This window comes from Amycolatopsis eburnea (assembly GCF_003937945.1).
Taxonomy (GTDB): domain Bacteria; phylum Actinomycetota; class Actinomycetes; order Mycobacteriales; family Pseudonocardiaceae; genus Amycolatopsis; species Amycolatopsis eburnea.
On record NZ_RSEC01000024.1, the window covers coordinates 1 to 115343 of the forward strand.

100 protein-coding genes (1 of these 100 running past the window's edge) are annotated in these 115343 nt (G+C 71.4%); 45 read left to right on the forward strand and 55 right to left on the reverse strand.

Features of this window, described 5'->3' with window-relative positions:
- Positions 1 to 140 precede the first annotated feature (140 nt).
- The 13 genes from EIY87_RS06270 to EIY87_RS06330 form a co-directional block, all read right to left on the reverse strand.
- On the reverse strand, positions 141 to 620 hold the full coding sequence (locus tag EIY87_RS06270) for a hypothetical protein (RefSeq protein WP_125306706.1): 480 nt from the start codon (positions 618 to 620) through the stop codon (positions 141 to 143).
- Complete coding sequence (locus tag EIY87_RS06275; RefSeq protein ID WP_125306707.1) at positions 617 to 1105, reverse strand: hypothetical protein; 489 nt, start codon at positions 1103 to 1105, stop codon at positions 617 to 619. The genes EIY87_RS06270 and EIY87_RS06275 overlap by 4 nt, the downstream gene beginning before the upstream one ends.
- Positions 1102 to 2334 carry an MCE family protein gene (locus EIY87_RS06280; protein WP_125306708.1) on the reverse strand — a complete coding sequence of 411 codons (1233 nt, stop codon included), beginning with the start codon at positions 2332 to 2334 and terminating at the stop codon, positions 1102 to 1104. The genes EIY87_RS06275 and EIY87_RS06280 overlap by 4 nt, the downstream gene beginning before the upstream one ends.
- Positions 2331 to 3482 carry an MCE family protein gene (locus EIY87_RS06285; RefSeq protein WP_125306709.1) on the reverse strand — a complete coding sequence of 384 codons (1152 nt, stop codon included), beginning with the start codon at positions 3480 to 3482 and terminating at the stop codon, positions 2331 to 2333. Before EIY87_RS06285 ends, EIY87_RS06280 begins: the two co-directional genes overlap by 4 nt.
- On the reverse strand, positions 3479 to 4672 hold the full coding sequence (locus tag EIY87_RS06290; protein ID WP_125306710.1) for an MCE family protein: 1194 nt from the start codon (positions 4670 to 4672) through the stop codon (positions 3479 to 3481). Before EIY87_RS06290 ends, EIY87_RS06285 begins: the two co-directional genes overlap by 4 nt.
- Positions 4669 to 5700 (reverse strand): MlaD family protein, encoded by a 1032-nt coding sequence (locus tag EIY87_RS06295; RefSeq protein WP_191983978.1) that lies wholly within the window; start codon positions 5698 to 5700, stop codon positions 4669 to 4671. Before EIY87_RS06295 ends, EIY87_RS06290 begins: the two co-directional genes overlap by 4 nt.
- Positions 5697 to 6734, reverse strand: a complete 1038-nt coding sequence (locus tag EIY87_RS06300) for an MCE family protein (RefSeq protein ID WP_125306712.1) — start codon at positions 6732 to 6734, stop codon at positions 5697 to 5699. Before EIY87_RS06300 ends, EIY87_RS06295 begins: the two co-directional genes overlap by 4 nt.
- Positions 6731 to 8053 carry an MCE family protein gene (locus EIY87_RS06305; protein WP_125306713.1) on the reverse strand — a complete coding sequence of 441 codons (1323 nt, stop codon included), beginning with the start codon at positions 8051 to 8053 and terminating at the stop codon, positions 6731 to 6733. The genes EIY87_RS06300 and EIY87_RS06305 overlap by 4 nt, the downstream gene beginning before the upstream one ends.
- Entirely contained in the window at positions 8050 to 8892 is an 843-nt protein-coding gene (locus EIY87_RS06310; protein ID WP_176175936.1) for an MlaE family ABC transporter permease, read from the reverse strand. Before EIY87_RS06310 ends, EIY87_RS06305 begins: the two co-directional genes overlap by 4 nt.
- Complete coding sequence (locus EIY87_RS06315) at positions 8892 to 9680, reverse strand: MlaE family ABC transporter permease (protein WP_125306715.1); 789 nt, start codon at positions 9678 to 9680, stop codon at positions 8892 to 8894. Before EIY87_RS06315 ends, EIY87_RS06310 begins: the two co-directional genes overlap by 1 nt.
- Before the next feature lie 80 nt (positions 9681 to 9760).
- Positions 9761 to 10519: a glucose 1-dehydrogenase gene (locus EIY87_RS06320; RefSeq protein WP_125306716.1), complete on the reverse strand. Its 759-nt coding sequence runs from the start codon at positions 10517 to 10519 to the stop codon at positions 9761 to 9763.
- Complete coding sequence (locus EIY87_RS06325) at positions 10516 to 11373, reverse strand: 3-oxoacyl-ACP reductase (protein WP_125306717.1); 858 nt, start codon at positions 11371 to 11373, stop codon at positions 10516 to 10518. Before EIY87_RS06325 ends, EIY87_RS06320 begins: the two co-directional genes overlap by 4 nt.
- 84 nt (positions 11374 to 11457) lie before the next feature.
- Positions 11458 to 11649: a ferredoxin gene (locus EIY87_RS06330; RefSeq protein WP_125306718.1), complete on the reverse strand. Its 192-nt coding sequence runs from the start codon at positions 11647 to 11649 to the stop codon at positions 11458 to 11460.
- 70 nt (positions 11650 to 11719) lie between these two features.
- Between EIY87_RS06330 and EIY87_RS06335 the strand changes: the two genes are divergently transcribed.
- Positions 11720 to 12883, forward strand: a complete 1164-nt coding sequence (locus EIY87_RS06335; protein ID WP_125306719.1) for an acyl-CoA dehydrogenase family protein — start codon at positions 11720 to 11722, stop codon at positions 12881 to 12883.
- Between the two features lie 9 nt (positions 12884 to 12892).
- Positions 12893 to 13933 (forward strand): acyl-CoA dehydrogenase family protein, encoded by a 1041-nt coding sequence (locus tag EIY87_RS06340; protein WP_125306720.1) that lies wholly within the window; start codon positions 12893 to 12895, stop codon positions 13931 to 13933.
- On the opposite strand, the gene EIY87_RS06345 is transcribed toward EIY87_RS06340, so the two are convergent.
- The 4 genes from EIY87_RS06345 to EIY87_RS06360 all read right to left on the reverse strand — a co-directional run bounded on the left by EIY87_RS06345 (position 13902) and on the right by EIY87_RS06360 (position 19989).
- A complete protein-coding gene (locus tag EIY87_RS06345) occupies positions 13902 to 15032 on the reverse strand; it encodes a serine hydrolase domain-containing protein (RefSeq protein WP_125306721.1) in 1131 nt (376 codons plus the stop codon). The two genes, EIY87_RS06340 and EIY87_RS06345, sit on opposite strands and share 32 nt — an antisense overlap.
- Before the next feature lie 163 nt (positions 15033 to 15195).
- Complete coding sequence (locus EIY87_RS06350; RefSeq protein WP_125306722.1) at positions 15196 to 17877, reverse strand: bifunctional acetate--CoA ligase family protein/GNAT family N-acetyltransferase; 2682 nt, start codon at positions 17875 to 17877, stop codon at positions 15196 to 15198.
- A gap of 2 nt (positions 17878 to 17879) precedes the next feature.
- Entirely contained in the window at positions 17880 to 19049 is a 1170-nt protein-coding gene (locus EIY87_RS06355; RefSeq protein WP_125306723.1) for an acetoin utilization protein AcuC, read from the reverse strand.
- Between the two features lie 94 nt (positions 19050 to 19143).
- Positions 19144 to 19989, reverse strand: coding sequence for a sulfurtransferase (locus EIY87_RS06360; RefSeq protein WP_125306724.1), 846 nt, complete (start codon positions 19987 to 19989; stop codon positions 19144 to 19146).
- A 213-nt stretch (positions 19990 to 20202) separates the two neighbouring features.
- Here EIY87_RS06360 and EIY87_RS06365 point away from each other — a divergent pair, with 213 nt between their 5' ends.
- The 3 genes from EIY87_RS06365 to galE all read left to right on the forward strand — a co-directional run bounded on the left by EIY87_RS06365 (position 20203) and on the right by galE (position 23189).
- On the forward strand, positions 20203 to 20919 hold the full coding sequence (locus tag EIY87_RS06365) for a metal-dependent transcriptional regulator (protein WP_086865273.1): 717 nt from the start codon (positions 20203 to 20205) through the stop codon (positions 20917 to 20919).
- Positions 20916 to 22100: a galactokinase gene (gene galK / locus EIY87_RS06370; protein ID WP_125306725.1), complete on the forward strand. Its 1185-nt coding sequence runs from the start codon at positions 20916 to 20918 to the stop codon at positions 22098 to 22100. Before EIY87_RS06365 ends, galK begins: the two co-directional genes overlap by 4 nt.
- Positions 22101 to 22199: 99 nt before the next feature.
- Positions 22200 to 23189: a UDP-glucose 4-epimerase GalE gene (galE, locus tag EIY87_RS06375; protein WP_125306726.1), complete on the forward strand. Its 990-nt coding sequence runs from the start codon at positions 22200 to 22202 to the stop codon at positions 23187 to 23189.
- Positions 23190 to 23229: 40 nt separating this feature from the next.
- Here galE and EIY87_RS06380 read toward each other — a convergent pair whose 3' ends face one another.
- The gene (locus EIY87_RS06380) at positions 23230 to 24270 is read right to left on the reverse strand and encodes a DUF4192 domain-containing protein (protein ID WP_125306727.1); all 1041 of its coding nucleotides are present in this window, start codon (positions 24268 to 24270) and stop codon (positions 23230 to 23232) included.
- Positions 24271 to 24428: 158 nt separating this feature from the next.
- On the reverse strand, positions 24429 to 25283 hold the full coding sequence (locus EIY87_RS06385) for a M23 family metallopeptidase (RefSeq protein ID WP_125306728.1): 855 nt from the start codon (positions 25281 to 25283) through the stop codon (positions 24429 to 24431).
- Positions 25284 to 25378: 95 nt separating this feature from the next.
- On the opposite strand from EIY87_RS06385, the gene EIY87_RS06390 reads away from it, so the two are divergent.
- Both EIY87_RS06390 and EIY87_RS06395 read left to right on the forward strand, forming a co-directional pair.
- Positions 25379 to 26494, forward strand: coding sequence for a sensor histidine kinase (locus tag EIY87_RS06390; RefSeq protein WP_125306729.1), 1116 nt, complete (start codon positions 25379 to 25381; stop codon positions 26492 to 26494).
- Positions 26491 to 27132 carry a response regulator gene (locus tag EIY87_RS06395; protein WP_125306943.1) on the forward strand — a complete coding sequence of 214 codons (642 nt, stop codon included), beginning with the start codon at positions 26491 to 26493 and terminating at the stop codon, positions 27130 to 27132. The genes EIY87_RS06390 and EIY87_RS06395 overlap by 4 nt, the downstream gene beginning before the upstream one ends.
- Position 27133: 1 nt before the next feature.
- Here EIY87_RS06395 and EIY87_RS06400 read toward each other — a convergent pair whose 3' ends face one another.
- From EIY87_RS06400 to EIY87_RS06410, 3 genes are read right to left on the reverse strand one after another with little or no spacing between them, the layout of a single operon-like run.
- On the reverse strand, positions 27134 to 28531 hold the full coding sequence (locus EIY87_RS06400; protein ID WP_125306730.1) for an FAD-binding oxidoreductase: 1398 nt from the start codon (positions 28529 to 28531) through the stop codon (positions 27134 to 27136).
- 49 nt (positions 28532 to 28580) lie between these two features.
- Positions 28581 to 29243, reverse strand: a complete 663-nt coding sequence (locus tag EIY87_RS06405) for a YdcF family protein (protein WP_125306731.1) — start codon at positions 29241 to 29243, stop codon at positions 28581 to 28583.
- Entirely contained in the window at positions 29243 to 31042 is a 1800-nt protein-coding gene (locus EIY87_RS06410) for a Xaa-Pro dipeptidyl-peptidase (RefSeq protein WP_125306732.1), read from the reverse strand. Before EIY87_RS06410 ends, EIY87_RS06405 begins: the two co-directional genes overlap by 1 nt.
- 84 nt (positions 31043 to 31126) lie before the next feature.
- Here EIY87_RS06410 and EIY87_RS06415 point away from each other — a divergent pair, with 84 nt between their 5' ends.
- Positions 31127 to 32680: a DUF4139 domain-containing protein gene (locus EIY87_RS06415; protein WP_125306733.1), complete on the forward strand. Its 1554-nt coding sequence runs from the start codon at positions 31127 to 31129 to the stop codon at positions 32678 to 32680.
- Positions 32681 to 32829: 149 nt separating this feature from the next.
- Positions 32830 to 35409 carry a tetratricopeptide repeat protein gene (locus EIY87_RS06420; RefSeq protein WP_125306734.1) on the forward strand — a complete coding sequence of 860 codons (2580 nt, stop codon included), beginning with the start codon at positions 32830 to 32832 and terminating at the stop codon, positions 35407 to 35409.
- A 96-nt stretch (positions 35410 to 35505) separates the two neighbouring features.
- Here EIY87_RS06420 and EIY87_RS06425 read toward each other — a convergent pair whose 3' ends face one another.
- The 3 genes from EIY87_RS06425 to pdxR all read right to left on the reverse strand — a co-directional run bounded on the left by EIY87_RS06425 (position 35506) and on the right by pdxR (position 37892).
- Positions 35506 to 35937 carry a CBS domain-containing protein gene (locus tag EIY87_RS06425; RefSeq protein ID WP_125306735.1) on the reverse strand — a complete coding sequence of 144 codons (432 nt, stop codon included), beginning with the start codon at positions 35935 to 35937 and terminating at the stop codon, positions 35506 to 35508.
- Positions 35938 to 36039: 102 nt separating this feature from the next.
- Positions 36040 to 36486, reverse strand: a complete 447-nt coding sequence (locus tag EIY87_RS06430; protein ID WP_125306736.1) for a hypothetical protein — start codon at positions 36484 to 36486, stop codon at positions 36040 to 36042.
- On the reverse strand, positions 36483 to 37892 hold the full coding sequence (pdxR, locus tag EIY87_RS06435; protein ID WP_125306737.1) for a MocR-like pyridoxine biosynthesis transcription factor PdxR: 1410 nt from the start codon (positions 37890 to 37892) through the stop codon (positions 36483 to 36485). Before pdxR ends, EIY87_RS06430 begins: the two co-directional genes overlap by 4 nt.
- Positions 37893 to 37975: 83 nt before the next feature.
- Between pdxR and EIY87_RS06440 the strand changes: the two genes are divergently transcribed.
- Positions 37976 to 38548 carry a TIGR03086 family metal-binding protein gene (locus tag EIY87_RS06440; protein ID WP_191983979.1) on the forward strand — a complete coding sequence of 191 codons (573 nt, stop codon included), beginning with the start codon at positions 37976 to 37978 and terminating at the stop codon, positions 38546 to 38548.
- Here the strand turns inward: EIY87_RS06440 and EIY87_RS06445 are convergent.
- Complete coding sequence (locus EIY87_RS06445; RefSeq protein WP_125306739.1) at positions 38541 to 39518, reverse strand: neutral zinc metallopeptidase; 978 nt, start codon at positions 39516 to 39518, stop codon at positions 38541 to 38543. The genes EIY87_RS06440 and EIY87_RS06445 overlap by 8 nt on opposite strands.
- Positions 39519 to 39630: 112 nt before the next feature.
- Here EIY87_RS06445 and EIY87_RS06450 point away from each other — a divergent pair, with 112 nt between their 5' ends.
- Positions 39631 to 41643 carry a prolyl oligopeptidase family serine peptidase gene (locus EIY87_RS06450; RefSeq protein ID WP_125306740.1) on the forward strand — a complete coding sequence of 671 codons (2013 nt, stop codon included), beginning with the start codon at positions 39631 to 39633 and terminating at the stop codon, positions 41641 to 41643.
- On the opposite strand, the gene EIY87_RS06455 is transcribed toward EIY87_RS06450, so the two are convergent.
- On the reverse strand, positions 41633 to 41947 hold the full coding sequence (locus EIY87_RS06455; RefSeq protein WP_086857929.1) for a DMT family transporter: 315 nt from the start codon (positions 41945 to 41947) through the stop codon (positions 41633 to 41635). The two genes, EIY87_RS06450 and EIY87_RS06455, sit on opposite strands and share 11 nt — an antisense overlap.
- Positions 41947 to 42558, reverse strand: coding sequence for an FMN-dependent NADH-azoreductase (locus EIY87_RS06460; protein WP_191983980.1), 612 nt, complete (start codon positions 42556 to 42558; stop codon positions 41947 to 41949). Before EIY87_RS06460 ends, EIY87_RS06455 begins: the two co-directional genes overlap by 1 nt.
- Before the next feature lie 77 nt (positions 42559 to 42635).
- Here EIY87_RS06460 and EIY87_RS06465 point away from each other — a divergent pair, with 77 nt between their 5' ends.
- Positions 42636 to 43190 (forward strand): TetR/AcrR family transcriptional regulator, encoded by a 555-nt coding sequence (locus tag EIY87_RS06465; RefSeq protein ID WP_125306741.1) that lies wholly within the window; start codon positions 42636 to 42638, stop codon positions 43188 to 43190.
- 412 nt (positions 43191 to 43602) lie between these two features.
- Here the strand turns inward: EIY87_RS06465 and EIY87_RS06470 are convergent, their stop codons facing one another.
- The 4 genes from EIY87_RS06470 to EIY87_RS06485 form a co-directional block, all read right to left on the reverse strand.
- On the reverse strand, positions 43603 to 44349 hold the full coding sequence (locus EIY87_RS06470; protein WP_125306742.1) for a ferritin-like domain-containing protein: 747 nt from the start codon (positions 44347 to 44349) through the stop codon (positions 43603 to 43605).
- 122 nt (positions 44350 to 44471) lie between these two features.
- On the reverse strand, positions 44472 to 47285 hold the full coding sequence (locus EIY87_RS06475) for a vitamin B12-dependent ribonucleotide reductase (RefSeq protein WP_125306743.1): 2814 nt from the start codon (positions 47283 to 47285) through the stop codon (positions 44472 to 44474).
- Between the two features lie 32 nt (positions 47286 to 47317).
- Positions 47318 to 47812, reverse strand: a complete 495-nt coding sequence (nrdR, locus tag EIY87_RS06480) for a transcriptional regulator NrdR (RefSeq protein ID WP_125306744.1) — start codon at positions 47810 to 47812, stop codon at positions 47318 to 47320.
- 492 nt (positions 47813 to 48304) lie between these two features.
- Positions 48305 to 48763: a LysM peptidoglycan-binding domain-containing protein gene (locus EIY87_RS06485; protein ID WP_125306745.1), complete on the reverse strand. Its 459-nt coding sequence runs from the start codon at positions 48761 to 48763 to the stop codon at positions 48305 to 48307.
- A 361-nt stretch (positions 48764 to 49124) separates the two neighbouring features.
- On the opposite strand from EIY87_RS06485, the gene lexA reads away from it, so the two are divergent.
- Positions 49125 to 49784, forward strand: a complete 660-nt coding sequence (lexA, locus tag EIY87_RS06490; RefSeq protein WP_166639997.1) for a transcriptional repressor LexA — start codon at positions 49125 to 49127, stop codon at positions 49782 to 49784.
- A 76-nt stretch (positions 49785 to 49860) separates the two neighbouring features.
- Here lexA and EIY87_RS06495 read toward each other — a convergent pair whose 3' ends face one another.
- The 3 genes from EIY87_RS06495 to EIY87_RS06505 are packed head-to-tail and all read right to left on the reverse strand — an operon-like array spanning position 49861 to position 52916.
- On the reverse strand, positions 49861 to 50874 hold the full coding sequence (locus tag EIY87_RS06495; RefSeq protein WP_125306747.1) for an esterase-like activity of phytase family protein: 1014 nt from the start codon (positions 50872 to 50874) through the stop codon (positions 49861 to 49863).
- A gap of 53 nt (positions 50875 to 50927) precedes the next feature.
- Positions 50928 to 52370 carry a GTPase HflX gene (gene hflX, locus EIY87_RS06500; RefSeq protein ID WP_125306748.1) on the reverse strand — a complete coding sequence of 481 codons (1443 nt, stop codon included), beginning with the start codon at positions 52368 to 52370 and terminating at the stop codon, positions 50928 to 50930.
- A gap of 42 nt (positions 52371 to 52412) precedes the next feature.
- Positions 52413 to 52916, reverse strand: coding sequence for an ArsR/SmtB family transcription factor (locus EIY87_RS06505; RefSeq protein WP_125306749.1), 504 nt, complete (start codon positions 52914 to 52916; stop codon positions 52413 to 52415).
- Between the two features lie 60 nt (positions 52917 to 52976).
- Between EIY87_RS06505 and EIY87_RS06510 the strand changes: the two genes are divergently transcribed.
- Together EIY87_RS06510 and valS are read left to right on the forward strand one after the other, a co-directional pair.
- A complete protein-coding gene (locus EIY87_RS06510) occupies positions 52977 to 54230 on the forward strand; it encodes an MFS transporter (RefSeq protein WP_125306750.1) in 1254 nt (417 codons plus the stop codon).
- Positions 54231 to 54239: 9 nt separating this feature from the next.
- Positions 54240 to 56753 (forward strand): valine--tRNA ligase, encoded by a 2514-nt coding sequence (valS, locus tag EIY87_RS06515; RefSeq protein ID WP_125306751.1) that lies wholly within the window; start codon positions 54240 to 54242, stop codon positions 56751 to 56753.
- 15 nt (positions 56754 to 56768) lie between these two features.
- Here valS and dapF read toward each other — a convergent pair whose 3' ends face one another.
- Both dapF and miaA read right to left on the reverse strand, forming a co-directional pair.
- A complete protein-coding gene (dapF, locus tag EIY87_RS06520; protein WP_125306752.1) occupies positions 56769 to 57596 on the reverse strand; it encodes a diaminopimelate epimerase in 828 nt (275 codons plus the stop codon).
- 10 nt (positions 57597 to 57606) lie between these two features.
- Entirely contained in the window at positions 57607 to 58509 is a 903-nt protein-coding gene (gene miaA / locus EIY87_RS06525) for a tRNA (adenosine(37)-N6)-dimethylallyltransferase MiaA (RefSeq protein ID WP_125306753.1), read from the reverse strand.
- A gap of 219 nt (positions 58510 to 58728) precedes the next feature.
- Here miaA and EIY87_RS06530 point away from each other — a divergent pair, with 219 nt between their 5' ends.
- Positions 58729 to 60042 carry a DUF349 domain-containing protein gene (locus EIY87_RS06530; protein ID WP_125306754.1) on the forward strand — a complete coding sequence of 438 codons (1314 nt, stop codon included), beginning with the start codon at positions 58729 to 58731 and terminating at the stop codon, positions 60040 to 60042.
- A 179-nt stretch (positions 60043 to 60221) separates the two neighbouring features.
- The gene (locus EIY87_RS06535; RefSeq protein WP_225439754.1) at positions 60222 to 60650 is read left to right on the forward strand and encodes a hypothetical protein; all 429 of its coding nucleotides are present in this window, start codon (positions 60222 to 60224) and stop codon (positions 60648 to 60650) included.
- Here the strand turns inward: EIY87_RS06535 and EIY87_RS06540 are convergent.
- Both EIY87_RS06540 and miaB read right to left on the reverse strand, forming a co-directional pair.
- Positions 60647 to 61120 carry an Rv2732c family membrane protein gene (locus EIY87_RS06540; RefSeq protein ID WP_125306755.1) on the reverse strand — a complete coding sequence of 158 codons (474 nt, stop codon included), beginning with the start codon at positions 61118 to 61120 and terminating at the stop codon, positions 60647 to 60649. The genes EIY87_RS06535 and EIY87_RS06540 overlap by 4 nt on opposite strands.
- The gene (gene miaB / locus EIY87_RS06545; protein ID WP_125306756.1) at positions 61117 to 62610 is read right to left on the reverse strand and encodes a tRNA (N6-isopentenyl adenosine(37)-C2)-methylthiotransferase MiaB; all 1494 of its coding nucleotides are present in this window, start codon (positions 62608 to 62610) and stop codon (positions 61117 to 61119) included. Before miaB ends, EIY87_RS06540 begins: the two co-directional genes overlap by 4 nt.
- A gap of 291 nt (positions 62611 to 62901) precedes the next feature.
- Here miaB and EIY87_RS06550 point away from each other — a divergent pair, with 291 nt between their 5' ends.
- The 8 genes from EIY87_RS06550 to EIY87_RS06590 all read left to right on the forward strand — a co-directional run bounded on the left by EIY87_RS06550 (position 62902) and on the right by EIY87_RS06590 (position 75689).
- The gene (locus EIY87_RS06550) at positions 62902 to 63831 is read left to right on the forward strand and encodes a radical SAM protein (protein WP_125306757.1); all 930 of its coding nucleotides are present in this window, start codon (positions 62902 to 62904) and stop codon (positions 63829 to 63831) included.
- Positions 63832 to 63843: 12 nt separating this feature from the next.
- Complete coding sequence (locus EIY87_RS06555) at positions 63844 to 64521, forward strand: hypothetical protein (RefSeq protein WP_125306758.1); 678 nt, start codon at positions 63844 to 63846, stop codon at positions 64519 to 64521.
- 237 nt (positions 64522 to 64758) lie between these two features.
- Positions 64759 to 65889 (forward strand): hypothetical protein, encoded by a 1131-nt coding sequence (locus EIY87_RS06560; RefSeq protein ID WP_125306759.1) that lies wholly within the window; start codon positions 64759 to 64761, stop codon positions 65887 to 65889.
- Positions 65890 to 66062: 173 nt separating this feature from the next.
- Positions 66063 to 72374, forward strand: coding sequence for a hypothetical protein (locus EIY87_RS06565; RefSeq protein WP_125306760.1), 6312 nt, complete (start codon positions 66063 to 66065; stop codon positions 72372 to 72374).
- Entirely contained in the window at positions 72371 to 73399 is a 1029-nt protein-coding gene (locus EIY87_RS06570; RefSeq protein WP_125306761.1) for a hypothetical protein, read from the forward strand. The genes EIY87_RS06565 and EIY87_RS06570 overlap by 4 nt, the downstream gene beginning before the upstream one ends.
- The gene (locus EIY87_RS06575; RefSeq protein ID WP_125306762.1) at positions 73399 to 73980 is read left to right on the forward strand and encodes an HD domain-containing protein; all 582 of its coding nucleotides are present in this window, start codon (positions 73399 to 73401) and stop codon (positions 73978 to 73980) included. Before EIY87_RS06570 ends, EIY87_RS06575 begins: the two co-directional genes overlap by 1 nt.
- Positions 73970 to 74809 carry a hypothetical protein gene (locus tag EIY87_RS06580; protein WP_125306763.1) on the forward strand — a complete coding sequence of 280 codons (840 nt, stop codon included), beginning with the start codon at positions 73970 to 73972 and terminating at the stop codon, positions 74807 to 74809. Before EIY87_RS06575 ends, EIY87_RS06580 begins: the two co-directional genes overlap by 11 nt.
- A 226-nt stretch (positions 74810 to 75035) precedes the next feature.
- On the forward strand, positions 75036 to 75689 hold the full coding sequence (locus EIY87_RS06590; RefSeq protein WP_125306765.1) for a TetR/AcrR family transcriptional regulator: 654 nt from the start codon (positions 75036 to 75038) through the stop codon (positions 75687 to 75689).
- On the opposite strand, the gene EIY87_RS06595 is transcribed toward EIY87_RS06590, so the two are convergent.
- Entirely contained in the window at positions 75686 to 77134 is a 1449-nt protein-coding gene (locus EIY87_RS06595; protein ID WP_125306766.1) for an MFS transporter, read from the reverse strand. The two genes, EIY87_RS06590 and EIY87_RS06595, sit on opposite strands and share 4 nt — an antisense overlap.
- A gap of 605 nt (positions 77135 to 77739) precedes the next feature.
- Here EIY87_RS06595 and EIY87_RS06600 point away from each other — a divergent pair.
- The 4 genes from EIY87_RS06600 to EIY87_RS06615 are packed head-to-tail and all read left to right on the forward strand — an operon-like array spanning position 77740 to position 80023.
- Entirely contained in the window at positions 77740 to 78294 is a 555-nt protein-coding gene (locus tag EIY87_RS06600; RefSeq protein ID WP_125306767.1) for a hypothetical protein, read from the forward strand.
- The gene (locus EIY87_RS06605; RefSeq protein WP_125306768.1) at positions 78291 to 78509 is read left to right on the forward strand and encodes a hypothetical protein; all 219 of its coding nucleotides are present in this window, start codon (positions 78291 to 78293) and stop codon (positions 78507 to 78509) included. The genes EIY87_RS06600 and EIY87_RS06605 overlap by 4 nt, the downstream gene beginning before the upstream one ends.
- Positions 78493 to 79062 (forward strand): RNA polymerase sigma factor ShbA, encoded by a 570-nt coding sequence (shbA, locus tag EIY87_RS06610; protein WP_125306769.1) that lies wholly within the window; start codon positions 78493 to 78495, stop codon positions 79060 to 79062. The genes EIY87_RS06605 and shbA overlap by 17 nt, the downstream gene beginning before the upstream one ends.
- Before the next feature lie 40 nt (positions 79063 to 79102).
- Complete coding sequence (locus EIY87_RS06615) at positions 79103 to 80023, forward strand: TAXI family TRAP transporter solute-binding subunit (RefSeq protein WP_125306770.1); 921 nt, start codon at positions 79103 to 79105, stop codon at positions 80021 to 80023.
- Here the strand turns inward: EIY87_RS06615 and EIY87_RS06620 are convergent.
- Positions 80020 to 81417 (reverse strand): sensor histidine kinase, encoded by a 1398-nt coding sequence (locus EIY87_RS06620; protein WP_125306771.1) that lies wholly within the window; start codon positions 81415 to 81417, stop codon positions 80020 to 80022. The two genes, EIY87_RS06615 and EIY87_RS06620, sit on opposite strands and share 4 nt — an antisense overlap.
- 4 nt (positions 81418 to 81421) lie before the next feature.
- Positions 81422 to 82096: a response regulator transcription factor gene (locus tag EIY87_RS06625; RefSeq protein WP_191984000.1), complete on the reverse strand. Its 675-nt coding sequence runs from the start codon at positions 82094 to 82096 to the stop codon at positions 81422 to 81424.
- 227 nt (positions 82097 to 82323) lie between these two features.
- On the opposite strand from EIY87_RS06625, the gene EIY87_RS06630 reads away from it, so the two are divergent.
- The 4 genes from EIY87_RS06630 (at position 82324) to EIY87_RS06645 (ending at position 85624) form a co-directional block, all read left to right on the forward strand.
- A complete protein-coding gene (locus tag EIY87_RS06630) occupies positions 82324 to 83052 on the forward strand; it encodes an amino acid ABC transporter ATP-binding protein (RefSeq protein ID WP_191984001.1) in 729 nt (242 codons plus the stop codon).
- Positions 83053 to 83106: 54 nt separating this feature from the next.
- Positions 83107 to 83958, forward strand: a complete 852-nt coding sequence (locus tag EIY87_RS06635) for a glutamate ABC transporter substrate-binding protein (RefSeq protein WP_125306774.1) — start codon at positions 83107 to 83109, stop codon at positions 83956 to 83958.
- A gap of 77 nt (positions 83959 to 84035) precedes the next feature.
- On the forward strand, positions 84036 to 84722 hold the full coding sequence (locus tag EIY87_RS06640) for an amino acid ABC transporter permease (RefSeq protein WP_125306775.1): 687 nt from the start codon (positions 84036 to 84038) through the stop codon (positions 84720 to 84722).
- Complete coding sequence (locus tag EIY87_RS06645; protein ID WP_125306776.1) at positions 84719 to 85624, forward strand: amino acid ABC transporter permease; 906 nt, start codon at positions 84719 to 84721, stop codon at positions 85622 to 85624. The genes EIY87_RS06640 and EIY87_RS06645 overlap by 4 nt, the downstream gene beginning before the upstream one ends.
- A gap of 60 nt (positions 85625 to 85684) precedes the next feature.
- On the opposite strand, the gene EIY87_RS06650 is transcribed toward EIY87_RS06645, so the two are convergent.
- Positions 85685 to 85972: a hypothetical protein gene (locus tag EIY87_RS06650; protein WP_125306777.1), complete on the reverse strand. Its 288-nt coding sequence runs from the start codon at positions 85970 to 85972 to the stop codon at positions 85685 to 85687.
- 132 nt (positions 85973 to 86104) lie between these two features.
- Here EIY87_RS06650 and EIY87_RS06655 point away from each other — a divergent pair, with 132 nt between their 5' ends.
- Together EIY87_RS06655 and EIY87_RS06660 are read left to right on the forward strand one after the other, a co-directional pair.
- Entirely contained in the window at positions 86105 to 86842 is a 738-nt protein-coding gene (locus tag EIY87_RS06655) for an SDR family NAD(P)-dependent oxidoreductase (RefSeq protein WP_125306778.1), read from the forward strand.
- A 258-nt stretch (positions 86843 to 87100) separates the two neighbouring features.
- On the forward strand, positions 87101 to 87952 hold the full coding sequence (locus tag EIY87_RS06660) for a helix-turn-helix domain-containing protein (RefSeq protein WP_125306779.1): 852 nt from the start codon (positions 87101 to 87103) through the stop codon (positions 87950 to 87952).
- A 278-nt stretch (positions 87953 to 88230) separates the two neighbouring features.
- On the opposite strand, the gene EIY87_RS06665 is transcribed toward EIY87_RS06660, so the two are convergent.
- The 6 genes from EIY87_RS06665 to EIY87_RS06690 are packed head-to-tail and all read right to left on the reverse strand — an operon-like array spanning position 88231 to position 93717.
- Positions 88231 to 89346, reverse strand: a complete 1116-nt coding sequence (locus EIY87_RS06665) for an amidohydrolase family protein (RefSeq protein ID WP_158641289.1) — start codon at positions 89344 to 89346, stop codon at positions 88231 to 88233.
- On the reverse strand, positions 89343 to 89867 hold the full coding sequence (locus tag EIY87_RS06670; protein WP_125306781.1) for a GNAT family N-acetyltransferase: 525 nt from the start codon (positions 89865 to 89867) through the stop codon (positions 89343 to 89345). The genes EIY87_RS06665 and EIY87_RS06670 overlap by 4 nt, the downstream gene beginning before the upstream one ends.
- Positions 89868 to 89893: 26 nt before the next feature.
- Entirely contained in the window at positions 89894 to 90646 is a 753-nt protein-coding gene (locus EIY87_RS06675; RefSeq protein ID WP_125306782.1) for a succinate dehydrogenase/fumarate reductase iron-sulfur subunit, read from the reverse strand.
- On the reverse strand, positions 90643 to 92559 hold the full coding sequence (locus EIY87_RS06680; protein ID WP_125306783.1) for a fumarate reductase/succinate dehydrogenase flavoprotein subunit: 1917 nt from the start codon (positions 92557 to 92559) through the stop codon (positions 90643 to 90645). Before EIY87_RS06680 ends, EIY87_RS06675 begins: the two co-directional genes overlap by 4 nt.
- 49 nt (positions 92560 to 92608) lie before the next feature.
- Complete coding sequence (locus tag EIY87_RS06685; protein WP_125306784.1) at positions 92609 to 93433, reverse strand: hypothetical protein; 825 nt, start codon at positions 93431 to 93433, stop codon at positions 92609 to 92611.
- Positions 93430 to 93717 (reverse strand): hypothetical protein, encoded by a 288-nt coding sequence (locus tag EIY87_RS06690; RefSeq protein ID WP_191983981.1) that lies wholly within the window; start codon positions 93715 to 93717, stop codon positions 93430 to 93432. Before EIY87_RS06690 ends, EIY87_RS06685 begins: the two co-directional genes overlap by 4 nt.
- A gap of 234 nt (positions 93718 to 93951) precedes the next feature.
- On the opposite strand from EIY87_RS06690, the gene edd reads away from it, so the two are divergent.
- The 4 genes from edd to EIY87_RS06710 all read left to right on the forward strand — a co-directional run bounded on the left by edd (position 93952) and on the right by EIY87_RS06710 (position 99894).
- Positions 93952 to 95841 carry a phosphogluconate dehydratase gene (gene edd, locus EIY87_RS06695; protein WP_125306786.1) on the forward strand — a complete coding sequence of 630 codons (1890 nt, stop codon included), beginning with the start codon at positions 93952 to 93954 and terminating at the stop codon, positions 95839 to 95841.
- The gene (gene eda, locus EIY87_RS06700) at positions 95838 to 96443 is read left to right on the forward strand and encodes a bifunctional 4-hydroxy-2-oxoglutarate aldolase/2-dehydro-3-deoxy-phosphogluconate aldolase (protein ID WP_125306787.1); all 606 of its coding nucleotides are present in this window, start codon (positions 95838 to 95840) and stop codon (positions 96441 to 96443) included. The genes edd and eda overlap by 4 nt, the downstream gene beginning before the upstream one ends.
- Before the next feature lie 204 nt (positions 96444 to 96647).
- On the forward strand, positions 96648 to 98615 hold the full coding sequence (locus EIY87_RS06705) for a PEP/pyruvate-binding domain-containing protein (protein ID WP_125306788.1): 1968 nt from the start codon (positions 96648 to 96650) through the stop codon (positions 98613 to 98615).
- A gap of 19 nt (positions 98616 to 98634) precedes the next feature.
- Positions 98635 to 99894, forward strand: coding sequence for an MFS transporter (locus EIY87_RS06710; protein ID WP_125306789.1), 1260 nt, complete (start codon positions 98635 to 98637; stop codon positions 99892 to 99894).
- Here EIY87_RS06710 and EIY87_RS06715 read toward each other — a convergent pair.
- The 4 genes from EIY87_RS06715 to EIY87_RS06730 all read right to left on the reverse strand — a co-directional run bounded on the left by EIY87_RS06715 (position 99884) and on the right by EIY87_RS06730 (position 104218).
- Positions 99884 to 100411, reverse strand: a complete 528-nt coding sequence (locus EIY87_RS06715; RefSeq protein ID WP_086862444.1) for a regulatory protein RecX — start codon at positions 100409 to 100411, stop codon at positions 99884 to 99886. The genes EIY87_RS06710 and EIY87_RS06715 overlap by 11 nt on opposite strands.
- Before the next feature lie 203 nt (positions 100412 to 100614).
- Entirely contained in the window at positions 100615 to 101661 is a 1047-nt protein-coding gene (recA, locus tag EIY87_RS06720) for a recombinase RecA (RefSeq protein WP_125306790.1), read from the reverse strand.
- A 240-nt stretch (positions 101662 to 101901) separates the two neighbouring features.
- Positions 101902 to 102096 carry a DUF3046 domain-containing protein gene (locus tag EIY87_RS06725; RefSeq protein WP_086862439.1) on the reverse strand — a complete coding sequence of 65 codons (195 nt, stop codon included), beginning with the start codon at positions 102094 to 102096 and terminating at the stop codon, positions 101902 to 101904.
- A 277-nt stretch (positions 102097 to 102373) separates the two neighbouring features.
- The gene (locus EIY87_RS06730; RefSeq protein WP_125306791.1) at positions 102374 to 104218 is read right to left on the reverse strand and encodes an Hsp70 family protein; all 1845 of its coding nucleotides are present in this window, start codon (positions 104216 to 104218) and stop codon (positions 102374 to 102376) included.
- A gap of 181 nt (positions 104219 to 104399) precedes the next feature.
- On the opposite strand from EIY87_RS06730, the gene EIY87_RS06735 reads away from it, so the two are divergent.
- The 6 genes from EIY87_RS06735 to def are packed head-to-tail and all read left to right on the forward strand — an operon-like array spanning position 104400 to position 113907.
- A complete protein-coding gene (locus EIY87_RS06735; protein WP_125306792.1) occupies positions 104400 to 105650 on the forward strand; it encodes a four-carbon acid sugar kinase family protein in 1251 nt (416 codons plus the stop codon).
- Positions 105647 to 106675, forward strand: a complete 1029-nt coding sequence (pdxA, locus tag EIY87_RS06740; RefSeq protein WP_125306793.1) for a 4-hydroxythreonine-4-phosphate dehydrogenase PdxA — start codon at positions 105647 to 105649, stop codon at positions 106673 to 106675. The genes EIY87_RS06735 and pdxA overlap by 4 nt, the downstream gene beginning before the upstream one ends.
- Positions 106672 to 107949, forward strand: a complete 1278-nt coding sequence (locus tag EIY87_RS06745) for an MFS transporter (RefSeq protein ID WP_125306794.1) — start codon at positions 106672 to 106674, stop codon at positions 107947 to 107949. Before pdxA ends, EIY87_RS06745 begins: the two co-directional genes overlap by 4 nt.
- Entirely contained in the window at positions 107921 to 108721 is an 801-nt protein-coding gene (locus EIY87_RS06750; RefSeq protein ID WP_125306795.1) for a DeoR/GlpR family DNA-binding transcription regulator, read from the forward strand. The genes EIY87_RS06745 and EIY87_RS06750 overlap by 29 nt, the downstream gene beginning before the upstream one ends.
- Entirely contained in the window at positions 108702 to 113369 is a 4668-nt protein-coding gene (locus EIY87_RS06755; protein ID WP_191983982.1) for a DEAD/DEAH box helicase, read from the forward strand. Before EIY87_RS06750 ends, EIY87_RS06755 begins: the two co-directional genes overlap by 20 nt.
- A 37-nt stretch (positions 113370 to 113406) precedes the next feature.
- Positions 113407 to 113907 (forward strand): peptide deformylase, encoded by a 501-nt coding sequence (def, locus tag EIY87_RS06760; RefSeq protein WP_125306796.1) that lies wholly within the window; start codon positions 113407 to 113409, stop codon positions 113905 to 113907.
- Here def and EIY87_RS06765 read toward each other — a convergent pair.
- On the reverse strand, positions 113904 to 114965 hold the full coding sequence (locus tag EIY87_RS06765; RefSeq protein ID WP_125306947.1) for a GNAT family N-acetyltransferase: 1062 nt from the start codon (positions 114963 to 114965) through the stop codon (positions 113904 to 113906). The two genes, def and EIY87_RS06765, sit on opposite strands and share 4 nt — an antisense overlap.
- A 75-nt stretch (positions 114966 to 115040) precedes the next feature.
- A protein-coding gene (locus tag EIY87_RS06770; protein WP_125306797.1) for an alpha/beta fold hydrolase crosses the window boundary here: on the reverse strand, positions 115041 to 115343 show its final stretch. The gene runs 534 nt beyond the window's last position; only the last 303 of its 837 coding nucleotides appear in the window; its start codon lies off the right edge, out of view; it ends in the stop codon at positions 115041 to 115043.

Genomic DNA, 115343 nt, shown 5'->3' on the forward strand with positions numbered 1-115343 from the left:
GCGTCCGCGGCTACATCTCCACCGCCCGCAAGAACAGCCTCCACGTCATCACCGCACTCCGCGACGCCATCACCGGAAACCCCTGGCTACCAACGACTGCCGAAATGGCCTGAACAGTCACCGATCAGGTGGTCAACAACCTAGAGAGCAGTCAACGAGGAAATCTTCCAATGACCATCAACCCGCCGAGCCGTCACCGCCAGCTGACCCACCGAAGACGAAAGCGCCCCGCCCGACCCCACCGTCTGCTGATCCAAGAACAACAACAACGAAGCCTCATCCCCCACCAAAGACCGCACCCCCACCGCCCGCACCGTCGTAGTCCGAACCAGCTTCTCCGCCGCGGCCCGAGTACGTGCCGAAGCGAACTGGGCCTGGTACTGCCCCACCGCCTCCCCCGTCAACACCTGGGAAGCCGCCCGCTCGGTCCGGGCCAGATTCGTGTAGTCGTAAGAAAACACGGACTTCACCGCATCACTGACCTCAGCAGAAACCGATGCTGTAGCAGCGGAATCCACCAGGGCCTGGTTCGAGCCAGGAGACAACGAAGCCGCCTCGACGCCGAACCACACCGCGCAGCCCAGGGCCAGCGCGATCACCAAAGCCAGCACCCGCGTCATGACCCGGCCGCCTGGACACCGGCGATCTTCCACCCCGACGCCGACCGCGCGACGTCCACCGTCAGCCGGTTCAGCTTGGGTGCCGCGGGCGAACCGCCCGTCGATACCCGGACGTCCAGTACCGCCAGCAGGCGGGCCGAACCCGCGGCGACGTCGATCTCCGTCACCGCCGCCTGGACCAGGGATGCCGTGGACACCGTGCGCGCGGACGTCGCCCGGTCGATCTGGACCTGGCGGTCGCCGGACAGGTCCTTTCCGTACTGGCCGGTCGCCGATGCGATCCAGCGGTCGACGTCCGCGGCCGCCGAGCGGTAGTCGATCGTGTTCAGCGTGACCAGCTGAGGACCCGCTGCCGCCAGCACGGCGTCGCGCTCGCGACCGCGGGCCGAGGAGTCGTCGGACGCGGCTCGCCACCACGTCCAGCCCGTGAAGGCGGCTGCCAGCAAGGAAAACACCGTGAGCACCACCAAAAGACGGAGCTTCACGGCGCGCCCAGCAGCCGGCCGAGGCCGCCCGAAGACGGGCCCGTCAGCAGGCTCAGCATGCCCGGGAGCGGCTGCGGAGCCGAAGCGGCGGTCTGTGATGGCGCGGCGGGGATCGCGGGCGGTTTGCCGGCGTAAGGGGCGTTCTGCGAGCCGCGGACCCCGGTCGGGCTGCCCGGCGGCTCGGCGCAGTACGCGTTCATGTTCACCGGTGCCTCAGTGAGATCGTTCGCCGGGCGCTGCTTAGTCCCCTCATAGCCCTTCGTGCACGAAGCGGGGTCGAAGAAGTTGAACACCACGCCCAGGTGACCGGTGCCGTCCGGGGACGTCGACGGCGAGAACGCCCCGATGATCGGGTACGCCACCAGCAGTTCCTCGATCGAGTCGCGCCGGGACGACGTGATCTGCGCGGTCGTCAGCAGGTTCGCGAACAGCACGCCCAGATCGGTGCCGGACGCCGCGAGCACGTCGCTGATCTGCCTGCTCAGCTGCGGCGCCTGCGCGATCACCCGCCGCAGGTCCGGGTCGGACTTCTTGAGCTGGCCCGAAATCGTCCTCAACCCGGAAGCGAAGTCGGTGATGTTCGCCGCCTGCCGCTGCTGCGTGTCCAGCACGACCCGCGAGTTCGCGAACAGCCCCTGCGTCTGCGGGACGTACTGCGTGGCGACGGCGGTCAGCGAGCCGGTGCTGTCCAGCAGCTGCTGCAGCTCCGGTCCGGCGCCCGCGAACGCGTCGTACGTCTCGTCGACGACCGTCCGCAACGACTCCGGGTGCACGCTCGCCACGAGATCGTCCAAATGCGACAGCACGGTGTCCGGCGACGGCGGCAGCGACGTCTTGTCCGCCGTGATCACCGAGCCGTCCTTCAGGTACGGCCCACCGTCGTGCAAGGGAAGCAAGTCGACGAACTGCTCGCCCACCGCCGACCGGTTGGCCACCTGCGCGTGCGCGTCGGCCGGGATGTCCGGTGCTCCCGAGTCGATGTCGAGCGCCACGTCGACGCCGTGCTCGGTCAGCGTCATCCCGGTCACGCGCCCGACCGTCACGCCGCGGTAGGCGACCTCGGAGTTGACGAAGATGCCGCCGGAGTCGGTCAGCTGCGCCGTGACGACGTAGCCGCGGTTGCCGAACAGCCGGTCCAGCCCGGCGTACCGGCCGCCGGCGTAGACGACCGAAACCACCGCGATCACGACGAACGCGAACAGCTGGATCCGGACCTTGCGGGTGGTCACCGGCCACCCCCGATCAGCCCGAGCAGGCCGCCCAGCAGGTTCGGGCCGGCGGCCTGCGGCACCGAACCGAGGTCGGGCAGCGGCAGCGGCGGCGCGACCGGCGCCTGGCCGCCGATGGTCTGGGGCAGCGCGACCGGCGGCTGCGACGAGTTCGTGAAGTTCGAGATCAGCGTGTCCAGGTCGAGGTTCACGTTCGCCTCGACGTTCGCGTAGTCGCCCTTGATCACGTTGCCCGCGTAGTCCGGGAACGGGTACGTCAGCAGGATCTGCAAGGCGTTCGGCAGGTTGGAGCCCGCCTCGCCGAGCTTCGTCAACGTCGGCTGCAGCGCCTTGAGGTTCGCGACGAGCTCGTCACGGCTCTTCGTCACGGTGTCGACCGCGACGCCGGACAGCGTGTTGAGCGCGTTCAGCATGCCCACGAGCTGGTCGCGCTGGTCGGTGACGATCTTCAGGCCCGGTGCTAGGTTGTCCAGCGCGTTCGACAGGTTCTGCGTCTGCCCGGTCAACGTCTTGGACAGCTTCGCGAGCCCGTCGATCGCGCGCAGGATTTCGGTGCGGTGCCCGTCGAGCTGGGTCGCCAGTTCGTCCACCCGGGACAGCAGCGCGCGGATCTCCGGCTCATTGCCGGACAGCGCGTCGTTCAGCTCGTGGCTGATCTTCTGGATCTGCTCGACGCCGCCGCCGTTGAGCAGCAGGGAAAGCGCGCCGAGCACCTCCTCGACCTCGGGGTTGCGGTTGGTGCGCCCGAGCGGGATCTGCGCGCCATCACCCAGATGACCGGACGCCGGTTCGGCCGTCGGCACGCTCAGCTCGACGAACTTCTCCCCCAGCAGCGAGGACTGCTTCAGCTCGGCACGCGCGTTCGCGGGCAGCGCGATGTCGCCGTTCACCGTCATCGCCACGAGCGCGGACCGCGTGTCCGGGGTCAGGGAAATCTTGTCGACCCGCCCGACGGCGACGTCGTTGACCTTGACGCTCGACTGCGGCACCAGGTCCAGGACGTCGGTGAACAGCGCCGTCACGTGGTACGGGTGGTCGCCGACGTCGGCGCCGCCCGGCAGCGGCGTGCCGTAGAGGCCGTTGAACCCGCCGTCGCTGCAGGCCGCCAGCACGAGCACCCCGGCGAGCACGCCCGCGAGCCGCTTCACTTCGCACCGCCCGAAAGCTGCTCCATGACGTCGACGAGCGGGAGCGGCAACGGTGGCAGGGTCCCGTTCTGCAGGGAGTTGAGCACCTGCGGGACGGTCGGCAGCTTCAGCGCGCCGTCCAGCACCGGCGCGAGCTGCTTGCAGATGTTCCCCAGCGCGTCCGGGAGCTGCTTCGGCGTGAACGAGCTGATCAGCCGGCAGACGGTGAGGATCGGCGGGTTGGTCAGCTCGTTGAGGTTGTCGCGCACGGCGATCGTGCCCGACGCGGCGTCGTAGGAGTTGATGAAGTTGGTCGCGCCGGTCGGGGCGATGTCGAGCACCTCGGCGAGCGCGGCCCGCTGGTCGACCAGGACCTTCGACAGCGACGCCAGCTTGTCCACATTGGACTCCAGCGCGCCCTTGTTGTCGTTGACGAACGTCTGGACGTCCCCGAGCGCGCCGCCGAGCGACTGCAGCGCGGCCCCCACCTCGGACGAGTCCGCCGCGAGGAACTGGCTGACTTCGGCGACGCGGCCGTAGAACTCGTTGAGCTGCTGGTCGCTCTGGGCCAGCGCGCCGGTGAAGGAGTTGAGGTTCTGCACGGTCGAGAACAGGTCGTCCTTCGAGCCGTCGAGGGTCTTGGCCAGTTCGGCGAGCTGCCCGACCGTCGAGTTCAGCGAAGCGCCGTTGCCCTTCAACGTGTTCGCCGCGGTGTCCAGGACGCCGGACAGCGCGCCGTCCTTGTTGGCGCCGTTGGGTCCCAGTGCCGTCGACAGCTTGTCCAGGCTCGAGTACAGGTCGTCCAGCTCGACCGGCGTCGCCGTGCGGTCCTTCGCCAGCACCGTTCCCGAAGCCAGGACCGGGCCGCTGTCGTAGGCCGGCGTCAGCTGGACGTACCGGTCGCTGACCAGGCTCGGCGCGACGACGACCGCGCCGACGTCGGCGGGCAGCTGGACGTCGTCGACGCGCATGTCGACGCGCACGGCGTCGCCCTGCGGCGTGACGTCGGTGACCTGCCCGACCGGCACGCCGAGCACCCGCACCGACGAACCGGCGTAGAGCCCGACGGTCTTGCCGAAGTAGGCGGACAGCTTCGTCCCGGTGGATTCCCGGAACACCAGCCACAGCCCGGCGGTGACGACCAGCGCCACGATGCAGGCGAATGCCAGCCACGTCACCAGGCTGCGGCCGCGGTAGGTCCGGATGGTCATCGGCCGCCCACCCCCTGGTTCGGCGCCGCGATCGGCGGGGTGCAGCCTTCGGGGTTGATGGTCACGACGCCGGCGTTGATCGTCGGCGGCAGCAGCCCGCACAGGTAGCCCTCGAACCAGCGGCCGTTGCCGGTCGCGTTCGCGCCGACGCGGGCGAACGGCGCCATCAGCTGCAGGCTCTTGTCGAGGTTGCCCTGGTTGCGCTGCAGGATGTCGGTCACCTTCCCCAGCTTGTCCAGCGTCGGTTTCAGCTGCGCGCGGTTGTCCTGGACCAGCCCGGTCAGCTGCTGCGAGAGCTGCTGGGTGCCGGTGAGCAGCGCGTTGATCGCCTTCTTGCGGTTCTGCAGCTCGCCGAGCAGCAGGTTGCCGTCGCTGATCACGCGTTGCAGCTGGGCGTTGCGGTCGGAGAGCGTCTTCGACACCTGGCTCGTGTTGGCCAGCAGCGTGTGCAGGTCGGCGTCACGAGAAGACACTGTGCGCGCCAGCGATGACAGCCCGGTGAGCGTGTCCTTCAGGTACTGCGGGCTGTCCTTGAGGCTGTCGGACAATGCGTTGAAGCTGTCCGCGAGCTGCTTCGTGTCGATGTCGCCGACCGTCGTCGACAGCTGCTCGAAGGCGTCCTGCAGCTGGAACGGCGTGCGCGTGCGGGCCTGCGGGATCGTCGCGTCCGGCTCCTGCGTGCCGCCGCCCTTCGGGTCGAGCGCGAGGTACTTCTCCCCCAGCAGCGTCTTGATCTCGATGGACGCCGTCGTGGCGTCGCCGACCCGGACGTCCTTGACGCGGAACTTCACGAGCACCTGCTTGCCCGCGAGCTTCACCGAGGACACCGTGCCGACCTTCACCCCGGCGACCTCGACCTCGTTGTCCGGCGCCAGCCCGGCGGACTCGCCGAAGTACGCCGAGTACGTCGTGCCGTTGCCGAAGAACGGGAGCTGGTCGGAGAAGTACGTCGTGGCCGTGACGAGCACGATCAGCACGAGCGCGACCGCGCCGACTCCCGCCTGGTTGCGTTCCTTCAGCGGCTTCACGGACCACACCTCTCCGCGCGCTGCGTACCGGGGATGGGGACGATCGGCAGGGTGATGTCCAGCGAGGAAATGCCGATGGTGCCGGTGATCCCGCACAGGTAGTAGTTGAACCAGCTGCCGTAGGACAGGGTCCGGGTGAACTTCTGCAGGTTGCCGGGCAGCACTTCCAGGAGATGGTTGAGCAGCTCGCCGGAGTCGCCGAGGTTCTGCGACAGCACGCCGAGCTGGGCGACGTCGTCCTTGAGCGCCGGCCGCGCGTCGGCCAGCAGGCCCGTCGTGGACACCGCGAGGTCGCCGAGCGCGCTGACCGCGTCGCCGATCGGCTTGCGCTGCTCGGCCAGGCCGCTGACCAGCTTCTGCGTCTGCTCGATGAGGTCGCCGAGCTGGGGGCCGTGCGCGTTGACCGTGCCGAGCACGGTGTTGAGGTTCGCGATGACCTGGCCGATCACCTGGTCCTTGCTCGCGATCGCGCTCGTCAGGGACGCGGTGTGCTGCAGCAGGCTGGTGATCGTGCCGCCCTCGCCCTGGAAGACGCTGATGATCTCGGCCGAGAGCTGGTTGACGTCCTTCGGGCTCAGCGCCTTGAACAACGGCTTGAACCCGTTGAACAGCACGGTGAGGTTGAGCGCGGGCTTGGTGCGCTCGGGCGAGATCGTGCCGCCGTCCTCGAGGGCCTTCTGCCCGGGGACGTCGGTGCCGAGCGCGAGGTAGCGCTGGCCGACCAGGTTGCGGTACTTGATCGTCGCGGTCACCGTCTCCGGCAGCCGGTAGGTGTGCTCGACGTCGAACCGCACCTGCGCCAGGTTGCGCTCGCCCTCGACCACCTCGATCGCGTCGACCTGCCCGACCTTGACCCCGGCGATGCGGACGTCGTCGCCTTCCTTGAGCCCGGACGCGTCGGTGAACTTCGCCAGGTACCCGGACGTCTCGCCGAAGTTCGTGTTCGCGATGGTGGCCGCGAGGATGCCGGTGAACAGCACGGTGACGACGGCGAAGACCGCCAGCTTGATCAGGGCGGGGACGAAGCTCCTCACTTGAGCTCCACCTCCGCCCCGCGGTAGAGCGGCCCGACGAGCAGGCCGGCCCAGCCGGGCACGTCACCCGGCGCGGTGCCGAGCGCGGGCGAGGCGAGCAGGTCGATCAGGTCGCGCTCGTAGCTCGAGCCGACGATCGTGCCGGACCCGCCGATCGCGCCACCGCCGGCGGGCAGCTCCTCCGGCGGGTACTTCGGCGGCGGGGGCTTGCTGGAGCCGTCCTTGATCGCGCCGTCCGGCGGGTACTGCGGCCACACCCCGGGGTGCGGGACGCTCGGGTAGCACCGCGGCCCGCGCTTGTCCTCGTACTTCGGCTCGTCGACGCCGGGGAGGTACTTGCCGCGGCTGGCGGCGAACTCGATGGTGACCCGGCTGACCTCGGGGTGCGCGGTGCCCTTGCCGAACGCCAGCTCCGCGCGCGGCACGGACTCGGCGAGCTGCCGCATCAGGCACGGGTACTCGGGCGCGTACTTGGCCAGGACGTCGAGGGTCGGCTGGATCGCCGTGGTGAGCCGGATCAGGTTGTCCTTGTTGACCTGCAGGAAGTTCGTCAGGTCCACGGACGCCGCGGTGACGGTGGCGTAGAGGTCGCTCAGCTGGGCGCGCTGGTCGACGATCGTGCGGCTCGTCGTCGTCAGGTCGGACAGCGCCTGCAGCACGTCGGGCGCGGCCTTGTCGTAGGTGTCCGCCACGTTCGCCAGCCCGGTGATGTCGGCCTTCACGTCCGGCAGCGACGGGTTCAGCTTGCCGAGGTAGTCGCTCAGCTGGACGAGGGTCTGGCCGAGCTGCTTGCCGCGGCCGTCGAGCGCGGTCGACACCGCCGTCAGCGTGCTCGACAGCTTCTCGGGCTGGACCGCCTGCAGCAGCGGCATCACGTCGTCGAGCACCTTCTGCAGCTCGATCGCCGCGCTGCTGCGGTCCTGCGGGATGACGTCGCCCGCCTTGATCGGACCTTCGGACGTCTCGGGCAGCTGCAGGGCGACGTACCGCTCGCCGAAGAGCGTCTTCGGCAGCAGCCGCGCGGACACGTTTCGAGGGATGACGTGGGTCTTGCCCGGGTCCAGCGCCAGCTCCAGCTCGGCGTGGTCGCCCTTGGCCACCACCGAGCGGACTTCGCCGACGAGCATGCCGCGGACCTTCACGTCGCCGCCCGTGCGCAGCTGGCTGCCGACGCGGTCGGTCTCCAGCTTCACGAGCGTCACCGGCGTGAACGCCTTGTTGTACACGGCGAGCGTGAACGCGATGAACAGCGCGGCCACGAGCAGGAAGGCGAGCCCCAGCACCTGGTACCGGAGCCGCTGCCACAGCTCGCGCCTCATCCGGAGATCCTCACCGTCGTGTTGGCGCCCCAGATCGCCAGCGACAGGAAGAAGTCCAGCACGGAGATCAGCACGATCGACGTCCGCACCGCGCGGCCCACCGCGACGCCGACGCCCGCCGGGCCGCCGCTGGCGTTGAAGCCGTAGTAGCAATGGGACAGGATCACGAGCACGCTGAACACGATCACCTTCCCGAACGACCAGAGGACGTCGCCGGGTGGCAGGAACAGCGTGAAGTAGTGGTCGTAGGTGCCCGCGGACTGGCCGTAGAGCCAGATGGTGATCTGGCGGGACGCGAGGTAGCTCGAGAGCAGGCCGACCGCGTACAGCGGGATCACCGCGGCGACGCCGGCGAGCACCCGCGTCGTCACCAGGTACGGCATGCTCGGCACGCCCATGACTTCCAGCGCGTCGATCTCCTCGGAAATCCGCATCGCGCCGAGCTGGGCGGTGAAGCCGCAGCCGACGGTCGCGCTCAGCGCGAGCCCGGCCGACAGCGGCGCGACCTCGCGCGTGTTGAAGTAGGCGGAGATGAACCCGGTGAGCGCGGCCGTGCCGAGCTGGTTGAGCGCGGAATAGCCCTGCAGGCCGACGATGAGACCGGTGAAGAGCGTCATGCCGATCATCACGCCGAGCGTGCCGCCGATGACCGCGAGACCACCGGTGCCGAAGCAGACTTCGGTGAGCAGCCGCAGCGTTTCCCGGCTGTAGCGGCGGATCGTGCGTGGCGACCAGGCGAGCGCTTTCGCGGCGAACGCGAGCTGCTTGCCGAGCCCTTCCAGGCTCTGGCCGGGACGCGCGATGTACTCGAGCGTCCGATCGGTGTCGACGGCCGTCATCACATGGCCTTCGGCGGGACGATCCGCAGGTAGATCGCGGTGAGCACGACGTTGATGAGGAACAGCAGCAGGAACGTGATGACGACGGCCTGGTTGACCGCGTCGCCGACGCCCTTCGGCCCGCCCGCCGGGTTCAGCCCGCGGAACGCCGCGACGACCCCGGCGACGAAGCCGTACAGCAGCGCCTTGATCTCGCTGACCCAGAGGTCCGGCACCTGGGCGAGGGCGTTGAAGCTGGCCAGGTACGCGCCGGGCGTGCCGCCCTGCAGGACGACGTTGAAGAAGTAGCCGCCGAGCACGCCGACGACGCTGACCAAGCCGTTGAGCAGCACCGAAACGACCATCGCGGCGAGCACGCGCGGCACGATCAGGCGCTGGATCGGGTTGACGCCCAGCACTTCCATGGCGTCGATCTCTTCGCGGATCTTGCGCGCGCCGATGTCCGCGCACACCGCGCTGCCGCCGGCGCCCGCGACGAGCAGCGCCGTGATCAGCGGGCTCGCCTGCTGCACGATGGCGAGCGCGCTGGCCGCGCCGGTGAACGACTGGGCGCCGATCTGCGCGGTCAGCGAGCCGAGCTGCAGCGCGATCACCGCGCCGAACGGGATGGCCACCAGCGCCGTGGGCAGGATCGTGACGCTGGCGAAGAACCAGCACTGCTGGATCCACTCGCGGAACTGGAACGGGCGCTTGAAGATCGCGCGCAGGACCTCCCAGGACAACGTCGCCAGGCGCCCGACCTGGGTCAGGGCCGCGGTTCCCGGGAGCGTGCCAGTGCCTTCGCTCACCACACCTCCCAGTAGGTCGTCGCTGACCCCCGAGTGTTCTCCATACCCGGCGCCCGATTTTCGTTAGCGGTGTTAACTGATCAGAAGTTCAGGGCGTGCGAGGCCGTGGCTCCCCCGTCCGCGACGAACTCCGCCCCGGTGCAGTACGCGCTTTCGTCGCTGGCCAGGAACAGCACCAGCTTCGCGATGTCCTCCGGCTGCCCGACCCGGCCGAGCGCGACCTTCTTGCCGACGTAGGACATGTCGACCTTCTGGCCGCCGGCCGCGGTCGAGACCATCTGGGTGTCGATCGCGCCGGGGTGCACCGAATTGACGCGGATGTGCTTCTTGCCGAGTTCCATCGCGGCGACCTTGGTCATCCCGCGGATCGCGAACTTGCTCGCGGTGTAGGCGATCAGGTACGGCATCCCGGCCAGACCCTCCACAGAGGACACGTTGACGATGGAGCCACCGCCGGCGGCGGTCATCGGTTCAACGACCGAGCGCATCCCGAGAAACGCCCCGATCTGGTTCACCCGGATCACGCGCTCGTAGTCGGCCAGCGTCGTCTTGCCCAGCTCGGAGAAGTGCAGGATGCCCGCGTTGTTGACCAGCACGTTCGGCGCGCCGAACTCGGTGGTCACGCGCTCGACGGCGGCCGCCCAGTCGTCTTCGCTGCCGACGTCGAGGTGCTGGTGGACGGCGCTCTCGCCCAGCTCGGCGGCGAGCTGCTTGCCCTCGTCGTCCAGGATGTCGGCGACCAGCACCTTCGCGCCCTCGGCGACGAACGCGCGGGCCGCGGCCGCGCCCTGGCCGCGCGCGGCGCCGGTGACGATGGCGATCTTCCCGTCCAGCCTCAAGACTCCTCCAGGATTTCGGTGGCGGCGAACATCCGGCCGGGATCGCGCTCGGCGAAGAACGCGCTGACCGACGTTTCGAGCTCGTCGAGGCGCCAGCGCCGTTCGATCCGCGGCGCTTCGACCAGGGAGACCGTGCCGCCGTGCACCACGAAGACCTGGCCGTTGACGTGCTCGGCGGCCGGCGAGGCGAGGTAGGCGACGAAGGGGGCGACGTGCTCGACCGAGAGCGGATCGGCACCCTCGGCGGGAGCGGCGCCGAACACGCCCTCGGTCATCGCCGTCCGCGCGCGCGGGCAGATCGCGTTGGCGCGGACGCCGTACTTGGCGAGGCCACGGGCGGCCGACATGGTGAGCGCGGTGATGCCCGCCTTCGCCGCGGCGTAGTTGGGCTGGCCGGGCGAGCCGATGAGGAACGCCTCCGACGCCGTGTTGACCAGCCGGCCGTACACCGGCTTGCCGTCCGCTTTGGACCGATCCCGCCAGTGCTTCGCGGCGTTGCGGGACAACAGGAAGTGCCCGCGCAGGTGGACGCGCAGCACGGTGTCCCAGTCGTCGTCGGACATCGAGAAGAGCATCTTGTCGCGCAGCACGCCGGCGTTGTTGACGACGATGTCGAGCCCGCCGAGGTCCAGCGCGGCCTGGGTGAGCGCGTCGGCCGTGGCCCGCTCGCCCACGTCACCGGCGACCGCGACGGCCTTGCCGCCCGCCGCTTCGATCTCTTCGACGACGTCCTTCGGTTCGCCGATGTCGTTGACGACGACCGTGGCGCCGGCGGCGGCCAGCGCGAGCGCTTCGGCCCGGCCCAGCCCCGCGGCGGCACCCGTTACGATCGCTGTCCTGCCGGTCAGGCTCACCGCGAGGCCTCCTCGTCGAGTCCCAGATGTCGGGCCCAGACTAGAATCTGTTCTCGGTTTGGGCAAGCCTTTCAGTGAACGGCGCTAACCCGTGATGAACAGGGCGTTCTTCGGGCAGCCCTTGACCGCATCGGAAACACGTTCTACCTGGTCGGCCGGGACCGGGCCCGGCTGGATCACCAGGTTCTCGTCGTCGTCGAGGTCGAACACGTCCGGGGCGAAACCCACGCACACCGCGTTCGCCTCGCACGCCAGCCGATCAACGCCGATCTCCATGCTTCCTCCACCGCGCCGTCCCTGGTACAACTAGAACAGGTTCTACTATAACGCCGGATCGGGGTGACGGGTGCGGATCGACTACACGCCGGAGCAGCGCGCGCTGGCCGTCGAACTTCGGGAGTACTTCGCCGAGCTGATGACGCCCGAGCGCCGGGACGGCCTCCGCTCGGGCGGCGGCGAATACGGCGACGGCGCCGCCTACAAGGAGATCGTGCGGCAGCTGGGCAAGGACGGCTGGCTCGCGCTGGGCTGGCCCAAGGAGTACGGCGGGCAGGGCCGGCCGATGCTCGACCAGCTCATCTTCACCGACGAGGCGGCCGTCGCCGGGGTGCCGGTCCCGTTCCTGACGGTGAACACCGTCGGGCCGACCATCATGCGCTACGGCACCGACGAGCAGAAGGCGTTCTACCTGCCGAAGATCGCCGCGGGCGAGCTGCACTTCTCGATCGGCTACTCCGAGCCGGAAGCCGGCACGGACCTGGCCTCGCTGAAGACGCGCGCGGTCCGCGACGGCGACGAGTACGTCGTCACCGGGCAGAAGATGTGGACCAGCCTCATCGAGTACGCCGACTACGTCTGGCTGGCGGTGCGGACCGACCCGTCGGCGAAGAAGCACCGCGGGCTGTCGATGCTGATCGTGCCGACGTCGTCGCCCGGGTTCTCGTGGACCAAGGTGCACACGGTCGCGGGCGCGGGCACCAGCGCGACGTACTACGACGGCGTGCGCGTACCGGTTTCCGCGCGCGTCGCCGAGGAGAACGCGGGCTGGCCGCTGATCACCAACCAGCTCAACCACGAGCGCGTCGCGCTGACGTCCGCGGCGCCGGTGCGCAAGGCGCTGGCCGACGTCCTGGCGTGGGCGCAGGAGTCCGGCGCCATCGAGCAGGAGTGGGTGCGGCTGCACCTCGCGCGGGTGCACGCCGGCGCGGAATACCTGAAGCTGCGCAACTGGCGGATCGCCTGGGCGGCCGCGGCGAGCGAGCTCGGCCCGGCGGAGGCGTCGGCGACGAAGGTGTACGGCACGGAGTTCGCGATCGAGGCCTACCGGCTGCTGATGGAGGTGCTCGGCGCCGCGGCCGTCGTCCGCGAAGGCTCGCCGGGCGCGCTGCTGGCCGGCCGGATCGAACGGCTGCACCGGTCCGCGCTCATCCTCACCTTCGGCGGCGGCACCAACGAAATCCAGCGGGACATGATCGCCGCGACCGCACTCGGCCTGCCCGTCACGCGCTAGGAGCGTTCCATGGACTTCACCCCTTCCGAGGCGTCGGCCGACCTCGCCGCCTTGACCCGGCGGATCCTGGCCGGCAAGGCCACCCACGACCCGCACGGCACCGGCGGCTTCGACGCTCCACTGTGGACGGCACTGGGCCAGGCGGGCGTGCTGGACGCGGCCCTGCCGTCGTCACTCGGCGGCGGCGGGTTCGGCCTGCTGGAGCAGTGCGCGGTGCTCACCGAGATCGGCCGCGCGGTGGCCGCGGTCCCCTACCTGCCGTCGATCACGATGGCCGCGGCGGCGCTGGCGGAGTTCGGCACGCCGGAACTCGTGGACCGCTGGGTGCTGCCGGTGCTGCGCGGCGAACGCGTGCTGGCGGTGGCGCTGTCCGGGTTCACCGCCGCCGGGGGTCGCTTGTCCGGTTCGCGGCCGGCCGTGGCGTCCGGCGCGTTCGCGCACGGGTTCCTGGTCGCCGCTTCCGACGAGGTCTTCCTGGTCGACGCGGCCGCGCCCGGCGTCTCGGTGCGGCCGCAGCGGACGACCGACCACGCGGACGCGTGCCTGCTGGAACTGTCCGACGCACCGGGGACTTCGCTGGGCGGCATCGGCGAATGGCTGCGCCTGCGCGGGACGGTCGGGGCCTGCGCGCAGCAGCTCGGCGTCGTCGAGCGGGCACTGGAGCTGACCGCCGCGTACGCGGGCGAGCGCAAGCAGTTCGACCACGTCATCGGCGGGTTCCAGGCGGTCCGCCAGCGCCTCGCGGACGCGTACGTCGACGTCGAAGCGGTCCGCCTGACCACCCTGCAGGCGGCGTGGCGGCTGGCCTCGGACCTCCCCGCGACGGAGGCGGTGGCGACGGCGAAGTTCTGGGCCGCGGAGGCGGGCCACCGGGTGGCGCACACGACGGTCCACGTCCACGGCGGCGTCGGCATCGACGTCGACCACGTGGTGCACCGCTATTTCACGGCAGCGAAGCGCCTGGAGTTCGAGCTGGGCTCGGCGACCTCGCAGCTGTTGGCGCTGGGCGACGCACTCGCTAAGCGGCGTACGTCCACACCTCGCGCATGAGCGGGGTGGGCTCGGGGCTGGTCAGCTCGACCTGGGTCAGCAGCACCGAAACGGTGCCGGTCGACGGGACGACATGCCACGCCGTGCCGGCGCCGCCGACCCAGCCGTAGCGGCCCGCCACCTCACCGGGCTGCCGCGGGTCGACGTCGACCGACCCGCCGTACCCCCAGCCCTGACCGTGCAGGAACGCCCGCGCGGCTTCCCGCTGCGCCGGCGTCAGGTGGTCGGCCGTCATCGCGCGCACCGATTGGGGCGACAGCAGCCGCCGGTCGCCCGCCGTGCCCTCGGCGAGCAGGAAGCGGCCGAACGCGAGCAGGTCGTCGGCCGTCGAGACGAGCCCGCCGGACCCGGACGGGAACGACGGCGGGGTGCTCCACCGGCCCTCCGGCGAGTCGATCAGCCGGAGCCCTGTTTCGCCGCGGCGGTAGGCGCTGGTCAGCCGGCCCAGCGCCGCCGTCGGCACGGTGAACCCGGTGTCGGCCATGCCCAGCGGCTCGAACAGGTGCTCCGCCAGGAACTCCGCCAAGGGGCGGCCGGTGACCCGGGAGATCAGCACGCCCTGCAGGTCCGAGCCGGTGTCGTAGAGCCACGCCTCGCCGGGCTGGTGCAGCAGCGGAACCTGAGCCAGCGCGGCCAGCCACTCATCGGGACCGAGCCCCCGCGGCGGCGCGGCGGGGTGGCCGAGGACCTGGAGCAGCAGGTCTACGGCGGGCAGCGACATGTCGGCCGCGAGCCCGTACCCGCAGCGGAAGGTCAGCAGATCGGCCACGGTGATCGGCCGGGCGGCGGGGACCACGTCGTCGACGGGACCGGCCGGGGTCCGGACCACGACCGGGGAGGCGAGTTCCGGGAGCCATCGGGCGATGGGGTCGTCGAGGCTCAGTACGCCTTCTTCGGCGAGCAGGAGCACTCCCGCGGCGACGATCGGCTTGGTGAGGGAAGCGATGCGGAACAGGGAGTCGCGCGCCATGGGGACGGTGTGCTCGGTGTCGGCCGAGCCGACGGCTGCCGCTTCGACCTGCTCGCCGTGGGCGACGAGGGCCACCGCGCCTGGGAGGTCGGTGGTGTGCTTGGTCAGGAGTTCGGTGAGATGTGACATTTCAGTTCCTGAGTCGATCGCGTGGTCCGCCGGGCGTGGCCGACCCGCGTCGGGGCGGGTCCGGCCGCACCGGCCCGCGCCGGCGGGGGTCGCTCGTGCGCCGGACTACGGGGTCGGTAACAGGTGACATTTCAGTTTCCGATGCCAGGTCGGCGTAGCCATGTCAGTCCAGGGGGTTGATCGCGCGCAGGCGGCGGGGGCCGGTGTCGGGGCGGGTCGGGGGCAGGCCCAGCACCAGGCGCGCGTTCGCGACGAAGGCGCCGTCCGGGGAGGCCAGGATCGGGTCGAGCACCAGCGAGCGCACCTCCGGGTTGTCCTCCGCGAGCGCGGCCACGCGCAGCACCATGTCCTGCAGCGCGGCGAGGTCGGCGGGCTCGTCGCCGCGGTAGCCGGTGAGCAGCGGGGCCGTTCGCGGCTCGCGCAGGAGGGTGGCCGCGTCGACGTCGGTGAGCGGGACCGCGCGGTAGGCGCGATCCCCCAGCAGTGTGCTGACCAGACCGGACAGCCCGAACGAGACGAGCGTGCCGAACGACGGGTCGTCCTGCAGCCCGATCACGCACGACAGGCCCTTCGGCGCCATTCGCTGGACGTAGACGTCGTCGTCGCCGGAGATCTCGCGCAGGGTTTCGTACGCGGTGCGCACCGAGTCCGCCGAAGCCAGGTCGAGGCGGACGCCGGCGAGGTCGGGGCGGCCGCGCAGGCGTTCGTCGACCGCCTTGAGCGTCACCGGGTAGCCCAGCTCGGCCGCGGCCGCGACCGCTTCGTCCACAGTGGACACAATGCGGAACGGCACGACGTCGATGCCGTAGCAGCCGAGCAGCCGCACGACGTCGGCGTCCGACAGGAGCGTCGTCTTGCCGCTTTCCGTGTCGAGGAGTTCGCGGACGAGGCCCTGCGCCTGCTCGGTGTGGATCCCCCGCGGCCGCACGAGCGTGCCCTGCGGGCGCTGGCGCCACGCGGCGTAGCGGACGACCCTGGCGAGCGCGTTCACCGCGCGTTCCGGGCTCGGGTACGACGGGATCGAGCCGCGCGTCGGCACGCCGTCGCCGGTGAACACCGCGAGCTCGTCCGGTACGCCTTCGGCCGCGAGGAACGTCGAGACGATCGGCTTGCGCTCCCCCAGCTCGACCACGGTCTCGCGCAGGGCGCGCGCGTACGCGGTGCCGGGAACGGCGATCGGCGGCGCGAAGACGACGACCAGCGCGTCGGTCTCCGGCGAGGTCAGCGCCTCGCCGACCGCCTTCGCGAAGTCCTCCGGGCTCGCCTGCGGGCCGACGTCCACCGGGTCCGACGCCAGGCGCAGCCCCTGCATCCGCGCGGTGTCGGCGGCCAGCAGGCCGATCGCGCTGGAATTGCCGACGATGCCGACCCGCGGGCCGGCGGGCAGCGGCTGGTGGGCGAACACGAGCGCGGTGTCGAACAGCTGCGCCAGCGACTCCACCCGCACCACGCCGGCCTGCTCGAACAGCGCCTGGACGCTGGCTTCGTCGATCTCCGTCGACGTCGCGGCCAGCTGCGGGCGGACCGCGTGCCGGCCCGACTTCACCGCGACGATCGGCTTCGTCCGCGCGAGGCGACGGGCCAGCCGCGCGAACTTGCGCGGGTTGCCGAAGGACTCGAGGTACAGCAGCACGAGGTCGGTGTCCGGGTCGGTTTCCCAGTACTGGAGCAGGTCGTTGCCGGAGACGTCGGCGCGGTTGCCCGCCGAGACGAACGTCGACAGCCCGAGGCCGCGCGACTCGGCGTCGGCGAGGATCGCGGTGCCCAGCGCGCCGGACTGGCAGAAGAACCCGGTGCGGCCGCGGCCGGGCAGGCGCGGCGCGAGCGTGGCGTTCAACCGGATACCGGGCGCGGTGTTGAGCACGCCGAGCGCGTTCGGCCCGACCACGCGCATGCCGTGCGCCCGCGCCTCGCCGACCAGCCGAAGCTCGGCGTGCAGGCCGTGCGGCCCGGCTTCGGCGAACCCGCTCGACAGGATCAGCAGCGTCTTCACGCCCTTGGCCAGGCAGGCGTCCAAAACGGACTCGACGGCCTCGGCGGGCACCGCGACGACGGCGAGGTCGACCGGGTCCGGGATGTCCAGCACCGACGGGTACGCGCGGACGCCCCGGATCGCGCGGTGCTCCGGGTTGACCGGGTAGACGGTGCCGGTGAACGCGGCGGCCAGCAGGTTCACGAAGGCGACGTGCCCGACCTTGCCCGGCTCGGCGGACGCGCCGATCACCGCGACCGACGCCGGGTGCAGCAGGTTGTGCACACTGCGCGCCTCGGCCGCCTGCTCCCGGGAGCGCGCGACGGCGAGGGACTCCTCGGTCGGGTCGATGTCGAACTCCAGGTGCAGCACGCCTTCCTCGATCTCGCGGCTGACCTGGTAGCCGGCGTCGCGGAAGACACGCACCATGGCGGCGTTCTCGGCGAGCACCTCCGCGACGAACCGGCGCAACCCGCACTCGGACGCGGCCGCGGCGAGGTGTTCGAGCAGGATCGAGCCGAGCCCGCGCCCCTGGTGCGCGTCGCTCACGACGAAGGCGACTTCGGCCGACGGCCCGTGGTCCAGCCGCTCGTACCGGCCGACGGCCACGATGTCGTCGCCGAGGAACGCGGCGAACGCGACCCGGTCGTGGTGGTCGACGGTGGAGAACCGCTTCAGGTCCTTTTCCGGGATCCGCGGGTAGGCGCCGAAGTAGCGGAAGTACCGCGTGCGCTCGGACAGCTTCCCGTGGAAGGCGACCAGCCCGTCGGCGTCGGTGGGCACGATCGGGCGCAGGTGGACGGTGCCGCCGTCGGACAGCACGACGTCGGCTTCCCAGTCACGGGGGTAGTCGAAGGGGTCCCGGCCGGCCATCATCAGTCCCTGGGGTCGTCCGGATCGAGGCCGTGCAGGGGGAACACGGCCCGGCGCGTGTCGCGGACGGCTATGTCGACGGGGTCGTCTTCACCGTCGCCCCACGGCTTGAACCCGGTGTCGCGGTCATCGGTCATCGCCCGCGGGAGCTCGGCGTGCGGCGCGGCCTTCCCGACGGTGGCGGTCCAGCCCGGCGGCAGCGGCGTCGCCGGGTCGACGTCCCGGTCGAGAACGGTGGCGATCAGGTGCGTCCACGACCGCGGGACCACGCGGATCAGCTGGTAGCCCCCGCCCCCGACGGCGATCCACTTGCCGCCGGCGTAGGTCTCGGCGAGGTCGCGGAGGGTGGCGTAGATGGTGCGGTGCCCGTCGACGGACAGCGAGAGGTCGGCGAGCGGGTCCTCTTCGTGCGAGTCGACACCGCACTGCGTGAACAGCAGCTGCGGTTCGAAGTCGGCGAGCAGCGACGGGACGACGGCGGTGAACGCCCGCAGCCACCCGGGATCCCGCGTCCGCGGCGGCAGCGGGATGTTGACGGCGGTCCCGTCGGCCTTCCCCCGCCCGGTCTCGGCGGAGTAGCCGGTGCCCGGCCAGAGGGTGAAGGGGTGCTGGTGCAGCGAGATCGTGAGGACGCGCGGGTCGTCGTAGAACGCGGCCTGGACCCCGTCGCCGTGGTGGACGTCGGTGTCGATGTAGGCGATCCGCTCGAAACCGTGGTCGAGCAGCCAGGAGATGGCGACGGCGCAGTCGTTGTAGACGCAGAACCCCGCCGCCCGGTCCCGCATGGCGTGGTGCAGTCCCCCGGCGATGTTGACCGCGCGGGTGGCTTCGCCCTCGGCGACCTTGCGCGCGGCGAGGAGGGTGGAGCCGACGACGAGCGCGGAAGCGTCGTGCATGTCGGAGAAGACGGGATTGTCGGAGGTCCCGAGCCCGTGCCCGACATCCCACCCGACGAGCGGCGCCTCCCGCACGGCGGCGAGGTATTCGGGAGCGTGGATCCGGAGCAGCTCTTCGTCGCCCGCGCCGGTGGGGACGAGCAGCGGGACGTCGTCGAGCACGCCGAGCTCGGTGGCCAGCCGGACGGTGAGCTCCAGCCGGACGGGGTTGAACGGGTGATCCCCGCCCAGGTCATAACCGAGAAGGGCGGAGTCCCACACGACGGCCGGCGACATAGTGTCCGACTGTAGTGCCGTTCGGGGGACTCTGCGGAGCCGAAAGGTGGCCCGGGGGTGGCCCGCCCGGCGAGCGGGCCACCGAGGCCGGTGTTCAGCCGGGGAGGGGGCCGGTCGCCGCGGGGCGGTCGGGGTTGCGGGACCAGTGGGACCACGAGCCCGCGTACAGGCCCGCGCCCGGGTGGCCGGCCAGTTCCAGGGCCAGGACCACCGAACTCGCCGTCACCCCCGAGCCGCAGTAGGCGCCGACCGGCTCGCCCGGGCGGAGGCCGAGGTCCGTGAAGCGGGCCGCCAGCTGCTCCGGGGCGTGCCAGCGGCCGTTTTCGGCGATGTGCCCGGAGAAGGGGGCGTTGACCGCGCCCGGGATGTGGCCCGCGCGGGGGTCGATCGGTTCCGTCTCGCCCGCGTAGCGCGGGGTGGCCCGGGCGTCGAGCAGGAGGCCGTCGCGGGCGAGGGCCGCTGCCTCGTCCGCGTCGAGGACCGGCATCGCGCCCGGATGGACCTCGATGTCGCCGGGCTCCGGGGCCGGCTGCTCGGTGCTGACCGGGTGTCCTTCGGCCGACCACGCCGCGTAACCGCCGTCGAGGACCGCCACCTCTTCGTGGCCTGCCCAGCGCAGCAGCCACCACGCGCGGGCCGCCACCGAGCCGTCGGCGTCGTCGTAGGCGACCACCGGGTGGCCGGCGCGGACGCCGGCCGCACGCAGGTCGCGCTGCAGGTCGGCCGGGGCGGGGAGCGGGTGGCGGCCGCCTTCGCCCGGCTCGGCCGCGAGGGCCCGGTCGAGGTCCACGAACACGGCGCCGGGCACGTGGCCCTCCCGGTAGGACTCGGCGCCGGGCGGGCCGGCGAGCCGCCAGCGGACGTCGAGGACGACGGGCCGCCCGGCGGCCGGGCCCGCCAGCGCGGCGGCGAGGTCGGTGGTGCTGATCAGCGGACGCATGCTCCCATCTTGCAGCGGCCCGGCGCCCGGCCGCGCCGGGGTGCGGACATATCCCCCACCGGCGAGTTGCTGCCGATCCGGCCGAAGGCAGGCGGAGACGGTCCGCGGCCGATCCGCGCGAGGCGACGGTTTCCGCCGTGGCCGCCGCCGGATCGGCAACCGACGGCACCGTATCCACCTGGCCCGCCGCCGCTGTCGGTGCCAACGACTACGATGAGCAACGCGGACGAAGGGGACAGCGTGAACGATCTCATCGACACCACCGAGATGTACTTGCGTACGATCTACGAACTTGAAGAAGAGGGTGTCGTCCCGCTGCGCGCCCGCATCGCCGAGCGCCTGCAGCAGAGCGGCCCGACCGTGAGCCAGACCGTCGCCCGCATGGAGCGTGACGGGCTGGTCGTGGTCGCCGACGACCGGCACCTCCAGCTGACCGACCACGGCCGTGAACTGGCCATCGCCGTCATGCGCAAGCACCGGCTGGCCGAGCGCCTCCTCGTCGACGTGATCGGGCTCGAGTGGGAGCACGTGCACAACGAGGCGTGCCGCTGGGAGCACGTGATGAGCGAGGCCGTCGAGCGCAAGCTGGTCAAGCTGCTCGACCACCCGACCACGTCCCCGTACGGCAACCCGATCCCGGGCCTGGACAAGCTGGGCGACGGCGATCCCGCACCGCCCGCCGAGGCCGACCTGGTCCGGCTCGACGAGTTCGCCCGCACCGGCGGCGGCCGCGTCGAGATCCGGCGGATCGCCGAGCACGTCCAGCTGGACGAGTCGCTGATGACCGAGCTCAAGTCCGTCGGCATCGTGCCGGGCGGCACGGTCACCATCGGCAAGGCCAACGGCGGCACCATCGAGGTCACCGGCGGGGACACCACCGCCCAGGTCGCCACGTCCGCGTTGCACGCCGTCCTGGCGCAGGCCAGGTGAGCCCCGCTTCGGAGGCCGTGGCGGCGTTCCGCACGGTCCACGGCACCGCGCCCGCCGGCGTCTGGTCGGCGCCCGGGCGGGTCAACCTGATCGGCGAGCACACCGACTACAACGACGGCTTCGTGCTGCCGTTCGCCCTGCCGCACCGCCTGGCCGCGGCCGCGTCGCCCCGCGAGGACGGCGTCCTGTCCGTGGCCACCCTCGGCGACGACGGCCAGCTCCAGCGCTCCGGCGAGCTCAAGATCGCCGACCTGGCGCCGGGCACGGTCGACGGGTGGGCCGCGTACCCGGCGGGCGTCGCCTGGGTGCTGCGCGACCAGGGCTTCACCGCCGGTGCCGACCTGGTCATCGCCGGGGACGTGCCGTCCGGGGCGGGGCTGTCCTCCTCCCACGCGCTCGAGTGCGCGGTGTCGCTGGCGTTGCTGGGCCTGGCCGGCCTGGAGCTCGGCGCACCCGGCGACCGCGTCCCGACGCGGCCCCAGGTGGCGCGCTGGGTGCAGCGCTCGGAAAACGACTTCGTCGGCGCGCCCACCGGCCTGCTCGACCAGACGGCGTCCCTCTGCTGCACCGAGTCGCACGTGCTGTTCCTCGACGTGCGGTCGGGCGAGCAGGAGCAGGTGCCGTTCGGGCTGGCCGAGGCCGGGCTGCAGGTGCTGATCATCGACACGCGCACCAAGCACTCGCACGCCGAAGGCGGCTACGGCGAGCGCCGCCGCGGCACCGAGCGGGCGGCCGAGCTGCTCGGGGTCAAGGCGCTGCGCGACGTCACCGTCGAAGGCCTCGCCGCGGCCCTCGACCGGCTGCCGGACGAGCTGGTGCCGCTGGTGCGGCACGTCGTCACCGAAAACCAGCGGGTGCTCGAGACGGTCGAGCTGCTGCGCGCCGGGAAGCTCGCCGAAATCGGGCCGCACCTGGACGCCTCGCACGTCAGCATGCGCGACGACTACCGGATCTCCACGGCCGAGCTGGACCTCGCGGTCGACTCGGCGCGGGAAGCCGGCGCGCTCGGCTCGCGGATGACCGGCGGCGGCTTCGGCGGCTCGGCCATCGCGCTGGTCCTCGACGCCGACCTGGGCCGGGTCAAGGCGGCCGTCGAAGCGGCGTACGAAAAGGCCGGCTACCGGCGCCCGCGGATGTTCACCGCGGTGCCCTCCCGCGGCGCCGGCCGCGACGAGGTCTGAGGCCGCGCGGGTCCGGCCGGGGCAACCCCCGGGCGGACCCGCGCGTCGCCGAGGGGGAAGACTGATGCGCACCACCACCCTCGGCAGAAAGGCCTGGACGTGTCGGAGCAGAGCAACGCCCTGAAGCTGGTCGTGACGGGCGGAGCCGGGTACGTCGGCAGTGTCTGCGCCGCCCGGCTGATCGAAGCCGGGCACCAGGTCACCGTGGTCGACGACCTGTCCACCGGGCACGCCGACGCGGTGCACCCGGACGCGCGGTTCATCGAAGGCGACGCCGCCGAGGTGGCGGGCAGCCTGCTGCGCGAGGGCTTCGACGGCGTGCTGCACTTCGCGGCCAAGTCGCTGGTCGGCGAGTCGATGACGGAGCCGGCGAAGTACTGGGAAGGCAACGTCGTCACGTCGCTGCGGCTGCTCGAGGCCATGCAGGAGCACGGCACGCCGCGGCTGGTGTTCTCCTCGACCGCAGCGACCTACGGCGAGCCGGAGCAGTCGCCGATCCCGGAGTCGGCGCCGACCCGGCCGACCAACACCTACGGCGCCACGAAGCTCGCCATCGACGCCGCGATCACCAGCTTCGCCACCGCGCACGGCCTGGCCGCGGTCAGCCTGCGCTACTTCAACGTCGCCGGCGCGTACGGCACCTTCGGCGAGCGCCACGCCACGGAAACCCATCTCATCCCCCTCGTCCTGCAGGTCGCCTCGGGCGACCGCGAGCACATCTCGATCTTCGGCGACGACTACCCGACGCCGGACCACACCGCGGTGCGCGACTACATCCACGTCGTGGACCTCGCGGACGCGCACCTGCTGGCCCTGAAGCACGCGACCGCGGGCGAGCACCGCATCTACAACCTGGGCAACGGCACTGGCTTCTCCGTCCTCGAGGTGATCGAGGCCTGCCGCGAGGTCACCGGCCACGCGGTGCCGGCCGTGGTGGCCCCGCGCCGCGCGGGCGACCCGTCGGTGCTCGTGGCGGCCAGCGACCGGGCCCGCGAAGAGCTCGGCTGGAAGCCCGAGCGGACCGAGCTGGCCGGGATCGTCCGCGACGCCTGGGAGTTCACGCAGTCCCGCCGCACCGCACGGGGCTGAGCGGGACCGTCCACTCACGACAGTCCGCCCGGGATGCGGCTCACCCGGCATGACTCGGCTCGACGTCCGGCCCGATCAGCTCGAAGCCGGCCGGGCCGGCGCACGTCGCCAGGCCGAGCAGGTCTTCCGGCGGCATGCCGCGGTCCAGCACCTGCAGCAGCAGGTCCGCCAGGACGTGGCCGGGGGCCGCGTCCAGCGCGTTCTCCAGTGCCATCCCCGCGAACGTGCCGTCGCCGCGCAGGTAGGCCGAGTAGCCTAGGAGGGCCGCGGGCTGCGCGCGTTCGGGGGCCGGGAGTTCGCGGACCAGCGTCAGCCACAGGCGCTCCGCTTCCCGTGCCGTCGTGCTGTGGACCGGGACGGCCGTGCTGAGGCACGCGTCGCGGATCGCCGGGATCGACAGGGCGGCGGCCAGGAGGACGGCTTGCTCGTCGCTCGGCGGACCTTCACCACGGCGCTCGCGGTCGAACGCGGCCCGGATCTCGGACGCCGGATCGAAGCCGGCGGGCTCGGACAGCCGATTCAGCAGGTCCGACCGGCGGGTGACGGCCTCCGGGCACCGCGGGTCGAGGAGCGCCGCCAGCTCGGCGCGGCTGTCGAACACCACCCGGCCGGCCTCGGTGGCGGCCGCCGCCACCACTGTCGCGCGGGGGTCCGGCAGGCGGCCGCCGCAGTCCCGGTAGCAGGCCCACGGCGCGTTCGCGGTGACGCCCGGCGTCCACAGCGCGTGCAGCACCGGGAGGCCGTACTCGCCCAGCGCGGTCGTCAGGTGCTCGACGAAGCCCGCGTGCGGCGGCGGGCTGCCGGATCTTCGCCTGCCGCCGACGATCGCGACGGTGACACCCGTGTGGCGGCCCGCCGCGAGCCGTGGAGCGAGGGCCCGCGCTTGGCGGGTGCGGTCTTCGCGCCGCGGGATGTCGGCGCGCAGGACCAGGCCCACGCGATCACCGTCGGGAGCGCGGTGGCCGAGCAGGACGACGGACTTCGCGGGGCGGAAGCCGATCAGGTACGGGAGCGCGGCCAGGAGCAGCGCGGGGTCTCGGAGGTCGACCGGCAACCCGCCGGCCGTGGTGGCAGTGGTCATGCCTCCACCGTGGGGCACGACGCCGCCGGATGGGGCGGTGCCGGCAAATCTGTGGATGGCCGGACCCGATGTGGACGGATCAGCGGCGGAGACCGCCGGCCCGGCCGTTCCTGTCGGTGGGGCGGGCTATGCTGCCCGGCCCCACCGACCGGCACGGGTCACCCGCAGTGCTCGAAGCCGCTCTCGTAGGTGTTGCTCCCGACCGAACCGCCCCACTTCACACAGGTGGACCCGGCCGCCTTCTTCACCGGCCCCGCGTAGTAGGTGAAGCTGCCGGAGTCGGTCACCCGGGCCGAGCCCTGGACCTCGAGGAACGCCGAAACCGGGCTGGCCGTGCCGAGCGACGTCGCCTTCAGCGTCGTCACGCAGTTCGCCTGGGTCGAGGCGTTGTACAGCAGGTACGCCGTGCCCGAGGAGTTCGCCAGGCCCTGCTGGTCGATGACCGAGAAGCCCGAGCCGCAGACCTCTTCGGCGGAGTACGGGTTGCCGCCGCAGTTGTTCTTGCTCGTGAAGTTCGTGTGGCCGTAGTACGGCACGGCGACGCCGTTCAGCTTCGCCTTCTGCACCACGCCGTCGAGCCGCTCCTCGAAGTGCAGGTGCGGGCCGGTGACGCCGCCGGTCGCGCCGGCCTTGCCGATCTGCTTGCCGCCGGCCACCGACTGCCCGACCGAGACCTCCTGGGCCGACAGGTGCGCGTACCGGGTCCGCCAGCCGCCGCCGTGGTCCAGCTCGATCCACTTCCCGTAGCTGGTGCTGCCCTCGTCCGCCACGCGCGTCACCGTGCCGCCGGCCGAAGCGAGCACCGGCATGCCCGTGATGCCGTCCTTCTGGAAGTCGACGGAGTACGCCGGGCTGTGACCGCTGAACGTCGCGGCGGTGACCGTGACACCGCACTTGAACGGCACCTGGAAGTTCGGCGCGGCCGAGGCGGTCGCCTGGCCGGCGAGGGTGAGGCCGAGCGCGGGCAGCGCCGCGGCGGCGGCGAGCACGGCGAGCCGTCGCAACCTGGACATGGGGGAACCTCCTGACAAACGGGACGTCTTGACCCCACGAAGGGAAGCCCGCGTCGGTACATTTTCCGTACAAGCACCCGCGGAGGACACCCGGAATGACGACCCGACGAGCCCGGTTCCCCTCGGCGCAGGGCTGGCTGCGCTGGGCCCTCATCGCGGTGCCGATGGTCACCGCGATGCCCCGCGCGGACGGGCTCGCCTGGGTGCTCATCGGGGTCACCCTCGCCCTGTCGGTCCCGATGCCGTGGATCCAGGACCTCGGCGCCCGGACGCCGTCGGCGGTGCTGGCGCTGGCCGTGATCGCGTCCGCGGGCGCGCTGTGGGTGGTCCTGCCCGGCAGCTGGGCGTCGGTCGCGCTGTTCAGCACGACGTTCTTCGTGGTGCTGCGGCAGGCCCCGGCGCCGATCGCGCTGGCGGTCGCGCTGAACGCCGCGCTGATCGCCACGGTCTGGGTGCTGCGCCAGGACCGCTGGGAAACCGCCCTGTCGACGTACGCGGTCCTCGCCGTGGTCGTGCTGATGGGGCTGAACCGGCGCGCCCGCCTCGCCCGCCTCGAGCAGACCGAGCTGGCGCTGGCCCGCGCGCAGACGGCCAACGAGGAGCACGCCCGCGCGGCCGCGCTGGCCGAACGCGCCCGCATCGCCCGCGAGCTGCACGACGTCCTCGCGCACTCTCTGGCCGGCCTCTCGCTCAACCTGCAGGGCGCGCGGCTGATGCTGGTGCGCGACGGGGCGAGCCCGGACGCCGTCGCGCAGCTCGAACGGGCCCAGCAGCTGGCGTCGGAGGGGCTCGCCGAAGCGCGGCAGGCCGTGGCCGCGCTGCGCGAGGACGCCGTGCCGGTGGAACGCGCGATCGCGGACCTCCTGGCCGCGTACCGGCTGGACAGCGGGGCGCGCGCGGACCTCGAAGTCGCCGGCGAGCCGCGGGAGCTGGACCCCGCGGTCGGCACCGCGCTCGTCCGCGCGGTGCAGGAGGCGCTGGCCAACACCCGCAAGCACGCGGCGCACGCCGAGGTCGACGTCAAGCTGGACTACGCCGACGGATCGGTGCGGCTGACGGTGGCCGACCGGCAGGGCAGGCGCCCGCCGGACGCGGCCGCGGCAGGCTACGGTTTGCGCGGGATGGGCGAACGGGTCGCGCTGCTCGACGGGCACGTGGAGAGCGGGCCGGGGGAGGACGGATGGCGGATTCACCTGACGGTGCCGGCGTGACCCTGCGCGTCGTGCTGGCCGACGACCAGGCGGTGGTCCGGGAAGGCCTGGTCACGCTGCTCGGGCTGCTGCCCGGGGTCGAAGTGGTCGGCGCCGCCGCCGACGGGCTCGCCGCGCTCGACCTGGTCGCCGAGCACCACCCCGACGTCGTGCTGGTGGACCTGCGGATGCCGCGCTGCGACGGCGTGGAGACCACCGAGCGCGTCCGCGCCGAGCACCCGGGCACCGAAGTCGTCGTGCTGACCACGTACGCCGACGACGAATCGCTGCTGGCCGCGTTGCGCGCCGGGGCCCGCGGGTTCCTCACCAAGGACGCCGACGCCGAGGCCATCGCCAGGGCACTGCGCTCGGCCGCCGCCGGGCAGTCCACAGTGGACGGCGAGCTGCAGCGGCGCCTGGTCGAGGCCGCCACCCGCGGCGCGCCCCGGCGCGTCAAGGAGGTCGAGGGCCTGACCGCGCGCGAGGTCGAGGTGCTGCGGCTGATCGCGGCGGGCCTGTCGAACACCGAGATCGCGCGCACGCTGGTGGTGAGCGAGGCGACCGTGAAGACCCACGTGAACCACTTGTTCGCCAAGGCGGGCCTGCGCGATCGCGCGCAGGCCGTCGCCTTCGCCTACCGGGCCGGCATCGCCGGCTGAGTCATTTCGCGGGCGGGATGTTCGCGTTGTGGTGGAACACGTTGCGCGGGTCGTACTGCGCCTTGATCCGCGCGAGCCGCTCGTACTTCTCGGCGCCGTACGACGTCCGGACGCGGTCCTCTTCGTACTCCGCCATGAAGTTGACGTAACCGCCCGCGTTGGCCGTGAACGGCACCAGCGCCGTCCAGAAGTCGCGCACCCAGGCGCGGTCCGCGGCGTAGGGCTCCGGCTCGGGCGCGAGCGCGGCGATGTTCACGGCCAGGCTCTTCCGCCGCGCGCCGCCGAAGGCCGTCGCGTCGTCGCCGGGCTCGGTGAACGCCCCGTGCATCGAGAAGACCGGCATGATCGACATCGGCGAGGTCTTCCGCGGCAGGAACTCCGTGATCACGTCGATGACCTCGTCGGTGAAGCCGTCGGCGAAGGCGGCCTTCTCGTAGCCGAGGATGCCCCACGGCGCGGCGTCGTCGATCAGCTTCTGCAGCTCGACGTACGGGATCGGCGAGACGAACTCGAACAGCGGCGCCGGCCCCGACCGCGCCCCGCGGATCGCCTCGGCGTGGTGCTCCGCCCCTTCGAACCCGGCGATCAGCAGCGCGTAGCCGGGCTGGAAGTGGTGGGCCTCGGGCACGAACGGCGCGGGCGGCGCGTTGAGCCCGGCCAGGAGCACCCCCATCTCGCCGGGCAGCGTCTCGAGCACGTCGCGGACCTGGCGCAGGGCGGCGGGGCCGTCTTCGAGGCTCCAGAAGAACATCGCCAGGTGGACGAGCGGGCCCACCGGGTGCAGCCGGAACTCGAACTCGGTGACCACGCCGAAGTTGCCGCCGCCCCCGCGCAGCGCCCAGAACAGGTCGGGGTGCTCGCCGGCGGACGCGCGCAGGATCTGCCCGTCGGCGGTGACGACCTCGGCCGAGAGCAGGTTGTCGCAGGAGAGGCCGTGCTTGCCGGTGAGCCAGCCGAAGCCGCCGCCGAGGGTGAGGCCGCCGACGCCGGTGTGGCTGACCGTGCCGCCGGGCACCGCGAGCGCGTGCTCCTGGGTGGCGGCGTCGACCTGTGCCCACGTCGCTCCCCCGCCGACGCGTGCGGTGCGGCCCACCGGGTCGACGCTGATCGCCTGGAGGGAGCTCAGGTCGATGCACAGCCCGCCGTCCACCACGGCGGCGCCGCCGAAGTTGTGCCCGCCGCCGCGCACCGAGACGTCGAGGGCCGCTTCGCGCGCGTACGCGAGCGCTTCCGCCACGTCCGCGGCACCGGCGGGCCGCACCACCACCGCGGGCCGGCGGTCGATCTCGCCGTTCCAGACCGAACGGGCGACGTCGTAGCCGGGCGCGCCGGCGGTGAGCACCGTCCCGGACAGCCGGGCGCGCAAGCTCTCCAGGGTGGGTTCGGCGGTTGAGGTCATGACGGCTCCTCTCGTGGGTGCCCTTGAGTCGCCTGACCTGCGGTGATCGTTACATTGGGTGGCCGCCGGCACGCGGGAGCAAACGCTGCGTGAACCCCGCTGCGGCCAGCCGGCCGGACGCCCGCTCGACACCGGCCGGGACGTGCTGCGGGATCGCGAAGCCGCGCGCGGCGTACTCGGTGATCCGCTGGGTTTCGCCGACGAGCATGCCGATCACGCGGTCGGCGTCCTCTTCCCCGGTGATGTGGTCTTCGAACGAAGCCGCCTTCGACGCGCACACGACGTCGACGCCGGGCCAGAGCCGCTTCGCCGTCGCGTAGGCCCGGCGCTGCTGGTACGGCCGCGTCACCAGCGTCACCGACCGGATCTCCCGCCCGGCCAGCAGCCGGCGGGTGAACGCGATGTTGTCACCGGTGTTGCGGGCCTCCGGCTCGACCAGGATCACGTCGTCCGGGACGCCGAGGTCCAGCGCGATGTCGCGGTAGTGCACCGCTTCGCCGCGCGGGAAGCGGTCCACCGTCGTCGGCGCGTTCGCCCCGGTGAACACGATCAGCGGGAACCGCCCGGCGTGGAACAGCTCCGCCGTGTGGACGGCGACACCGGGGTCCCGGCTGCCGAGGCCGACGCCGACGTCGGAACGCCGCGGCTCGTGCCGCAGGTCGTGGTACTCCCACAGCGTCCGGACGTCGGCGTGGAGGTGCTTCGGCAGCATCAGCCGAACGCGGCTCGCAGCGCGGGCTTGCCGCCCGTCACCGGGAGCGTCACCGAGGTCCTCGTCAGGTCGAGCGCCAGCCCCGCGCCCGGCTTGGGCCGCAGCGTGTAGTCGTGGTCGCTGGAGGCGAGCAGGAACTCGAGACGGTGGCCGGCGGCCAGGACGTAGTCCTTCGGCATCAGCTCGACGCCGATCCGGTAGGTCTGCCCGGGCGTGACCGGCTCGGTGCGGGCCGGGGACGTGCGGTTCTGCGGGTCGGTCCAGCCGCGGCTGATCACGTGCGACGTGCCGTCGGGAGCGCGGTCGAGCAGGATCGCCGAGACGTTCGCCGCGGGCCGGTCGAAGGCCAGCGCCAGGTCGGCGCGCGCGGTACCGGAAAGCCGTACGGACTGCTTCGCCGCCGGAGTCGCGTAGAGCAGGCGGTTCCCGGACGAAGCCAGGCCGGCCAGCTGCTCGATGGTCTTCGACGAGTCGTCGGCGAGGGTTTCGACGGCCGCCTTGCCCGGCACCGGGTTGCGCGTGTCGATGGTGCCCTTCGACCGGCCGCCCGGCCACGGGTAGACGCGGACGTCGGTGGTGCCCGGCGCCGGCCAGTCGGCCTCGTCGGTCCAGGAGAGGTCTTCGCGCTGGATCGTCGCCTTCGGCTCGTTCTGGATGCCGTTGTCGACGCCGTAGAGGTAGTGCGACATCCACTTGTTCAGCGTCGCGAGCCAGACGTCGCGGCGCAGCGAGTACGGGTCGGCGTGCCCGGACTGGTGCAGCCAGATCTTGTGCTCGACCCCGTGCGCCTTGAGCGCGTCGTACCACTCGGCGACCTGGTCGGTCTTGACGTTCCAGTCGTTGAGGCCGTGCACCGCCAGCACCGACGCGTGCACCTTCGCGACGTCGTTGCGGTAGTTGCGGACGTCCCAGAACGGCGTGTAGTCGCCGGTCACGCGGTCCTGGTCGCGGGTCAGGCCGTCGATCACCGGACGGCAGACCTGCCGGTCTTCGCGGGTGTAGACGTACTCGGCGAGCACGTCGGCGTCCTCGCCCTGGTAACCGCCGGCCGCGACGACGGCGCCGTCGTTGCGGTAGTACTGGTACCAGCTGGAGATCGCGGCGATCGGGACGATCGTCTCGAGGCCTTCGACGCCGGTGCTCGCGACGGCGTTGGGCAGCGTGCCGTTGTAGGAGACGCCCATCATGCCGGTCTTGCCCGTCGTCCAGTCCGCCTTCGCCGCGGCGCCGTTCGCGTCCTTCGCTCCCGCGCGGCCGTTGAGCCAGTCGACGACCGAGCGCGCGCCGATCGTCTCGTTGACGTCGCCGGTGGTCGGGCAGCCGGTCGAGAGGCCGCTGCCGAGCGATTCGCCGTAGACGACGGCGAAGCCGCGCGCGGTGAAGTAGTCCTGGTAGCGCCAGGTGATCGGGGCGGCCGGGCCGACGCCGTGCGCGGCGACGCGCGGGCCTTCCGGACCGCGGGCGTACCCGGGCGCGTAGAGCTCGACGTCGACGTTGTGGTTGGCGACGTCGTTGCCGCCGGCGTAGTACGGGCTGGCCTGGTAGACGACGGGGACCTTGAGGCCCTGCTGGGTCGCGCGCGGGCGGACGACCTGGGCGTGCACGAGGTCGTCGGCGCCGTCGTGGTCGCTGTCGACGGGCGCGGTGACCCAGACGTCTTCGCGGACGACGTCGGCCGGGTCGAACACCGGTTGCGCCTGGCCGCCGGAGAACACCGGCGCGGGCGGGCCGGCGGCTTCCGCGGTGACCGCGGTCAGCGGCAGTGCGAGGACGGCGGCGAGCACGACTGCGGCTTTCACTCAAACCCCCAAGCCGGGCGAAGCGGACGGGTTCCGAGACTTCCGTCCCGGCCTCGGAGGTGTCAAGAGACTAACGTCGGAGGCATGCCGACCGTGGAAGCGCCGATCGCCGCCGTGACCGTCTACCCGCAGCAGGCCCGGATCACCCGCCGGGGCAAAGCGCCGCTGGACGGCGGGCCCCGCCTGACGTTCGCGGGCCTGCCCCCGGCCCTCGACCCGGCGTCGGTGCGCGTCACCGGCACGGGCCCGGCGCTGATCACCGGGGTGGACGTGCGAACCGACCGGCACGCCTCGCCGGCCGACGCGGCGTTGCGCGCCCTCGTCGAGCAGCGGCGCGCGGACCAGGCCACGCTCGACGGCGTCGTGGACGACGAAGCGGCCGAAGCGATGAAGGTGGATCTGCTGACTTCGCTGGCGAAGCGGAGCGGGGGCAGCTTCGCGAAGGCGCTGGCTGCCGGAACGGCCGAGCCCGCGCGGGTGGGCGAGGTGACGGACGAGCTGAGCGCGCGGCTGGCGGCGGCGCTGAAGTCGCGGCGGGTGCTTTCGGACCGGATCACCCGGCTGCGCGAGGACCTCGCGGCGCTGGACCGGCGGATCGAGGCGCACAGCGCGCGGTCCGAAGAGGACAGTACGTCGGTCATCGTTGAGCTGGAGATCTCGGATCCGGCCGGCTCGGCGGAGCTGGAACTGTCCTATGTGGTCCCGGGGGCGAGCTGGACACCGGGGTACGACATCCGGGTGCACGGGACCGACGTCACGGTGGTGTCGTACGGGCTGGTCAGCCAGCACACGGGTGAGGACTGGCCGGAGTGCGAGCTGGCGCTGTCGACGGCGCGGCCGGCGGTTTCGGTGGTGGTGCCAGAGCTTTCGCCGTGGTTCCTGGACCGGGTCCACCCGGTGCCGGCGGCCCCGGCGGCAGCTTACGGGGGTGCGGGAGGCGGGATTCCGGAAGGCGCGCGGGGTTTCGCCGCGTTGGCCGCGGCTCCGATGGCGCCGAAGCTGGCGTCGGTCGAGCAGGGGACGACGGCGGTGACGTACCGGCCGTCGCGTCCGGTGGCGGTGCCGTCCGGGGCGCAGGGGCATCGGACGACGTTGGCTTCGCTTTCGCTCACCGCCGTTTTGGGGTACGTGACGGCTCCGGTGCTGGCCGAGGAGGCTTATCTGCGGGCGGTGGTGGTCAATTCTTCTTCGGTTGCCTTGCTGCCCGGGCGTGCTTCGGTGTTCCACGAGGCTGAGTTCGTGGGGACGACTTCGCTGGAGGCTTGGGCTCCTGGGGAGGAACTGGAGCTGGCTTTGGGGGTCGACGACCGGATCCGGGTGGAGCGGGAGCTGGTGCGGCGTTCCGCGTCCAAGGCGGCTTTGTCGGGGCTGAGGCGGCGGGAGGCGGAGTATCGGATTTCAGTGGGGAACTATGGGCCTCGTCCGGCTTCGGTGACTGTTTTGGATCAGGCGCCGGTTTCGCGGGATGACGGGGTGACGGTGAAGGACGTGAAGACTTCGCCGGAGCCGGTGGAGACTTCGGCTTTGGGGGAGTTCACTTGGAAGCTGGAGCTGGGGGCCGGGGAGACGGGTGAGGTGAGGCTTTCGTACCGGGTGGATGTGGCGAAGGAGGTGGAGTTGTCGGGATGGCGGGAGTGAACCGCGGCACGCCGTTTCAACAGAAGTTACCGTCTCGACGAACCGGTTCGATAAAAACTTCCGAATTCAAATCCCGGAGAAGTAACAGCCGAACTGCGTCCAGCGATCAGTAGGACTGGTAGTGCAGGCCGAGGCAAACCGGGGACGACATGGCAAAGTACCAGCAGACCACACTGCGCCAACCTCGAGCCCACCACAAGAAGTCGATCCTTATCCTATTAGCCACCTCTGTCGCATTCGCTGCAATTTTCGCCATCACGAGAGTAACAAAATTACCTTTTCCAGCCAGCGTAACCGCAGCGGGGGTAAGCGCAGGTGCTGCTGTCGCGAGCGCCGCAATCAGCCTGGCCACCCTACTCGGAACACAGTTCCGAGAATCACGAAAATCTAAATTAATCGGAAAAGAAGGCGTCAGGAAAAGCTTTGACGCGATCGTCCAGAACCTCTTAGTTTCACATCCGAAGCACGGCTGCCCCACCGTCGGTGAAATCGAAGACCCGACTCAAATCGGCGTATCTCGATCACTTCTGGACAGTACCGGCAGGCGCGCCGATGCCAGCTACATAGAACGAGATGTTCACCGCGAAGTAATCAGGTCACTGCGGGAATTCAACTTCACATTGATCATCGGCGAGTCGAAATCAGGAAAGTCGCGGATCGCTTTTGAATGTGTCCGCGAAATTTTTCCGGATAGACTCTTTGTGAGCCCCGTCAGCGGAGCCGCTGCTCGAAACATGACGACACAGAACTTGCTACTAGAAGACACCGTGATCTGGCTGGACGACTTCGAGAGGTTCCTTACCGCCGACGGACTCGACCAAGCAGCAATCAACAAGTACATGAGTACGAAGAATTGCTCGATAGTCGCAACGATCCGGTCCGCCGCTCACGCGGACCTTGCACCGGAATCGACCCGACAGGAAACTGCCGAATGGCGAATAGTTCAGCAGGCCCGGTCAGTGCGACTTTCTCGAACCCTGACCAATGAGGAGCATGCCCGACTCCCTCGCGAACTCGCCGGAATCCTCGACCGAAACACCTCGCTCGGCCTCGCCGAGTACCTATCGGGCGCCACGGACCTGCTCGACAGGTACCGCGATGCAGAAGAAGCTCACCCGGTCGGCTGGGCGCTGACCCGCGCCACGATCGATTTGGTCCGGTGCGGCCTTCAGCAACCACTCCCGACCATGATCCAGACCGCCGCCACGAAACTACTGCCGAAAATCCCAGACGATCCTGATTACCAGCAGGCATGGAAGTGGGCGCTGGATCCTATTTACGGATCCAGCGCACTCCTCGCGAAACGAGAAAACGGGATCAGGCCGTTCGACTATTTGCTGGAAAAATCGGAGCATCCGATTCCGACTGAGGTCTGGGAAGTAGCCCGACAGGTGGACACGCCAGTCGAACTAGCGTCGGTTGGCTTCGCCGCCTTCATCAACCGGCAGTTCGACCTGACCAGGAGCTTGCAGCGAAAGCTGATCCTGATCGCCGATGGCCAGCAGAAAGCTCGCGCCCACTATCACCTGGCGATCTGCGAAATCATCGCAGGTAACCGGGCCGAAGCGATCAAAAACGCCAAAATCAGCGACGACCTCGGCTACGATCTGGCTCCCTATCTGGTCGGCGACATACTCGCAAAACGGAAGCGCAGACGCGAGGCCGAAGCGTACTTCAACCGAGCCTTGGACCGCGGAGTCGCGCCGGCAGCATATCAACTGGCGAAACTGGCCCGCTGGCACGACGACACCGAAAAAGAAGTCGAATACCTAAAGAATGGCTCCGCCGCCGGTGACCCCAACTGCACTATTCGACTTTCCGAGGTATACAGAGATACCGGCAAAGCCGAAGAAGCAGAACTCCTACTCAAGGAGCTGGCGAAAAAAGGACACCCAGGAGCCACAATGATGCTCGGCGACCTGAAGCTCGCCTCCAAGAACTACCATGAAGCACTCGCATGGTACGAGTCGGCAGCAGCCAAAGGTGGTCGAAATGCAGCCCTGAACGCTGGCCTTGTCAACGAGGTGATGAACAATCCCAAAGCCGCCGAGGAGTGGTACAGGAAAGCAATCGAACACGACCCACGCCGAGCCCACCTATACCTAGGCTGCTTGTACGTAAAACTCAAGCGACACCAGGAAGCGATCGACCTGCTCGAGCCACTCGCCGATCGCTACAGCATCGCAGTCGACCGTTTGAGTATCGCCTACGTGAGCCAACGGCGCCTCGGCGACGCTCAAATCTTGCTCGAACGGGCCGCATTGTCGAACACACCGGGGACACGGCACCGACTTGGCGAGCTCCACGAATCACAAGGCGACCTCGAGGCAGCCTCGTTGTGGTACCGACGAGGAGCGAACACCGGGGACCGGCACTGCATGGCCCACCTCGGCATGCTCTTGATCAGAATGAGAAAAGTAGACATGGCTCAGAAATGGATCATTCGCGCTAATGACGGCGGCTCGGATCCGATGGCTCAACAACTGCTGCGCCTCCTCAAGATACTGAAGCTCCTCGAATCGAGGTCACTATTGGACTTGTTCATGAAGGTAGGCACCAGCCGCCTCGTCGCAAAAATTGCGAGGAAGGTCCTATTTCGAAAGCTACAGCGCGTTTCCCGATCAAGCCCCTCCCGACTGGGGATCTGGTTCCTTGAGCTGCAAGAGTGGAGTCTCGGCTCGCTGGACGAGATCGAGTTACCGAATAAGATCAGAAAACGAGCCGCATGACAGCACCTGCGGAGACCGTACCCTGCAACAGAGCACCCGGCCTGCCGCACGAAGATTGACAGCGGCCGGGGGCTCTGCTCGCGGTCAGTCGTGGTGTCAGCCCTGGGCGATGTACGCCTGCAGCTGTTCCTGACTCTGCTCCAGCTGTTCCATCCGGTTCTTCACCACGTCCCCGATGGACACGATCCCCGCCAGCCGCCCGTCGACCACCACCGGGACGTGGCGGATGCGGCGCTCGGTCATCAGGACCGACAGCTGGTCCACCGAGTCCTCCGGGCCGCAGCTCGCCACCAGCTTGGTCATGATCTCCGAGACCGGGCCCTCCAGCAGGGCCGGCCCTCGCTCGTTCAGCCGGCGGACGACGTCACGTTCCGAGACGATGCCCGCGATCGAGCCGTCGGGGGCGACGACGACCATCGCGCCCACGTTGTGTTCGGCCAGGCCGGTCAGCAGTGTGGTCACCGTGGTGTCCGGGGTGACCGTCGCGACCGCCGTCCCCTTCGTGCGCAGCAGATCCGCAATCCGCATGGCGATCCTTCCCGTCGGTGAGCTGGATCACCACAGGGTAGGTCCCTCCGGCACCGCGCGAAAGTCCGGCAAACGGGGCGTGTTCGTGGTATTCGAACCGATTCAGCCGAGGCGTTCGGCCAGGCCGTCCAGTGCCGAGCGGATGCCGGCCGCGTAGTCGTCGTCGCCGAGGGCGGTGAGGCGGGCGCGGGCCAGGGCCAGCTGTTCGCGGGCGGCCGCCAGGTCACCCAGCTTGCGGTAGTCCTCGCCCAGGTTGAGGTGCAGCGACGGGTAGAACCCGCGCACCGCCAGGGACGCGTGGTACTCCTGGGCCCGCGAATCCGTCAGGGAATCCGCCGCCGCCAGTGCGCGCAGGTCCCACGCGAGCTCTTCGGCCGGGTCGTCGCAGACGTCGGCCATGTGGTGGGCGAGCGCGACGCGGTGCAGCGGGTCGCCGTCCGGGCCGATCGAGTCCCACAACGCCGTGAAAGTCGCGTACGCGCCGGCGCGGTCGCCGCCGATGTGCTGGCGCAGGCCGGCGTCGATCGCCACCATCACGTCGTCGGTCATGCCGCTCCCCCGTCCGCCAGCGCCCGCAGCCGGGCCAGTCCCGGCTCGATCCGCTCGGCCGCGACCGCACCGTAACCGAACACCAGCCCGTGCCGCCGCTCGCCCACCCCGAAGTCCCCCAACGAGTACAGCCGGACGCCGTGCCGCCGGGCCGCGCGGACCAGCGGGCCGCAGTCCGACGAAGCCACCGCGCTCAGGTGCAGGCCCGCCGACGACGGCAACGGCGTCAGGAAGTCCGCGAACGAGGCCAGCGACCGGGACAGCAGCTCGTGCCGCTCGCGGTAGATCTTCCGCATCCGCCGGACGTGCCTGGCGAAGCCGCCTTCGGCCATGAACGCCGCGAGCGCCGCCTGCTCGACGTTCGGCGCGTGCCAGTCGGTCAGGTAGCGGGCCTTGACCAACGCGGGCACGAGCGACGGCGGCGCGATGAGGAAACCCAGCCGCAGCGCCGGCGAGAGCACCTTCGAGAACGAGCCCACGTAGACGACCCGGCCCCGGGAATCGAGGCTGTGCAACGGTTCCAGCGGCCGCCCGGTGTAGCGGAACTCGGTGTCGTAGTCGTCCTCGACGAGCACGGCGTCGTTCCGCTCGGCCCAGTCGAGCAGCTCCAGCCGCCGGTCCAGCGACATCGACAGCCCCAGCGGGTACTGGTGCGACGGCGTCACGTACACCAGCCGCGTCCCGGCCGGGATCGCGCTCACGACGATCCCGGACGCGTCCACCGGCACCGGCGCGACCCGGACGCCGCGGGCGGCGAGCACCAGCCGCGGCGGCGGGTAGCCGGGGTCCTCGACGGCGGCAAGGTCGCCGTCGCGGAGCAGCACCCGCGCGACCAGGTCGGTCGTCTGCTGCGCGCCGGCGGTGACGACGACCTGCGCCGCGCTCGCCCGGACGTCCCGCGACACCCCGGCGTGCCGCGCGATCTCCTCGCGCAACGCCGCCAGGCCCTGCGGATCGCCGTAGGTCATCAGGTCGGCTTGGCCGGCGCGCAGCCGCTGCGTGACCAGCCGGCGCCAGGTGTCGAACGGGAAGCGGGTCAGGTCCGGGACGCCGGGGCGGAAGTCGAACTCCGGCGCCGGGGCGAACGGCGCCGGGGGCGGCGGGACGGCGTCCCACTCCGGCAGCGGCCGCACGCCGGACACGGGTGACGGCTCCGGGCGCGCCGCCGCGGACGCCGTGACGAACGTGCCGGCGCCGACGCGGCCGGACAGGAAGCCCTCGGCGGTGAGCCGGTCGTAGGCCGCGCTGACCGTCGTCCGGGAGACCGCCAGCCGCTGCGCGAGCTCACGCGTGGGCGGCAACGCCTCGCCGGGCCGGATCCGGCCGGCCAGGATCGCCGCGCGGAGCTGCCGGTAGATCGCGTCGCGGTGCCCGCGCGTGCCGGTCAGGTCGATGTGGATCTCCACCGGCGCCAGTCTAGATTGGCCCACCGGAAGTGCCTCGGATTTGGCACTGTCCGTGGTCCGCTGGCCCGCCTAGCGTGCGAAGCATGGATCTCCGCGAACTCGACCGCCGCGCCCTGCTCGTCCTCGACAAGATCGTCGCCGCCGTCACCCCCGCCGACCTCGCCCGCCCCACTCCGTGCGCGGGCTGGACGCTGGCCGACCTGCTGCGCCACCAGGTCAGCGAAAACCACGCCTTCGCGACCGCCGCCCGCGAGGGCTCGGCGCCGGACTGGGACGCGGGCGACCTCGGCGACGACGCCCCGGCCGCGTACCAGGCCTCCGTCGACGACTTCCTCGACGCCTTCGCCGACGACGCCGTGCTGGAGCGGCAGCTCACGATCAACCACTTCGGCACGTTCCCCGGCCCGATCGCCGCCCACATGCACCTGGTCGACACCGTCGCGCACGGCTGGGACCTGGCGCGCACGCTGGGCCTGCCCTACGAGCCCGACGCCGAAGCCGTGCACGTCGCCCTCAAGCTCGCCGAGCGGATCCCGGACGAAGGGCGCGAGAAGAACAACTCGTTCGCCCACAGCGTCGAGGTCCCCGCGGACGCGAGCGAACTGGACCGGTTCCTGGCCCTGCTCGGCCGCGATCCCGCTTGGACTGTCAGCTGACCTCGGCGACCGGGGCGCTCCAGGTGTCGCACGCCTTCGTCGTCTTGCCGTCGTAGCCCGCCTTCGCCCAGGAGAGCTGGTGCGCGCGGGAGCCGTGGGTGTCGCTGTCGTTGGCCCGGCCGTAGTCGGCGACGGCGGCGTTCGCCAGCGACCGGCTGATCGAGCCCGTGCCGGCGACGGCCGCCAGGAAGAGCGCGCCGAAGCAGTTGGCCTGCAGCTCGATCCGGCGCACGACCTCCTTGTCGGCCGCGCTGTCCTCGTTCGGCGACGTCATCTTGTCCGCCGCCGCCGACAGGATGCCGCTCTCGCGCTGCACGTGGTGGCCGTATTCGTGGGCGATCGTCGCGATGTGCCGGGCCTTGTTCAGACCGGCGTCGGCCAGCATCCAGTCGGTCGGGGCGTAGATCGTGGTGTCGCCGCCGCAGTAGTAGGCGACGGCTTCGTTCTCCGTCGGCGCCTTCCCGCACGCGCTCTCCTTGGGCAGCGTCACCTGGACGGAGGCGAGCAGCCTCGGCTCGTTCGCCTTGTCCAGTGCGGGCCGCCAGGACTCCTGCAAGCAGCCGACGAGACTGCCGTAGTACGCCTTGAGCTGGTCGGGGGCCCGGCCGAGGTCGGGCAGGGTGCACGTCGCGGGCCCCGGCGAGATGTCGTCGGCGAGCAGCGGGTTGCGGGCCAGCTCCGGCACGGGCTTCACTTCCGTGCCGGTGCCGCCGTACGCGCGACCGGTGTCGGCGCCCGGCGCGGCGTACGCGTGCCCGTCGACGCGGCGCGGGATGGTGGCCGCGACCAGGGAGATCGTCAGCACGACGATCAGCACTCCGGCAACGGCGCCCCAGAGCCGGTTGCGCGGCGGCGCGATCGGGACGGGCGGCGCGGCGGCCCAGTTCGGCGCCCACGGGTTCGGCTCCGGCGCCCACGCGGGCTCCGGCGGCCGGGCCGTCCCCGGCGGTGACGGCTCGGCGTCGTTCACGGTCTCCCCCTGCTCGGTGGCACCAGCATACGGATCACCCGGGAGGCCGGGATCACGAAACGAAAACGCCACCCGGTGGCCGTCCGGGCCCGGCTCGGGCAAGACTGGGGGAATGAGTGTGGAGGACCCGTACCTGTGGCTGGAAGACGTGACCGGCGACGACGCGCTGGACTGGGTGCGCGCCCGCAACGGTGAGACGCTCGCCGAGCTGACCACCGGAGCGCGCTTCGCCGAGCTGCGTGACGAGCTGCGCGAAGTGCTCGACGCCGACGACCGGATCCCGTACGTGCGCCGCCGCGGCGAGTTCCTCTACAACTTCTGGCAGGACGCGAGCCACCCGCGTGGCCTGTGGCGGCGGACGACGCTGGAGTCCTACCGGCAGGCGGAGCCCGAGTGGGAGCTGTTGCTCGACGTCGACGCGCTGGCCGAGGCCGAAGGCGAGAACTGGGTCTGGCAGGGCGCCACCGTGCTGCGCCCGGGCTACCGGCGCGGCCTGGTCGAGCTGTCCCGCGGCGGCGCGGACGCCACCGTCGTGCGCGAGTTCGACCTCGACGCGCACGAGTTCGTCGCGGACGGCTTCACCGTGCCCGAGGCCAAGACGCGGATCGGCTGGATCGACGAGGACCGCGTCTACGTCGGGACGGACTTCGGCCCCGGCACGCTGACCAGCTCCGGTTACCCGCGATTGGCGAAGGAGTGGCGGCGCGGCACCCCGCTGGAAGACGCGGTCACCGTCTACGAGGGCAAGCCCGACGACGTCTCGATCGGCGCGTCCCACGACCCGACCGAGGGCTTCGAGCGCGACTTCGTCAGCCGCGCGATCGACTTCTACCGCTCCGAGCTGTACCTGCGCACGCCCGAGGCACTGGTCAAGATCGACGTCCCGGACGACGCGAGCGCGTCGGTGCACCGCGAGTGGCTGCTGGTCCGGCCGCGGACGGCGTGGACCGTCGACAGCACCGAGCACCCCGCCGGCTCACTGCTCGCCATCCGCTTCGACGACTTCCTGGCCGGCGACCGCACGTTCGCGACACTTTTCACGCCGGACGAGCACACCTCGCTCGACTACTGGGCCTGGACGCGCAACCACCTGCTGCTGGGCACGCTGCGCGACGTCCGCACCGAGCTGCGCACCCTGACACCGGGCCCGGACGGCTGGACCGACGAGCCGCTGTCGGGCGGCCCGGAGTTCGGCAGCGCGGACATCTTCGACACCGATCCCGACGTCAGCGACGAGTACCTGCTCAACTCCAGCGGCTTCCTCCAGCCGTCGACGCTGAGCTACGGCCAGGTCGGCGAAGAGGTCGAAGTGCTGAAGCAGGCTCCGGCGTTCTTCGACGCGTCGGGCATGAGCGTCGCGCAGTACTTCGCGACGTCGGAGGACGGCACGAAGATCCCGTACTTCGTCGTCCGGCCGTCCGGTGCGGAAGGCGGCCCGACGCTGCTGACCGGATACGGCGGCTTCGAGGTGTCGCTGACGCCGTCCTACAGCGGGATGATCGGCCGCGGCTGGCTCTCGCGCGGCGGCACGTACGTCGTCGCGAACATCCGCGGCGGCGGCGAGTACGGGCCGGGCTGGCACACGCAGGCGATCAAGGCCGAGCGCCACCGCGTGTACGAGGACTTCGCGGCAGTGGCGTCGGACCTGGTCTCGCGGGGCATCACGACGCCCGCGAAGCTGGGCATCCAGGGCGGCAGCAACGGCGGCCTGCTGATGGGCGTCATGCTCACGCGCTACCCGGAGCGGTTCGGCGCGATCGTCAGCCAGGTGCCGCTGCTGGACATGCGGCGCTACCACCTGCTGCTGGCCGGCGCGTCCTGGATGGCCGAGTACGGCGACCCGGACGAGGCCGCGGAATGGGAGTACATCGCGAAGTACTCGCCGTACCAGAACGTCCACAGTGGACGCACATATCCGCCCTCGCTGTTCGTGACGTCGACGCGCGACGACCGCGTGCACCCCGCCCACGCCCGCAAGATGGTGGCGCGGATGCGTGAGCAGGGGCACGACGTCCGGTATCACGAAAACATCGAAGGCGGCCACGGCGCCGCGGCGGACAACGAGCAGCTCGCCTTCAAGTGGGCGCTGGTGTTCGAGTTCCTGTGGGAGCAGCTCACGAAGTGACCCGCGCGAGCACGACGCCGCCGACGACCAGGGCCAGCGCGGCCACCCGGCCGACGCTCAGCGGGTCCTTGTTGACGACGACGCCGAGCACGATCGCCCCGACGGCGCCGATCCCGGTGAACACGGCGTAGGCCGTGCCCACCGGGACGGTGTCCATCGCGCGCGAAAGCAGGTAGACGGCGGCCGCGCCGAGCACGAAGCACAGGAGCGTCGGCCACGGCCGGGTGAAGTTCTCCGTCGGCTTGATGCTCTGCGACCAGGCGATTTCGACGAGCCCGGCGAAGACGAGCGTCACCCAGCCCATCAGATCGCCCCGAGCGCGGCTTCGCGCGACGCCTTCCGTTCGCCGTCGCGCGCGGCGAGGTGCGGGTCGACCAGGGCGTTGGTCAGCTCGGCGTGCACGAACCGGACGTCGTCGACGTCGTAGTGCCCGGCGATGAAGTCCCGCAGGTACCGCTCGTGGTGGTCGAAGCGGGCTCGCGGAGTGCCCTCCGCGTAGGTGCCGCCGCGGGCGCCGGCGATCACGAACGCCTTGCCCTTGAGGGACATGCGCGGGAACGTCACCTGGTCGATCCAGGCCTTGAGCGCGGCCGGGATGGAGAAGTTGTACATCGGCGCGCCGATCAGGACGACGTCGGCTTCGAGCAGTTCGGCGAGCAGCGGCTCGATGACGGCCCAGGCCCGCTGCTGCGCGGGCGTTTCGACGACCTCGGCGTAGCGCGCCGGGTCGGTGATCCCCTTCGCGAGCAGGGCGTCGCAGATTTCGGTCCAGGCCTCGCCGATCACCGGCACGGGATCGGCGGCGAGGTCGCGGTAGGTCCGGGTGCCGGTCCAGCGGGCGGCGTAGCGCGCGGACAGCTCCCGCGAGAACGACGTGCGGCGGGCGCTGGAGTCGAGGTGCAGCAGGTGGGTCACGGTTCCTCCTCAAGTGGACGCGGTGTCCACTTACCTCCAACTGGACGTCGCGTCCGCTTATTCCCTAGGCTCGAGCCATGCCCGAACGCGCCGACGCGGCCCGCAACCGCGCCAAGATCCTCGCGGCGGCCGAGCGGCTGTTCACCACCCACGGCGCGGCCGAGGTGACGATGGAGGACATCGCCCGGGCCGCCGGCGTCGGCCGCGGCACGCTCTACCGCCGCTACCCGGACCGCGCGTCGATCGCGGTGGCGCTGCTGGACGAGCACGAGCGCCGCCTGCAGGAGTCCCTCCTCCGCGGCGACCCCCCACTGGGCCCGGGCGCTCCCCCGGCGTCCCGGCTGGCGGCGTTCTACGAGGCGATGGTGGAGCTGCTGGCGCGGCACGCGCACCTGGTGCTGGGCGCGGAGGTCGGCCATTCGCGGTTCACGACGGGCGCGTACGGGTTCTGGCGCACGCACGTCCGGGTGCTGGCGGAGGCGGCGGGGGCGGCGGATCCGGACGTGCTAGCGGACGTGCTGCTGGCTCCGTTGGCGCCGGAGCTGTTCCTGCACCAGATGTCGCGGGGCGTGTCGGTGGAACGGATCACGGCGACGTTGCGAGGGCTGGCCGTTCTGCTGGAGACGAAGTGAGGTGTCCGCCGGCCGGTGCCGAGTGGGTGGTGCAGCACTCGACGTGCAGCAACGCCATGGGGTTGCGGCGCGGATAGGGGCTCCAGGTGCCCAGGCCGATTTCCGCGCAACAGTGGGCACCGGGGTCCTCGGCGAGCCGGGCAGGACTGTCTTCGACCAGGGCGCGCACCTCGTCGCCCGCGACGCCGGGAAGCCCAGGCTGTGGTGCAGCAGCACCAGGTCGAGCCGCCTTCCGCCGGGCTCTTCGTCGCAGTGGATCGTGCTCGTCCGAAGCGGGAAGTGGACGATGCTGTGCGGCGAGCGGGCCGCCAGCCACCACGCGAACGCGAAGTCCGCGGACGCGACCCGGTCGACGGTGTCCGTCGGCGCCGAAACGATAGGCGCCGGTGGAGGCGAGGGGCCACCGGTTTACCTAAACGAGCCCGCGCGGCCGGGCCCGTTTCGGGCGGTACCGCGGCTTCGGTTTCGGTTCCTCACCCCGGATTCGCGCGAGCGCGGATTCGAACGCCGTGAGCACGTCAGCCACGAACACCAGCCTGCCGACGCCGAGGCGGTGCAGGGCCGGGCCGTGGTCGGCGGCCACCGTCACCGCCACGCCGATCAGGAGCACCCGCCAAGCGCCGAACACCGCAGCGCGCACCGGCTCGGGGAAGCGGGCGAAGCCGATGCGGAGGCGGTGGCAGTGGAACGGGACGTGGCGCTCCTCGTCGGCGAGGATGCGGGCCGCGACCTGGGTCACCAGGGGGTCGGCCGTGCCGCCGCGCAAGGCGCGGTAGTACCGCAGCGCGACGACCTCGGCGATGAGCAGCACCATCAGCTCGAGCCGCAGGCCGAGCGCCCGCCGCAACCGCACGAACACCGTGTCGGACCAGTGCGTTCCGATGGTGGGGACACCGGCGGCCCCGAGGAGTTCGGCGAGCATCCGGGCGTGGTTCTGCTCCTCGGCGACGAAGAGCTTGACCGCAGCGAGGTAGACGTCGTCGCCGGCGGCTTTCGCGATGAGATTGGCGCCGTCGCCGGCTTCGCCGACCTGGAACCGCTGCACGCTCCGCGCGATGGCGGGGTCGAGGCTCGCCCCGCGTGACCACGGCGGGTCGTCGCGCTGCCGCCTGCGTTCCGCTTCGGTTTCGAAGTCCTGGAGCCACTGTGCGTAAGTCATCGCGCCCATGATGCCCGGCACCTGCGGACGTCGTGGGTTGCTTCCGTGGAGATCCGGTGAAGGCCGAGCCGGGGCCACCGGGCGGGTGGCGGGACACGCGTGCGTCCCGCCACCCAGGGCCGTCAGCTACAACCCGAGGTCGCGCCGCAGCCTTCGCAGGCGTAGCACGAGCCGGCCGGGCGCATCTTGGTGCCGCACGTCATGCAGAGCGGGGCGTCCGCCGCCTTGCCGAGGCGGAGCTCCATCAGCTCCGTCGTCGTCTGGGCTTCGCGGTGCGGGTGCTCGGTTTCCTCCGCGTGCGGCTCCGGCGAGGAGTCCACTGTGGAACGCAGGACGTCGAGGTCGACGTTCGGGGCGCCGTAGCTCGCCTCGACCTCCGCCGAGCGCTCGTCCGCCGACAGGATGCCCAGCTGCGAACGCTTTTCGTACGGCAGGTAGTCCAGCGCCAGGCGGCGGAAGAGGTAGTCCATCACGCTCGTCGCGATGCGGATGTCCGGGTCGTCGGTCATGCCCGCCGGCTCGAAGCGCAGGTTCGAGAACTTCGAGACGTAGAACTCGAGCGGGATGCCGTGCTGCAGGCCGACCGAAATGGACATCGAGAACGCGTCCATCACGCCCGCCAGGGTCGAGCCCTGCTTGCCGAGCTTGACGAAGATCTCGCCGAGGCCGTCGTCCGGGTACGAGCCCGCCGTCAGGTAGCCCTCCGCGCCCCCGACCGTGAACGAGACCGTCTGGCTCGGGCGCTTCTTCGGCAGGCGCTTGCGGACCGGGCGGTACTCGACGACCTTCTCCGGCTCGGCCTCGGCCTTTTCCTTCTTCGCCGTCGACAGCGGCTGGCCGACCTTGCAGTTGTCGCGGTAGATCGCGAGGGCCTTGAGGCCGAGCTTCCAGCCCTGGAAGTAGATCTCCTCGACCTCTTCGACCGTCGCCGACTCCGGCATGTTGACCGTCTTCGAGATCGCGCCCGACAGGAACGGCTGCACCGCGGCCATCATCCGGACGTGGCCCATCGGGGCGATCGAGCGCTCGCCGACCGCGCAGTCGAACACCTCGTAGTGCTCCGGCCGCAGGCCCGGCGCGTCGACGACGTGGCCGTGCTGCGCCACGTACTCGACGATCGCCTCGACCTGCTCGTCCGGGTAGCCGAGCGCGGTGAGCGCGCGCGGCACCGTCTGGTTGACGATCTGCATCGAGCCGCCGCCGACGAGCTTCTTGAACTTGACCAGCGAAAAGTCCGGCTCGATGCCGGTCGTGTCGCAGTCCATCATGAAGCCGATGGTGCCGGTGGGCGCGAGCACGGACGCCTGCGCGTTGCGCCAGCCGTGCTTCGTGCCGATGTCGATGCCCTTCTTCCACTCCTCCGTCGCCAGCGCGCGGACCGCGGCGTCGTTCGAGTGGTAGGTGCGGACCAGCTCGTTCGCCGCCGCGTGCTTGCGCATCACGCGCTGGTGCGACTCGGCGTTGCGCGCGTAACCCTCGTACGCGCCGACGGCCTGGGCCAGCTCCGCCGAACGCCGGTAGGAAACGCCGGTCATCAGCGACGTGATCGCCGCCGCGAGCGCGCGGCCGCCGTCGGAGTCGTACGCGTGGCCCAGCGCCATCAGCAGCGCGCCGAGGTTCGCGTAACCGATGCCGAGCTGGCGGAACTTCCGCGTGGTGTCGGCGATCGGCTCGGTCGGGAAGTCCGCGAAGCAGATCGAGATGTCCATCGCCGTGATGACGAACTCGACGGCGCGCGCGAACAGCTGCGCGTCGAACGTGCCCTCGGGCGTGACGAACTTGAGCAGGTTCAGCGAGGCGAGGTTGCAGCTCGAGTTGTCGAGGTGCATGTACTCGCTGCACGGGTTCGACGCGGTGATCCGGCCGGACTCGGGGCAGGTGTGCCAGTCGTTGATCGTGCCGTCGTACTGGATGCCGGGGTCGGCGCACTCCCACGCGGCCTGCGCGACGCTGCGAAAGAGCTTCTTGGCGTCGGTCCGGTCGATCACCTCGCCGGTGAGCCGGGCGCGCAGGCCGAAGTCGGTGCCGTTCTCGACCGCCTGCATGAACTCGTCGGACACGCGGACCGAGTTGTTCGCGTTCTGGTACTGCACGGAGGAGATGTCCGCGCCGGAGAGGTCCATGTCGAACCCGGCGTCGCGGAGAACCTTGATCTTCTCCTCTTCGCGGGCCTTCGTCTGGACGAACTCCTCGATGTCCGGGTGGTCGATGTCGAGCACGACCATCTTCGCCGCGCGCCGGGTGGCGCCGCCGGACTTGATGGTGCCCGCGGACGCGTCGGCGCCGCGCATGAACGAGACCGGGCCGGACGCGGTGCCGCCGGAGGTCAGCAGCTCCTTCGAGGAGCGGATGCGGGAGAGGTTCAGCCCGGCGCCGGAGCCGCCCTTGAAGATCAGGCCCTCTTCGCGGTACCAGTTGAGGATCGACTCCATCGTGTCGTCGACGGCGAGGATGAAACACGCCGAGACCTGCTGCTTCGACGACGTGCCGACGTTGAACCAGACCGGGGAGTTGAAGCTGAACACCTGGTGCAGCAGCATCCAGGTGAGCTCGTGCTCGAAGATTTCGAGGTCCTGCGGCGAGGCGAAGTAGCCGTGGTCGCGCGCGGCCTTGACGTAGGTCTTCACGACTCGGTCGATGAGCTGCTTGAGGCTGCGCTCGCGCTGCGGGCTGCCGACGGCGCCGCGGAAGTACTTGCTGGTGACGATGTTGGTGGCGTTGACCGACCAGAACTCGGGGAACTCCACGCCGCGCTGCTCGAAGTTGACCGAGCCGTCGCGCCAGTTCGTCATCACGACGTCGCGCTGTTCCCAGGTCACCTGGTCGTAGGGGTGCTGCCCCTCGGTGGTGAAGACGCGCTTCACGCTCAGCCCGCCGGCCGCCTTGCTCTTCTTGCCGGCGGCCGCGCCGGCCCCGGTTCCCACGGTTTCGGTCATCGGTCGAACCCTCACTCCCGCAGCGGGACGGCTCAATCGCCGTCTTCGCGCTGATCGCTCTCCTCCGGAGCAGCAGCACCCGCCATGGCCTCACGAAGATCGGCGATCTCCTTCTCGAAGTCCTCGACCGACGAGAAAGAGCGGTAGACGCTGGCGAACCGGAGGTAGGCGACCCCGTCGAGCTCACGCAGCGGGCCCAGGATGGCCAGGCCGACCTCGTGACTCGGGATCTCCGCCAGACCGGCGGAGCGGATCGACTCCTCCACGCGCTGCGCGAGCTGCTGCAGCGCGTCGTCGTCGACCGGCCTGCCCTGGCAGGCGCGGCGGACGCCGCTCACCACCTTGTCCCGGCTGAACTGTTCGGTGACCCCGGACCGCTTGACGACGGCGAGCACCATCGTCTCCGAAGTCGTGAACCGCCGTCCGCACGACGCGCACGAGCGCCGCCTGCGGATCGCCTGGCCTTCATCCACCTCTCGGGAGTCGACGACCCGAGAGTCCGCATGCCGGCAGAACGGGCACCTCATCCGCCGATCACCTTCCCCTCCGCGCTCGCCGCCCCGGTCGACGTCCCCCGGCCACCACGCGTGGCCGTGCCGCGACCGCCCGGTACCCCTGCACCTGGTGATCGACTTGTGGACATCCGGTGGGTAAAAGACGGCCAGCTGTGGACAACTGCTGCCCAGTCTACCCCAACCTGTGGACCAACTACAGCGGTGTAACTACTACATATAGCGGGCGAGAGTAGAACCCGGGACGGGCTCGCGCAAGCCGCGCGGGCGTGTCGGCCCCGCCCGGGTGAGTGCCCCGGGAAGCGCGGGTGCGCACCTCGCCGCGGCGCCTCCCGTCGCGAGTGGACCCGAGCAGCCCGGGCCCGTTTCGCCGACGCGGCAAGCCGTCGCGGCGGCTCCCGAGCGGCCCGGCCGGAGATTCACCGGGCCGGGTGAAATCACGCCGGGCGCCGGTAACGCCGTTTCGCGGCCGCCTCGACTCGGCACCTCCGGAGAAGGAAGACGGCATCACGGGACATCGGCGACCGGGACGGTGAGGGGCAGCCCGGGCACCAGGACGGCCCGGTCCAGGCGGTTCAGCTCCTTGATCCGGGCCACGACCGCGCCCGGCTCGCTCTCCGGGGCGAAGCGCGCGGCCAGCGAAGACAGCGTGTCGCCCGGCCCGACCGACACCGTCGTGGTCCGCTCCGGCACGGGGGCGCCCGAAGCACCGCCGCCCAGCAGGCCCAGCCCGGCGACCACCAGGCAGCTCGCGACGGCGAGCGCGGCGAGCCACGGCCACCGCACCGGCACGCGCCGCGGCGCCGCGCAGGGCGAGCCTGCCGGGCGGCGGCCCGCCACGACCCGGGCGCGTGTCGGCGGGCGGTCCACCTCGCCGCGGCGCCCGCGCAGCACGCGGACGGGCCGGAGCGGCGCCGGGACCGGGGTCGCCGGGCGGGCGTGCCCGCGTTCGGCCAGAATGGACATCCGAACCTCCTCGAAACCCTGGTGTCCGCCCGTTTCCCGGGCCGGGAGCGGCCCGTGGATCAAGGTCGAACAAGCGTTCTATCGAACGCCCGTGCGAAGGTCTACCACCTACCACCGACAAAATCGAGCGGACACGGCGTGTCGATCGAACAGATGTTTGAAATCGTCGTGCCCGGGGGCTAACGTCGGTGACCAGGGCATCTGCCGGGCAGGTGCCGCCCGGCGAGGCTGCCCGCACCCGGCGGGCGGCGGCCGGCGCGCAGATACGTGCAGCGAACGTCTGGGAGGCGACGCAGTGGCGAAGGAGAACAAGGCGGGCAGGACCAGTGGGTCCCCCGGTGACTCGGGCAAGGTGCACGCCATGCCCGAGGTGTACGACGTGGACGAGACCCTCACCGTCCGCCAGCAGCAGGTCCTCGACGTGATCCGCTCGTGGGTGAGCCGGTTCGGCTACCCGCCGAGCGTCCGCGAGATCGGCGAAGCGGTCGGGCTGACGTCGACGTCGTCGGTCTCCCACCAGCTGCGCGCGCTGCAGCGCAAGGGTTACCTGCGCCGGGACGCGAACCGCCCGCGCGCGGTCGGCGTCCTCTCGGCGACCGACGACAACCCCATGGGCATCGAGATGGACCAGCAGCCGGTGATGCCGAAGGCGGCGTACGTGCCGCTGGTCGGCCGGATCGCCGCCGGTGGCCCGGTGCTGGCCGAGCAGGCCATCGAGGACGTCTTCCCGCTGCCGCGGGAGATCGTCGGCGAGGGCGAGCTGTTCCTGCTCAAGGTCACCGGCGACTCGATGGTCGACGCGGCCATCACCGACGGCGACTGGGTCGTGGTCCGCCAGCAGCCGGACGCCGACAACGGCGAGATCGTCGCGGCGATGATCGACGGCGAGGCCACGGTCAAGACGTTCAAGCGCAAGAACGGCCACATCTGGCTGATGCCGCACAACGAGGCGTACGAGCCGATCCCCGGCGACGACGCGACGGTGCTCGGCAAGGTCGTCGCGGTCCTGCGCCGCCTTTAGGAAGGTGCTCCCGGGCTTTCGCACGGCCCGGGAGGTTCACCGGATCGGCTGATCTTCGGCCGTGGGGAGCCGAAGGTCAGCGGCGGGCGCGGCGACGCATCCTGCTGAAGCCGAACCAGCCGACGCCGACCACCGCGAGCGTGATCCCGGCGGCGGGCAGGACGGGGAGCCCGGCCCCGTCCCCCGCCGAGCCGGACGACGCGCCGGTGCCGGTCGAGGTCGTCCCCTCCGCCGGTGCGCCGGACTGCGCGGCCAGCGCCGCCGCGCCCCGCACCGTGCGGAGGGGCTGGCCCACGCCTTCGCTGCCCGAGACCAGGGTGCCGTCGGGGTCGAAGGCGATCGCCTCGCCCTGCTTCTCCCCCGGCAACGGGATCCGGACGGGGTTGCGCTGCAGCGCAGCCAGGAGATCGCCGTCCGGCACCGCGTACACGTAGGCGTCGGTGTAGGTCCGCAGCGCGACGACACTGCCGTCGGCCATCGACGCGCCGCCGGTGACCAGCACCGAGCCGATCGAGCCGACCGGCCCGCCCTGGGTGTCCGTCGTCTGGATCTTCAGCGAGCCGACCTTCTCCAGGTTGGTCGGGCCCGGGCTCGCCATCGGCCCGGAAGGCCGGTACACGCGAGCTTCGCCCAGGATGTCCTTGGTGATCAGGTACGGCGTCCCCGACTTGTCCATCAGCAGCGCTTCGGTGTCGTGCTGGCCGTCGGGGTAGGTCAGCCGGTGCACGGTGACCTTGCCTTCGGGGCTCATCTCCAGCAGGGCGACCGTCAGCCGCCCCTTCTGGTTGTCCCCGGTGTCGGACAGCCACAGCCGCCCGTCGGGCGTGCGGGCCAGGTCCTCGACGTCGAACGGGTCGGTCTTGTCCGACAGGACCTTCTGGACCTTGCAGTCGCGGCCGAGCACGAACACCTGGGTCTTCGTGCCGCCGTCGTTGATCGCGTAGAACTTCGAGCCGTCGGAGACCAGGCCGGACAGCTCGCCGAGGCGGGAGTCCTTCACCGTGCACAACGGCTGGGGTGTCTCGGCCGCCGACGCGGGCACCGCCCCCGCGAACACGGCCATGAAGACGAGAACGACAGCCCAGCGCACCCAGCCACCTCCGTAGTGTGCGATCCCGGTGGACCGCACACTACGGAGACGTGTCAGGCCCTGGTCGAGTTGGTCTCGTACTCGCGCAAAGCCGCCGCGAGGTCCGGACGGACCCGCACCAGCAGGCGCGTGCCGTCCTCGGCGTGCTCCTCTTCGAGGACCTCGCCGTCGGCGTGCGCCCGCGCGACCAGCTCGCCGCGCGCGTAGGGCACGAGGACCTCGACGGTGACCTCCGGCCGCGGCAGGCGGTCGGCGAGCACCTCGACGAGCTCCGGGATGCCCGCCCCGGTCCGCGCCGAGACCTGGACCGAGCCGGCCAGCGCGTGCCGCAGCCGGGCGAGGCTGACCTCGTCGGAGGCGTCGATCTTGTTGATCACCAGCAGCTCCGGCGGGAGCGGCTCCTTGCGCTTGCGGGTGATCTCGCCGAGCACCTCGCGCACGGCGCTGACCTGCTCCTCCGGCGCCGGGTCGGACCCGTCCACCACGTGCAGCAGCAGGTCCGCGTCCGCGGCCTCCTCCAGCGTCGAGCGGAACGCGTCCACCAGCTGGTGCGGCAGGTGCCGCACGAAGCCGACGGTGTCGGTCAGCGTGTAGCCGCGCCCGTCCGCGGTCTGCGCGCGCCGCGTGGTCGGGTCGAGGGTGGCGAACAGCGCGTCCTCCACCAGCACCCCGGCCCCGGTCAGCGCGTTGAGCAGGCTCGACTTGCCGGCGTTGGTGTAGCCGACGATCGCCACGCTGGGCACCTCGTTGGCCAGCCGCCGCCCACGCTTGGTCTCGCGGATGGTGTCCATGGCCGCGATCTCCCGGCGCAGCTTCGCCACGCGCTTGTTGATCCGCCGCCGGTCGGTCTCGAGCTTGGTCTCACCGGGACCACGGAGGCCGACGCCGCCGTTCGCGCCGCCGGCACGGCCACCGGCCTGCCGGGACAGCGACGCACCCCACCCGCGCAGCCGCGGGATCAGGTACTGCAGCTGGGCCAGCTCGACCTGCGCCTTGCCCTCCTTGGACCGGGCGTGCTGGGCGAAGATGTCGAGGATCAGGGCGGTCCGGTCGATGACCTTGACCTTGACCTTCTCCTCGAGCTGCCGCAGCTGGCCCGGCGAAAGCTCGCCGTCGCAGATCACGGTGTCGGCGCCGGTGGAACCGACGATGTCCCGCAGCTCCTTGACCTTGCCCGAGCCGATGTAGGTGGCCGGGTCCGGCTTCGGCCGCCGCTGGATGAGGCCTTCGAGGACCTCCGAGCCCGCCGTCTCGGCCAGGCGCGCCAGCTCGGCCAGCGACGCCTCGGACTGCAGGGCCGTGCCCTCGGTCCACACGCCGACCAGCACGACGCGTTCCAGCCGCAGTTGCCGGTACTCGACCTCGGTGACGTCCTCGAGCTCCGTGGACAGTCCCGCGACGCGCCGCAGCGAAGCGCGGTCCTCGAGCTCCATCTCGCCGGTCGAGGGGTCGTACAGCTCGTCGTCGTGGTCTTCGGTGTGTGTCAGTTCTGTCATCGTGCCTCCATGTTCCCACGTTTCGCCGCGGGAACCGAACTTTTACGTGCTGGGATAGGTGGCGAGGTAGACCGCGGTGCGCTCGGCGCCGGGACGGCGGGGGCGCGCGCGGAACTCCTCGAGCAGGGCGTTGAGCCGCGATTCCAGCTCCGCCCGCTCCTCGGGGGCCACCTGGACGACCAGGCGCGTCTGGTGCACGCCCTCGAATCCGGTGTCGGCGATCTCGGCCAGATAGGCCTCGAGAACCGCCTGCTCCACGTCCTTGTCACCGCATGAGTCGAGTGTCCACGAAAGCCCTGTCGAAAGATACGGGATTTCCCGGGCGCCCCGGGCACCGCGGCGCGGCGGCTGCGCGGCGAGGAAGCCGGTCTCGACGAGCTTGCGCACGTGGTGCAGCGTCGTCGCCGGGTCCCGGCCCAGCCTTTCGGCGAGCTCCTTGTTCGTCAGCGCCTCCGAGAAGGTCAACCGGATGATGCGCAGCCGTATTCCGGACGCCAGCGCGGCGGCCTCGGCTTCGGTGGCGGTACGTCGTTTCCCGGGTGGCACGGGTTCAGCCTAGAGCGATAGTGATTGACACTTTCCAATCACTCCCGTCAGACTCGGCCCATGCGCAGGGGGTCACTGTTCTTCCACGCCGACTTCCGGCGGCTCTGGGCCGGGGACACGGCCAGCCAGCTCGGCACCACGGTCGGGTACACCGCGATTCCGCTGCTCGCGGCGGTGACGCTGGCCGCGACGCCGTTCGAGATGGGCCTGCTGACCGCGGCCCAGACGCTCGCGTTCCTGCTGATCGGCCTGCCCGCCGGCGTCTGGGTCGACCGGCTGCGCCGCCGCCGGGTCATGCTCGCCGCCGACTTCACCCGCTTCGCGCTGCTGCTGAGCGTGCCGCTCGCCTGGTGGGCCGGGGTGCTGACGCTCGCGCAGCTGCTGGTCGTCGTGCTGTTCGTGGGTGTCGCGACCGTGTTCTTCGACGTCGCCTACCAGTCGTACCTGCCCTCGCTCGTCGGCCGGGAGCGCCTGCTGGAAGGCAACGCCAAGCTGCAGGCCGTCCAGTCGGTCGCGGGCATCGCCGGGCCGAGCGGCGCCGGCGTGCTGATCCAGCTGGTGAGCGCGGCGAACACGGTGCTGGTCACCGCCGTGGGCTACCTGGCGTCGGCGCTGTGCCTGCTGCGCATCCGCGCGGTCGAGCCGGAACCGGAGCGCACCGGCCACGCCCGGCTGCTGCCGCAGATCGCCGAAGGGCTGCGGTTCGTCTTCTCCGACAAGCCGTTGCGCGCCAGCGTCGCCTGCACGGCGACGGCGAACCTCTTCAACGGCGCCTTCACCGCCGTCGAAGTGCTGTTCCTGACGCGCACCGTCGGGCTGCCCCCGGCCGCGGTCGGCGTGCTGCTGGCCGCCGGCGGCGCGGGCGGGATCCTGGGCGCGATCGTCGCCGGCGCGCTGTTCCGGCGGATCGGCCACGCCCGCGCGATCTGGCTGGTCCCCCTGCTCACCTGGCCGGCGCACCTGCTGGTCCCGCTCGCCGCGCCGGGCTGGCGGCTCGGGCCGGCCGCGATCGGGCTGGTCGTCTGCGGGTTCGGGATCATCGTCTACAACGTCGCCTCGGTCTCCTACCGGCAGGCGATCTGCCCGGACCGGCTGCTGGGGCGGATGAACGCGAGCGCGCGGTTCGTCGTCTGGGGCACGATCCCGCTCGGCGGGCTGCTGGGCGGCGCGCTCGGCGAAGGGCTCGGGCTGCGCGGTGCGATGTGGGTGGCCGTGGCGGGCGAGGCGGCCGCGGCGCTGTGGGTCGTCTGCTCGCCGCTGCGGAAGATGCGCGACCTGCCCACCGTGGGAAAAGCAGGTGTGGCCGCCGCCTAGAGTTGGTCCATGAGCAACCCTTACGAGCGCCCACGAGTCCCGGACAAGGTCGGTGTCGACGGTCTGGAGGCCAAGTGGGTACCCGTATGGGAAGCCACCGGCGCCTACCGCTTCGACCGGACGAAGACCCGCGAAGAGGTCTACTCGATCGACACTCCCCCGCCGACGGTCAGCGGGTCGCTGCACATCGGGCACGTCTTCTCCTACACCCACACCGACGTGCTGGCGCGGTTCAAGCGGATGCGCGGGCTCGAGGTGTTCTACCCGATGGGGTGGGACGACAACGGCCTGCCGACCGAACGCCGGGTGCAGAACCACTTCGGCGTCCGCTGCGAGCCTTCGCTGCCCTACGACCCGGACTTCCGCGCCCCGGAGAAGCCGGGCAAGGACGTGGTCTCGATCTCGCGGCGCAACTTCGTCGAGCTGTGCGAAACGCTGACCGAGACCGACGAGCAGGTCTTCGAGCAGCTGTGGCGGCAGCTCGGGCTGTCGGTCGACTGGACGATGACCTACCAGACGATCGGGCGCGAGTCGCGGCTGATCTCGCAGCGCGCGTTCCTGCGCAACCTGGAGCGCGGCGAGGCCTACCAGGCCGAAGCGCCGACGCTGTGGGACGTGACGTTCCGGACCGCCGTCGCCCAGGCCGAGCTGGAGGACCGCGAACGCCCGGGTGCCTTCCACGACCTGGCGTTCACCGGGCCCGACGGCTCCGACGTCGTGATCGCGACGACCCGGCCGGAGCTGCTGCCCGCGTGCGTGGCCCTGGTGGCGCACCCCGACGACGAGCGGTTCCAGCCGCTGTTCGGGAAGACCGTGCGGACGCCGGTGTTCGGCGTCGAGGTGCCCGTGGTGGCGCACCACCTCGCGGATCCCGGGAAGGGCCGGGGCATCGCGATGGTGTGCACGTTCGGCGACACCACCGACGTCACGTGGTGGCGTGAGCTGCGCCTGGCGACGCGGGTGGTGCTGGGCCGGGACGGGCGGTTCCTGCCGGACGCGCCGTCCGGGGTGCCCGCCGAGGCGTACGCGCCGCTGGTCGGCAAGACCGTCCACACGGGACGCGAGATCATGGTCGGTCTGCTGCGCGAGGCCGGGGCCCTGCACGGGGAACCGCGGCCGATCACGCACTCGGTGAAGTTCTACGAAAAGGGCGACAAGCCACTGGAAATCGTCGCGAGCAGGCAGTGGTACCTGCGCAACGGCGGCAACGACGTCGCGTTCCGGGAGAAGATGCTGGCCCGCGGCGAGGAACTGAACTGGGTGCCGAAGCACATGCGCGTCCGGTACTCGTCGTGGGTGGAGAACCTGGCCGGGGACTGGCTGGTCAGCCGCCAGCGGTTCTTCGGCGTGCCGATCCCGCTGTGGTACCGGCTCGACGCGAACGGCGAGCCCGACTACGACGCGCGGCTGCTGCCGGACACCCTGCCGGTCGACCCGAGCAGCGACGTCCCGCCCGGCTTCACCGAGGACCAGCGCGGCGTGCCGGGCGGGTTCGCCGCCGACCCCGACGTGATGGACACGTGGGCGACGTCGTCGCTGACGCCGCAGATCGTCGGCCGGTGGAGCGTCGACGACGACCTGTTCGCGCGCGTGTTCCCGATGGACCTGCGGCCGCAGGCGCACGAGATCATCCGCACCTGGCTGTTCTCGACGGCGGTGCGGGCGGAGCTGGAGCACGGCGTGCTGCCGTGGCGGGAGACGGCGATCGCGGGCTGGGTGCTCGACCCCGACCGCAAGAAGATGTCGAAGTCCAAGGGCAACGTGACGACGCCGGTGGACCTGCTGGAGCGGTTCGGCTCGGACGCGGTCCGCTACTGGGCGGCGAGCGCGCGCCCGGGCGTCGACACGGCGGTGGACGAAGGCCAGATGAAGGTCGGCCGCCGGCTGGCGACGAAGCTGCTCAACGCGAGCCGGTTCGTGCTGGGCCTCGGCGTGCCGTCGCCGGATGCGGTCGCTTCCGAGCCGCTGGACCGGGCGCTGCTGGCGGCGCTGGCCGTCGTCGTCGAGCAGGCGACCGCGGCTCTGGAGGCGCTGGACTACGCGCGGGCGCTGCAGGTGACGGAGACGTTCTTCTGGACGTTCTGCGACGACTACGTCGAGCTGGTGAAGGGCCGCGGGTACGGCGACCTCGGCCCGGCCGAGGCGGCTTCGGCGCAGGCGGCGCTGGTGACGGCGTTGTCGGCGGTGCTGCGGCTGTTCGCGCCGTTCCTGCCGTTCGCGGCGGAGGAGGTGTGGTCGTGGTGGCAGGAGGGCTCGGTGCACCGGGCTCCGTGGCCGGCCGTCACGCCCGTCGAGGGTGACCCGGAGCTGCTCGCACTGGCCGGCGAGGTGATCGCGGCGGTGCGGCGGGCGAAGACGGACGCGAAGGTGTCGATGCGCACCGCCGTCGAGACGCTGACGGTGACGGGACCCGCGGACCTGTTGGCGCGGTTCGCGGACATCGAGGCCGACATCCGCGTCGCGGGTGCGATCACCGCGGTGGAGACGCGCGAAGGCGAGTTCGCGGTGGAAGCGAAGATCTAGGCCGAAGGGCCGCCGTCACGCACCGGCGGCGGCCCACCAGGCTTCGTCGAGCTCCCCGCGGGCCACGATCTCCGCCGGCCCCGACAGCGTCGACGCGCCTCGCGACACCGTCACCGACACCCGGCCGCCCGGGATGTCCACTGTGGACGAGCCGGTGTCGGTGCCGGAGAGGTGGAACGCGGCCGCCACCGCGGCGACCGTGCCGGTGCCGCACGCGCGCGTCTCCCCCACGCCGCGTTCGTGCACGCGCATCCGCAGCGCGCCGTCGCCGAGGCGGTTGACGAACTCGAGGTTCACGCCGTGGGGGAAGAAGTCGTGGTCGAAGTCGGGCTGGTCGCGCAGGTCGAGGTCCGCGACGTCGTCGTCGAGCACCGACACCAGGTGCGGGTTGCCGACGTTGACCGCGACACCGGAGAACGGGCGGCCGGCCACCACCGTGACCGAGGTGCCGGTGATCGTCGCCGGCCCCATCTGGACGGTCACCGAGCGGTCCGGGTGCACGACCAGCGGGCGGTCGCCGGCGCGGGTGCCGATGACGAACTCGCCCTCGGTCTCGAGACCGGCGTCGACGAGGTAGCGGGCGAAGACGCGCACGCCGTTGCCGCACATCTCGGCGATCGACCCGTCGGCGTTGCGGTAGTCCATGAACCACTCGCCCTCGGACGGGACGTCCAGCGCCGCGGCGCGGACGACGCGCAGCACGCCGTCGGCCCCGAGGCCGCGCTGGCGGTCGCACAGCGCGGCGACCCTCGCCTCGGTCAGCTCGAGGCGGCCCGCCGGATCGGGGAGCAGCACGAAGTCGTTCTGCGTGCCGTGCCCCTTGAGGAACTCGATTCCGCCCATAGGGGCAAGATTACCGGCCCAGGGTATCCAGGACGCGCGCGGCCAGCCCCGGATCGGCGCCGTCGAACCAGTGGATCCGCTGGTCGCGCCGGAACCAGGAACGTTGCTTCCGGACGAAGCGCCGCGTCGCCTGCGCGGTCGCCGCTGCGGCCGCTCCGAAGTCGCCGTCGCCGTCCAGCTCGGCGAGCACCTGCTGGTAGCCGAGCGCCCGCGCCGCCGTCTTGCCCTCACGCAGGCCGCGCTTCTCCAGCTCACGCACTTCGTCGACGAGCCCCGCCTCGAACATCCGCCGGACGCGCTCGTTCACCCGCTCGTCCAGCTCCTCGGGTTCGCGGTCGACGCCGATCAGGACCGTGCCGTAGCGGGCGGGGCCGGGCTTGGGCAGGTTCGCCGAGAACGGCTCGCCGGTGATCTCGATGACTTCGAGGGCGCGCACGATCCGCCGGGTGTTCGTCGGCAGGATCGCGGCCGCGGCGGCCGGATCACGTTCACCCAACCGGGTGTACAACGCGGGGGTGCCGAGCTGCTCCGCCTCCGCGTCCAGCCGGGCCCGGACCGCCGGGTCGGTGCCCGGGAACCGCAGGTCGTCGAGCACCGCCTGGACGTACAGGCCGGACCCGCCGGTCAGCACCGGCACCCGGCCGGCGGCCAGCAGCCGCTCGATCTCGGCGCGCGCGTGGCGCTGGTAGGCGGCGACCGACGCCGTCTCGGTCACGTCCAGGACGTCGAGCAGGTGGTGCGGAACGCCGCGGCGCTCCTCCTCGGTGGCTTTCGCGGTGCCGATGTCCATGCCGCGGTAGAGCTGCAGGGCGTCGGCGTTGACGACTTCGCCGCCCAGCTCCAGCGCCAGCTCCACGGCCAGTGCGGTCTTGCCGGTGGCCGTCGGCCCGACCACGGCGACGGGGCTGTTCACGGCGGCTGACGATACCGGCGGGCCGCCACGGAGCGTCCACCGGAAGTAGGATCACGAGCTTCGAGTGGCTCATCCAGTACCACGGTGCGCGCTGAGCTGCTTGAATGCCGCGTGGGGGTCGTAGCATCCGAGCACGGCCCGTGACGACCGCATTACCCGGCCCCGCTTCCGCGGCGGGGCGCCCGCACCAGCGGGCGTACAGGCGATAAGGAGCCTGCGATGGCCCAGGAGAACACTTCCACCGGTACCCCGGCCCCGCACCCGGTGCCGCACGCGCTGCACGCCGGGCACGCCGCCCCGCCCGTGCCGCCCGCCGAGCCGACGCCCGCCACCTGGGGCCGGATCGACGACGAGGGGACCGTCTACGTCATCACCGCCGAGGGTGAACGCGCGGTCGGCGTCTGGCAGGCCGGCAGCCCCGACGAGGGCCTGGTGCACTACGCCCGCCGCTTCGACGACGTGCGCACCGAGGTCGAGCTGCTGGAGACCCGGCTGGTCTCCGGGGCAGGCGACCCGAAGCACGCGCTGTCGAGCGCCACCCAGATCCGGGACGGGCTGGCCGAATCCGCCGTGGTCGGCGACCTGGCCGCGCTCGCCGCGCGCCTGGACTACGTCATTGCGCACGCCGAGAAGGCGTTGGCCGCCGCCAAGGCGGAGCGCGAGGAGGCACGGACCGCCGCGGTCGCGCGCAAGCAGGAGCTGGCCGAGGAGGCCGAGAAGATCGCCGCCGACTCCACTCAGTGGAAGGCGGCGGGCGACCGGCTGCGCGCCATCCTGGACGAGTGGAAGACGGTCAAGGGCGTCGACCGCAAGACCGACGACGAGCTGTGGAAGCGGTTCTCGAAGGCCCGGGAGGCGTTCAACCGCCGCCGCGGCTCGCACTTCGCCGAGCTCGACAAGCAGCGCGCGTCGGCCAAGCAGCGCAAGGAAGAGCTCATCGCCGAGGCCGAGGCCATCAGCGAGTCCGAGGACTGGGGCGAGACCGCCGGCCGCTACAAGGACCTGATGACCGAGTGGAAGGCCGCCGGGCGCGCGCCCAAGGACAGCGACGAGGCCCTGTGGCAGCGCTTCCGCGCGGCACAGGACAAGTTCTTCGCCCGCCGGTCCGCGGTGTTCTCCGAGCGCGACGCCGAGTTCTCCCAGAACGCGGCCCGCAAGGAAGAGCTCCTGATCGAGGCCGAGAAGATCGACGCGGCGGCCAACCTGGAAGCGGCGAAGAGCGCGCTGCGCAAGATCCAGGAGCAGTGGGACGAGATCGGCAAGGTCCCGCGCGAGCGCATCCGCGAGCTCGACGGCAGGCTGAAGGCGGTCCAGGACGCGGTGAAGTCGGCGGAGGACACCCGCTGGCGCCGCACGGACCCGGAAGCGCAGGCGCGCGCGGCGCAGTTCCGCGAGCGCGTCGAGCAGTTCGAGTCGCAGGCGGCCAAGGCGCGCGCGGCGGGTGACGAGCGCCGGGCGAAGAAGGCCGACGAGCAGGCCGCGCAGTGGCGCGAGTGGCTGCAGGCCGCGGAGGCGGCGGTCGCGGACCGCTGAGGCACCCGAAGTGCCGTTAAGGCCACCTTACGGGCGTCTGACGCCCGTAAGGTGGCCTTAACGGCATCCGGCGAGGGTCGGCAAGCGGACGGTTAACGCGTCACCCGAAGCGGTGTGAGGCGCTGCACGGCCAGGTGGCTTACGGCGCTTTCCGCGCCTGGCGGTGCTCCACTTCGATCATGAGCAAGCCATCGAACTTCGTGTCCGCACTGGTCCTCGCCTGCACCGTCGCACTCGCCGCCCCGGCCGTCGCGTTCGCCGCGACCGGGCCCGCGCCGGCCGCGGTCCAGGGGAAGAAGCACAAGGCCAAGGTCGAGGCCAAGGCCGACAAGAGCCGCGTCAAGGTCGGCGAAACGACGAAGATCAAGGGCTCGTTCGCCGACCTCGGCGGGCAGGAGAGCCTCGCCGGGGGCGAGCCGGTGATCGTCCAGCAGCTGCAGGCCGGCGTGTGGGTCAACCTGAGCACCACGACCTGCCGGCCGAACGGCGGTTTCGTGTTCAGCCTGAGCTTCAGCCTCCGGACCACCCTGACGCTGCGCGTCTACCACCCGGAGACCGACCTCTACCTCAGCGCGGTCTCCAGCGTGTTCGGCGTGGTCGTGGTCTAGGCGCGGGAGAACGCCGTGCGCATCCACTGCACGGCGAGGCAGATCATCGCCAGCCAGGCGATGATCAGGCCGATCCCGGGCCCGCCGCCGGCGGCCCCGCTGGCGTGCGACGACTGCTGCGACCAGATGGCCAGCAGCCCGTCCACCGAAGCGAACCAGCCGCCGGCGGCGCACACCCAGGCCAGCCACCACCGGCGCGTCACCAGCGCCAGCGCCGAGGCGAGGATGCCGGCGGCGGTCGACGTCGCCGCGAACAGCTGCGGGATGCCGCCGCCCTCGCCGGCCAGCACCTGCCAGCCCGCGTGGTCGCCGACCCACGGGAGGATCAGGCAGACCAGCAGCACGAACGAGAACACGGCGATGGTGAACCCGCGCCGGCCCAGCTCCACCGTGCGCGACGCGTGCTCGCCCGCTTCGTCGATCTCGGCGGCCAGTTCGGCCAGGTCACCGTTGCCCTGGGGCTCGGTCACAGCGCACACCCACTCACCGGCTCGGGCCGGGCGGCCGGGGCTCCGAAGCCCGGCAGGCCCAGCGTGACACCGCTCGTCTTCGGCCGCAGCCCGGCCTCCGCGTTGTCGCCGGCGCGGGTCCGCCGGTGCGACAGCAGGTCGCCGTCCGCGACCAGGTGGTGCGGCGCGCCGTAGGTGACGACCGTCTCGACGACGTCACCCGGCCGCACCGCGCGGTCCACGTGCGCGCCGGTCGGCGTGAAGTGCACCAGCCTGCCGTCGCGGGCGCGGCCGCTCATCCGCTGCGTCTCGGCGTCCTTGCGCCCCTCGCCCTCGGCGACGAGCAGCTCGACCCGGCGGCCGACGATCTTCTTGTTCTCTTCCCACGAGATCGCGTTCTGCAGCTCCACCAGCCGCTCGTAGCGCTCCTGGACGACGGCCTTGGGCAGCTGGCCGTCCATCGTGGCGGCCGGCGTGCCGGGGCGCTTCGAGTACTGGAAGGTGAACGCGCTGGAGAACCGCGCCTGCTCGACGACGTCCAGCGTCGCCTGGAAGTCCTCCTCGGTCTCCCCGGGGAAGCCGACGATGATGTCGGTGGTGATCGCGGCGTCCGGCATGGCCGCGCGGACCTCGTCGAGGATCTTCAGGAAGCGGGCCGAGCGGTAGGACCGCTTCATCTCGCGCAGCACGCGGTCCGACCCGGACTGCAGCGGCATGTGCAGCTGGTGGCAGACGTTCGGGGTCTCGGCCATGGCGTCGATGACGTCCGAGGTGAACGCGGCCGGGTGCGGCGAGGTGAAGCGCACGCGCTCCAGCCCGTCGATGCCGCCGGCCGCGCGCAGCAGCTTCCCGAACGCGAGCCGGTCGCCGAACTCGACGCCGTAGGAGTTGACGTTCTGCCCGAGCAGGGTGACCTCGAGCACGCCCTCGGCGACGAGCGCCTCGACCTCGGCCAGGATCTCGCCGGGCCGCCGGTCGCGCTCCTTGCCACGCAGGGCGGGCACGATGCAGAAGGTGCAGGTGTTGTTGCACCCGACCGAAACGGACACCCAGCTCGCGTAGGACGATTCGCGGCGCGCGGGCAGCGTGGACGGGAAGGTCTCGAGCGATTCGAGGATCTCGACCTCGGCCTCGGCGTTGTGCCGGGCACGTTCGAGCAGCGCCGGCAGCGACCCGATGTTGTGCGTCCCGAAGACGACGTCGACCCAGGGCGCGCGCTTGACGATCTCCCCGCGGTCCTTCTGCGCCAGGCACCCCCCGACGGCGATCTGCAGGTCGGGGTTCGCGACCTTGTCCGGCCGCAGGTGCCCGAGGGTGCCGTACAGCTTGTTGTCCGCGTTCTCCCGGACGGCGCAGGTGTTGAACACGATCAGGTCGGGCTTGGCACCGTCGGCGACGGGCGCGTACCCGGCGTCTTCGAGCTGGCCGGCGAGCCGCTCGGAGTCGTGCACGTTCATCTGGCAGCCGAAGGTGCGGATCTGGTACGCCCTGGGTGCCTGGTTCTCGGTCATCGCCCTTCAGGATAACCCCCGGCCAGCTGGGCAAATCCGCCACCTGCCCGCCTATTCACGCGAGGGCCGCGCGAACAGGTCTACCTTGTCCCTGGGTGGACGCCGTCCGGATCGGGAGTCCGGTACGAGGACCACCTGGAAGGGCGATGTTCCCTTCGCCGGGCAAGCGAGCCGGAGCCACTACCCTTGCCTCCTTCGCTCGGTTCAGGCACACAGAGTGACTGGCTGACCGGTTTCACCACCTTCTCCGCTCGGGTCAACCGCTGACTTGGTCAGCCGCAGGAAGGCCGAATGGCAACGACGTCACCCGGCACCGCAACCGCGGTCGCCACGCACGGGAATGGGACAGCCTTTGTCTTCGTGCCCAACCTGTGCAACGCGGCTTGCGCGTTCTGCTACGTCCAGCCCGGCCTTTCGCGGGCAGCCCACGCGAGCAAGCTCGTACTGCGCCGGGCCCGCGTGGCAGCCGAAGCCCTGGCCGCCCTCGGCTTCCGGGAAGTCAGGTTCACCGGAGGAGAACCGACGATCTTCGCCAACCTGCCGGAGATCATCGAGCCTTTCCTGGATTCCGGTCTCCGGTACCGCGTGCTCACCAACGCCATCGACATCGAGGCGCAGCTCCCCTTCTTCGGCCACCACCCCCCTGAGCGGTTCACCATCAGCGTGCACGACACCACCGACCCTTCGTCCACCTTCGGCGTCCCCATCAGCCCCGGACGCTGGGCCGAAAACCGGCGCAGGCTCGCGTCCATTTCGGAGGTGGAGGCGACATTCGTGCTTTCGGACGCGGCACACGAGGAATCGGTGGTGCACCACGCCATCGGCGAACTGGCGGACGACGGCGTCCGGCACATCAAACTGATCCTCGAGAACTCGCACCAACAGGATGCGGAAATCTTTTCGAAGGTGGCAGGCAACCTCCGGAAGGAATGGGGAGCGTCGTTCAAGACGTTCCGCTTCACCGAAACAAGGGCACTCATCTGCAAGCTCCCGGACCGGGCCTTCCCCTCGATCGACCTGGGACACGGAGCGGTGTACGCGTGTTGCGTGCAGGTCGGTGATCGCCATCTGCCGAGTGGCCATTTTTCGACGTTCACCGCCGACGTCGACGCCGCCCGCAACGCCATCGGCAGCGTCGTGACTTCGGCCATGGCGTTCCGGGCCGCTTTTCTGCCGTGTTCCGGGGGAAGCCGGTTCTGCCCGATCGCACTGGACCAGTGAAGGGATCAGCCGATGAGACTGTCGGACTGGCTGCGGCGGCGGCAGGAGCTCAGCACATCGGTACTCGCCGCCGTGCACGAGACGAACAGCGGCTTCCGGCTCAAGGGCTCCTTCGCCCGGCGCAATTTTCACCTCCTCGACGACGGTTCGGAGACCTTCAGCGATATCGACCTCGTGCTGCCCGGCCACACCGGTGATCACCGGTCCTGGGAAGCGGACGTGGCGGAACGGATGATCCGGCGGGGGTGGCGGATCCGAGTGTCCGTGAAGCACTTCGACCCGCTGGAAGCGGTCGCGCCCGCGGACTCCCAGCTGCTGGCACTGACGGAGCTGGCACGCTTCAACGCACGCCGCACGGAACCCCGCTTCGATTCCTACATCCTCGCGAAGACCAGCTTGACGCTCGTCCACGGTTCGGACGCGCAGCACGAGAAAGGCTGGCCGGACAACCTCCTGCAACACGCCGAACTGGCGAAGCTCGGTTTCGTCACCGGGTTCACCGGGGACTGCGCCGTCCGCATGGTCGAAGGCTTGCCGAAATCCCCCGTCGTGGACCACTTCCGGGAACTCGTGTGGAAGTGCGACGTCGACCGGGTTCACGCGTGGACGATCAGCCGGCTGAAGCACTCCACCATGCACCCGTGGCTTCGTGATCGGATGACCAGGATCCTCGAGGAAAGCGCCGGGTAGCGCTCCCGGTCGCACCCGCCCGCCCTCGCCGTGTCCAAGATTTGTCATCAATGGCCGTGCCGGCGGGCGGGCCGGCCCGCCCGCTTGCCGACGACGTCGAAATCGGCCGAGGGCGAGTCACCCACTGGGGCGCAAGACCAGGCACAATCTGACCATGCGCACACGTCGAGCCCCCTTCGCCCGTCCGGCGGAGCCCGTGGCGAACGCCGCGCTTCACGGAAAGGATCCGAGAAACCTGTGATCGATTTCATGGAATCACTCGGAGGCTGGGCCGGTGCGCTCACCATTCTCCTCGGCGCGATCCTCGGCGTTCTGGTGCAGAAAAGCTGGGACAACCACCTCGGGAAGGCGCTTCCCGTGTGGCGCAGCAAGATGCGGTCACGACTGGACAGCGCACGCGGGCGGACACTGGCCGTCGGACTGCGGAGACCTTCACCCGGTGCGGTTTTGCCCGCCTATTTCCGCCAGCAGGAGACACAGGTCGACCTCGCCATCTTCGAACTGAGCCTACGGCCGAACGTGCCCGTCATGGATCTTCTCTACCTCGAATACCTACGGGCGCGACTGGCGGACAATTCGATCAAGAAAGCCGTGATAGTCCCCTGGAGCGGCTGGCGGGACACGGCCAACGCCGAAGGCGAACGAAAGATCCAGCGAAATATCGCGTCGATCTTCGGCCGGCTGACCGAGCGGGTGACCGTCGTCACCGCCGACATGCTCCAGCAGCACGCGGGAAGCGTCTTCGAAAACCATTTCTTCGAAGTGGTCGGCAATCTAGGGAACAGTGAATTCCTGCGCAACGCTTCGGCCGTGATGGGTTATCGCTTCCGCTCCTACCACGACATCAACCAGGGACACCCGGAGACGCACCAGGCTCGATCCATTGTCGAACACACGGTCCGGGGGTGGCTCATCGCCAAGTACGTCGAATGCGAGTTCCTCAGCAAGCCGGGCGGGCCGCAGAAGGTGGCCTCGATCATGTGGGAACGCGAACTGACGAAACTCCTGCTCCTGCGCAACCTGCTCGAGTCGCATCCGGAACTGGAGTACTCCTTGATACTCGGCACGAGTGTCACGTACCGGAGAAGAATGCGTTCGCATCCCGTACCGACCTTCGCCGACTCCGCACTCACCGCGTTCGGCGACATGGACCACCAGCACGACCTGATCCGCCGGAAGAGCCGCGCGGAAGTCCGCCGCACGAACCAGGTCCTCACGGACATCCTGGCCACGCGGTCGACGTTGAGCGACCTGGCCGTGTGGGGCGCGAACCCCGACGGCGTGCCGGATCTGCGGTTGCGCGGTGACGCCAAGGCGACCATGAGATCGATGCGTCGAATCCGAGCCCTGTACGGGACAGCCGACTAGTCGCTCCGGTTCGGCCCCGAAAGCCCCTTGGTGCCCTGCTCAGCGCCCGCCGGTGACGCTGCCGCGACGCCGTGAAAGCGCTGATGCGACGGCCTCGGTGTCATCCTGCTGGCCCTATGCCCGCGCCCGTCAAGGCCCCAGTGCCGCAGCCGGCCGCCCCGGTGGTGACCGTGGTGGCGGATTCGCGCGGGCCGGGGCCAGGGAGTGCGCCGGGCGGGGCCGGGAACGCGGCCGTCTCCGCGGTGCTGAGCGGGACGCCGCCGGGGGCCGGGCCGCCCGGGACGGCGATGCTGGCCGGGCAGGGGCTCGTCGGGAACCAGGCCGTCGCGGCGTCGGCGCGGCGGCAGCCGGCGCCCAACGTCGTCGCGGCGTCGGCCCGGCGGCAGCCGGCGCCCAACGCCGTCGCGGCGTCGGCCCGGCGGCAACCGGCGTCCAAGGCCGTCCCGAAGGCGCGGCCCAAGCTCGACCAGCGGGGCGCCGACGACCGGCCTGACCGGAAGCAGCCCGCCACCGGTGCCCGGGCACCGCAACCGGGGCTGATCGCCCCGGCGCGGCTGGTGCTGCCCTCGTTCGCCCACCGGTTCGACGCGCCCTCGGCACTGCCGCCGGTGCGGGGCGCCGCCGTCAAGCCGGGGGCGTTGTTCGCGGCCGCGCGGGTGTTCGCCGGGCTCGTCGAGCGGGCGCGGCGGGCGCACGACGCGCAACGGGCGCTGCTGGAGCGGCTCGGGCGGGGTGCCGTGGACCGGCACAACCGGCTCGACGGCCGGACGCGGGCGCGGGCCGGGCAAGGCGAACGGGAGCTGGACGAGCTGCGCGGGCAGGCGCTGGGCAGCGTCGACACCGCTTACGACGAAGGCACCGCGGGGCTCGATGGCGCCGTGCGGCGCGGACGGCGGCTGGTGGGGTCGGCCACCACCGGGGCGCTGCGCCGGGTGCGGGCCAACGCGGACACCGCGGGCGAACAGGTCACCGCGATCGTGAACGACCTGGCCGCGGGCTACACCGGCGTGCTCGAAGAGAGCGCTGTCGCGGTCACCACCGCGGCCGGGCAGGCGGTCGCCGCCGTCCAGGCCTACGGCGCGTCCGCCGCGAAGCTGTTCCCCGGCGGGGACACGCCGCTGGTGGTGGCCGAGAACGAGGCGCGCCGCGCGGCCGTCCCCGGGGCGGCCGCGGCGGCCGTGACGTCGCTGAACCGGGCGTCGGACGCGCAGGCGAAGGCCTACCGCGACCAGATTCCCTTGGTGCGGCGGCAGTTCGACGAGAGCGAGCTGGCCAAGGCGCTGAACACGCGCAAGGACGAGATCGACACCAAGGGCCGCGCGGCGGTGCAGAAGGCGAGCCGCACCGCGTACGGCGCGCTCGGCAGGCAGGCGGCGAGCGGGCACGAGGCGCTGCGGCGGATGGCAGGCGATGCCCGCGAGTCGATCGAGCTGCGGCACCGGGCGGCCCGGTCGCGGCTGACCGGCGACGCCACCGCGCTGCTGCGGAGCTCCCAGGCGCAGGCCGGCGCGGAACTGGCCGGCCTGGAGACGGCCGCGACCACCGGGCTGCCCGCCTTCGACCGCACCGTCACCGCCGTCCACGACGCGCTCAAGCCGGCGGCGGTCTCCGCGGAGCAGCTGGGCCAGTCGACGGAAAAGGCCGTCGAAGACACCGCGCCGAAGATCGACCAGCTCGGGCTCGCGCAGCAACGCATGGTGACCCGGGCCGACGGGTCGACCGGCGAGGCGGTCGACGGCGCCGAACGGGCCGCGCTCCAAGCCGCCGGGCAGGAACGCGTGGCGGCGGCGGGTGCGCTGCGCGAGACCGGAGCGGGCAGCGCGCGCGGGATGGCCGGTTTCGTGCACGGGCACGACGCGGCCTTCGCGGCCACGGCGAAGGGCGTCAGCCGGGTCTCGGACGCGTGGGCCATGCCGCTGAACCGGGTCTTCGGCGACGCGGTCCGCAGGACGAAGGCGTCGATGACCGGGCCGTTCACCGAGTGGCGGACGACCACCACCGGGCAGCGGACCGACTTCATCGGCGGGGCCTTCACGCCGTACCTGACGCCGGCCACGGCCCTGGCCGTGCCGGTCGAGCACGCAGCCACCGAGGTGGCGAGCGACCTGGAAACGCGCGAGCACCTGCTCGAAGACGCCTTCGACGGCTGGGGCACCAAAGAGGAGCAGGTGTCGCGGGCGCTGCGCGGGCTGACCGCCGCCCAGGGGCGCGCGCTGGGCTGGCTGTACGCGAACAAGCACGGCTCGCTCGAGGCGGCGCTCACCGACGAGCTCAGCGGCGCCGACCTCACGTCCGCGCTCGCCTACCTGCGCGGCGACCAGGTCGCGGGGGCGGCGGCCGAGCTGGACGCCTCGACCCACTGGTACAACGACGAGGAATCGCGCATCGAGGACCTCATGCGCAACCTCAAGCCCGAGGAGCTCGCGAAGCTCAGGGGCGGCGAGGAAGGCGCGAAGGCACTCGCCGACGTCCGCGACAACCTCGGCGGCACCGACCTGAAGGTGTTCGACGCGCTCACGGCGGGCAACCAGAACCTCGCCGACGCCTTCCGCATGAAGGACAAGCTCGACGACGCGCGCAAGGCCGGCGACGTCGACGCCATCCACGACGTCCTCACCACCTACAGCAGGGCCGCGACCGAGCGGGGCCGGGCCCCGGCCACCGCGGACGAGCGCCGGGTCGGGGTGCAGACCGAGCTCGCGGGCATCATCGGCGGCACCGGGCGGCCGGTCGGGCCGATCTCGCCGCAGCAGGCCGCCGCCGCGGTCGAGAAGTACGCGCTCGCCCCGATCGAGGTGGTCACTGCCGGCCCCGAGGGCACCTCGACGACCGAGACCGTCCAGATCACCGGCGCGAACCGGGACCTCGCGGTCGCGCTCATCCAGGGTGGCGAAAACACCGTCGCCGCGCGGGCGGCCCGGCTCGGCGTGGAGACCCGGCGGCCGGGCGGGCCGAACCTGCTCAAGCTCGACGCCGCGCTGGTCGACCCGCGGCTCAAGCCCGGCGCGGACGTCACGCCGGCGGAGCGCCAGGCGGCGCTGGACGACCGCGACCGGGTCTTCCGGAAGTACGCCACCGACTACGGCGGCGCCGGGCAGGCCGGCACCCCCGAGGCCGCGAAGTCCTATTTGGAGGGACAGCTGCGGACCGCGGCGGGCAGTGACGCGGACGCCGCCGAACTGGCCGTCCGCCTCGCCCACGAGGACTACCCGACGCCGAAGACGGCCGCGCTGGCCGTCAAGTACGCCTCGAAGGGCGCCGGCACCGACGAAGAGCTGATGTTCCGCTTCGTCGAGCGGCTGGACCGCGACGAGGTCGCCGCGATGCGCCGCGAGTACAAGGGCCTCACCCACCGCGAGCTCGACGACGACCTCGGCACGTTCGGCGGGAAGGGCTTGTGGACCGAGCTCTCCGGCGACGACCGGCTGCGCATGGAAGTGGCGCTGCTCGGCGTGCCCCGCAACGACCGCGAACGCGCCGAAGTCGCCGCGTTCCGCATCCAGCAGCAGCGCGACGAGACCGGCTGGCTCGGCAAGTCGCTGGCCGGCGACAGCCTCGCGGACAAGTCGCTGACCTCGGCGCAGACCCGGCTCACCGCGTCCCTCGGCGGCGCGACCGTGAAGGTCGACGCCCACGGCAACCCGGTCTGGACCGACAGTTCCGGGCGGCCCGTCGCGGCCGGCAGCGGCATGTTCGACGAGGACGGCAAGTACACCGGCGCGGACCCGCGCGAGTTCGCCTCCGCCGTGCGCGTCAGCAAGCTGGCGGCCGAGAACTACGCGGCCCGGATCGACAGCATCGCGAACTACCTGACCACCGCGGTCATGGTGATCGGCGCGATCGCCGCCGCCGTGGCCACGGTCGCGACCGGCGGCGCCGCCAGCCCGCTGCTGATGTTCGCCATCGCCGGGCTCACCGGAGTCGGCTCGATGGGGGTGCACTGGGCCGTCAGCGGCGGCCGGTACGGCTGGGAACAGGCCGCCGTCGACCTCGGCATGGCGGCGGTGCAGGCCATCACCGCGGGCGTCGGCCAGCACCTGTCCCTTCTGGCGCGCGGCAGCACCCAGAGCCTCGCCGCGGGCATGACGACGCTGCGCTCGGTGAAGGGCCTCGGCCAGGCGATGGGCGGCATCACCGGCAGCACGCTCGGCGACCTGCTGGTCATCGGCGCCACCACCGGCGGCATGGGCGGCTTCGGCGGCGCGCTGCTCGACGAAGCGACCTGGCGCAAGGGTTTCGGGCCCGGCTTCGCGTCGCTGCTCGAGGCGACGCTGACCGGCGCGCTCGCCGGCGCCGCCAGCACCGTGACGTCGCACGCGTTCGAATCGATCCCCGCCGGCCGCGCGGTGGGCGGCACGCGGCCGACCCTCGGCGACGCGCTGAGCGGCTCGAAGGTCGCACGCGCGGCCCTGCGCGGGACGTCGTCGTTCCTCGGCGGTGCGACCGGCAAGGGCGCGGAACTGGGCTTGGGCAAGGCTTTCGGCACCTACCACGGCGACGCGGGCGACATCCTGGCCGAGATGGGCAGGGCCGGGCTGGAGTCGGCCGTCCAGGAAAGCGCGGCCGGGCCGCTGGAATCGCTGCACCTGCGGCCGGACCGGGTCGAGGCGCGGGCCAAGCTCAAGCGGCTGCGGCAGGAGTGGCCCGAGCTGGACCGCGCGCTGATCGCCAACCCGGTCGCCCGCGACAGCCTGCTGGCCAACCCCGACTCCGTCGTGCTGCTGGACGCCGCGCTCGGTGACGTCCGGAAGCGGCTCGCGAGCGCCGGGATCGACGAGGCCGTCCGCCGCGGGGAAAGCACGCCCGAGATCCGGGCGAAGGTCGACGCGATCGTCACCGACCTGCACGCCGAACACCCCAACGAGATCCTCGACCGCGTTTCGCAGCTGGAGATCAGCAAGGCGATCGAAGCGGGCACGACCCGGGACGGATACCTGCAGCAGGGCTTCGACCCGAGCCGCCGCAAGGACCCCGCCTACCAGCGGGAGAGCGTCGACCGGCTGCGCGCGGAAGCGCCCGCGGCCCAGGAAAAGCTGAACCGGATCGTCACCGACATCGCGGCCGAAAACGGGGGCGAGGCCTCCTGGCGGCCCGGGGTCAAGGACCTCGGCCGCAGCCTGCGGAAGGTCGCCGGCTACGTCGAGACGTACCCCACCGGCGACGCCTCGATGCTGGTCGACGTCGTCGGCGCGAAGATCCGCTTCGAGAGCGTCGACAAGCTGTACCGGGCGCTCGACGTCCTGAAGAGCGATCCGCGGCTGACGATCGTCCGGATCAAGGACCGGGTCGCCCGGTCCACGCCGAGCGGCAACCGCAGCGTCCTGATGAACGTGCGGCTGCCCGACGGGCACGTGGCGGAGCTCAAGTTCAGCCTGAAGTCCTACGAGGCACCCTCGGCCGTCGAGCACCCGCTGTACGAGATCCGCCGCGACTTCGAATCGGCGGCGGTGGCGGGGCGCCGGTCGGCGACGCCGGTCGAAGACCTGATCACCGCCGCGACCGAGGCGTACGGCCGCCGGGCTTACGGCGCCGTGTGGAACCGGGAGATGGCGGCCAGCCGGCTGCACGAACTGCTCACCGAGCACCCCGACGTCGCCTCGATCGCGGCGCGCCTGGTGGCCGATTCGGTGCTGCACCCGACGAACCTCGCGAAGTCGCTCGCCGATCCGCAGACCCGCGACGCGACCATCGACGTCCTCCGCGAGCTCGCCGACCGGCGCGTCATCGGCACCGGGACGCTCGAGGAGTACCGGGCGGCGAGCCCGGGCCGGGGACCACTGTTCGAGCCGGTGGATCCGGCCGTCAACCGGAACGAGACCGGCCGCGACCGCAAGACGGTCCTCGTCGAGCGGGCCAAGCAGGTCGATCCGGCCCGCGACGTCGGCGCCACCCCGAACCGCGAGCAGCTGGCCCAGCTGGCCGACTACGCGCGGCGGCTGCGCGAGGACGTGCACCCCGCGGTGGACGCCGAAGTGCGCGCGTTCGTCGACCAGGTGGCTCCGGGGGCCGCCGTCAGCATCCGGACGAAGGACGCCGACGGCATCCTGGACAAGGTCCGGCGGATGTCGACCGGCTCCCCGTCGCGGCCCGGCCGGCCCGGCTACCGGGCGGGCGACGTCATCGACGCGGTGGGCGCGCGGATCACGACCGACAGCATGGCCGACCTGGAGCGGGTCCTCGAAGGGGCGAAGCGGCACTTCGGCACCGGCGGCGACGGCCGCATCCTCGAGATCGAGAACATGTACGCCGAGCCGAAGGACAAGAACCCCGCCTACCGCGTCATCCCGCTCGTGGTGAAGATCGAGGTGGGCGGGGTTCCCTATACTTTCGAGCTGCAGCTGACCACCCGGCGGGCGTCCATCGCCGCCGACCTGGAGCACAACACGCTCTTCAAGCCGTACGTCGAACTGACGCCGTCCGAAACGGAAAAGGTCAAGGGGATGCTGGCCGAAGCGGCCGCCCTCGACCAGGAGGAGACCCGGTGAAGGCGCTGGACCTGGGGTCGCTCGACTACCGCGAGCTGCTGACGTTCGTGTGGGTCACCGCCGGAGCGCCCGCGGGGCCGAGGGCCGCCTTCGTCGTCGACGGGCGCGACTACCCGGACGCGGCCCAGGCGCGCGCCGCCGTCCGGGAAGCGCTGGAGGAAACCGAACTGCGCGTGGAAGTCGCGGACTTCCGCCCGGCCGGGATCGCGGCGAACGAAGGCGAACTCGCCCACTGGCCGTCCTGGCCCGAATTCCGCCGCTTCCTCGACGTCTACGGCCCGGTGTACCCCTGGCGCCGCCCGCGGGCCGCCCCGGCCGCTCCCCCGCCCGCCGCCGAACCCGCTGCCGCGGCACGCGTTTCGGTCGCCCCGGACCGCTTCTTCGAGTGCTGGGGCCAGCTCGTCGAGGTCTTCCCGCGTGGCCAGGGCCCGGAGGATCCCGTCCTGGGCCGCCGCGCGGCGGGGTACGGCCTCAACGGCTACACCGGCGAGTTCGAAGCCGACACGCGGCGGGCCGTGCAGTGCGCGCGCGGCGTGGACGACGACGAAACCTGGCCGCTGCGCGACGAAAGCGAGTTCGTCGACGCGGTCGAGGAGCGCCGCGAGGAACTGCTCCGCACGTCGTTCTACCAGCGGCACGACAAGCCGGAGATCTTCGCGGCGTACGAGCGTGGTGAGCCCCGGCGTGTCACCTACGCAATGTGGCGGGCGGCCCAGCGGCGGCGCGCGTTCTACTTCTACGGCACCGAGCCGGTGCGCGTGGACCTGACCACCCCCGGAACGGCGTGGCGGCTCGACCCGGTGACCGGACGGCTCGTCCCGGGCGAGGTCACCGGGGACCGCCGCCGGATCACCGAGCACGAGTGGCTGCTCGCGGTGGCGGAACGGCGGCGCGCGCTCGACGTCGGCGGCGCCATCGCCGAGGCCTACGCGAAAGCCGCCGCGGAGCCGGAAGAGGCGTTCCGCAACCGGATCCTGACCGGCACCCTCGACCTGTGGGCCGAGAAGTTCGGGGCGGACCGGTGATGCGGACCTTCGCGGCGAAGGAAGGCTGGCCCGCCATCCGGGCCGGCTGGGCGGACCGGCTCCCGGAGGCGGATCTGGCCGCACTCGACGAAGCCGTCGCTTTCGCGGCCCGCCACCACGGGGCGCAGACCCGCCCGGCCGGCGAGCCGTACCTGGAACACCTCCTGGAGGCGACGCGCGTGCTCGTCGAGGGCGTCGGGGTGACCGACGCCGACGTCCTGCGGGCGGCCGTGCTGCACGACGTCGTCGAGGACACCGCCTGCCCGCTCGGCGAGGTCCGCGCCCGCTTCGGGGACCGGGTGGCGGAGCTGGTCGGCTGGGTGACCAAGCCCGAAGGCGGGGAGCGGACCGCCTACCTGGCGCGCCTGCGCGACGCGCCGGACGACGCGCTCCTGGTCAAGCTCGCCGACCGGCTGAGCAACGTCCAGCGGCTGGACACGCACCCGCGTCCCGCAAAACGCCGTGCCTACTACGAAGAGACCGTCCGCACGATCCTCCCGCTGGCCGCGCGGTACCCGTGGTTCCGGACGTGGTTCGACGGCTGGCGCACCGAGTTCCGCGGGCTCGCCGATGACCGGTGAGCTGCCCGCGTTCTTCCGCGACGGGAACGTCCCCGCGAAGGTGGTGCGCACCGCCGGCGGCGGGGTGACCGCGTTCCGGCTCGGCCCCGACGGCGGCTGGACCGAACGCCCCGAGCTGGCCCGCGAACTGGTGGCCGGCCCGGCCGCCGGCCGGCTGGACCGCGAAGAGTTCCTGACCTTCGTGGAACGGGAGCGCGGCCGCCTGTCCGGCACCGGCCCGCTGTTCGACCTCTACGCGCGGATCGCGGCGGCCGAGGAGGGGAGCCCGACCGCGCGGGCGCTGCGCCGGACGTCGTTCATCCTGTTCGAGACGCAGCTGCAGCAGCGCGGCGACCCGGGCGCGGACCCGTCGCTCGCCACCGAGGGCGACGACCCGCGGGTGCGGGCCGCGGTCTCGACGGCCGTGCTCTCCGCGCGGCTGGAGCCGATCCTGCGGGCGCTCGCCGCGGATGACGCGGCGCTGCGGGAGCTGCGGCCGCGGGAAGCCGACTACGCCTGGGTTTTCGTGCGCGGGACGGTGGCACTGGCCCGGCGGCGGTACGAACGCGCGTGGGACGCGGGGATCGGGTTCCGGCGGCCGGTCGGCCGGCCGCGCGTCCGCATCCACCTCGCCCCGGCCGGGGCGCTCGTGGACGACAACGCGCTGTCCCGGCCGTTCCCCGGCGGCTACCGGTCGGTGGCGCGGCGGCTGGTGCCGACGCGCGTGTGGGCCGCGTGGCGCTACCACTCCCCCGGCGCCACCGCGGGACTCTCGTACGACGGGCTCGTCTGGTGCGACGACCACTGGGCGTTCTTCCCGAAGCCCTACCGCGTGCTGACCTCCGGCTGAGCCGGCGGGGCGACCATGCTGTGCGGGGGCATGAGGTGGGCGGCGTCGCCGACCAGGGTCACCCCGGGCCCGTGTGGTCTGCCGGGCGCGGCGGGGATGTCGTGAAAGGGTCGTTCATGTCGTCTGGCGAGATGAACGACCCTTTCATGACATCGCGGAGGGCCGGATCTGCCGTGCTGCGCGACTTTCGATTGGATCGACGATCCAACCATGCGATGATGGCCGCGTGACGAAGCGGCGCGCGGACGGCCTGTCCAAGGCAGTGATCGTCAAGGCGGCGACCGGGCTCCTCGACGAAGGCGGCGAGGCGGCGCTGACCTTCCGGGCGCTCACCACCCGCCTGAGCACGGGTTACGGGGCGATCTACCACCACATCGCGAACAAGAGCGACCTGCTCGCGGCGGCCACCGACGACATCGTGGAAGACGTCATGACCGGCGTGGTCGGCGCCGCGGAGCCGCGGGAGGCGCTGCGCACGGTCGCGCTGCGCCTGTTCGACGCGATCGACGCCCACCCGTGGGTCGGCGCCCAGCTGTCCCGCGAGCCGTGGCGACCCGCGCTCCTCGAGGTCTACGAGCGCATCGGCGGCCTGCTCGACGCGCTCGACGTCCCGGGGGAAGCGCTGTTCGACGCCGCCGGCGCCCTCGTGAACTACGTCCTGGGCGTGGCCGGGCAGAACGCCGCGAACGCCCGCCTCCTCGCCGGCGACGCCGACCGGTCGGCGTTCCTGTCCGGCGTCGCCGCCCGGTGGGCCGGCCTCGACCCGGCCCGCTACCCGTTCGTGCGCAAGGCGGCGGCGCGGCTGGCCGAGCACGACGACCGCGAGCAGTTCCTCGCGGGCGTCGACATCTTCCTGGCCGGCGTCGCGACCCTCCGCTAGACGGCTTCGAGCTCCGGCTCGGCGTCCGGCACCACGACCCGGCGGCGGGCCAGCAGCCCGGCGAGCGCGACGAACAGCCCGGCCACGGTGAACCCGGTGACGACGGCGATCGCCGGCGTCCACCCCCGCAACAGCGCGGCGGGCGTGACCTCGCCGCCACCGGCCGCGGTCAGCACCGCCGTCACGACGGCGAGGCCGATCGCGCCGCCGACCTGCAGCGAGGTGTTGACCAGGCCGCCCGCCAGGCCCTGCTCGCCGTCCGGGATCCCGGCCGTGGCCTGGATGTTGAACGACGGGAAGGCCAGCGTGAAGCCGAGGCCGAGCAGGACCATGCTGGGCAGCACCGAGCCGACGTACCCGGAGTGCTCGTCGACGCGCAGGAACAGCGCGTAGGCGAAGACGTGCGCGACCACGCCGGCGAAGATCCCGCGGGTGGTCCCGACGCGCTCGATCAGCGGATCGACGCGCGGGCAACCGAACGCGACGATCATCGCCGCCGGCAGGAACCCCAGCGCCGTCTGCAGCGGCGTCCAGCCGAGCACGCGCTGGAAGTAGAGCATCACGACGAACTGGACGCTGATGAAGGACGCGAAGAACAGCGCGGCCCCCAGGTTGGCCCGCGCGAGCGGCCCGGACCGGAAGATGCCGAGGCGCAGCAAGGGGTTCCGGCTGCGCTTCTCGACGAGCACGAACGCCACCAGCAGCACGAAGGCGACCGCGAAGGTGATCAGCGTGCGCGGCGCGGCCCAACCGGTCTCGGGCGCTTCGACCACGCCGTAGACCAGCAGCAGCGTGCCCCCGACCCCGGTGAGCGCCCCGGGCAGGTCGTAACCCCCGGCCGGCTCGGTCCGGTACGCGGGGATCAGCTTCCAGGCCACGACGACCACGGCCGCGGCGAACGGCGCGGGCAGCAGGAAGGTCCACCGCCACCCGAGCTCGGTCAGCAGCCCGGAGAACACCAGCCCGGCGGAGTACCCGCTGGCCCCGAACACGGCGAAGATGCTGATCGCCTTGTTCCGCGCGGGCCCTTCCCGGAACGTGGTGGTCACGATGGACAGCGCGGCGGGCACGGTGAACGCGGCGGCCGCCCCCTTGACGAAGCGGCTCGCGATGAGCAGCGTCCCGTCGTCGACCAGCCCGCCGAACAGCGAAGCCAGCGCGAAGAGGGACACGGCGGCGAGGAAGACGCGCCGCCGCCCGAGCAGGTCGGCGGTGCGCCCGCCGAGCAGCAGCAGGCCGCCGAACCCCAGCACGTACCCGCTGATGACCCACTGCAGGGCATTGGTGGACAACCCGAATTCGGCCTGGATGGCAGGCAGCGCGACCCCGACCATCGACCCGTCGAGCGCGTCCAGCGCGGTGACGATCGAGACGGTGAGGAGCACCCCCCACAGACGCGCGTCCCACCGGGTCGAGGCGGTGGACAGGGTGGCGGAAGAACTCATGGGTCCGACGTTAGGTTCGCACGTCCCCGAAGCTCGTCTCATGGACTGCGGTGCGCGGCCCGCGGCAACGGACCCTTCCGGTGCTGCGAGCCTCGCCTGGACGAAGTGACGGAGGTCCTCAGCCGTACGCCCCCTTGTCGTCACGACCGGCATCGGACGTTCCCCGATTGAGACGAACAGCAGAAAAAGCGCCGGCGCCAGGACCGGGGCCCCGGTGCGGGGCCCGCGGCAACGGGCCCCGCACGGCTTCGAGCCTCGCCTGGACGGTGCGACGGAGGTCCTCGGCCATTCGCCCCCTTGTCGTCACGGCCACCGCCGGGCGTTCCCGGGTTGAGACGAACGGTGGAAAAAGCGCACTTGATCGAATCTCGTTCCGATCACGGCTATTTCCGGAGAATATGACAGAACGTTGCCGCCGGTCACGCGGTGGGCAAGGATCTCCGTAATTCGGTCGCACCGAGGATCTTGGGCCCGGACGGCAATCCGGCACTCTCGGCGGCGACCGCCTCGCCTGGACGACGTGACCGAGGAGGATTCCGGTGCCACCTTTCGTGAGTACCCCCATGCCCGCGTGCCGCCCGCGGCCGGGGCGACGGAAATCGGCGTTGCCCGCCGACGCTGGGCCCGCCGTCAAAACGCTGAAGAAATGGCTGCGCGGTTTCGTCGGTGAGACGTCGCTGGAAGCGGTCGCGGCGGCGGCCAGCTACTCCGTCAGCGCCGTGTCCGGCGCGCTCGGCGGCACCGAACTGCCCCGGCTGCGACTGGTGCGCAGCATCGCCGCCGGCGTGGGCGCTCCCGCGCACGAAGCCCACCGGGTCTGGTGGGCCGCCGCGCTCGAGGAGTTCACCAAGCACAACCCCGGCCTGCCCGGCGACCCGCTCGCCGAGCTCGCGCTCGACCTGCGCCGGGCCATGCTCCGCCACGACCTCGGCAAGACCGACGTGCTGCGCCGAATGGCCAGGCTGTGCGAGGCCGACGGCGACGTCACCAAGGCGATGTCCCGCGCCACGCTCTGCCGGCTGCTGACCGGGAACACCCTGCCCCGGACCGACCAGATGACCGTCTTCCTGCGCGCCCTGAGCCTGCGCGACAGCGAAGTAGAACAGCTGACCGGCCGCTACGAAGAGCTCAGCGCGGCCCGGCGGAAGGCGCTCCGGTGAGCGGCAACGTCGTCGGGCTGATCGAAAAGATCATCACGAGCACCCCCAACACCCTCCGGACCGTGCTGATGATCCTGCTGGTGATCGGCGCCGTGGTGGGTGGGCTGTGGTTGCTACGGGCCGACTTCACCGCCGGGCCGATCAGCATCACCGGCCGCGACACGCCGGCTCCCTGCGCCGCGAACCCGGGAGCGCCGGTTGCCTGCGGACGCTGACCGGGCCACCGGGTTCGACAGGACGCTGCTCCTCGCGATCGACGGCGAGCCCACGTCGGTGGAGCGCGTGCTGGCGACCATCCGGCCGCTGGTCATGCGCTACTGCCGGGCCCGGATGCCCGCGGGACAGCACTCACTCGTCTCGCCCGACGACGTCGCGCAGGAGGTATGTCTCGCCGTGCTCTCGGCGTTGCCCGCCTACCGGGACCAAGGCCGCCCGTTCCTGGCGTTCGTCTACGGGATCGCGGCGCACAAGGTGGCCGACGCGCACCGGGCGGCGGCCCGCGACCGTTCCGAGCCGGTCCCCGACCTGCCCGAACGCCCGGCACTCGACGCCGAGCCCGAGACCACCGCCTTAAGCGCGGAACTCAACGGGCGCCTCGGCCGGCTGCTGGCGTTGTTGCCGCGCCAGCAGCGGGAAATCGTCGTCCTGCGGGTGGTGGTCGGGCTTTCGGCGGAGGAGACCGGCGCCGCGGTCGGCGTGTCCCCTGGGTCCGTCCGGGTGGCGCAGCACCGCGCACTGAGCAAGCTGCGCGCCTGGTGGCGGGTATGACCGGCTGACGCCGGACGCCGGGGTCTGGCACGATCGGCTCGTGACCGGGACCCGGCGGACGCGCGGACTCGTGCTGGCGGCTGCCCTCCTCCTGCTCCTCACCGCCTGCACCAGCGGCTTCACCGACGTCCACCTCCGGATCGCCGCGGGCAACCCCGGCGGCGTCTACGACAAGCTGGCCCAGACCCTCGCCACCGCCTGGCAGGCCGGGCTCGACATCGAGCGGCCGCAGGTGCTGCAGACGCAGGGGTCGCCCGACAACGTCAGCCGGGTGCTGAGCGGGCAGGCCGACGTCGCCTTCGTCGCCGCCGACGTCGCCGCCGACCAGTACCGGGCCAACCCCGGGCTCGCCGCGCTCGCGCGGATCCACGACGACTACCTGCACGTCGTCGTGCGGTCGGACTCCGACATCCGGTCGGTGGCGCAGCTGCGGGGGCACCGGATCGCGATCGGCTCGCCGTCGTCGGGGGTCGAGTACATCGCCGGGAAGCTGCTCGGCGCGGCCGAACTGACCGGCGAGGTCAGCACCATCACCCGCGGCCTCGACGACTCCGTCGCGGCGCTGCTGAACGGCGACGTCGACGCGTTCTTCTGGTCCGGCGGGCTACCGACGCCGAAGCTGGCGGAGAACAAGACCCGGCTGCGGCTGGTCGACATCGCCGACCTGATGCCGAAGATGCAGGCGATCAGCGAGGTCTACGGCACCGCCACCATCCCGGCGAGCACCTACGACCAGCTGGCGCCGGTGACCACGCTGGTGGTGCCGAACTTCCTGGTGGTGCGCACGTCGATGCGCGACGACGTCGCCGAGGCGCTGGTCAGCGGCCTGTTCGCGGCCCGGCAGCAGCTCGTCGTCGCCAACCCGGCGGCGCTGTCGATCGACGTCCACCCGGGGATCGAGACGCAGCCGATCCCGCTGCACCCGGGCGCGCTCCGCTACTACCGGGCGCAGAAGACCTAGGCCGCCGGGAACGTCATCGAGATGCGGAGGCCGCCGCCTTCGGGGAGGTCCAGCACCAGTTCACCGTCGGAATGCGCCACGATCTCGCTGACGATCGCCAGCCCCAGCCCCGAGCCCGGCACGTTCTGGTGGGCCGGGCTGCGCCAGAACCGGTCCAGCGCGCGGTCCAGCTCGTCCGGCCGCACGCCCGGTCCGTGGTCGCGGACCGACAGGCGCACGCGGTCGCCGTCGCGCTCGACCGCCACGCGGATCTCGGTGCCCGCCGCGGTGAACTTCAGCGCGTTGTCGAGCAGCGCGTCCAGGATCGTCTCGGCGCCGCGCGGCGGCATCCGCACGCACACGCCGTCGCCCGGGGTGTCGACGACCAGCCGCACGTCGCGGGCCTCGCCGACCACCGACCAGTCGGCGACGCGCTCGGCGACGGCCTCGTCCAGCACGACCGGGTCCAGCTCGCCGCCGGAGGCCTCGGCGCGGGCCATCGAGAGCAGGCCGTCGAGGATCTGGTGCAGCCGGCCCGCGTCGACCCGCGCGGCCTCCAGGTCGGCGGCGGCCGGCTCGTCGTCGACGTGGCCTTCGAGGTTGCCGAGCCGGATCTTCAGCGCGGTCAGCGGGTTGCGCAGCTGGTGGGAGGCGTCGGCGACGAACGCGCGCTGCGCGGCCAGCGCCCCGGACACGCTCGCGGCCATCCGGTCGAAGGACCGGCCGAGCTGCCGCAGCTCCGGCGGCCCGCCGCTCTCCCCCACCGGCTCGGCCTCGCGCCCGCTGACCACCGACGCCACCAGCGCGCCGGTCGCGTCGTCGAGCCGGTGCACCGGGCGCAGGATCCACCGGACCACCGGGATCGCCACGGCCAGCGCCAGCGTGAACGCGAGGATCCCGCCCGCGGCCAGCAGCAGCCACCACCACAGCACGTCGGCCCGCTCGGCGCCGGTGTCGGACACCGTCAGCACCGCGCCGCGCACCTCGCCGTCGGCGAGCACCGGCTCGGCCAGCACCAGCGGCGTGTCGTCCCACGGCATCAGCACGCCGCCGGGCTGGGAGCGGCGGCCGGCCAGCGCCTCGTGGACCGGGTCGCTGATCCGCTCGGCGTGCACGTCGAGCCGCGCGCCGTTCGGGCCCAGCGCGCTGGCCACGGCCTTGCCGTCCTGGTCGAACACCACCACCTGGACGCCGTAGACCTCGGTGTAGCGGCGCAGGTCGGGGTCGAGCAGGGTCGGCTTGTTGTCCAGCAGCGGGCGCTGCGCCAGCGACGCGAACCGCGCGGTGTCGGTCAGCCGGTCGAGGAAGAGATCCTGCTGCGCGCCGGCGGCGATGGTGATGGCCAGCGGGATGCCGAGGCCGAACACCAGCAGCGCGACGAGCGTCAGCACGATGCCCTGCAGCCGGACGCGCACCCCGTCAGCTCCGGGCGACCTGGCCGCCGAGCCGGTAGCCGACCCCGCGGACCGTCTCGATCAGCGCCGGGCGGCCCAGCTTGGTCCGCAGCGTGGCGACGTGGACGTCCAGCGAGCGGCTCTCCGCGGGGCCGCGGTGGCCCCACACCTCGGTGAGCACCTGCTCGCGCGAGCAGACCGCGCCGCGCGCGCCCGCGACCAGCGCGAGCACCTGGAACTCCTTGCGGGACAACGCGACCGCGCGCCCGTCGACCAGCACCTCGTGCCGGGACAGGTCGACGCTGACGTCCCCGACCCGGATCACCACCGGCTCGGCCGTCGTGTGCTCGCCGCGGCGGCGCCGCACCGCCTCGACCCGGGCCAGCAGCTCTTCGACGTCGTAGGGCTTGACCAGGTAGTCGTCGGCGCCCGCGCGCAGGCCCTTGATCCGGTCGTCGACCTCGCCGCGCGCCGAGACGACGATGATCGCGACGTCGCTGACCGCGCGGATCTGGTGGCACAGCGTGACGCCGTCGATGTCCGGCAGGCCGAGGTCGAGCAGGATGACGTCGACCTCGTGCACCCGCTCGAGCACGCCGGCGCCGGTGGCCAGCCGGGCGATCGCCAGGCCGCGGCGGACCAGCGCCGGGATCAGCGCGCCCGCGACCCGGTCGTCGTCCTCCACCAGCAGCACCCGCACGCCGTCGCCTCCCATGGTGACCTGCTTCACCGGCCGGTAGGGACGAACTCTAGGACCTCGCCGGACCGGGCGCCGAATCGGACATCGATACCCACTTGAAACCCTAAGAATGGGTCAAGCCGCCTTGCGAGCCGCGAGCACGGCGGTAGGTTCTCGCCATCGCGTGGTGACCCACGCCGCATTCGACCGATCCTGGAGGCCAGATGACCGCGGAGGTGGCGGCGCCGATGATCAAGGCGTCCGCCGTGAACAAGTACTTCGGCGACCTGCACGTGCTCAGGGAGATCACGCTCGAGGTGCCCCGCGGCCAGGTCGTCGTGGTGCTGGGCCCCTCGGGGTCGGGCAAGTCGACCCTCTGCCGGGCGATCAACCGGCTCGAGCCGATCAACTCGGGCGAGATCGCCGTGGACGGCGTCCCGCTGCCCGCCGAAGGCAAGGCCCTCGCGGCCCTGCGCGCCGACGTCGGCATGGTGTTCCAGTCGTTCAACCTGTTCGCGCACAAGACCATCATCGAGAACGTCATGCTCGCGCCGGTGAAGGTCCGCAAGACCTCGCAGGCCGAAGCCCGCAAGACGGCGATGGAGCTGCTGGAGCGCGTCGGCATCGCCAACCAGGCCGACAAGTACCCGGCCCAGCTCTCCGGCGGCCAGCAGCAGCGCGTCGCCATCGCGCGGGCGCTGGCGATGCGGCCCAAGGTCATGCTGTTCGACGAGCCGACCTCGGCGCTGGACCCGGAGATGGTCCAGGAGGTCCTCGACGTCATGACGGGCCTGGCCAAGGACGGCATGACGATGCTCGTCGTCACCCACGAGATGGGCTTCGCCCGCCGGGCAGCCGATCGGGTGATCTTCATGGCCGACGGGGAGATCGTCGAGGACACGACGCCCGAAGAGTTCTTCACCGCGCCCAAGAGCGAGCGCGCGAAGGACTTCCTCGGCAAGATCCTGACCCACTGAACATTTTTTCCCGGCCGCGCGGCCGGGCGAGATTCGGAAGGAACACCAGAGACGATGCGGTTGAACCGAGTTCTGCAGGTCGGCGCGGTCGTGATGGCCGCCGGGCTGGCCCTGACGGCCTGCGGCGGCGGGTCCGGCAGCGGCGCGAGCGGTGACAAGAACCTGGTCCAGCGGGCCAAGGACAACAAGAAGCTGGTCATCGGCATCAAGTTCGACCAGCCGGGTCTCGGCCTGAAGAAGCCGGACGGCACCTACGCCGGCTTCGACGTCGACGTCGCGAAGTACATCGCGAAGCAGCTCGGCGTGGAAGAGTCGGGGATCACCTGGAAGGAAGCGCAGTCGGCGCAGCGCGAGGACCTGATCAAGAAGGGTGAGGTCGACTTCATCGTCGCCACCTACTCGATCACCGACAAGCGCAAGAACGACGTCTCCTTCGGCGGCCCGTACTTCGTCGCGCACCAGGACCTGCTGGTCCGCCAGGACAACACCGACATCACCGGCCCCGAGTCGCTGACCGGCAACAAGAAGCTCTGCTCGGTCAAGGGCTCGACCCCGGCGCAGAACGTCAAGTCGAAGTACGCCAAGGAGGTGCAGCTGCAGGAGGTGGGCAAGTACACCGACTGCGTGACCGCGCTCCTCAACGGCACGGTGGACGCGATGACCACCGACGACGTCATCCTCGCCGGCTACGCCGCGCAGCAGCCGGGCAAGCTCAAGCTGGTCGGCAAGGGCTTCACCGACGAGAACTACGGCGTCGGCCTGAAGAAGGACGACGCGGACGGCAAGGCCGCGATCAACAAGGCCATCCAGCAGATGGAGCAGGACGGCTCCTGGGCGAAGGCGCTGGAGACCAACGTCGGCCCGTCGGGCTACAAGATCCCGGCCGCGCCGGCGATCGCTCCCTGATATCCGGTTTGTGAAGACGAACGGTGCGCCGTGCTCGCGGCGCACCGTTCCCATTCCGAGGCCAGGTTGGACAACCCGTGTTCGAATTTCTCGATAACCCCGACTACGACCTCGTCGGCGCGTTCTGGACGACGATCCAGCTGACGTTCTTCTCGGCGATCGGGTCACTCATCTGGGGCACCGTCCTCGTCGCGATGCGGGTCAGCCCCGTGCCGATCATGCGCGGCTTCGCGACGGCGTACGTCAACGTCTTCCGGAACACCCCGCTGACCGTGATCATCATCTTCACGTCGCTGGGCCTGTCGTCGACGCTCGGCATCAACTTGGCCGCCGCGGACTCGCCGACGTCGCTGGCCGACAACGCGTTCCGGCTGGCCGTGCTGGGCTTCGTCGTCTACACCTCGACGTTCGTGTGCGAGTCGCTGCGCTCGGGCATCAACACCGTCCCGGTCGGCCAGGCGGAGGCGGCGCGGGCACTGGGGCTCAACTTCCTGCAGGTGCTGCGGCTGATCGTGCTGCCGCAGGCGTTCCGCTCGGTGATCGCGCCGCTGGCCAACGTCCTGATCGCGCTGCTGAAGAACACCACGGTGGCGTCGGTGATCGGCGTCGCCGAGGCGTCGCTGCTGATGTCGACGATGGTGGAGAACGAGTCCGACTCGCTGTTCCTGGTCTTCATCCTGTTCGCGCTGGTGTTCGTCGCGCTGGTCCTGCCACTCGGCCTGCTGCTCGGCTGGGTCGCCAAGAAAGCCGAGGTCAAGCGATGAGCACGCAGTCCGTCCTCTACGACGTCCCGGGCCCGAAGGCCAAGGCCCGCAACTGGATCTACACCGTCCTGTTCCTGCTCGTGCTGGCGCTGGTGGCGTGGTTCGTCTACACCGGCTTCGACGAGAAGGGCCAGTGGGCCGGCGCGCTGTGGAAGCCGTTCATCGAGGGTTCGACCTGGACGCAGTTCCTGCTCCCCGGCCTGCTGAAGACGCTCGAAGCGGCCGCGCTGTCGATCGTGATCGCGCTGCCGATCGGGGCCCTGCTCGGCATCGGACGGCTGTCCCAGCACAAGTGGGTGCGGATCCCGGTCGGCGCCGTGGTCGAGTTCTTCCGGGCCATCCCGGTGCTGCTGCTGATGGTGTTCGGGGCGGCGCTGTACGCCTACTACACGCCGATCGAGGCGGACACCCGCCCGCTGTTCGCCGCGGTCACGGGCCTGGTGCTCTACAACGGCTCGGTGATGGCGGAGGTGTTCCGCGCGGGCATCCTGTCGCTCCCGAAGGGGCAGACCGAGGCCGCTTCGGCGCTGGGCCTGCGCAAGACCCAGACGATGATCAACGTCCTGCTCCCCCAGGCCATCACGCTGATGCTGCCGGCACTGGTGAGCCAGCTGGTGGTCATCCTGAAGGACACCGCGCTCGCCGGTCAGCTGACCATCGGCTACGACGAGCTGATCCGCGGCTCCGGCCCGATCACCGGCAACTTCAACAACACGATCCCGACGCTGATCGTCATCGCGATCATCTTCATCACGCTCAACCTGCTCCTGTCGTGGTTCGCCTCGTGGCTGGAGCGCAAGCTGTCGCGGCGGAAGAAGGCCCCCCGCGGCGCGAAGCCGCTGGAAGGCCCGCCGGCGGCGGTGACGGCGACCGACTACGCCACCGGGAACAACTCGGCCTGACCCGGATCACGGAGAGCGGGTGGGTGCGCTACGGCGCACCCACCCGCTTTTTTTCACCGGTCAGTCGGGAAAGTCGACGCTGACACGGGTCGGGCTTTCCCCGATGTCGCACTGCCGCTCGGAGATCTCGTTCTTGTTCCGCCAAGGTCCCATGAGCGGGAAGGCCGCCCAGTCGCAGTAGACGGCGACGCGGTGCGCCCGTGCCGAGCACTGCGAATAGCCGACTCCCCACCGGGGGTCCGACCAGACCTTGCAGTCAGGGGGTATCGAAGCCGCCGAAGCGGGGCTGGGAACGAGCACCGTCAACCCGCCCACCAGCACGGCGACACCGAACATCGATCTTTTCACCGGTCCTCCACGACAGCCGAGTCGATCTTGTGGTCATCGACTTGAGTAGCACGTACTCACCGTCGACCGGCTCGGGTTCAGCCGATCGGGCGGGGTTGTCGTGATCCGCCGGGTCCCCTAGCGTCGGTGCCCATGGGTGTCGCACTGGTGACCGGAAGTTCCCGAGGCCTGGGCCGCACGATCGCCCGGCGGCTGGCCCGCGACGGCTTCGCCGTGGCGCTGAACGGCCTGCACGACGATCCCGACCTCAAGGCCGCCGCGGAGGCCGTCCTGGCCGAGGGCGGCCGGGCCGCGGCCTTCGCCGCCGACGTGACCGACCGGCGGGCGGTCGGCGAGCTGGTCGACGCGGTGACGGCGCTGCTGGGCCCGATCAGCGTCCTGGTCGTCAACGCGACCGGCCCGCAGCCGGACGTCTTGCTGTCCGATGTGGACTGGCCGGAGCACCTGAAGCACCTGGACTTCTTCGTGCGCTCGCCGGTGCTGCTGGGCCACGCGGTGCTCCCCGGCATGCGCGCCCGCGGCTACGGCCGGATCGTCCACGTCGATTCGGAGGTGGCGGACCGCCCGCCACCGGGCCGCTCGGCGTACGCGACGGCGAAGGCGGCCCAGGTCGGCCTGGCCCGCGCGTGGGCCCGCGAGCTGGCCCCGGACGGCATCACGGTCAACTCGGTGGCCCCGGGCTTCATCCCGGTGGAACGCCACGCGGACGTCCCGGAAGCCGAGCGCGCGGCTTACCTGGCCGGGGTCCCGGCGGGCCGCCTGGGAACGCCCGACGACGTGGCGGCGGCGGTGAGCTTCTTCGCGTCGAAGGAGGCGGGGTTCATCACGGGGCAGCGCCTGCTGGTCGACGGCGGCCGCGCCCTCGGCTGACCGACAGCGTGCCTTCCCCAGCCATGCGGAAAGTCCACCACCGCGCGAAACCGGCGGCCCGGATCGATTCCCGGAATGGCCGCCAGAATGCCTCTGCTACGCCGCGAAGGTGCGAAGCACGCTTCATTGTGCGAAGCTGCTTCGCAGCGCTTCGCGAGCGAAACCCGTTGTCACACAGGCAGAACAGCAACATCCCTTCCGGTGAACCGCCGCGTGGCAGGAGCCGTTTTGTCGGTGCTTGCCTTTAACGTGCGGGGCATGACCGAAAAGAGCACGGTGCGCACCCGGGAGATGGGTGTCGAGCTGAAAAACCAGCGCGAAGCGAGACAAATGTCGCTGCGCGAGGTCGCCCGGCGCGCCCACTGGTCGGCGTCGAAGGTGTCCGGCTGGGAGAACGGCCGCCGGATCTCGCCGATCGACGCGGCGATCTACCTCGCGCACTGCGGAACCGACGCCGCCGAGCGCGACCGGCTGCTGCACCTGACCCGCCCGCCGAGCGAGCTGTACTGGGTGCGGCCGTACTTCGACAAGCTCGTCGACCCGATGAAGTCGCTGATCATCCAGGAAAACCTGGCGACCGCGGTGATCTCGAACAGCCCGCTGGCCCTGCCGGGCATGCTCCAGACCGAGGACTACGTGCGCTCCGTCTACGAGCTGTCCGGCCGGTACACGACGGATCGGCTCAAGGCGCTCGTCCAGGCGAGGATCGACCGGCAGCAGCTACTGCAACGGCGCAACCCGCCGCAGTGCCTCTACTTCGTCTACGAGCACACCTTGCGGTCGATCCTGCGCGACCCGGCGCTGATGCACGAACAGCTGCAGTACCTGGTACTGGCCACCAACCTCCCGCACTGCACCATCCGCGTCGTCCCCGCCTCCGCGCCGCCGTACCACCTGGCAGGCAGCCGGTTCACGATCCTCGAGTTCGCCGAACACCCGCCGGTGGCCTACGAAGAGACCTTCGCGGCCGGGCTGTTCATCGACGAACGCGTGGCGGTCGAGGCCTTCTACATCTTCCGCACACGGCTGGAACAGGTGGCCTTGTCCGAACACGAGTCCCGGGCGTTCCTGGTCCGGCTGGCCGAGGAGTTCGACGCCATGGCGAACTGAACGAGCAACTCCGCCCGGCGAGCCAGGGGGACACGGCTCCGCCGGCGGCGACGACTGTTGCCGGTCGCTCGACGTCGACCAGCCGCGGCGCACCGGAACTCCCGGATGAGCCGGCCGGGCTTCGAGGGCTCGCCGTCCACCCCGGGCAGGGGGCCGGCCCGGGCCAGGCGGCGGACCGGTTGCGGCGTCAGCCATCCGGCGCCACCCCGAACCCGGACCTCCTCCGCACGCCCAGACCCTCCGGTCACGCGCCGCGACGATCGCCTCCTCCCCGGACATCACCCCGCGCCGACCCGTTTCCCGTCGTGCCAAACGGCTCGGATCCGGCCCGGCAGGTCGGTCACGTCCAGGTCCGTCCCGTCGAGCAGCACGACGTCGGCGCGCAACCCCGCCGCGAGCCGGCCCCGGTCGTGCTCCAGCCGCAGCAGGCGGGCCGCTTCGGAGGTGGCTGCCTTCAGCGCGGCCGCGTCGCCGAGCACGGCGGCCAGCAGGCGCAGCTCGGTCGTCAAGTCGACATGGGGACGCGGGGCCAGGTCCGAGCCGGCGGCGATCGGGACGCCCGCTTCCGCGGCGAGGCGGACCGAACGCCGGTGCGTCTCGGCGAACTCGCTGTCGCTGATCGGCGAGAGCGTCGGGACGTACCAGGCGTTCGCCAGCGCGGTCACGGCGTCGTCGTCGAGGAAGGTGCCGTGCTCGATGCTGCGGGCTCCAGCGCGGGCCGCCGAGACGACGGCCGCGGCGGTGTGGGCGTGGGCCAGGACGTCCCGGCCGGCGCGGCGGGCTTCGTCGACCAGGGCGGCGAGTTCGTCGTCGGTCGGCCGGACGTCCGTGCCCTCGCGCATGGCCCGCAGGGCGCCGCTCGCACCGACCTTGATCCAGTCGGCGCCGGCGCGCACCATCCGGCGGACGGCCGCGCGCGCCGCGTCGGGCCCGTCGAACAACGGGTCCGGCAGCGACGGGTCGCCGTAGTGGTCGACGGTGCCCGCGGGCGGGTCCCAGCTGTCGCCGAGTCCCCCGGTCGGCGACAGCTGGCGGAGGCTGACGAGCAGGTCGGGCCCGTCGATCCAGCCTTCGCGCAGCGCGTGCTTGACCCCGGCGTCGGCACCCCAGGCGTCCCGCACGGTGGTGATCCCGCGGGCCAGCAAGCCGTGCAGCACCGGCACGGCTTCGAGGATCCGCGCGCTGCGGGGCAACGGTTCGTGCCGGGGGAAGGCGACGTGCACGTGGCAGTCGATGAGGCCGGGGAGCAGCAGCCCGCCCGAGCAGTCGACCCGCCCGTCGCCGTCGAGGCCCGGGCCGACCTCGGCGATCCGGGCGCCGTCCAGCCGGACGTCGGCGCGTTCGGTGTCGCCGGTTTCGGGGTCGAAGACGAGCGCTCCGGCGAGCAGCGTCACGCGAGGAGGTCCTTGCGGTAGATCAGGAAGTCGCACGGCGTCGCGAGCGAAGGCGCCAGGTGCGGGTAGTCCACGGCGAGGTCGGCGCGGTGCGTCACGCGGTAGCCGAGCCGGGCGTACCAGTCGGCGAGGAACTGCTTCGACGGGTGCGTCCACTCCCGCGGCACGAGCAGTTCGAGCTGCATCTCGCGGCAGCCGGCGTCGCGGCACGTCCGCTCGGCGAAGCGCACCAGCTCACGCCCGATCCCGGCCCCGCGCCGGGCGGGATCGGCGGCGAGCATGCCGAACTCGCCGGTCGCCTCGTCGAGCCGCCGCACGCGGACCGAGCCGGCGAGAGCGCCGTCCACCGAAGCGACGGCGATCTCCCCGGCCCGCACGAAGGCGCCGACCTCGTCGGCGGAGGTCCGATCGGTGCTCTCCCGCCAGAGCCCCTTCTCCGACTCGGCGTAGACGAGGTTGACCAGGTCGGCGATCCGCCCGGCCGAAGCCAGGCCGGACGGGGGCAGGAACGCGATCTCCATACCCCCACCATGCCAGGCGGGTCACCTCATTTGTCGCGGCGGAACAGCTTGTTGCCGAGCCAGACGATCGGGTCGTACTTGCGGTCCGCGACGCGCTCCTTCATCGGGATGAGCGCGTTGTCGGTGATGTGGATGCCTTCCGGGCAGACCTCGCTGCAGCACTTGGTGATGTTGCAGTAGCCGAGGCCGTGCTCGTCCTGCGCCGCGTCCCGCCGGTCCGCGACGTCGAGCGGGTGCATCTCCAGCTCGGCGATGCGCATCAGGTACCGCGGCCCGGCGAAGGACTCCTTGTTCTCTTCGTGGTCGCGCACCACGTGGCAGGTGTTCTGGCACAGGAAGCACTCGATGCACTTCCGGAATTCCTGCGACCGCTCGACGTCCACCTGCTGCATCCGGTACTCACCGGGCTTCAGGTCCGCGGGCGGCGTGAACGACGGGATCTCGCGCGCTTTCGTGTAGTTGAACGACACGTCGGTGACGAGGTCGCGGATCACCGGGAACGTCCGCATCGGCGTCACCGTGATCACCTCGTCCTCGGTGAACGTCGACATCCGCGTCATGCACAGCAGGCGCGGGCGGCCGTTGATCTCCGCCGAGCACGAGCCGCACTTGCCCGCCTTGCAGTTCCAGCGCACCGCGAGGTCCGACGCCTGGGTGGCCTGCAGCCGGTGGATGATGTCGAGGACGACCTCGCCCTCGTTCACCTCCACCGTGAAGTCCTGCAGCTCGCCGCCCGTGTCGTCGCCGCGCCAGACCCGGAAACTCGCCTTGTAACTCATGCCTTGCTCCCGGGGTGTGCCTCGAGCTCCGCGTCGGTGTAGTACTTCCCGAGTTCGCCGAACTCGAACAGCTCCAGCAGGTCCTGCCGCAGCGGCACCTGCTCCTTCACCTCGACGCCGATGTCCGGGACGACCGGGTTGTCCCCCGCCGACGCCGAGCACACCAGCAGCTTGTTCCGCCACTCGGCGTCCATGCCCGGGAAGTCGTCGCGCGTGTGCCCGCCGCGGCTTTCGGTCCGCGTCAGCGCGGCCTTCGCGACGCATTCGCTGACCATCAGCATGTTGCGCAGGTCGATCGCGAGGTGCCAGCCGGGGTTGAACTGCCGGTGGCCCTCCACGGTGACGCGGAGGATCCGCTCCCGCAGCTCGGCCAGCTTCACCAGCGCCTGCTCGATCTCGCCGGCCTTGCGGATGATGCCGACGAGGTCGTTCATCGACTGCTGCAGTTCAGTGTGGAGGGTGTACGGGTTCTCGGCCGTGGCGCCCTCAGGCGGGTCGAACGGCGCGAGCGCCATCTTCGCCGCAGCGTCCACATCGGACTGTTCGACGGCGGGCCGGTCACCGAGGCCGGCCACGTACTCGGCGGCACCGAGCCCGGCGCGGCGGCCGAACACCAGCAGGTCGGACAGCGAGTTGCCGCCGAGCCGGTTGGAGCCGTGCATGCCGCCCGAGCACTCGCCCGCCGCGAACAGGCCGGGCACGCTCGCCCCGGCCGTGTCCGGGTCGACCTCGATGCCGCCCATGACGTAGTGGCAGGTCGGCCCGACCTCCATCGGCTCGGCCGTGATGTCGACGTCCGCGAGTTCCTTGAACTGGTGGTACATCGACGGCAGCCGCTTCTTGATCTCTTCGGCGGGCAGGCGGCTCGCGATGTCGAGGAAGACGCCGCCGTGCGGGGACCCGCGGTTCTCCTTGACCTCGGAGTTGATCGCGCGGGCGACCTCGTCGCGGGGCAGCAGGTCCGGGGTGCGGCGGTTGTTCTCCTGGTCGGTGTACCAGCGGTCGGCTTCGTCTTCGCTCTCCGCGTACTGGCCCTTGAAGACGTCGGGCACGTACTCGAACATGAACCGCTTGCCGTCGGAGTTCTTGAGCACGCCGCCGTCACCGCGCACGCCCTCGGTGACGAGGATGCCCTTGACGCTCGGCGGCCAGACCATCCCGGTCGGGTGGAACTGGACGAACTCCATGTTGATCAGCTTCGCGCCCGCGCGCAGGGCGAGCGCGTGGCCGTCGCCGGTGTACTCCCACGAATTCGACGTCACCTTGAACGACTTGCCGATGCCGCCGGTGGCGAGCACGACCGCGGGCGCCTCGAAGAGGATGAACCGCCCGCTCTCGCGCCAGTAGCCGAACGCGCCGGCGATCTTCCCGTCGGTGGTGAGCAGCTCGGTGACCGTGCACTCGGCGAAGACCTTGATCTTCGCCTCGTAGTCGCCGGTCTCGGCGAAGTCCTCCTGCTGCAGCGAAACGATCTTCTGCTGCATCGTGCGGATCAGCTCGAGACCGGTGCGGTCACCGACGTGCGCGAGCCGCGGGTAGGTGTGCCCGCCGAAGTTGCGCTGGCTGATCCGGCCGTCGGCGGTGCGGTCGAACAGCGCGCCGTAGGTCTCCAGCTCCCAGACGCGGTCCGGCGCCTCCTTGGCGTGCAGCTCGGCCATCCGCCAGTTGTTGAGGAACTTCCCGCCGCGCATGGTGTCGCGGAAGTGGACCTGCCAGTTGTCGTTCGAGTTCGCGTTGCCCATCGACGCCGCGCACCCGCCCTCGGCCATCACCGTGTGCGCCTTGCCGAACAGGGACTTGCACACGACGGCGACGCGGAAACCGCGTTCGCGAGCTTCGATCACGGCGCGCAGACCGGCGCCACCGGCACCGATCACCACCACGTCGTAGCTGTGCCGTTCGACCTCGGTCATGAAGAGATTCCACCTCGGAACTGGGGACGTCGTTGCAGGGAGAAGGGCGTTAGTTGACGAATCTCAGGTCCGAGATCGCCCCGCTGGCGACGAGCATGACGTAGAAGTCGGTCAGCACCAGCGTGCCGAGCGTCGTCCAGGCCAGCGCCATGTGGCGGGTGTTGAGCTTCGAGACCTTGGTCCAGATCCAGTAGCGCACCGGGTGCTTGGAGAAGTGCTTCAGCCTGCCGCCGGTCACGTGCCGGCACGAGTGGCAGGAAAGCGTGTACGCCCAGAGCAGGATCACGTTGCCGAGCAGGATGATGTTGCCCAGCCCGAAGCCGAAGCCGCCGGTCTTGCCGTGGAACGCCGTGATCGCGTCGTAGGTGTTGACCAGCGAGACGATCAGCGCGACGTAGAAGAAGTACCGGTGGACGTTCTGGATGATGAGCGGCAGCCGCGTCTCGCCGGTGTACTTCGCGTGCGGTTCCGCGACGGCGCAGGCGGGCGGGGAGAACCACACGGCCCGGTAGTAGGCCTTGCGGTAGTAGTAGCAGGTCAGGCGGAACCCGAGCAGGAACGGCAGCACGACGAAGCCGAGCGGGATCCAGCCGGGCAGGTCGCCGAACCAGTGGCCGAAGTGGCTCGAGCCCTCGACGCAGGAAGTGGACAGGCAGGGCGAGTAGAACGGCGTCAGGTAGTGGTAGTCGGGCACCCAGTACGCGGTGCGCACGAACGACCGGACCGTCGCGTAGATGACGAACGCCGACAGTCCGAGCACGGTCAGCAGCGGCTGGAGCCACCACCGGTCCGTGCGGAGGGTGCGCTCGGCGATCCGGGCCCGCTTGGGGGCCCGGACGCCGGTGCCGACGCCGTTGTCAGCCGGAGCGCTCACCGCTGGTCGCGCTTGTAGCCGCCGACGCCTTCGTCATCGGCGCCGTGCCAGAGCGCCGGGTCGTAGGGGGTGTCGGGTACCGGGACGCGCTCGGCGGGCTTCGCCTGCGCGGGCACGGCCGGCGGCGTGCTGTCGAGGTCCGCGGTGTCGATGTCGAGGCGCTCCACGTCGTTGGCGAGCCGGCGCACCGCCGAAGCGTCGCCGTAACGAGAGCGCAGTGCGCCGACGCACTGCCGGAGCTGGCCGATGGTTCGCCGCAGCTCGGCGATCTCGGAGGTGGACATCATGCCTCCCGTGTGGTGGGGCTGGCAGGGAACCGGCTACGGCTGTGCCACGCGTCGTGCAGTGTGACAACTAGCACACTAACGGTTCGGAAGGTGATCGGGGTCACGCGGGTCGATCTTCTGAATCGATTTTGATTCGGCGTTTTCCCGAGGTAGTGTGGCCAGTGTCACGACCCTGAGGCGTCAGCGTTGCCGTCCCGCGGACCACCACACACCAGTGATCCGGAGCCGGACATGAGCCCCACCCCCACCCCGAAGCCGCACCGAGTCGTCGCCGACGTCACCGCCCGCATCGCCGAGCGCAGCGCCGCGACCCGCACCGCCTACCTCGCCCGCACGGCCGCCGCGCACGAAGAGGGCCCGGTCCGCCGCGGTCTCGCGTGCAGCAACCTCGCCCACGGCTTCGCCGCGATGGACGGCGTCGACAAGCAAGCGCTGCGGGCCGCGCGCGCTCCCGGCGTCGCGATCGTCTCGTCCTACAACGACATGCTGTCGGCGCACCAGCCGATGCAGGAGTACCCGGCGTGGCTGAAGAAGTCCGTGCGGTCGGCGGGTGGTGTCGCCCAGTTCGCCGGCGGCGTGCCCGCGATGTGCGACGGCATCACGCAGGGCCGTGCGGGCATGGAGCTGTCGCTGTTCAGCCGCGAGGTCATCGCGATGTCGACGGCGATCGCGCTCTCCCACGACATGTTCGACGCCTCGCTGCTGCTGGGCGTGTGCGACAAGATCGTGCCGGGCCTGCTGATCGGCGCCCTGTCGTTCGGGCACCTGCCCGCGGTGCTGGTGCCCGCCGGGCCGATGAACTCGGGCCTGCCGAACAAGGAGAAGGCCCGCGTCCGGCAGCTGTACGCGGAGGGTCTCGCGACGCGCGAAGACCTCCTCGACGCCGAAGCGGCGTCGTACCACTCGGCCGGTACCTGCACGTTCTACGGCACGGCCAACTCCAACCAGATGGTCGTCGAGGTGATGGGCCTGCACCTGCCGGGCGCCAGCTTCGTCCAGCCCGGTTCGGCGCTGCGTCAGGCGCTGACCGAAGAAGCGGGCCGCCGGGTCGTCGCGCTGTCCCGCGGCGAGGAGTACACGCCGGTCGCGCGGATCCTCGACGAGAAGGCGTTCGTCAACGGCGTCGTCGCGCTGCTCGCCACCGGCGGCTCGACCAACCACACGATGCACCTGGTCGCGATCGCCGCGGCCGCGGGCATCCAGCTGACCTGGGACGACTTCTCGGACCTGTCCGCGGTCGTGCCGCTGCTGGCGCGGGTCTACCCGAACGGCAGCGCCGACATCAACCACTTCCACGCCGCCGGCGGCATCCAGTTCCTGGTCGGCACGCTGCTCGACGCGGGCCTGCTGCACGAAGACGTGCACACGGTCGCCGGCTTCGGGCTGCACCGCTACCGCGCCGAGCCGATCCTGTCCGACGGCGAGCTGGTCTGGCGCGACGTGCCGACCCGCAGTCTCGACGAAGAGGTGCTGCGCCCGGTGTGGCGCCCGTTCGCCGCGGACGGCGGGCTGCGGATGGTCGAGGGCAACCTCGGCCGCGCGGTGATCAAGGTGTCCGCGGTGGCGCCGGAGCACCGGGTCGTCCAGGCGCCGGCGCGGGTGTTCACCACGCAGGAGGCGTTCAAGGCCGCGTTCGAAGCGGGCGAGCTGGACCGCGACGTCGTCGTGGTCGTCCGGCAGCAGGGGCCGCGGGCCAACGGCATGCCCGAGCTGCACGGCCTCACCCCGGCGCTGGGCGTGCTGATGGACCGCGGGCACGCCGTGGCGTTGCTCACCGACGGCCGGATGTCGGGGGCGTCGGGCAAGATCCCGGCCGCCATCCAGGTGACGCCGGAAGCCGCGGCGGGCGGCCCGATCGCGCGCATCGCCGACGGCGACGTCATCCGCCTCGACGCCACCTCGGGCAGCCTCGACGTGCTGGTCGGTGACGAAGAACTCGCCCGCCGTGAGCTTGTAAACTCGCCGCCGTCCGAAGCATCCTGGACCGGCACCGGCCGAGAGCTGTTCGCCGCGTTGCGCCGCGCGGTCGGCCCCGCTGACCAGGGCGCTTCGGTGTTCGGCGGCTTGACCCCGGAACACTTCGGAACGCCCGCTTTCGCAACCCAGGAGGTCGGTCAGTGACCACCGGTCAGGACCTGCTCGCTCTGTCCCCCGTGATGCCCGTGGTGGTGATCGACGACGCCGCCGACGCGGTGCCCACCGCCCGGGCCCTGCTCGCCGGCGGGATCGGGGTCATCGAGCTGACCCTGCGCACCCCGGCGGCGCTGTCCGCGATCGAGCGCGTCGCCGCCGAGGTGCCGGACATCGTGATCGGCGCCGGCACCGTGGTTTCGCCGGACCAGGCGAAGCAGGCGGCGGACGCGGGGGCGAAGTTCCTCGTGACGCCCGGCTGCACCGACGCGGTCGTCGACGCGTGCTTCGAGACCGGGCTGCCGTTCCTGCCCGGCGCGAGCACCGTGTCCGAGGCGATGCGGCTGGCCGAGCGCGGGCTGACCGCGTTGAAGTTCTTCCCGGCGGAGGCGTCGGGCGGAGTCGCGTACCTGAAATCGATCGCGGGCCCGCTGCCGTCGCTGAAGTTCTGCCCGACGGGCGGGATCACGGTCGCTTCGGCGCCTTCGTACCTGGCGCTGCCGAACGTGGGCTGCATCGGCGGGACGTGGCTGACGGCCTCGCTCGACCCCGCCACGATCGAAAAGCTGGCCGCGGAGGCTGCGCAGCTGTAGCGGAAATCACCCCGCGTCATCGCCGCGCCCGAACGGCGGAATGCGCGTCCGCATTCCGGGAGCACCGTTCCAGCGATCTGGAACGGTGCTCCGAGCGGGTGTGGCGGCGGTCATGAATCCCGCTGAACGGAGCAATCGCGGCGCAGGTGGGTGATTTACCGGCCTGTTATCGTTTCCCCTCGCTGTTTCGAGCGAGGAGATCCGGTGTCCCTGACCGATGTGGTCGCCCCCAGTCCTGCCCCCGAGAACGTCGCCGCACTCGTCGGCGAACGCCTTTCCTTGTCCGCCCTCCACCAGCTGGGCGGCACCCTCGGCGGCTATTCCTTCGTCAAGGTCGTGGTCGACCGCGAAAACGCGGTGATCCACTTCCTGAACGACGCGCGCCATTCCTTTCACGCGATCTATATCGGGGAAGAGATCCTGGGCGTCCCGGAAGAACGGGTGCGCGCGGAAATCGACTCCTTCAACCAGGACTTCTACCACGCCCCGGACCGCCGGTTCCTGCTCGGCATCATCGCCCGCCACCCCCAGCTGCTTTCCCTGGAGACGGTCGAGGTCGACACCATGCCGGCCGCGCTGATCCGCGAGTTCCACGCCTTCGTCGCGCAGTACGTCGACCCGGCGCTGCCGCTGGTGTTCAAGCCGGCCAACCAGCTGCAGGAGCGGATCGTCCGGGAGATCCCGGCGGACGAGCTGCCCCGCGTCTTCGCGCACGAACTGTTCTCCACGGCGCCGTTCGTGGCGCTGAACCCCGGCACGGCGACCGGGCGGCTGCGCGCGTTCCGCACCGAGGCCGAGTACCGCGCGGCCACGCTGGACTGGACGGACATCATCGTGATGGACCGCGTCCCCGACGACGTCCCGCGGCTGTCCGGCATCGTCAACGCCCGGCACACGACGCCGTTGTCCCACACCAACGTGCTGGCCACCGGCTGGCAGATCCCGAACGCCGTCCAGCTCGGCGCGCTCGCCGAAGTCGAGCGGCGCGGCCTCGACGGCAAGTGGGTCGAGTACACAGTGGACGCCCACGCGCTCTCCCTGCGCGAGGTCCCCGAGCCGGCCGCGGCGCCGCCGCCGAGCTGGTACGCCCAGCGCGTCACGCTGGAGCGGCCGGAAGCCGACCACAGCCCGATCGTGAACCTGGCCCGGCTGCGCGCGGCCGACCGCCACCGCTACGGCACCAAGGCGGCCAACCTCGGCGAACTGCACCACGTCCTGGCCCAGGGGTCGCAGCGGCTGCTCGGCTTCTACCAGGTGCCCCGCCCGCCGCGGGACAACCTGCTGCCGTACCTGGCCCGGCTGCTGGACGTCCCGCTCGACGCCGACCTGGGCGCCGCCGCCCGGCGCCTGCTCGACGAGCGCGTCCGCGTGCCCCGTGGCATCGCGCTGCCGTTCTCGCTGCAGCGGCGGTTCCTGGAGTCGTCGCCGCGGATCCAGCAGGCCATCGGCAAGCTGAAGATGGCCCTGGAGCTGGACGCCCGCGAGATCGAGCCGCTGTGCGTCGAGCTGCAGACGCTGATCCGCTCCGCGCGGATGCCGGGCGCGCTGGCCGGCGAGATCGATTCCGCGCTGGTGTCCCAGCTGGCCGGCGTGCGCTCGTTCGTCGTGCGCAGTTCGTCGAACGCCGAGGACCTCGCCGGGTTCTCGGCCGCGGGGATCTACGAGTCGCTCAACCACGTCACCACCGCCGAGCGGATCTTCGCCAGCGTCAAGGAGGTCTGGGCGTCGCTGGTGTCGGTGCGCAGCGTCCGCCTGCGCCGCCAGGCCGGGATCTCCCTCGACGACTGCTACATGGGTGTCGTGATCCAGGAGCAGGTCACGGCCGGCTTCGGCGGCGTGCTGGTGACGACGAACCCGATGAACCGCGCGGACTTCCGCACGGTGTACGTCAACGTGTCACCCCGGGTCACCGACGTCGTCGAGGGTGCGGCCCTGCCCCTGCAGTACCTGTATTCGACGGTCGAGGGCGGCGGCCGCACGGTGTCGCTGGGCGACGCCGCCGAGGACCTCGACGAGGCCGCCCACGAGCAGCTGCAACGGCTCGCCGTCGTGGGCCGCCTGCTGCAGGGCCACTTCTCGCCTGATTACACGTTCGATTCGCCGGTGGACATCGAGTGGCTCGCCGACCGCGAGCACCTCCACCTGGTGCAGCTGCGTCCCTATTCCGTTTGATCGTCGGGGAGACCTCACCATGCTGGGCTTTCGCCTGCCCGCGAAACCGGCCGTCCAGCGCGCCGTCCGGCTGACCTACGGGTTCCAGTTCTTCTTCGGCCTGCTGCTGTGGGTGCCGATCTTCTACCAGTACCAGAAGCTCGCCGGCCTCTCCGACGGCGAGATCTTCGGCATCCAGAGCATCTACTACGTCGTGTTCTGCCTGCTGGAGATCCCGACGGGCCTGATCGCCGACCGCTTCGACCACCGCACCTCCCTGACGGCGGGCGCCGGCGTGCTCGTGGCGGCGAACCTGGTGCCGGTGTTCCTGGGCTCGTACACCGGGTTCCTGGTGCACTTCGTCCTGATCGCGCTGGCCCGTTCGCTGGTGTCCGGCGCGCAGAGCGCGTACCTGTACGAGTACCTCCACGCCCACGGCGAGGGTGAGCACTACCTCCGCGTCGAAGGGGTCGGCCGCGCGTACAGCCTGGTCGGCAAGATCGTGTACTGGCCGGTGATCGGCCTGCTGATGACGTGGAACCTCCCTTCCCCGTACTGGCTGACGGCGATCAACGCGGCCGTCGCGCTGGCGTTCGCGTGCAAGCTCCCCCCGATCCCCGGCGGCCGCCGCGGTTCGGGCAAGACGGCCTCGCTTCTGTCCGGCGTCGGCGGCGCGTTGTCCACGCTGCGTTCGTCCCGGTGGCTGGCGCTGCTGATGGTGCAGGGCGTCGCGATGTTCACGCTCGTCCGGATCTGCCAGGTGAACCTGTTCCAGCCGATCCTGGAGTCGAAGTCGCTCTCGGTGAACTGGTACGGCGCGGTCCTGGCCGCGATGACGCTCTTCGAAGCGCTGGGCGCGGCCCGCCCCCACCGCCTCCGCCGCGCGATCGGCCCGGTGGGCTCGGTCTTCACGCTGACGATCGTGATGGCGTCGTGCCTCGGCTTGCTGGTCTGGGCAGGCCCGTTCCCGGCGGTGGTGCTGCTGTGCGTCTTCGCGGTGGCGACGGGCATCGCCTTCCCGGTGCAGAAGCAGCTGCTGAACGACTCCATCCCGGATTCCCGCCACCGCGCGACCCTGCTGTCCCTGGAGTCCCTGGTGGACAGGGCGGTGTGCGCGCTGGTGGCGGTGGCACTCGGCGCGTACCTGGCGGCCGGGCAGCTGAACGAGTTCCTGCTGCTGTCGGCCGGGGTCACGTGCGCCGCGATGGCGGTGCTGGCGGTGCTGCTGCTCGCGGTCCGCAAGCACCGCTCCGACCGCCGGCCCGCGGCCGCCCGCGTGCCCGAAGCCGTCAGTCGATGAACGCGTCGTCGAGGAGGGTGGACTCCGCGCCGTACTCGCGGAGTTCCTCCTTGATGACGGTGTACGCCAGCCCCTGCGGGTAGCCCTTGCGCGCCAGGAAGCCGAGCAGCCGCCGCAGCGCCGTCTGTTCGTCGACGTTGCCCAGCGAGCCGAGGCGCTTGCGGACCAGTTCCCTGGCCATCTGCTCCTCGGACTCGCGGTCGACCTCGCCCGCCGCCTGCGCGGCTACCTCGTCGTCGACGCCCTTGCGCCGCAGCTCGGCCAGCAACGCGGTGCGGGACAGGCCCTGGGTCTCGTGCCGGGACTTCACCCACAGCTCGGCGAACTCCGCGTCGTTCACCAGCCCCGCCCGGTCGAGCTTGCCGAGCAGGGTTTCGCTGGTCTCCTCGTCGAACCCCTTGCGGCGCAAGGCCTGCCGGAGCTCCTCCTGAGTGCGGGCACGCACGGCCAAGAGGTCGTAACAGATCTCCTTGGCCTTCTTGTACCGCTCCTCGGGAGGCAGCTCCGCCGGCGGGATCTTCGGCGCCCTCGCCACCTCGATCACTCCTCGTTCTTCACAACGCCCTCAAAGCCGCGCGTCACCACACAACGCAACCACGCCGGGGGTCCAGGGGGCTTGCCCCTTGGCGGGGGTCCGGGGGTTCGACCCCCGGAGAACACGGCGGAGGGATGAGGGCGAGCGCACTCCGCGAGCACACCTCACCCAATCCCTACGCCCGATCAGAAGTCGACCGGCGCCGGCACGGCTTCGACGGCCTCGGCGTCGACCTGGGCGCCGATGCCCAGCTTCTCCTTGATGCGCTTCTCGATCTCGTTGGCGATGTCCGGGTTGTCGCGCAGGAACTTCCGCGCGTTCTCCTTGCCCTGGCCGAGCTGGTCGCCCTCGTAGGTGTACCAGGCGCCGGACTTGCGCAGGATTCCCTGGTCGACGCCCATGTCGATCAGCGAGCCCTCGCGGGAAACGCCGACGCCGTACAGGATGTCGAACTCGGCCTGCTTGAAGGGCGGGGCCATCTTGTTCTTCACGACCTTGACGCGGGTGCGGTTGCCGACCGGCTCGCCGCCGTCCTTGAGCGTCTCGATGCGGCGCACGTCGAGCCGGACCGACGCGTAGAACTTCAGCGCCTTGCCACCGGTCGTGGTCTCCGGGGAGCCGAACATGACGCCGATCTTCTCGCGCAGCTGGTTGATGAAGATCGCGGTGGTGCCGGAGTTGTTCATCGCACCGGTCATCTTGCGCAGCGCCTGGCTCATCAGGCGGGCCTGGAGACCGACGTGCGAGTCACCCATCTCGCCCTCGATCTCGGCCCGCGGCACGAGCGCGGCCACGGAGTCGATGACCAGGATGTCGAGCGCGCCGGAGCGGATCAGCATGTCCGCGATCTCCAGCGCCTGCTCACCGGTGTCCGGCTGGGAGACCAGCAGCGCGTCGGTGTCGACGCCGAGCTTCTTGGCGTACTCCGGGTCCAGCGCGTGCTCCGCGTCGATGAACGCCGCGATGCCGCCGGCCCGCTGCGCGTTGGCCACCGCGTGCAGGGCGACCGTCGTCTTACCGGAGGACTCCGGGCCGTAGACCTCGATCACGCGGCCGCGGGGCAGCCCGCCGATGCCGAGCGCGACGTCCAGGGCGATGGCGCCGGTCGGGATCACGGAGATGGGCGCGCGGCCGTCCTGGCCGAGCCGCATGACCGAGCCCTTGCCGTACTGCTTGTCGATCTGCGCGAGCGCGAGCTCGAGCGCCTTGTCCTTGTCGGGTGCTGCAGGCATGGAAGTCCACCTCGCTGGTCGAAGCCCCGGCTCTCCGGGGGCTCTGTGTCGGTTCTTCAGCTGTCCGGTCCGACGCTAGCGGCGGGGACCGACAATTCCAGGCGCGGCGCCCAATCTGTGGATCGCTGGACCCGATGTGGACAACACCATAGACGAACACGTGTTCGAGGTCGGCAGCGACACACCCTTGCGCTAGGATTTTCGCCCGCCCGGGTCAGGACCCGTGCGTATCCGCCCAGGTCAGCGACGTTCGAAGGGCACATCGAAGGCGTCGCAGACCTCCCGCCAGATCTCTTTCGCCGGGATTCCCGCGGTCAGCGCCTGGTCGACGGTGCGCCCGCCGAGCCCGCTGAGGACGTGGTCCCTGGCCAGCACCTGGGCCCGGCCGGGGCCGAACTCCTCGGCCATCAGCCGCCGGAAAACCGTGATCCGCATCGGACCCACTCTAACCGGCGGGCACGAACGGTCCGTTCGCGCCCGGCACCGGCCTCCCCACGCCCGGGCCCGGACGTCAGGGCTCCGGCAAAGTCGCGGCGGTTTGCCCGGCGGCGGCTTCGCCGACGTCCTGAATGACTCATTCAGGTCTTCGGAGGTCCTGAATGACTCATTCAAGACACCGCAGGCCCAGCCCCGGACGTCATGAACGACCCTTTCACCTCGTCCGGCGAGGTGAACGACTCGTTCATGACGTTGCGAGCCACCGAACCGGCCGCTACTCCCCCGGCTGGACGCTCGCCTCGAAGTAGTTGGCGAGGGTGTCCGGCGTGGTCGCCTCGGCCTGCTGACTCGAGTTCAGCTGGTAGATGAACCCCACGAGCGGCCGGTCAGACACCGTGAACACGAGCACCGCCGCCGTCTTGCCCGCCGCGGACGAGTAGTGGCCCTTGAGCCCGTTGCCGCCCCAGTCGGCCTCGGTGCGGTCGCCGCCCGCGGAGGTGAGCAGGCCGTCGGTGTACTCCTTGAGCGTGTCGGCGCTGTCGCCCTGGACGTAGGTCACCTGCGTGCCCGCGCGTCCCGGCGCGGAGCAGGTCGAGGCCACGCCGAGGCTCTTCGCCGGCGCCGCCGGGCCGTTGCCCATGCCCGGCTTGCAGTCGCCGGTGTCGGCGATCTTCCCGGCGAGCTGGCGCAGGCAGCCGGTGAGCCCCTTGTCGTCCGCCTGGCCCGGCGTCTTGCACTGGTCCGCGGTGTAGGTCGTCACCGAAGACGACGACGTCAGGAAGAAGGTCAGCCCCGCGGCGAGCACCACGACGACCGCGGCCGCGATCCCGATGAGCAGCTTCTTCCTGCCTCCGGCCTTCGGCTCGGCCTTCTCCGCGGGGGCCGCGGGCGAGTACGCGGGGAAGTTCGACGGCACCGGCTGCGGCCCGCTGGGCGGGAAGTAGCCCTGGTACTGCTGCGGCGACGGAGGGGGCGGCGCGTACTGCGGGCGGTGCGGCCCGGTACCGGCGGCCACCGCGCCTTCGACGTTCTGCGTCCGCGCGCCCAGTCCGTCGCGGGCGACGTGCTGCGCGCCCAGCGCCACGGCGGTTTCCGGCTGGTCGAGGCTGCCCGGCACGACACCGAGCTTCTCCGCGATCATGGTGCCGACCAGCGGCAGCCGGCTCGACCCGCCGACCAGGTAGATGCCGGCCAGCCGGTCCGGGCTCAGCCCCGACGAGCGCAGCGTCCGCGACAGCAGCTCGACGCTGCGCAGCATCGCCGGCCGGACCAGGCCTTCCAGCTCGCCGCGGGTCACCAGGACGTCCTTGAACGGCTCCGGCATCGGCACCTCGGTCTGCGGGTGCCGCGACAGCGCCTCCTTGGCCGCCTTGACGTCTTCCTGCAGCGCGCGCCGGGTGCGCCGGTCGCCGGTGGACTCCGGGCGCAGCAGCCGCTGCCAGCGCTGCGGGTCCGAGTGCGAGACCTCCCGCCCGACGTGCACCATCAGCGCCTGGTCGACGTCGAGGCCGCCGAGGTCGGGCAGGCCGTCCTCGGCGAGCACGGTGAAGCCGTTCTGCGTGGCGCCGACGACGGCGACGTCGAAGGTGCCGGCGCCGAGGTCGTAGACCGCGAGCGCCTGGCCGGGGGCGAGGGACTTGCCGGGGAACGACGCGAAGTGCGCGGCCGCGGCGACCGGCTCCGGCACCAGCAGGATGTTCTGGCCCATCCCGGCGAGCCGGGCGGCGGACATCAGGACGTTGCGGCGGGTCTGGCCCCACTGCGCGGGGTGGGTCAGCCGGACCTCGTCGGGCTGCTCGCCGCCGAGCTGGCGGGACGTCTCTTCGAGCACGCGGCGCAGGATGGCGGCCAGCGCGTCGGTCACCGGGACGACGTCGGTGCCGAGGAGCAGGGTCTGCTCGTCGATGCGGCGCTTGGGGTTCGGCTCGAAGCGGGTCGGGTCGAGCCGGGCGCGGCGCTCGGCGTCGCGGCCGACCATGATCGTGCCCTCTTCGGTGGCGAACACCGCCGACGGCATGTTGGCCGAGCCGTCCACCTCGACGACCCGGGGCGGCATGCCGTGCGCCGAAAGGACGGCGACGGTGTTGGACGTCCCGAGGTCCACCGACAGGATCCGCACTGCACTCCCCTTCACAAAACCCGCCTCGACGGCGTTCGCCGTGATGCTGCCATGCGCGCGGTCACCGTGCGTGCGGACCCGCGAAAGTCCCCCGCCGCTTGACGGAGAGGTGGATCACGAGGCACGATAGTTGCGCAGTTCGGTCACACGAGTTGCACGAACCGCGCAAAGGAGCGTCGTGATGCCGAAGCTGCTCGTCCTCGGGGACGACCTCACGGGCAGCAACGCGACCGGAGCGCTGTACGCCCGCTTCGGGCTGCGCGCGGTTTCCGTCAACGCGCCGTTGGAGCCGGAGGCGCCCTGCTTCCGCGCGGACAGCGGGATCGACGCGCTGGTGGTCAACCTGGGTACCCGGCACGCTTCGCCGCCACACGCCGCGCGGGCGGTGCGGGAGACGATCGAGCTGGCCGGGCCGGTCGAGCTCACGGTGAAACGCGTGGACACGACGCTGCGCGGCAACGTCGGCGCGGAGACCGAAGCCGTTCTGGTGTCGGCGCCGGCCGCCCGCGCGCTGGTCGTCCCCGCCTTCCCGGACGCCGGCCGGGTCACCCTCGGCGGCCTGCACCTGGTCGACGGCGTGCCGCTGGCCGAAAGCCCCGCCGCGCGCGATCCCCTGGCGCCGGTCGGGTCCTCGCGGGTCCGCACCCTCCTCGGGCCGACCCGCCGCGAGATCGCCGAACTGCCGCTGGACGTCGTCGAAGCCGGCGTGGACGCGGTCGAAGCCGCCCTGCGGTGCCCGGCCGGGATCGTCGTCTGCGACGCCACGACGAACCGGCACCTCACCACCGTCGCCAAGGCCGCCGCCCGGCTGGCGGCCGAGGGCACGAAGTGGATCTCCGTCGACTCCGGGCCGTTCGGCGTCCGGCTGGCGGCGGCGCTGGGACTCGCCCCCGGCCACGGCACCGTCCCGCCGGTGCTCGCGGTCGTCGGCAGCATCACCGGCCGGACGCACGACCAGCTCCTGGAAACCGAGCTGGTGCTGGACGCGCGGTACGTCGACGTCGACGCGGACCGGCCCGATCCACCGGCCGTCGCCGCCGCGGCCGGCAGGCTCCTCGACGCCGGGCACCGGGTCGTCGGCATCCGCACCCGGGCGCCCGCACCCGGCACGCCGGTCGACCCGGTGGTCGCGGCGCGGCTCCCGCCGGCGCTCGGCGAAGCGGCCCGGCTGGTGCTCGGCGCGCACCGGATCGGCGGGCTCTACGCCACCGGCGGCGACATCGCCGTCGAGGTCACGAAGTCGCTCGGAGCCGAAGGCTTCGAAATCGACTCCGAAGTCCTGCCCCTCGCGGTCGCCGGGCGGCTGTCCGGCGGACCGTACGGCGGGCTGCCCTTCGCCACCAAGGGCGGGCTGATCGGCGGGCGCGACGCCGCGGTCGCCTGCCTGGAACACCTCAACCACGTGCTGGCCACCGGAAGGAAGAACCCGTGAGCGACCTCCCCGTCCTCGCCGTCACCCTCGGCGACCCCGTGGGCATCGGCCCGGAGATCACCCTGAAGACCCTGGCCGAGCCGGAGGCGCTGCAGCTGGCGCGCGGGGTCGCGGTCGGCGACGCGCCGGTGCTCGACCGCGTCGCCCGGCACCTGGGCCTGTCCGTGGAGATCAACCCGATCGCCACGGTCGCCGACGCGCGCTTCACCCCGGGCGTGATCGACGTGCTCGACCTGGGTGTCGTCACCGAAGACCTGCCGTGGGGCGAGGTCAACGCGACCGCGGGCGCGGCGGCGGTCGGCGCGATCGAGGTCGCCACCCGGCTCGCGCTGGCCGGCGAGGTCGACGCGGTCGTGACCGCGCCGATCAACAAGGAGGCGATCTGGGCCGCGGGTTCGCAGCACCTCGGGCACACCGAGATGCTCGGCGAGCTGACCGGCTCGACCCGGTTCAACACGATGTTCTGGGTGTCCGGGCTGAAGATCTTCTTCGCCACCCGGCACCTCTCGCTGCGTGAGGCGATCGACCGGATCACGCGGGAGAACATCGAACACGCGATCCGCGAGGCGTACACCGCGCTGGAGGTGTTCGGCACGGAGAAACCGAGACTCGCCGTGGCGGCGCTGAACCCGCACGGCGGCGAGAACGGCAAGTTCGGCGACGAGGAGATCGTCGCCATCGCGCCCGCGGTGGCCGCCGCGCAGGCCGCGGGGCTCGACGTCGTCGGCCCGATCCCGGCGGATTCCGTGTTCCACCAAGGGATCCAAGGCCGCTTCGACGGCGTGCTCTCGCTCTACCACGACCAGGGGCACATCGCGTCGAAGACGTACGACTTCGACGGCACGGTCTCGGTGACCGTCGGCCTGCCGATCCTGCGCACGTCGGTCGACCACGGCACGGCGTTCGACATCGCCGGCACGGGCCGGGCTTCGCACGGCACGATGCGCGCGGCGTTCAAGGCCGCGGCGACACTGGCGCCGTACGCGCGGAAGCTGCCCGCGATCTACCCGCCGAGCGTCCGGTGATCCCCCGCAAGCGCTGGGCGTACGTGATCCCGGTCGCGGTGGTCATGTACCTGCTGGCCTACCTCGACCGCACGAACGTCGCGGTGATCCTGCCCTACATCGGCGGCGACTTCCCGCTGTCCGCCAGCGCGAAGGGGCTGGCGAGCGGCATCTTCTTCGTCGGCTACCTCGTCCTGCAGATCCCGGCGGCGGTGCTGGCGGCGAAGTGGAGCGCCCGCAAGACGGTGCTGATCCTGATGATCGCGTGGGCGTTCGCGGCGGTGCTGTGCGGACTCGTGCGGAACGAAACGCAGCTGCACCTCGCGCGATTGCTGCTCGGGCTGTTCGAAGGCGGCGTGTGGCCCGCGGTGCTGATCCTGCTGGCGTCCTGGTTCCCGCAGGCCGAACGGGCGCGCGCGAACGCGTTGTGGATGACGTGCCTGCCGATCTCGGCGATCGTCATGTCCCCGCTGTCCGGGCTGATGCTCGACCACATGTCGTGGCGCTGGGTGTTCGTGCTCCAGGGCCTGCCGCCGCTGCTGTGGGCGGTCGTCTGGTCGTTCGCGGTGGCCGACCGCCCGGCGAAGGCGCGCTGGATCTCCGCCGAGGAACGCGAATACCTCGAAACCACGTTGAAGGCCGAAGAAGACGCGAAGCCGGCCTTCGCGAAGCAGGGCTACCGGCAGGCGCTCGCGAACCGCCAGGTGCTGCTGCTGATCGGCGTCTACTTCTTCTGGATCACCGGCTTCTACGGCTTCAGCCTGTGGCTGCCCTCGGTCGTGAAGGCGATGACGGGCGGTTCGGCCACCGCGGTCGGGTTCCTCTCCGCCGTGCCGTACGTCCTCGCGCTGGCCGGGATGGTCGCGTGCGCGCACTGGTCGGACCGCACCGGCAACCGGCGGCTCGCGGTCACCGTGCCGCTGCTCGTCGCCATCGCCGGGCTCCTGCTCGGCAACCTCGTGCACTGGCCGCCTGCCGTGCAGCTGGTCCTGCTGTGCGTCGTCGCGACCGGCGTGTACATGCCGTACGGGCCGTTCTGGGCGATCCCCAGCCGGCTCCTCGGCATCGAGGTGGTCGCCGTGGCGATGGGCCTGATCAACGCGCTCGGCAACCTCGGCGGGTTCGCCGGGCCCTACCTGGTCGGCTGGCTCACCGACGTCACCGGCAGCGCGACCACCGGGTTCGTGGTGCTGGCCGCGTTCCTCGCCGTGGCCGCCGGCCTCGCGTTCTTCGGGCTGAAACCCGCGGCTGTGGCAGAGTCGGCGCATGTCCCAGCCCCGACCAGGCACCCGTGACCGGCGCGCGATGCTGCTGGAGGCCGTCCGCGACGGCGCCGGCGGCATCGCGGAGCTGGCCGCCGAGTTCGGCGTCTCCGAGTCGACGATCCGCCGCGACCTCGCCTCCCTCGCCGGGGCCGGGCACGTCGTCCGCACCTACGGCGGCGCGCTCGACACCGAGCGCAGTCCCCGGGAGAAGGACCAGGAGCACGCCGCGGCCAAGGAGGCCATCGCACGCGAGGCCGCCGCGCTGGTCGAGGACGGCGAGGTGGTGCTGCTCGACGCCGGCACGACCACCGGCAGGCTCGCCCGCCACCTCGCGCACCGCGAGGGGCTGACGGTGGTCACCAACGGCGTCAACGCCATCCGCGAGCTGGCCGGGTTCGCCGGGATCGACCTGATCGTCCTCGGCGGCCGGCTGCGGCACCCCAACGAAGCGATCCTGGGCGAGAGCGTGCTGGCCCAGCTGCGGCACATCTCACCCGATCGGGTGTTCCTGGGCGCGGACGGCGTGGTCGACGGCCGGGGGCTGTGCTGCCCCTCACTGGAGCAGTCGGTGGTCAAGCACGCGATGCTCCACGCGGGCGGCGAAGCGTACGTGCTGGCCGACCACTCCAAGCTGGGAAAGGCCCCTTTTTCCTACTGGGCTCCGCTGGATCGCGACTACCGGCTGATCACCGACGAGCCGCGGGTCGACGTCGTCTTCCCGCAGTTCGCCGACAGCGTGATCCCGGCGGGAGGATCCGAAATTGTCGGTGGTGCCGCGCATCATGGACGACGTGGCAGTTGACGTGCTCGACCTCTTCTCCCCCGCGACCCGGGACTGGTTCGCGGGGGCCTTCGCCGCGCCCACCGCGGCGCAGGAAGGGGCCTGGCGGGCGGCGCACGCGGGCGAGCACGCCCTCGTCGTCGCGCCGACCGGGTCCGGCAAGACCCTGTCCGCGTTCCTCTGGGCGCTCGACCGGCTCTCGGTGGAACCACCGCCGGCGGAGGCCACCAAGCGCTGCCGCATCCTCTACGTCTCCCCGCTGAAGGCCCTCGCGGTCGACGTCCAGCGGAACCTGCGCGCGCCGCTGGCGGGCATCTCGCAGGCCACCCGGCGGCTCGGGCTGCCGGTGCCGGAGATCGAAGTGGGCATGCGCACCGGCGACACCACCGCGGCCGAGCGCCGCACGTTCGGCAAGACCCCGCCGGACGTGCTGGTGACCACGCCGGAGTCGCTCTTCCTCATCCTCACGTCGTCGGCGCGGGAGTCGCTGCGCGGCGTCGAGACCGTGATCGTCGACGAGGTGCACGCGGTCGCCGGCGGCAAGCGCGGCGCGCACCTCGCGCTCTCCCTGGAGCGGCTGGACTCGCTGCTGCCGAAGCCGGCGCAGCGGATCGGGCTCTCGGCGACGGTCCGCCCGGTCGACGAGGTGAGCGCGTTCCTCGCCGGGGGCCGCCCGGTGCGGGTGGTCCAGCCGAAGCTGGCGAAGACCATCGAGGTGCGCGTCGAGGTCCCGGTCGAGGACATGAGCAACCTCGACGCACCGCAGGGTCCGGCACCGAGTCCGCTCGACGCGCTGGAGTCCCTGGAGTCGCTGACCGAGGCGTTCCCGCCCGGCGACATCGCGCCCGGCGGCCTGGGCACGCTGGAGGAGATGGCGGGCAACCCGGTGCAGCGGCCGTCGATCTGGCCGGCCGTCGAGGAGCGGGTGCTGAGCCTGATCCGGGCCCACCGCTCGACCATCGTGTTCGCCAACTCGCGCCGGCTCACCGAGCGGATGACGGCGCGGCTCAACGAGCTGGCCGCCGAGCAGACCGAACTCACGCCCGCGGATGCCTTCCCCGCCGAGGCTGTAGGCCAGTCCGGGGTCAGCACCGGCGCGCCGCCGGTGATCGCCCGGGCGCACCACGGGTCGATGTCGCGGGAGCAGCGCACGCACGTCGAGGAGGACCTCAAGTCCGGGCGGCTGCCGTGCGTGGTCGCGACGTCGTCGCTGGAGCTGGGCATCGACATGGGCGCGGTCGACCTGGTGGTGCAGATCGAGGCGCCGCCGACGGTGGCGTCCGGGCTGCAGCGCGTCGGCCGGGCCGGGCACCAGGTCGGCGCCGTCTCCTCCGGGGTGATGTTCCCGAAGTTCCGCGGCGACCTCGTCTCGTGCGCGGTGGTCGCGGAACGGATGGCGAGCGGCGCGATCGAGGCGGTCCGGTACCCGCGCAACCCGCTCGACGTCCTGGCGCAGCACGTCGTGGCCATGGTGGCGCTGGAACCGTGGACGGTGCCGGACCTGGCGTCGCTGGTGCGGCGGGCGGCGCCGTTCGCGTCGCTGCCGGACGACGCGCTGCACGCGGTGCTCGACATGCTCGCGGGCCGGTACCCCAGCGAGGAGTTCGGCGAGCTGCGGGCGCGGATCACGTGGGACCGCATCAGCGGCGAACTGCGCGGGCGGCCGGGCTCGCAGCGGCTGGCCGTGACCTCGGGCGGCACCATCCCGGACCGCGGCCTGTTCACCGTCATGACGCCGGGCGCGGACGACAAGCCCGGCTCGCGGGTCGGCGAGTTCGACGAAGAGATGGTGTACGAGTCGCGGGTCGGCGACACCATCCTGCTCGGCACGTCGTCGTGGCGGATCACCGACATCACGCACGACCGGGTCATCGTGGTGCCCGCGCCCGGCGAGCCGGCGCGGATGCCGTTCTGGAAGGGCGACGCGCCGGGCCGTCCGCTGGAACTCGGCCGGGCGCTGGGGAAGTTCGTCCGTGAACTGTCCACATCGGACGCGGACAAGGCACGCGAGCGGGCCGCCGCGGCGGGGCTGGACGAGCGGGCGTGCGACAACCTGCTGCAGTACCTGGCCGAGCAGAAGGAAGCCACGCGGCACGTCCCGAACGACCGGACGATCCTGCTGGAGCGCTACCGCGACGAGCTGGGCGACTGGCGGATCGTCGTGCACTCGCCGTTCGGCGCGCAGGTGAACGCGCCGTGGGCCCTCGCGATCGCCGCGCGGCTGCGGGAGAACCGCGGGGTGGACGCGCAGGTGGCGCACTCCGACGACGGCATCGTCCTGCGGCTGCCCGACGCTCTCGACGCCGACGGCGCGGACGTCACCATCGGCGCGGACGACATCCTGCTCGACCCCGAAGAGGTGGAGCAGCTGATCGTCGCCGAGGTCGGCGGCTCGGCCGTGTTCGCGGCCCGGTTCCGGGAGTGCGCGGCGCGGTCGCTGCTGCTGCCGCGCCGGGACCCCCGGCGCCGGACTCCCCTGTGGCAGCAACGGCAACGCGCGTCGCAGCTGCTGTCGGTCGCGGCTAAGTACGAACGGTTCCCGGTCGTGCTGGAAGCGATGCGGGAGGTCCTGCAGGACGTCTACGACGTGGGCGGGCTGCGGGAGCTGATGGCCGACGTCCGGGCACGCAAGGTCCGGCTGGTGGAGGTCGAGACGCCGGCCGCGTCGCCGTTCGCGCGCAGCCTGCTCTTCGGCTACGTCGGGATGTTCCTGTACGAGACCGACGCGCCGCTGGCCGAGCGGCGGGCGGCGGCGCTGTCGCTGGATTCGGCGCTGCTGGCCGAACTCCTCGGCACCGAAGCGATCCGCGAACTGCTCGACCCGGAAGCTGTGCGCGAGGTGGAACGGTCGCTGCAACGGCTCGAACCCGACCGGCACGCGCGCTCGGCCGAGGACGCCGCCGACCTGCTGCGGTTCCTCGGCGACCTGACCGTCGAAGAGGCCGCGGAGCGCGGGATCCAGCCGGAGTGGCTCACCGAGCTGGAAGCGGCTCGGCGGGCGATCCGGGTGCGGATCGGCGGCACGGAACGGTTCCTGGCGATCGAGGACGCGGGCCGGGTGCGGGACGCGCTGGGCACCGCGCTGCCGGTGGGCGTGCCCGAGGCGTTCACCGAACCGGTGGCGGACCCGCTCGGCGACCTGCTGTCGCGGTACGCCCGCGGCCGCGGGCCGTTCGCGGCGGCGGCGGTGGCCGAGCGGTTCGGGCTCGGCCTGGCCGTCGTCACCGGCGTCCTCGACCGGATGACCGGCGAAGGCCGCCTGGTCCGCGGCGAACTGAGCCCGGTCGGGCATCCCGACACCCACGGGGTCGGGATCGAGTACTGCGACTCCGCGGTCCTGCGCCGGCTGCGGCGGGCTTCGCTGGCGAAGCTGCGAGCGGAGGTCGAGCCGGTCGAGCCGGCGGCGCTGGGCCGGTTCCTGCCAGCGTGGCACGGGTTCGGCGGCCGCGTCCGGGCGGCGCCGACGGCGGACGACGTGCTGTCCGTCGTCGAGCAGCTCGCCGGGGCGCCGTTGCCGGCGAGCGCGGTGGAGTCGCTGATCCTGCCCGGGCGGCTGCCGGGCTACTCCCCCGCGCTGCTGGACGAGCTGACGACGGCGGGCGAGGTCACCTGGGCGGGCTGCGGCGCGCTGTCCGGCGGCGACGGCTGGATCGCCCTCGCCCCCACCGACGTCGCCGACCTGCTGCTGCCCGAAGTCGTCGAGGACATCCCGACCGGTCCGCTGCACGACGCGCTCGTGTCCACTTTGGAGGGTGGCGCGCTGTTCTTCCGGCAGCTGGTGGACCGCGCGACCGTGCTGGTGGAGAAGGCCCCGAGCGACGCCGAAGTCGTGGCGGCGCTGTGGGACCTGGTGTGGGCGGGGCTGGTCACCGGCGACACGCTGGGGCCGCTGCGGGCGCAGGTCGCCGGGCACGGCGCGCACAAACCCCGGCGCCAGGCGCCGCGCGGCCGGTACGCGCGGTTGCGGGCCGGGCGGCCGCAGATGCCGTCGCGCTCCGGACCGCCGACCGTGGCGGGCCGGTGGGCGCTGACCCCGCCCCGCGAAACCGACGCGACCCGGCGAGCCCACGCCCGCACCGAGGCGTTCCTGGAGCGCCACGGCGTCCTTACGCGCGGCGCGCTCGACACCGAACGCGTCACCGGCGGGTTTTCGGGGATCTACAAGGTCCTCCGCGGCATGGAGGACACCGGCCAGGTGATCCGCGGCTACGTCGTGGAGGGGCTCGGCGCGGCCCAGTTCGCGGCGAAGGGCGCGGTGGACCGCCTGCGCGCGCTGTCGGGCCCAGGCCGCCCGGCACCCGGCCGGGCGGTGGTCCTGGCCGCGGCGGACCCGGCTCAGCCGTACGGCGCGGCGCTCCCGTGGCCGGCGGCGACGGGCGACACGAAACACCGTCCGGCCCGCAAGGCCGGCGCGCTGGCGGTCCTGGTGGACGGCGTGCCGGCGCTCTACGTCGAACGAGGAGGCAAATCACTGCTGAGCTTCACCGAGGAGCGGCAACCGCTGGTGGACGCGGCGCAGGCGTTGTCGGCGGCGGTGCGGGAAGGCTGGCTGGGTCAGCTGTCGGTCCAGCGTGCGGACGGCGAGCAGGCGCTGACGTCGGAGCTGGCGGAAGTGCTGCGGGAAGCGGGTTTCCGGGCCACGCCCTCGGGTCTGCGCCTCCGGGCCTAAGCTGCCAGTCCGACACCGCACGAAGGATGTTCTGCTCATGGCGATGCGCGAACTGCGCTATTTCGGCGACCCGATCCTCAAGTCCGTCTGCGACCCGGTCACCGTGTTCGACGAGAAGCTCGAGGCGCTCGTGCGGGACCTCGTCGACTCGGTCAAGCCCGCCGGGCGCGCCGGGCTCGCCGCGCCGCAGATCGGCGTCGGGCTGCGGGTGTTCAGCTATGACGTCGCCGGGCTGACCGGGTACGTCATCAACCCCGAGATCGTCGAGCTGTCCGAAGAGACGCACGAGATCAGCGAGGGCTGCCTGTCCGTGCCGGAGCTGTGGTTCCCCACCCGGCGCGCCAAGCACGCGAAGGTCCGGGGCGTCGACGTCCACAACGAGCCCATCGAGGTCGAAGGCGAAGACGTGCTGGCCCAGTGCCTGCAGCACGAGACCGATCACCTCGACGGCGTCCTCTACCTCGACCGGCTCACCGCCGAGCGCAAGAAGTCCGCCCTGCGCGAAGCGCGGGAAAAAGACTGGTTCTGGAAGCGTTAGGAGGGCAAGAACAGCCGAAGCTTGGCGCCGTCGTCGACGGCGCGTTCCGTCCGCAGGCCGGCCCGGGCCGCCGTGCGGGGCAGGACGTCGTCGCCGGTGAGGGAGTCCGCCGTCAGCTCCGTGATTCCCTGGGCTTCCGCGAGAACGGCGAGCCGGGCCAGCAGGGCCGTGCCGATGCCCTGCCGCTGCCAGTCGTCCTCCACCAGCAGGGAGATCTCGGCGGTGCCCGAAGCGTTCGGGATGAGCTGCGCCAGGCCGATCACCTCGCGGCCGAAGACCGCCAGCACGCTGGTTCCGCGCGGGGGCACGAGCAACCGGTGCAGCCAGCGGCGCGGGACCGTCCGCACGCCCGAGTGGTAGCGCCGGAAGAGCGTCGCCATCGAACAGCGCCGGTGCAGGTCGGCGACCGCGTCGGCGTCGCCGGGGACGCCTTTGCGCAGGACGATCGCGGCGCCGTCGGGACGGTCGAGCACGACCGGGCCGGCCGCGTTCCGGGCCGCCGCGGCGAGCAGCGCCAGCAGCGCTCCGGCGCGGGTCAGCTCCAGCTGGACGAACGGTGCCCAGCGGCGGCGCGCCACCAGCGCGCTGCCGCCGGCCAGCGCGAACACCGCCCGGTGCCCGCTCTCGGTGCGGGCCGGGTTCGCCTCGGTGGCGGGCACGAGGGTGACGACGTCGGCGGCGAGCACGTCCTTCAGCACTTCGGCGAGGCGGGCCGGGTCGTCGACCGCGCGGCGGGCCGCCAGCAGCGTCGACGCGGACGGGTCGACCAGCTCGTGGACGTCGGCGTCGATGATCGCGGTGCATTCGCAGCCCTCGGCGCGCAGCGCTTCGACCAGCCGCCGGCGGGGCAGGCCGGTGGCGGGGCGCAGCACGATCTCGTCCAGCACCCCGCCGGGCACCGGCAGCACGCTCAGGCCGAGGATGTTGCACTCCAGGTCGGCGAGCCGGATGGCGAGGCGGGCCAGGGTGCCGGGGTGGTCGTGCATCCGGACCCGCACCCGCCACGCCGACGCGCCGGCGGGTTCCTCGACGACGGCCGTCCGGCCCGGCTGGGGCAACGCTCTGGAGGTCTCCATGCCCCCCACGGTCCCCGGTGGTTGTTGCCGCGCCAGGACGCCGGTGTTTCGCGCAGATCAGCGTTCGACGCGGCCCGGCAACCCCGCCGAAACACTCGTCAGCCAGGACCGCAGCTCCGTCGCCAGCGCGACCGGGGCGTCCAGCTGGACCAGGTGCCCGGCGTCGCGGATCGGGGTGAACTTCGCGCCGGGGATGCCCGCGGCGAGCCGCTCGCCGATGGCGATCGGGATCCAGGTGTCCTCGGTGCCCCAGAGGACGTGCACGGGCAGGTCGGCCCGGTCCAGCAGCCCCTCGATCTCGGCCAGGTAGCTCTCGTCGTACGCCGCGATCTGGCGGTACAACGCCGGCTGGCCCTCGTC

Bases quoted from the DNA above. Each gene is read 5' to 3' on its own strand.
- EIY87_RS06270 (WP_125306706.1), bottom strand. From the start codon at position 620: ATGACGCGGGTGCTGGCTTTGGTGATCGCGCTGGCCCTGGGCTGCGCG.
- EIY87_RS06290 (WP_125306710.1), bottom strand. From the start codon at position 4,672: ATGACCATCCGGACCTACCGCGGCCGCAGCCTGGTGACGTGGCTGGCA.
- EIY87_RS06305 (WP_125306713.1), bottom strand. From the start codon at position 8,053: ATGAGGCGCGAGCTGTGGCAGCGGCTCCGGTACCAGGTGCTGGGGCTC.
- EIY87_RS06310 (WP_176175936.1), bottom strand. From the start codon at position 8,892: ATGACGGCCGTCGACACCGATCGGACGCTCGAGTACATCGCGCGTCCC.
- EIY87_RS06330 (WP_125306718.1), bottom strand. From the start codon at position 11,649: ATGGAGATCGGCGTTGATCGGCTGGCGTGCGAGGCGAACGCGGTGTGC.
- EIY87_RS06340 (WP_125306720.1), top strand. From the start codon at position 12,893: ATGGACTTCACCCCTTCCGAGGCGTCGGCCGACCTCGCCGCCTTGACC.
- EIY87_RS06345 (WP_125306721.1), bottom strand. From the start codon at position 15,032: ATGTCACATCTCACCGAACTCCTGACCAAGCACACCACCGACCTCCCA.
- EIY87_RS06350 (WP_125306722.1), bottom strand. From the start codon at position 17,877: ATGGCCGGCCGGGACCCCTTCGACTACCCCCGTGACTGGGAAGCCGAC.
- EIY87_RS06355 (WP_125306723.1), bottom strand. From the start codon at position 19,049: ATGTCGCCGGCCGTCGTGTGGGACTCCGCCCTTCTCGGTTATGACCTG.
- EIY87_RS06360 (WP_125306724.1), bottom strand. From the start codon at position 19,989: ATGCGTCCGCTGATCAGCACCACCGACCTCGCCGCCGCGCTGGCGGGC.
- EIY87_RS06365 (WP_086865273.1), top strand. From the start codon at position 20,203: ATGAGCAACGCGGACGAAGGGGACAGCGTGAACGATCTCATCGACACC.
- EIY87_RS06380 (WP_125306727.1), bottom strand. From the start codon at position 24,270: ATGACCACTGCCACCACGGCCGGCGGGTTGCCGGTCGACCTCCGAGAC.
- EIY87_RS06385 (WP_125306728.1), bottom strand. From the start codon at position 25,283: ATGTCCAGGTTGCGACGGCTCGCCGTGCTCGCCGCCGCCGCGGCGCTG.
- EIY87_RS06390 (WP_125306729.1), top strand. From the start codon at position 25,379: ATGACGACCCGACGAGCCCGGTTCCCCTCGGCGCAGGGCTGGCTGCGC.
- EIY87_RS06400 (WP_125306730.1), bottom strand. From the start codon at position 28,531: ATGACCTCAACCGCCGAACCCACCCTGGAGAGCTTGCGCGCCCGGCTG.
- EIY87_RS06405 (WP_125306731.1), bottom strand. From the start codon at position 29,243: ATGCTGCCGAAGCACCTCCACGCCGACGTCCGGACGCTGTGGGAGTAC.
- EIY87_RS06415 (WP_125306733.1), top strand. From the start codon at position 31,127: ATGCCGACCGTGGAAGCGCCGATCGCCGCCGTGACCGTCTACCCGCAG.
- EIY87_RS06420 (WP_125306734.1), top strand. From the start codon at position 32,830: ATGGCAAAGTACCAGCAGACCACACTGCGCCAACCTCGAGCCCACCAC.
- EIY87_RS06425 (WP_125306735.1), bottom strand. From the start codon at position 35,937: ATGCGGATTGCGGATCTGCTGCGCACGAAGGGGACGGCGGTCGCGACG.
- EIY87_RS06430 (WP_125306736.1), bottom strand. From the start codon at position 36,486: ATGACCGACGACGTGATGGTGGCGATCGACGCCGGCCTGCGCCAGCAC.
- EIY87_RS06440 (WP_191983979.1), top strand. From the start codon at position 37,976: ATGGATCTCCGCGAACTCGACCGCCGCGCCCTGCTCGTCCTCGACAAG.
- EIY87_RS06450 (WP_125306740.1), top strand. From the start codon at position 39,631: ATGAGTGTGGAGGACCCGTACCTGTGGCTGGAAGACGTGACCGGCGAC.
- EIY87_RS06455 (WP_086857929.1), bottom strand. From the start codon at position 41,947: ATGGGCTGGGTGACGCTCGTCTTCGCCGGGCTCGTCGAAATCGCCTGG.
- EIY87_RS06465 (WP_125306741.1), top strand. From the start codon at position 42,636: ATGCCCGAACGCGCCGACGCGGCCCGCAACCGCGCCAAGATCCTCGCG.
- EIY87_RS06470 (WP_125306742.1), bottom strand. From the start codon at position 44,349: ATGACTTACGCACAGTGGCTCCAGGACTTCGAAACCGAAGCGGAACGC.
- EIY87_RS06475 (WP_125306743.1), bottom strand. From the start codon at position 47,285: ATGACCGAAACCGTGGGAACCGGGGCCGGCGCGGCCGCCGGCAAGAAG.
- nrdR (WP_125306744.1), bottom strand. From the start codon at position 47,812: ATGAGGTGCCCGTTCTGCCGGCATGCGGACTCTCGGGTCGTCGACTCC.
- EIY87_RS06485 (WP_125306745.1), bottom strand. From the start codon at position 48,763: ATGTCCATTCTGGCCGAACGCGGGCACGCCCGCCCGGCGACCCCGGTC.
- lexA (WP_166639997.1), top strand. From the start codon at position 49,125: ATGCCCGAGGTGTACGACGTGGACGAGACCCTCACCGTCCGCCAGCAG.
- hflX (WP_125306748.1), bottom strand. From the start codon at position 52,370: ATGACAGAACTGACACACACCGAAGACCACGACGACGAGCTGTACGAC.
- EIY87_RS06510 (WP_125306750.1), top strand. From the start codon at position 52,977: ATGCGCAGGGGGTCACTGTTCTTCCACGCCGACTTCCGGCGGCTCTGG.
- valS (WP_125306751.1), top strand. From the start codon at position 54,240: ATGAGCAACCCTTACGAGCGCCCACGAGTCCCGGACAAGGTCGGTGTC.
- dapF (WP_125306752.1), bottom strand. From the start codon at position 57,596: ATGGGCGGAATCGAGTTCCTCAAGGGGCACGGCACGCAGAACGACTTC.
- EIY87_RS06530 (WP_125306754.1), top strand. From the start codon at position 58,729: ATGGCCCAGGAGAACACTTCCACCGGTACCCCGGCCCCGCACCCGGTG.
- EIY87_RS06535 (WP_225439754.1), top strand. From the start codon at position 60,222: ATGAGCAAGCCATCGAACTTCGTGTCCGCACTGGTCCTCGCCTGCACC.
- miaB (WP_125306756.1), bottom strand. From the start codon at position 62,610: ATGACCGAGAACCAGGCACCCAGGGCGTACCAGATCCGCACCTTCGGC.
- EIY87_RS06550 (WP_125306757.1), top strand. From the start codon at position 62,902: ATGGCAACGACGTCACCCGGCACCGCAACCGCGGTCGCCACGCACGGG.
- EIY87_RS06555 (WP_125306758.1), top strand. From the start codon at position 63,844: ATGAGACTGTCGGACTGGCTGCGGCGGCGGCAGGAGCTCAGCACATCG.
- EIY87_RS06575 (WP_125306762.1), top strand. From the start codon at position 73,399: ATGCGGACCTTCGCGGCGAAGGAAGGCTGGCCCGCCATCCGGGCCGGC.
- EIY87_RS06580 (WP_125306763.1), top strand. From the start codon at position 73,970: ATGACCGGTGAGCTGCCCGCGTTCTTCCGCGACGGGAACGTCCCCGCG.
- EIY87_RS06595 (WP_125306766.1), bottom strand. From the start codon at position 77,134: ATGAGTTCTTCCGCCACCCTGTCCACCGCCTCGACCCGGTGGGACGCG.
- EIY87_RS06630 (WP_191984001.1), top strand. From the start codon at position 82,324: ATGATCAAGGCGTCCGCCGTGAACAAGTACTTCGGCGACCTGCACGTG.
- EIY87_RS06635 (WP_125306774.1), top strand. From the start codon at position 83,107: ATGCGGTTGAACCGAGTTCTGCAGGTCGGCGCGGTCGTGATGGCCGCC.
- EIY87_RS06645 (WP_125306776.1), top strand. From the start codon at position 84,719: ATGAGCACGCAGTCCGTCCTCTACGACGTCCCGGGCCCGAAGGCCAAG.
- EIY87_RS06655 (WP_125306778.1), top strand. From the start codon at position 86,105: ATGGGTGTCGCACTGGTGACCGGAAGTTCCCGAGGCCTGGGCCGCACG.
- EIY87_RS06660 (WP_125306779.1), top strand. From the start codon at position 87,101: ATGACCGAAAAGAGCACGGTGCGCACCCGGGAGATGGGTGTCGAGCTG.
- EIY87_RS06670 (WP_125306781.1), bottom strand. From the start codon at position 89,867: ATGGAGATCGCGTTCCTGCCCCCGTCCGGCCTGGCTTCGGCCGGGCGG.
- EIY87_RS06675 (WP_125306782.1), bottom strand. From the start codon at position 90,646: ATGAGTTACAAGGCGAGTTTCCGGGTCTGGCGCGGCGACGACACGGGC.
- EIY87_RS06680 (WP_125306783.1), bottom strand. From the start codon at position 92,559: ATGACCGAGGTCGAACGGCACAGCTACGACGTGGTGGTGATCGGTGCC.
- EIY87_RS06690 (WP_191983981.1), bottom strand. From the start codon at position 93,717: ATGTCCACCTCCGAGATCGCCGAGCTGCGGCGAACCATCGGCCAGCTC.
- edd (WP_125306786.1), top strand. From the start codon at position 93,952: ATGAGCCCCACCCCCACCCCGAAGCCGCACCGAGTCGTCGCCGACGTC.
- EIY87_RS06710 (WP_125306789.1), top strand. From the start codon at position 98,635: ATGCTGGGCTTTCGCCTGCCCGCGAAACCGGCCGTCCAGCGCGCCGTC.
- recA (WP_125306790.1), bottom strand. From the start codon at position 101,661: ATGCCTGCAGCACCCGACAAGGACAAGGCGCTCGAGCTCGCGCTCGCG.
- EIY87_RS06725 (WP_086862439.1), bottom strand. From the start codon at position 102,096: ATGCGGATCACGGTTTTCCGGCGGCTGATGGCCGAGGAGTTCGGCCCC.
- EIY87_RS06735 (WP_125306792.1), top strand. From the start codon at position 104,400: ATGCCGAAGCTGCTCGTCCTCGGGGACGACCTCACGGGCAGCAACGCG.
- EIY87_RS06750 (WP_125306795.1), top strand. From the start codon at position 107,921: ATGTCCCAGCCCCGACCAGGCACCCGTGACCGGCGCGCGATGCTGCTG.
- EIY87_RS06755 (WP_191983982.1), top strand. From the start codon at position 108,702: ATGGACGACGTGGCAGTTGACGTGCTCGACCTCTTCTCCCCCGCGACC.
- def (WP_125306796.1), top strand. From the start codon at position 113,407: ATGGCGATGCGCGAACTGCGCTATTTCGGCGACCCGATCCTCAAGTCC.